The sequence below is a fragment of the Microbacterium sp. H1-D42 genome, from assembly GCF_022637555.1.
Classification (GTDB): domain Bacteria; phylum Actinomycetota; class Actinomycetes; order Actinomycetales; family Microbacteriaceae; genus Microbacterium.
Window position 1 is genome coordinate 625,822 of record NZ_CP093342.1, and the last position, 112,916, is coordinate 738,737.

The 112,916-nt window shown below is 68.6% G+C and carries 103 protein-coding genes and 1 tRNA gene (2 of these 104 only partly in view); 55 read left to right on the forward strand and 49 right to left on the reverse strand.

The features are described from left to right. A protein-coding gene (locus MNR00_RS02855) for a hypothetical protein (RefSeq protein ID WP_241927670.1) crosses the window boundary here: on the reverse strand, window positions 1–121 show its beginning. 506 nt of this gene lie to the left of the window's left edge; 121 of the gene's 627 nt are visible here — the first part of the coding sequence; its start codon is at window positions 119–121; its stop codon lies off the left edge, out of view. Between the two features lie 327 nt (window positions 122–448). Here MNR00_RS02855 and MNR00_RS02860 point away from each other — a divergent pair, with 327 nt between their 5' ends. The 4 genes from MNR00_RS02860 (at window position 449) to MNR00_RS02875 (ending at window position 4,884) form a co-directional block, all read left to right on the forward strand. Continuing rightward, window positions 449–2,977 (forward strand): ATP-dependent Clp protease ATP-binding subunit, encoded by a 2,529-nt coding sequence (locus tag MNR00_RS02860; protein ID WP_241927671.1) that lies wholly within the window; start codon window positions 449–451, stop codon window positions 2,975–2,977. Window positions 2,978–3,064: 87 nt separating this feature from the next. Then, entirely contained in the window at window positions 3,065–3,568 is a 504-nt protein-coding gene (locus MNR00_RS02865) for an amino-acid N-acetyltransferase (protein ID WP_241927672.1), read from the forward strand. A 9-nt stretch (window positions 3,569–3,577) separates the two neighbouring features. Beyond that, entirely contained in the window at window positions 3,578–4,231 is a 654-nt protein-coding gene (locus tag MNR00_RS02870; protein WP_241927673.1) for a hypothetical protein, read from the forward strand. Window positions 4,232–4,470: 239 nt separating this feature from the next. Continuing rightward, a complete protein-coding gene (locus MNR00_RS02875; protein ID WP_241927674.1) occupies window positions 4,471–4,884 on the forward strand; it encodes a dehydrogenase in 414 nt (137 codons plus the stop codon). Between the two features lie 12 nt (window positions 4,885–4,896). On the opposite strand, the gene radA is transcribed toward MNR00_RS02875, so the two are convergent. Next, the gene (gene radA, locus MNR00_RS02880) at window positions 4,897–6,273 is read right to left on the reverse strand and encodes a DNA repair protein RadA (protein WP_241927675.1); all 1,377 of its coding nucleotides are present in this window, start codon (window positions 6,271–6,273) and stop codon (window positions 4,897–4,899) included. Between the two features lie 135 nt (window positions 6,274–6,408). Between radA and MNR00_RS02885 the strand changes: the two genes are divergently transcribed. After that, window positions 6,409–7,503, forward strand: coding sequence for a cytochrome P450 (locus MNR00_RS02885; RefSeq protein WP_241927676.1), 1,095 nt, complete (start codon window positions 6,409–6,411; stop codon window positions 7,501–7,503). 16 nt (window positions 7,504–7,519) lie between these two features. Here MNR00_RS02885 and moaA read toward each other — a convergent pair whose 3' ends face one another. After that, a complete protein-coding gene (gene moaA, locus MNR00_RS02890; protein ID WP_241928747.1) occupies window positions 7,520–8,524 on the reverse strand; it encodes a GTP 3',8-cyclase MoaA in 1,005 nt (334 codons plus the stop codon). 60 nt (window positions 8,525–8,584) lie between these two features. Next, window positions 8,585–9,808, reverse strand: a complete 1,224-nt coding sequence (locus MNR00_RS02895; protein ID WP_241927677.1) for an MFS transporter — start codon at window positions 9,806–9,808, stop codon at window positions 8,585–8,587. A gap of 194 nt (window positions 9,809–10,002) precedes the next feature. Between MNR00_RS02895 and MNR00_RS02900 the strand changes: the two genes are divergently transcribed. The 4 genes from MNR00_RS02900 to narI are packed head-to-tail and all read left to right on the forward strand — an operon-like array spanning window position 10,003 to window position 16,872. Continuing rightward, a complete protein-coding gene (locus MNR00_RS02900; RefSeq protein ID WP_241927678.1) occupies window positions 10,003–13,725 on the forward strand; it encodes a nitrate reductase subunit alpha in 3,723 nt (1,240 codons plus the stop codon). Beyond that, entirely contained in the window at window positions 13,722–15,398 is a 1,677-nt protein-coding gene (gene narH / locus MNR00_RS02905) for a nitrate reductase subunit beta (protein ID WP_241927679.1), read from the forward strand. Before MNR00_RS02900 ends, narH begins: the two co-directional genes overlap by 4 nt. After that, complete coding sequence (narJ, locus tag MNR00_RS02910; protein ID WP_241927680.1) at window positions 15,395–16,111, forward strand: nitrate reductase molybdenum cofactor assembly chaperone; 717 nt, start codon at window positions 15,395–15,397, stop codon at window positions 16,109–16,111. The genes narH and narJ overlap by 4 nt, the downstream gene beginning before the upstream one ends. A gap of 2 nt (window positions 16,112–16,113) precedes the next feature. Beyond that, complete coding sequence (gene narI, locus MNR00_RS02915; RefSeq protein ID WP_241927681.1) at window positions 16,114–16,872, forward strand: respiratory nitrate reductase subunit gamma; 759 nt, start codon at window positions 16,114–16,116, stop codon at window positions 16,870–16,872. Between the two features lie 18 nt (window positions 16,873–16,890). On the opposite strand, the gene MNR00_RS02920 is transcribed toward narI, so the two are convergent. From MNR00_RS02920 to MNR00_RS02935, 4 genes are read right to left on the reverse strand one after another with little or no spacing between them, the layout of a single operon-like run. Then, window positions 16,891–17,598: an ATP-binding cassette domain-containing protein gene (locus MNR00_RS02920; protein ID WP_241927682.1), complete on the reverse strand. Its 708-nt coding sequence runs from the start codon at window positions 17,596–17,598 to the stop codon at window positions 16,891–16,893. Window positions 17,599–17,627: 29 nt separating this feature from the next. After that, window positions 17,628–18,518, reverse strand: a complete 891-nt coding sequence (locus MNR00_RS02925; RefSeq protein WP_241927683.1) for an ABC transporter permease — start codon at window positions 18,516–18,518, stop codon at window positions 17,628–17,630. Then, window positions 18,515–19,294, reverse strand: a complete 780-nt coding sequence (gene modA / locus MNR00_RS02930) for a molybdate ABC transporter substrate-binding protein (protein WP_241927684.1) — start codon at window positions 19,292–19,294, stop codon at window positions 18,515–18,517. The genes MNR00_RS02925 and modA overlap by 4 nt, the downstream gene beginning before the upstream one ends. Beyond that, window positions 19,291–19,689, reverse strand: a complete 399-nt coding sequence (locus MNR00_RS02935; RefSeq protein ID WP_241927685.1) for a TOBE domain-containing protein — start codon at window positions 19,687–19,689, stop codon at window positions 19,291–19,293. Before MNR00_RS02935 ends, modA begins: the two co-directional genes overlap by 4 nt. A gap of 152 nt (window positions 19,690–19,841) precedes the next feature. On the opposite strand from MNR00_RS02935, the gene MNR00_RS02940 reads away from it, so the two are divergent. The 6 genes from MNR00_RS02940 (at window position 19,842) to MNR00_RS02965 (ending at window position 23,925) form a co-directional block, all read left to right on the forward strand. Beyond that, window positions 19,842–20,972: a ThiF family adenylyltransferase gene (locus MNR00_RS02940; protein WP_241927686.1), complete on the forward strand. Its 1,131-nt coding sequence runs from the start codon at window positions 19,842–19,844 to the stop codon at window positions 20,970–20,972. 130 nt (window positions 20,973–21,102) lie between these two features. After that, window positions 21,103–22,335 carry a gephyrin-like molybdotransferase Glp gene (gene glp / locus MNR00_RS02945; RefSeq protein ID WP_241927687.1) on the forward strand — a complete coding sequence of 411 codons (1,233 nt, stop codon included), beginning with the start codon at window positions 21,103–21,105 and terminating at the stop codon, window positions 22,333–22,335. After that, window positions 22,335–22,808 (forward strand): cyclic pyranopterin monophosphate synthase MoaC, encoded by a 474-nt coding sequence (moaC, locus tag MNR00_RS02950; protein ID WP_241927688.1) that lies wholly within the window; start codon window positions 22,335–22,337, stop codon window positions 22,806–22,808. Before glp ends, moaC begins: the two co-directional genes overlap by 1 nt. A gap of 4 nt (window positions 22,809–22,812) precedes the next feature. Beyond that, window positions 22,813–23,415, forward strand: coding sequence for an NTP transferase domain-containing protein (locus MNR00_RS02955; protein ID WP_241927689.1), 603 nt, complete (start codon window positions 22,813–22,815; stop codon window positions 23,413–23,415). Further along, a complete protein-coding gene (locus MNR00_RS02960; RefSeq protein ID WP_241927690.1) occupies window positions 23,412–23,690 on the forward strand; it encodes a DUF6457 domain-containing protein in 279 nt (92 codons plus the stop codon). Before MNR00_RS02955 ends, MNR00_RS02960 begins: the two co-directional genes overlap by 4 nt. A gap of 1 nt (window position 23,691) precedes the next feature. Then, window positions 23,692–23,925 carry a MoaD/ThiS family protein gene (locus tag MNR00_RS02965; RefSeq protein ID WP_241927691.1) on the forward strand — a complete coding sequence of 78 codons (234 nt, stop codon included), beginning with the start codon at window positions 23,692–23,694 and terminating at the stop codon, window positions 23,923–23,925. Between the two features lie 48 nt (window positions 23,926–23,973). Here MNR00_RS02965 and MNR00_RS02970 read toward each other — a convergent pair whose 3' ends face one another. Together MNR00_RS02970 and MNR00_RS02975 are read right to left on the reverse strand one after the other, a co-directional pair. Next, window positions 23,974–24,402 (reverse strand): molybdenum cofactor biosynthesis protein MoaE, encoded by a 429-nt coding sequence (locus MNR00_RS02970; RefSeq protein ID WP_241928748.1) that lies wholly within the window; start codon window positions 24,400–24,402, stop codon window positions 23,974–23,976. Continuing rightward, complete coding sequence (locus MNR00_RS02975) at window positions 24,399–24,872, reverse strand: MogA/MoaB family molybdenum cofactor biosynthesis protein (RefSeq protein WP_241927692.1); 474 nt, start codon at window positions 24,870–24,872, stop codon at window positions 24,399–24,401. The genes MNR00_RS02970 and MNR00_RS02975 overlap by 4 nt, the downstream gene beginning before the upstream one ends. Window positions 24,873–24,966: 94 nt before the next feature. Between MNR00_RS02975 and MNR00_RS02980 the strand changes: the two genes are divergently transcribed. Beyond that, complete coding sequence (locus MNR00_RS02980; protein ID WP_241927693.1) at window positions 24,967–25,626, forward strand: ArsR family transcriptional regulator; 660 nt, start codon at window positions 24,967–24,969, stop codon at window positions 25,624–25,626. Window positions 25,627–25,644: 18 nt separating this feature from the next. Here MNR00_RS02980 and MNR00_RS02985 read toward each other — a convergent pair whose 3' ends face one another. Next, a complete protein-coding gene (locus tag MNR00_RS02985; protein WP_241927694.1) occupies window positions 25,645–26,421 on the reverse strand; it encodes a hypothetical protein in 777 nt (258 codons plus the stop codon). Window positions 26,422–26,530: 109 nt separating this feature from the next. Between MNR00_RS02985 and MNR00_RS02990 the strand changes: the two genes are divergently transcribed. The 12 genes from MNR00_RS02990 to MNR00_RS03045 all read left to right on the forward strand — a co-directional run bounded on the left by MNR00_RS02990 (window position 26,531) and on the right by MNR00_RS03045 (window position 39,224). After that, window positions 26,531–27,574 carry a hypothetical protein gene (locus MNR00_RS02990; RefSeq protein ID WP_241927695.1) on the forward strand — a complete coding sequence of 348 codons (1,044 nt, stop codon included), beginning with the start codon at window positions 26,531–26,533 and terminating at the stop codon, window positions 27,572–27,574. 129 nt (window positions 27,575–27,703) lie between these two features. Further along, window positions 27,704–28,411, forward strand: coding sequence for a GntR family transcriptional regulator (locus tag MNR00_RS02995; protein ID WP_241927696.1), 708 nt, complete (start codon window positions 27,704–27,706; stop codon window positions 28,409–28,411). A gap of 107 nt (window positions 28,412–28,518) precedes the next feature. Then, window positions 28,519–29,709 (forward strand): branched-chain amino acid ABC transporter substrate-binding protein, encoded by a 1,191-nt coding sequence (locus MNR00_RS03000; protein WP_241927697.1) that lies wholly within the window; start codon window positions 28,519–28,521, stop codon window positions 29,707–29,709. Window positions 29,710–29,784: 75 nt separating this feature from the next. Next, the gene (locus MNR00_RS03005; RefSeq protein WP_241928749.1) at window positions 29,785–30,672 is read left to right on the forward strand and encodes a branched-chain amino acid ABC transporter permease; all 888 of its coding nucleotides are present in this window, start codon (window positions 29,785–29,787) and stop codon (window positions 30,670–30,672) included. Window position 30,673: 1 nt separating this feature from the next. Next, the gene (locus tag MNR00_RS03010) at window positions 30,674–31,831 is read left to right on the forward strand and encodes a branched-chain amino acid ABC transporter permease (protein WP_241927698.1); all 1,158 of its coding nucleotides are present in this window, start codon (window positions 30,674–30,676) and stop codon (window positions 31,829–31,831) included. Next, window positions 31,828–32,736, forward strand: a complete 909-nt coding sequence (locus MNR00_RS03015; RefSeq protein WP_241927699.1) for an ABC transporter ATP-binding protein — start codon at window positions 31,828–31,830, stop codon at window positions 32,734–32,736. Before MNR00_RS03010 ends, MNR00_RS03015 begins: the two co-directional genes overlap by 4 nt. Next, window positions 32,736–33,446, forward strand: coding sequence for an ABC transporter ATP-binding protein (locus tag MNR00_RS03020; protein WP_241927700.1), 711 nt, complete (start codon window positions 32,736–32,738; stop codon window positions 33,444–33,446). The genes MNR00_RS03015 and MNR00_RS03020 overlap by 1 nt, the downstream gene beginning before the upstream one ends. A 161-nt stretch (window positions 33,447–33,607) precedes the next feature. After that, entirely contained in the window at window positions 33,608–34,768 is a 1,161-nt protein-coding gene (locus MNR00_RS03025; protein WP_241927701.1) for an FAD-binding oxidoreductase, read from the forward strand. Window positions 34,769–35,021: 253 nt separating this feature from the next. Then, the gene (locus MNR00_RS03030; protein ID WP_241927702.1) at window positions 35,022–35,267 is read left to right on the forward strand and encodes a (2Fe-2S)-binding protein; all 246 of its coding nucleotides are present in this window, start codon (window positions 35,022–35,024) and stop codon (window positions 35,265–35,267) included. Next, the gene (locus MNR00_RS03035) at window positions 35,264–36,706 is read left to right on the forward strand and encodes an FAD-dependent oxidoreductase (protein WP_241927703.1); all 1,443 of its coding nucleotides are present in this window, start codon (window positions 35,264–35,266) and stop codon (window positions 36,704–36,706) included. The genes MNR00_RS03030 and MNR00_RS03035 overlap by 4 nt, the downstream gene beginning before the upstream one ends. After that, the gene (locus MNR00_RS03040) at window positions 36,706–37,707 is read left to right on the forward strand and encodes a proline racemase family protein (RefSeq protein ID WP_241927704.1); all 1,002 of its coding nucleotides are present in this window, start codon (window positions 36,706–36,708) and stop codon (window positions 37,705–37,707) included. Before MNR00_RS03035 ends, MNR00_RS03040 begins: the two co-directional genes overlap by 1 nt. Before the next feature lie 41 nt (window positions 37,708–37,748). Further along, window positions 37,749–39,224, forward strand: a complete 1,476-nt coding sequence (locus MNR00_RS03045) for an aldehyde dehydrogenase (NADP(+)) (protein WP_241927705.1) — start codon at window positions 37,749–37,751, stop codon at window positions 39,222–39,224. Window positions 39,225–39,370: 146 nt separating this feature from the next. On the opposite strand, the gene MNR00_RS03050 is transcribed toward MNR00_RS03045, so the two are convergent. The 4 genes from MNR00_RS03050 to MNR00_RS03065 form a co-directional block, all read right to left on the reverse strand. After that, window positions 39,371–39,817: an acetyltransferase gene (locus MNR00_RS03050; RefSeq protein WP_241927706.1), complete on the reverse strand. Its 447-nt coding sequence runs from the start codon at window positions 39,815–39,817 to the stop codon at window positions 39,371–39,373. 215 nt (window positions 39,818–40,032) lie between these two features. Further along, a complete protein-coding gene (locus MNR00_RS03055) occupies window positions 40,033–41,214 on the reverse strand; it encodes an amidohydrolase family protein (protein WP_241927707.1) in 1,182 nt (393 codons plus the stop codon). A 26-nt stretch (window positions 41,215–41,240) separates the two neighbouring features. Further along, complete coding sequence (locus tag MNR00_RS03060; RefSeq protein ID WP_241927708.1) at window positions 41,241–42,245, reverse strand: proline racemase family protein; 1,005 nt, start codon at window positions 42,243–42,245, stop codon at window positions 41,241–41,243. 24 nt (window positions 42,246–42,269) lie between these two features. After that, a complete protein-coding gene (locus MNR00_RS03065) occupies window positions 42,270–43,199 on the reverse strand; it encodes an ornithine cyclodeaminase family protein (RefSeq protein WP_241927709.1) in 930 nt (309 codons plus the stop codon). 107 nt (window positions 43,200–43,306) lie between these two features. Here MNR00_RS03065 and MNR00_RS03070 point away from each other — a divergent pair. Beyond that, window positions 43,307–43,397: transfer RNA gene (locus MNR00_RS03070), tRNA-Ser, on the forward strand. A 280-nt stretch (window positions 43,398–43,677) separates the two neighbouring features. Here MNR00_RS03070 and MNR00_RS03075 read toward each other — a convergent pair. The 3 genes from MNR00_RS03075 to MNR00_RS03085 all read right to left on the reverse strand — a co-directional run bounded on the left by MNR00_RS03075 (window position 43,678) and on the right by MNR00_RS03085 (window position 44,999). Further along, window positions 43,678–43,887 carry a hypothetical protein gene (locus MNR00_RS03075; protein ID WP_241927710.1) on the reverse strand — a complete coding sequence of 70 codons (210 nt, stop codon included), beginning with the start codon at window positions 43,885–43,887 and terminating at the stop codon, window positions 43,678–43,680. Window positions 43,888–44,106: 219 nt separating this feature from the next. Continuing rightward, window positions 44,107–44,622 (reverse strand): 2'-5' RNA ligase family protein, encoded by a 516-nt coding sequence (locus MNR00_RS03080; protein ID WP_241927711.1) that lies wholly within the window; start codon window positions 44,620–44,622, stop codon window positions 44,107–44,109. After that, window positions 44,619–44,999, reverse strand: coding sequence for a nuclear transport factor 2 family protein (locus MNR00_RS03085; RefSeq protein ID WP_241927712.1), 381 nt, complete (start codon window positions 44,997–44,999; stop codon window positions 44,619–44,621). Before MNR00_RS03085 ends, MNR00_RS03080 begins: the two co-directional genes overlap by 4 nt. 123 nt (window positions 45,000–45,122) lie before the next feature. On the opposite strand from MNR00_RS03085, the gene MNR00_RS03090 reads away from it, so the two are divergent. The 4 genes from MNR00_RS03090 (at window position 45,123) to MNR00_RS03105 (ending at window position 48,096) form a co-directional block, all read left to right on the forward strand. After that, complete coding sequence (locus tag MNR00_RS03090) at window positions 45,123–45,548, forward strand: PRC-barrel domain-containing protein (protein ID WP_241927713.1); 426 nt, start codon at window positions 45,123–45,125, stop codon at window positions 45,546–45,548. An 11-nt stretch (window positions 45,549–45,559) separates the two neighbouring features. Then, window positions 45,560–46,426, forward strand: a complete 867-nt coding sequence (locus tag MNR00_RS03095; protein ID WP_241927714.1) for a tryptophan-rich sensory protein — start codon at window positions 45,560–45,562, stop codon at window positions 46,424–46,426. A 133-nt stretch (window positions 46,427–46,559) separates the two neighbouring features. After that, window positions 46,560–47,183, forward strand: a complete 624-nt coding sequence (locus tag MNR00_RS03100) for a vitamin K epoxide reductase family protein (protein ID WP_241927715.1) — start codon at window positions 46,560–46,562, stop codon at window positions 47,181–47,183. Window positions 47,184–47,289: 106 nt separating this feature from the next. Further along, the gene (locus MNR00_RS03105; RefSeq protein ID WP_241927716.1) at window positions 47,290–48,096 is read left to right on the forward strand and encodes a tyrosine-protein phosphatase; all 807 of its coding nucleotides are present in this window, start codon (window positions 47,290–47,292) and stop codon (window positions 48,094–48,096) included. A 35-nt stretch (window positions 48,097–48,131) separates the two neighbouring features. On the opposite strand, the gene MNR00_RS03110 is transcribed toward MNR00_RS03105, so the two are convergent. From MNR00_RS03110 to MNR00_RS03130, 5 genes are read right to left on the reverse strand one after another with little or no spacing between them, the layout of a single operon-like run. Beyond that, the gene (locus tag MNR00_RS03110) at window positions 48,132–49,064 is read right to left on the reverse strand and encodes a DUF1214 domain-containing protein (protein WP_241927717.1); all 933 of its coding nucleotides are present in this window, start codon (window positions 49,062–49,064) and stop codon (window positions 48,132–48,134) included. Window positions 49,065–49,097: 33 nt separating this feature from the next. Beyond that, entirely contained in the window at window positions 49,098–50,132 is a 1,035-nt protein-coding gene (locus MNR00_RS03115; RefSeq protein WP_241927718.1) for a tocopherol cyclase family protein, read from the reverse strand. Window positions 50,133–50,174: 42 nt separating this feature from the next. After that, complete coding sequence (locus tag MNR00_RS03120; protein ID WP_241927719.1) at window positions 50,175–51,404, reverse strand: MFS transporter; 1,230 nt, start codon at window positions 51,402–51,404, stop codon at window positions 50,175–50,177. Further along, window positions 51,401–52,996 carry a class I adenylate-forming enzyme family protein gene (locus MNR00_RS03125; RefSeq protein WP_241927720.1) on the reverse strand — a complete coding sequence of 532 codons (1,596 nt, stop codon included), beginning with the start codon at window positions 52,994–52,996 and terminating at the stop codon, window positions 51,401–51,403. The genes MNR00_RS03120 and MNR00_RS03125 overlap by 4 nt, the downstream gene beginning before the upstream one ends. Before the next feature lie 3 nt (window positions 52,997–52,999). Beyond that, on the reverse strand, window positions 53,000–53,485 hold the full coding sequence (locus MNR00_RS03130) for a MaoC/PaaZ C-terminal domain-containing protein (RefSeq protein ID WP_241927721.1): 486 nt from the start codon (window positions 53,483–53,485) through the stop codon (window positions 53,000–53,002). A gap of 102 nt (window positions 53,486–53,587) precedes the next feature. Between MNR00_RS03130 and MNR00_RS03135 the strand changes: the two genes are divergently transcribed. Further along, on the forward strand, window positions 53,588–54,220 hold the full coding sequence (locus tag MNR00_RS03135; protein ID WP_241927722.1) for a TetR/AcrR family transcriptional regulator: 633 nt from the start codon (window positions 53,588–53,590) through the stop codon (window positions 54,218–54,220). Window positions 54,221–54,241: 21 nt separating this feature from the next. Here the strand turns inward: MNR00_RS03135 and MNR00_RS03140 are convergent, their stop codons facing one another. The 8 genes from MNR00_RS03140 to MNR00_RS03175 form a co-directional block, all read right to left on the reverse strand. Further along, the gene (locus tag MNR00_RS03140; RefSeq protein ID WP_241927723.1) at window positions 54,242–54,919 is read right to left on the reverse strand and encodes a GntR family transcriptional regulator; all 678 of its coding nucleotides are present in this window, start codon (window positions 54,917–54,919) and stop codon (window positions 54,242–54,244) included. Window positions 54,920–55,041: 122 nt separating this feature from the next. Then, window positions 55,042–55,947: a dihydrodipicolinate synthase family protein gene (locus MNR00_RS03145; RefSeq protein ID WP_241927724.1), complete on the reverse strand. Its 906-nt coding sequence runs from the start codon at window positions 55,945–55,947 to the stop codon at window positions 55,042–55,044. Window positions 55,948–56,022: 75 nt separating this feature from the next. Continuing rightward, window positions 56,023–57,522 (reverse strand): aminopeptidase P family protein, encoded by a 1,500-nt coding sequence (locus tag MNR00_RS03150; protein WP_241927725.1) that lies wholly within the window; start codon window positions 57,520–57,522, stop codon window positions 56,023–56,025. 65 nt (window positions 57,523–57,587) lie between these two features. After that, complete coding sequence (locus MNR00_RS03155) at window positions 57,588–58,886, reverse strand: alpha/beta fold hydrolase (RefSeq protein WP_241927726.1); 1,299 nt, start codon at window positions 58,884–58,886, stop codon at window positions 57,588–57,590. 35 nt (window positions 58,887–58,921) lie between these two features. Continuing rightward, the gene (locus MNR00_RS03160) at window positions 58,922–59,887 is read right to left on the reverse strand and encodes an ABC transporter permease (RefSeq protein ID WP_241927727.1); all 966 of its coding nucleotides are present in this window, start codon (window positions 59,885–59,887) and stop codon (window positions 58,922–58,924) included. After that, a complete protein-coding gene (locus MNR00_RS03165) occupies window positions 59,884–60,819 on the reverse strand; it encodes an ABC transporter permease (protein ID WP_241927728.1) in 936 nt (311 codons plus the stop codon). Before MNR00_RS03165 ends, MNR00_RS03160 begins: the two co-directional genes overlap by 4 nt. 20 nt (window positions 60,820–60,839) lie before the next feature. Beyond that, complete coding sequence (locus MNR00_RS03170; RefSeq protein WP_241927729.1) at window positions 60,840–62,516, reverse strand: ABC transporter ATP-binding protein; 1,677 nt, start codon at window positions 62,514–62,516, stop codon at window positions 60,840–60,842. A gap of 70 nt (window positions 62,517–62,586) precedes the next feature. Next, window positions 62,587–64,356 carry an ABC transporter substrate-binding protein gene (locus MNR00_RS03175; RefSeq protein ID WP_241927730.1) on the reverse strand — a complete coding sequence of 590 codons (1,770 nt, stop codon included), beginning with the start codon at window positions 64,354–64,356 and terminating at the stop codon, window positions 62,587–62,589. A gap of 205 nt (window positions 64,357–64,561) precedes the next feature. Between MNR00_RS03175 and MNR00_RS03180 the strand changes: the two genes are divergently transcribed. Then, on the forward strand, window positions 64,562–65,725 hold the full coding sequence (locus MNR00_RS03180) for a glycosyltransferase (protein WP_241928750.1): 1,164 nt from the start codon (window positions 64,562–64,564) through the stop codon (window positions 65,723–65,725). Window positions 65,726–65,785: 60 nt separating this feature from the next. Here MNR00_RS03180 and MNR00_RS03185 read toward each other — a convergent pair whose 3' ends face one another. Next, window positions 65,786–66,586 (reverse strand): SDR family oxidoreductase, encoded by an 801-nt coding sequence (locus MNR00_RS03185; protein WP_241927731.1) that lies wholly within the window; start codon window positions 66,584–66,586, stop codon window positions 65,786–65,788. A gap of 168 nt (window positions 66,587–66,754) precedes the next feature. Beyond that, on the reverse strand, window positions 66,755–67,432 hold the full coding sequence (locus MNR00_RS03190) for a GntR family transcriptional regulator (protein WP_241927732.1): 678 nt from the start codon (window positions 67,430–67,432) through the stop codon (window positions 66,755–66,757). 139 nt (window positions 67,433–67,571) lie between these two features. Here MNR00_RS03190 and MNR00_RS03195 point away from each other — a divergent pair, with 139 nt between their 5' ends. Genes MNR00_RS03195 through MNR00_RS03225 form a run of 7 tightly spaced genes read left to right on the forward strand, consistent with a single transcriptional unit; the run spans window position 67,572 to window position 74,651 of the window. Continuing rightward, window positions 67,572–68,633 carry a substrate-binding domain-containing protein gene (locus tag MNR00_RS03195; protein WP_241927733.1) on the forward strand — a complete coding sequence of 354 codons (1,062 nt, stop codon included), beginning with the start codon at window positions 67,572–67,574 and terminating at the stop codon, window positions 68,631–68,633. Between the two features lie 32 nt (window positions 68,634–68,665). Then, window positions 68,666–69,757: a mandelate racemase/muconate lactonizing enzyme family protein gene (locus MNR00_RS03200; RefSeq protein ID WP_241927734.1), complete on the forward strand. Its 1,092-nt coding sequence runs from the start codon at window positions 68,666–68,668 to the stop codon at window positions 69,755–69,757. Next, window positions 69,754–70,836 carry an ABC transporter permease gene (locus MNR00_RS03205; protein ID WP_241927735.1) on the forward strand — a complete coding sequence of 361 codons (1,083 nt, stop codon included), beginning with the start codon at window positions 69,754–69,756 and terminating at the stop codon, window positions 70,834–70,836. Before MNR00_RS03200 ends, MNR00_RS03205 begins: the two co-directional genes overlap by 4 nt. Further along, on the forward strand, window positions 70,833–71,837 hold the full coding sequence (locus MNR00_RS03210; RefSeq protein ID WP_241927736.1) for an ABC transporter permease: 1,005 nt from the start codon (window positions 70,833–70,835) through the stop codon (window positions 71,835–71,837). The genes MNR00_RS03205 and MNR00_RS03210 overlap by 4 nt, the downstream gene beginning before the upstream one ends. Continuing rightward, entirely contained in the window at window positions 71,834–73,351 is a 1,518-nt protein-coding gene (locus MNR00_RS03215) for a sugar ABC transporter ATP-binding protein (RefSeq protein ID WP_241927737.1), read from the forward strand. Before MNR00_RS03210 ends, MNR00_RS03215 begins: the two co-directional genes overlap by 4 nt. Beyond that, on the forward strand, window positions 73,348–74,331 hold the full coding sequence (locus tag MNR00_RS03220) for an aldo/keto reductase (protein WP_241927738.1): 984 nt from the start codon (window positions 73,348–73,350) through the stop codon (window positions 74,329–74,331). The genes MNR00_RS03215 and MNR00_RS03220 overlap by 4 nt, the downstream gene beginning before the upstream one ends. Continuing rightward, window positions 74,328–74,651, forward strand: a complete 324-nt coding sequence (locus MNR00_RS03225) for an L-rhamnose mutarotase (RefSeq protein ID WP_241927739.1) — start codon at window positions 74,328–74,330, stop codon at window positions 74,649–74,651. The genes MNR00_RS03220 and MNR00_RS03225 overlap by 4 nt, the downstream gene beginning before the upstream one ends. 180 nt (window positions 74,652–74,831) lie before the next feature. On the opposite strand, the gene MNR00_RS03230 is transcribed toward MNR00_RS03225, so the two are convergent. Then, a complete protein-coding gene (locus MNR00_RS03230) occupies window positions 74,832–77,669 on the reverse strand; it encodes a LuxR family transcriptional regulator (protein WP_241927740.1) in 2,838 nt (945 codons plus the stop codon). Window positions 77,670–77,763: 94 nt separating this feature from the next. Here MNR00_RS03230 and MNR00_RS03235 point away from each other — a divergent pair, with 94 nt between their 5' ends. Next, window positions 77,764–81,567, forward strand: coding sequence for an adenylate/guanylate cyclase domain-containing protein (locus tag MNR00_RS03235; RefSeq protein ID WP_241927741.1), 3,804 nt, complete (start codon window positions 77,764–77,766; stop codon window positions 81,565–81,567). 61 nt (window positions 81,568–81,628) lie between these two features. On the opposite strand, the gene MNR00_RS03240 is transcribed toward MNR00_RS03235, so the two are convergent. Beyond that, window positions 81,629–82,630, reverse strand: a complete 1,002-nt coding sequence (locus tag MNR00_RS03240) for a hypothetical protein (protein WP_241927742.1) — start codon at window positions 82,628–82,630, stop codon at window positions 81,629–81,631. A gap of 111 nt (window positions 82,631–82,741) precedes the next feature. On the opposite strand from MNR00_RS03240, the gene MNR00_RS03245 reads away from it, so the two are divergent. After that, window positions 82,742–85,918: a DHA2 family efflux MFS transporter permease subunit gene (locus MNR00_RS03245; protein WP_241927743.1), complete on the forward strand. Its 3,177-nt coding sequence runs from the start codon at window positions 82,742–82,744 to the stop codon at window positions 85,916–85,918. Window positions 85,919–86,113: 195 nt separating this feature from the next. Then, window positions 86,114–87,193, forward strand: coding sequence for a 3-deoxy-7-phosphoheptulonate synthase (locus tag MNR00_RS03250; protein WP_241927744.1), 1,080 nt, complete (start codon window positions 86,114–86,116; stop codon window positions 87,191–87,193). A gap of 5 nt (window positions 87,194–87,198) precedes the next feature. Here the strand turns inward: MNR00_RS03250 and MNR00_RS03255 are convergent, their stop codons facing one another. Together MNR00_RS03255 and MNR00_RS03260 are read right to left on the reverse strand one after the other, a co-directional pair. Beyond that, entirely contained in the window at window positions 87,199–89,298 is a 2,100-nt protein-coding gene (locus MNR00_RS03255) for a DUF2156 domain-containing protein (RefSeq protein ID WP_241927745.1), read from the reverse strand. Next, the gene (locus MNR00_RS03260; RefSeq protein ID WP_241927746.1) at window positions 89,295–89,435 is read right to left on the reverse strand and encodes a hypothetical protein; all 141 of its coding nucleotides are present in this window, start codon (window positions 89,433–89,435) and stop codon (window positions 89,295–89,297) included. The genes MNR00_RS03255 and MNR00_RS03260 overlap by 4 nt, the downstream gene beginning before the upstream one ends. Window positions 89,436–89,592: 157 nt before the next feature. Here MNR00_RS03260 and MNR00_RS03265 point away from each other — a divergent pair, with 157 nt between their 5' ends. Further along, window positions 89,593–90,402, forward strand: coding sequence for an isocitrate lyase/phosphoenolpyruvate mutase family protein (locus MNR00_RS03265; RefSeq protein ID WP_241927747.1), 810 nt, complete (start codon window positions 89,593–89,595; stop codon window positions 90,400–90,402). A gap of 13 nt (window positions 90,403–90,415) precedes the next feature. Here the strand turns inward: MNR00_RS03265 and MNR00_RS03270 are convergent, their stop codons facing one another. Further along, the gene (locus MNR00_RS03270) at window positions 90,416–91,024 is read right to left on the reverse strand and encodes a TetR/AcrR family transcriptional regulator (protein ID WP_241927748.1); all 609 of its coding nucleotides are present in this window, start codon (window positions 91,022–91,024) and stop codon (window positions 90,416–90,418) included. Between the two features lie 53 nt (window positions 91,025–91,077). Between MNR00_RS03270 and MNR00_RS03275 the strand changes: the two genes are divergently transcribed. The 4 genes from MNR00_RS03275 to MNR00_RS03290 all read left to right on the forward strand — a co-directional run bounded on the left by MNR00_RS03275 (window position 91,078) and on the right by MNR00_RS03290 (window position 95,838). Next, window positions 91,078–91,860, forward strand: coding sequence for an SDR family oxidoreductase (locus MNR00_RS03275; RefSeq protein WP_241927749.1), 783 nt, complete (start codon window positions 91,078–91,080; stop codon window positions 91,858–91,860). Beyond that, on the forward strand, window positions 91,857–93,068 hold the full coding sequence (locus MNR00_RS03280; protein ID WP_241927750.1) for an acyl-CoA dehydrogenase family protein: 1,212 nt from the start codon (window positions 91,857–91,859) through the stop codon (window positions 93,066–93,068). The genes MNR00_RS03275 and MNR00_RS03280 overlap by 4 nt, the downstream gene beginning before the upstream one ends. Further along, window positions 93,065–94,168: a phosphotransferase family protein gene (locus tag MNR00_RS03285; protein WP_241927751.1), complete on the forward strand. Its 1,104-nt coding sequence runs from the start codon at window positions 93,065–93,067 to the stop codon at window positions 94,166–94,168. Before MNR00_RS03280 ends, MNR00_RS03285 begins: the two co-directional genes overlap by 4 nt. Window positions 94,169–94,419: 251 nt before the next feature. Then, entirely contained in the window at window positions 94,420–95,838 is a 1,419-nt protein-coding gene (locus MNR00_RS03290) for an HNH endonuclease signature motif containing protein (RefSeq protein WP_241927752.1), read from the forward strand. Between the two features lie 175 nt (window positions 95,839–96,013). Here MNR00_RS03290 and MNR00_RS03295 read toward each other — a convergent pair whose 3' ends face one another. From MNR00_RS03295 to MNR00_RS03325, 7 genes are all read right to left on the reverse strand, one after another. Next, the gene (locus MNR00_RS03295; RefSeq protein ID WP_241927753.1) at window positions 96,014–97,252 is read right to left on the reverse strand and encodes an acetyl-CoA acetyltransferase; all 1,239 of its coding nucleotides are present in this window, start codon (window positions 97,250–97,252) and stop codon (window positions 96,014–96,016) included. 29 nt (window positions 97,253–97,281) lie between these two features. Further along, window positions 97,282–98,457 carry a thiolase family protein gene (locus tag MNR00_RS03300; RefSeq protein WP_241927754.1) on the reverse strand — a complete coding sequence of 392 codons (1,176 nt, stop codon included), beginning with the start codon at window positions 98,455–98,457 and terminating at the stop codon, window positions 97,282–97,284. After that, complete coding sequence (locus MNR00_RS03305) at window positions 98,454–100,190, reverse strand: class I adenylate-forming enzyme family protein (RefSeq protein ID WP_241927755.1); 1,737 nt, start codon at window positions 100,188–100,190, stop codon at window positions 98,454–98,456. Before MNR00_RS03305 ends, MNR00_RS03300 begins: the two co-directional genes overlap by 4 nt. Before the next feature lie 86 nt (window positions 100,191–100,276). Continuing rightward, window positions 100,277–101,743: a carotenoid oxygenase family protein gene (locus MNR00_RS03310; protein WP_241927756.1), complete on the reverse strand. Its 1,467-nt coding sequence runs from the start codon at window positions 101,741–101,743 to the stop codon at window positions 100,277–100,279. 17 nt (window positions 101,744–101,760) lie between these two features. Beyond that, window positions 101,761–103,494: an aldehyde dehydrogenase family protein gene (locus MNR00_RS03315; protein WP_241927757.1), complete on the reverse strand. Its 1,734-nt coding sequence runs from the start codon at window positions 103,492–103,494 to the stop codon at window positions 101,761–101,763. Window positions 103,495–103,564: 70 nt separating this feature from the next. Next, a complete protein-coding gene (locus tag MNR00_RS03320; protein WP_241927758.1) occupies window positions 103,565–103,999 on the reverse strand; it encodes a PaaI family thioesterase in 435 nt (144 codons plus the stop codon). Then, window positions 103,992–105,191 (reverse strand): thiolase family protein, encoded by a 1,200-nt coding sequence (locus MNR00_RS03325; RefSeq protein ID WP_347271924.1) that lies wholly within the window; start codon window positions 105,189–105,191, stop codon window positions 103,992–103,994. Before MNR00_RS03325 ends, MNR00_RS03320 begins: the two co-directional genes overlap by 8 nt. Window positions 105,192–105,231: 40 nt before the next feature. Between MNR00_RS03325 and MNR00_RS03330 the strand changes: the two genes are divergently transcribed. The 5 genes from MNR00_RS03330 to MNR00_RS03350 are packed head-to-tail and all read left to right on the forward strand — an operon-like array spanning window position 105,232 to window position 110,295. Then, window positions 105,232–106,827 (forward strand): AMP-binding protein, encoded by a 1,596-nt coding sequence (locus MNR00_RS03330; RefSeq protein ID WP_241927759.1) that lies wholly within the window; start codon window positions 105,232–105,234, stop codon window positions 106,825–106,827. Then, the gene (locus MNR00_RS03335; RefSeq protein ID WP_241927760.1) at window positions 106,824–107,801 is read left to right on the forward strand and encodes a nitronate monooxygenase; all 978 of its coding nucleotides are present in this window, start codon (window positions 106,824–106,826) and stop codon (window positions 107,799–107,801) included. The genes MNR00_RS03330 and MNR00_RS03335 overlap by 4 nt, the downstream gene beginning before the upstream one ends. A 9-nt stretch (window positions 107,802–107,810) precedes the next feature. Beyond that, on the forward strand, window positions 107,811–108,737 hold the full coding sequence (locus MNR00_RS03340) for a helix-turn-helix domain-containing protein (protein WP_241927761.1): 927 nt from the start codon (window positions 107,811–107,813) through the stop codon (window positions 108,735–108,737). Next, window positions 108,734–109,744, forward strand: coding sequence for an MBL fold metallo-hydrolase (locus MNR00_RS03345; RefSeq protein ID WP_241927762.1), 1,011 nt, complete (start codon window positions 108,734–108,736; stop codon window positions 109,742–109,744). Before MNR00_RS03340 ends, MNR00_RS03345 begins: the two co-directional genes overlap by 4 nt. Before the next feature lie 11 nt (window positions 109,745–109,755). Next, on the forward strand, window positions 109,756–110,295 hold the full coding sequence (locus MNR00_RS03350) for a YaeQ family protein (RefSeq protein WP_241927763.1): 540 nt from the start codon (window positions 109,756–109,758) through the stop codon (window positions 110,293–110,295). Between the two features lie 29 nt (window positions 110,296–110,324). Here the strand turns inward: MNR00_RS03350 and MNR00_RS03355 are convergent, their stop codons facing one another. The 4 genes from MNR00_RS03355 to MNR00_RS03370 form a co-directional block, all read right to left on the reverse strand. Then, complete coding sequence (locus MNR00_RS03355; RefSeq protein WP_241927764.1) at window positions 110,325–111,716, reverse strand: MFS transporter; 1,392 nt, start codon at window positions 111,714–111,716, stop codon at window positions 110,325–110,327. Window positions 111,717–111,771: 55 nt separating this feature from the next. Beyond that, the gene (locus MNR00_RS03360; RefSeq protein ID WP_241927765.1) at window positions 111,772–112,125 is read right to left on the reverse strand and encodes a hypothetical protein; all 354 of its coding nucleotides are present in this window, start codon (window positions 112,123–112,125) and stop codon (window positions 111,772–111,774) included. Window positions 112,126–112,262: 137 nt separating this feature from the next. After that, entirely contained in the window at window positions 112,263–112,700 is a 438-nt protein-coding gene (locus MNR00_RS03365; protein ID WP_241927766.1) for a nitroreductase family deazaflavin-dependent oxidoreductase, read from the reverse strand. A gap of 35 nt (window positions 112,701–112,735) precedes the next feature. After that, on the reverse strand, window positions 112,736–112,916 hold the final stretch of the coding sequence (locus MNR00_RS03370) for a hypothetical protein (protein WP_241927767.1). Its footprint extends 194 nt past the window's final position; 181 of the gene's 375 nt are visible here — the last part of the coding sequence; its start codon lies beyond the right edge, outside the window; it ends in the stop codon at window positions 112,736–112,738.

Below are 112,916 nucleotides of genomic sequence, written 5' to 3' on the forward strand. Positions count from 1 at the left end.
CGAACGCCCCCTTGATCACCGCGACGAGTGCCGCGATGCCGACGCTCACCGCGCCCGTGGCGATGAGCCCCAGTCCGAATCCGTCCGCTCGCGACACCGGCCGTCCAGTGTTCCCCGTCATGATCACCCTCCATATCGATATTCGTTGTTATCGACTTTCGTTAAGGTAACGACAATCGATATGAGTGTCAATAGCTTTCTCCCCATTCGCCGGGCGGCCGAGCGATCGTCGCAGAACCCCAGGGCGCGGGGACGTTCCCGGAGTGAGCATCGGGGAGGGACCCGCGAAGCGGGAGGGGCACCCGCTCTGCGAGCGAAGGGAACGTCCCGGAGCCCGCCCGCGCCAGTATGCCGACGGCGAACACGGGCATCCACGTCCCGTCCGCTCGTTACTCTCGATGTACAAGGCACTACGCCGCTTCGCCGACGTGCGAAAAGGAGTCACAGCATGTTCGAGAGATTCACCGACCGAGCCCGTCGGGTCGTCGTCCTCGCCCAAGAAGAGGCGAAGATGCTCAACCACAACTACATCGGCACCGAGCACATCCTGCTCGGCCTCATCCATGAGGGTGAGGGTGTCGCAGCGAAGGCGCTCGAGAGCCTCGGCATCTCGCTCGACGCCGTGCGCGAGCAGGTTCAGGACATCATCGGCCAGGGTCAGCAGCAGCCCTCTGGTCACATCCCGTTCACCCCTCGCGCCAAGAAGGTGCTCGAGCTGAGCCTGCGCGAGGCGCTGCAGCTCGGCCACAACTACATCGGCACCGAGCACATCCTGCTCGGCCTGATCCGCGAAGGCGAGGGCGTCGCCGCTCAGGTGCTCGTGAAGCTCGGCGCTGACCTGAACAAGGTGCGCCAGCAGGTCATCCAGCTGCTCTCCGGCGCCCCCGGTCGCGAGACGGCCTCGGTCGGCGCGCAGGCGAACGATGGCCCGGCAACCGCTCAGGGTGGCTCGCAGGTGCTCGACCAGTTCGGTCGCAACCTCACGCAGGCCGCCCGTGACGGCAAGCTCGACCCCGTCATCGGGCGCGAGAAGGAGGCGGAGCGGGTCATGCAGATCCTCTCTCGCCGCTCCAAGAACAACCCCGTCCTGATCGGCGAGCCCGGCGTCGGCAAGACCGCCGTCGTCGAGGGCCTCGCGCAGGCGATCGTCAAGGGCAACGTCCCCGAGACGCTCAAGGACAAGCAGCTCTACTCGCTCGACCTCGGCTCGCTCATCGCCGGCTCCCGCTACCGCGGTGACTTCGAAGAGCGTCTGAAGAAGGTCACGAAGGAGATCCGCACGCGCGGCGACATCATCGTCTTCATCGACGAGATTCACACCCTCGTGGGTGCGGGTGCTGCCGAGGGCGCGATCGACGCCGCGAGCATCCTCAAGCCGCTGCTCGCGCGCGGCGAGCTGCAGACGATCGGCGCGACCACGCTCGACGAGTACCGCAAGTACTTCGAGAAGGATGCCGCGCTCGAGCGCCGCTTCCAGCCGGTGCAGGTGAACGAGCCGACGCTGCCGCACACGATCAACATCCTCAAGGGTCTGCGCGACCGCTACGAGGCGCACCACAAGGTGCAGATCACCGACGGCGCCATCGTCGCTGCGGCGAACCTCGCCGACCGCTACGTCTCGGACCGGTTCCTGCCTGACAAAGCGATCGACCTGATCGATGAGGCCGGCGCGCGCCTGCGCCTCAGCATCCTCTCCTCCCCGCCCGAGCTGCGCGAGTTCGACGAGCGCATCGCGAAGGTGCGGCAGGAGAAGGAAGCCGCTTCCGAGGAGCAGGACTTCGAGAAGGCCGCGTCGCTGCGCGACCAGGAGAAGGAGCTGCTCGGTGAGCGGCTGCGCCTCGAGAAGCAGTGGCGCTCGGGCGACGTGGCAACGCAGGCCGTCGTCGACGAGGGTCTGATCGCCGAGGTTCTGGCTCAGGCCACTGGCATCCCGGTCTTCAAGCTCACCGAAGAGGAGTCCTCGCGACTGGTCTTCATGGAGAAGGCGCTGCACCAGCGTGTCATCGGTCAGGAAGAGGCGATCGCCGCGCTCTCGCGCACGATCCGCCGTCAGCGTGCGGGTCTGAAGGACCCGAAGCGCCCATCCGGTTCGTTCATCTTCGCTGGCCCCACCGGTGTCGGAAAGACCGAGCTCGCCAAGGCTCTCGCCGAGTTCCTGTTCGACGACGAGGCGGCCCTCATCTCGCTCGACATGTCGGAGTTCGGCGAGAAGCACACCGTCTCGCGGTTGTTCGGAGCCCCTCCCGGGTTCGTCGGCTTCGAAGAGGGTGGTCAGCTCACCGAGAAGGTGCGCCGCAAGCCGTTCTCGGTGGTGCTGTTCGATGAGATCGAGAAGGCCCACCCCGACATCTTCAACTCGCTGCTGCAGATCCTCGAAGAGGGTCGTCTGACCGATGGTCAGGGCCGCGTGGTCGACTTCAAGAACACCGTGATCATCATGACGACGAACCTCGGCTCGTCGGCGATCGCCGGAGGCCCCGTGGGCTTCCAGCTCGAGGGCGACTCGACGACGACCTACGAGCGGATGAAGGGCAAGGTCGACGAAGAGCTCAAGCGCCACTTCAAGCCCGAGTTCCTCAACCGCCTCGACGACATCATTGTCTTCCCGCAGCTCGACAAGAGCGAGCTGCGCCAGATCGTCGGCCTGTTCACCAAGCAGCTCGGCGACCGCCTGCTCGACCGTGACATGACGGTGGAGCTGTCGGATGCGGCCAAGGACAAGCTCATCGACATCGGCTTCGACCCCGCGCTCGGCGCACGGCCGCTGCGCCGCGCCATGCAGCGCGAGATCGAGGACCAGCTCTCGGAGCGCATCCTGCACGGTCAGCTCAACAGCGGTGACCACGTGAAGGTCGACGTCGTCGATGGCAAGTTCGACTTCGTGCACGCGCCGCGCGGCGAGAAGGTCTCGGTCGGTGTTGACACCAGCGCCGGTATCTCGGCCACGCCCGACCTCGCTGCCACCGGCACCGACTGATCGCACGACGCACCATCGAAGGGCTCGGATGCCACGGCATCCGAGCCCTTCGCTGTTTCACCAGCATCAGGGTTCTAGTCTTGAATCGTGAGCGAGTACACCGTCCGCGCAGCGCGCAGCACCGACATCACCGGCATCCACTCCCTGCTGGAGCCGATGGTCGACCGGCGCATCCTGCTCGGCAAGGATCTCGCGGTGCTCTACGGCGCGGTGCAGGAGTTCGTCGTGGCGGAGGCGGACGGTGTGCTGATCGGATGCGGTGCCCTGCACGTCATGTGGGAGGACCTCGGTGAGGTGCGCACCCTGCTCGTGCGCGCCGACTACCTGCGGCACGGCGTCGGCCGTGCGATCGTCGACGCCCTCGAGGAGCGCGCTCGCGAGCTGGGCCTCACGCGTCTGTTCTGCCTCACGTTCGAGACGGAGTTCTTCACCCGCCGCGGATACGTGCCCATCGGAGAGCAGGTGGTCGATGCCGACGTCTACTCCCAGCTGCTGCGCAGCGGCGATGCCGGTGTCGAGGAGTTCCTCGATCTCGCGCACGTCAAGCCCAACACGCTCGGCAACACCAGGATGATCAAGCACCTGAATTAGCCTTGGTTCATGCCCCGTCAGTCCGCCGCCGTCTACCGCAGACGACGACTCCTGGTGATCGTGCTCTCACTGGTGCTCGTCGCCGCGATCGGTGGGGGCGTCTGGCTCGCGATCGCGCAGCCCTGGTCGGCCGTATCCGGTACTCCCGCCACCTCGTCGCCGAAGCCGACGAAGCCCGCGCCGAGTGACAGCGAGTCCCCGAGCGAAGAGCCCAGCGACGCACCGAGCCCCGACGCGTCGGAGACACCGGGGATCGTCGCGTGCGCCGCGGCCGACATCGTCGTGGAGGCGCAGACGGATGCTGACACGTACGCAGCCGGTGAGCTGCCCGAACTGTCCATCAAGCTCACCAACAGGGGTGAGCACGACTGCACGATGAATGTGGGCTCCGCCACGCAGAAGTTCACTGTCACCAGCGGCTCTGACGAGTGGTGGCGCTCGACGGACTGCCAGACCGCGCCCAGTGACATGATCGTCACGATGAAGGCCGGAAAGTCGGTTTCCAGTGCGACGCCGGTGATCTGGGATCGCACGCGGTCGTCTGTGGACACCTGTGAAGACAAGAATCGTCCGCGTGCTCCAGGCGGTGGCGCTTCGTACCACGTGAATGTCGAGATCGGCGGGTTTGAGAGCGAGACCTCAAAACAGGTCATTCTGCGCTGAAAACCATCGGATGTTCAACACACACAACCGATATTTTGGGATACCATGAATAGTGGTTCCTAGACCTGTTGTGGCGTAAACCATCCCCAGTGGTGTCGATTTGAGCGTCCCCAGCGCTTCGACAACGCCGCGTCGGGAGCCAGGAGGGCCCTCTCGAGTACCCCAGTCCCCAATGGAGGACTCGAGAGGGCCCCACTCTTTCCACTGTCGCTCTTTGCGCACTCTCGTAGGCTGGACTCATGGCGAAGAAGAGGGCAGCGGCGAAGAAGCGCCCGGCACCGGAAGAGTTCCGTTCCGAGGCGCTGGCTCAGGCGCTCGAGAATCAGGACATGGCGGCCGTCGCCCTCGCGCTGCGCAACGGCAACACGGTCGTGCCGCTCATCAAACCCGGCGCGCGCGACAACCCTCTGGATGGGGGAGAGGTCTGGACTTACCGCGACCCGAACAGTGGCGATGTGGCCCTACTGCTGTTCAGCGATGCGACACACAAGCCGGCGAACCTGCCGCCCGGCGTCGGAATCTACTCACCGGCGTGGTTGAAGTCGTTCCTCACGACGCACCGCGACACCATCACGACCGTGTTCCTCGACATCGCCGGCCCGCACCCGATGCAGGCCCCGCCCGCTGAGCTCTTGAAGGCGCTCGAGGCCTGAATTCACTGAGTCCTAGAACGGCGGCACTTCGTCGTCGCGGGTGCTCGTGGGCGCGCCCTTCGATCGCGACCTGATGTCGGTCAGGGCCGTGCTCAGCTTCGCGGAGCGGTCGTCGATCACATGCTGATAGCCCAATCGCGCGGCTTCGCTGCGGCGCTGCGCGGCCTGCGTCACCGGCCGGATCTCACCAGCCAGCGACAGTTCGCCGACTACGGCCAGCGTCTGCGGCACGGACGTGTGCCGGATGGAGCCCGCCACCGCCACCGCGATCGCCAGATCAGCCGCAGGCTCGGTGAAGCGCACTCCGCCGACCGTCGACACGTAGACGTCGAGCTTCGAGGTCTCGATGCCGGCGCGTCGCTCGAGGATCGCCAGCACCATCGCCACGCGCGATGAGTCCAGCCCGTGCACGACGCGGCGGGGGTTCGGCGCGTTCGAGGTGATGGTCAGCGCCTGCACCTCGACGGGCAGTGCGCGGCGCCCCTCCATGGCGATGGCCACGCAGGTGCCTGGCTCGGCAGCGCCCCGCGAGAGGAAGAGTCCACTGGGGTCGGGAACCTCGGCGATGCCGACTCCGGTCATCTCGAAACATCCGACCTCATCGGTCGGGCCGAAGCGATTCTTGAGTGCCCGGATGAACCGCAGTGCCGTCTGACGGTCGCCCTCGAAATGGCACACGACGTCCACGAGGTGCTCGAGCACGCGCGGACCGGCGACCTGTCCGTCCTTCGTCACGTGCCCCACGATGATCACGGGCAGCCCGCGGTCCTTCGCCACGCGGATCAGGGTCGCCGCGACCTCGCGCACCTGGCTCGGCTGACCTGCGGCGCCGTCGATCAGCCCAGAGGCGACGGTCTGCACCGAATCGACGATGACCAGCTCGGGCTTCACCTCATCGATGTGCCCGAGGATGGTCGCGAGATCGGTCTCGCTCGCGAGGTACAGGTCGTCATGCAGCGCACCGGTGCGCTCGGCCCGCAGTCGCACCTGTGCCGGTGACTCCTCGGCGCTGGCGTACAGCACGCGGCGGCCGGCTCTGGCGGTCGCTGCTGCGACCTCGAGCAGCAGGGTGGACTTGCCGACCCCTGGCTCGCCGCTGAGCAGGATCGCCGCCCCCGGCACGATGCCGCCGCCGAGCACCCGGTCGAACTCGCCGATGCCGCTGGTGCGACGCGGGGCGTCAGCCGTGGTGATCTGGGTGATGGGACGCGCTGCGCGGTGGGCGGCCGGTGCGACAGCATCCGTCTGCCGGGCGAAGCCCGTCTTCGCACCCTGCTCGGCCACTGTGCCCCACTGTTGGCACTCGCCGCAGCGGCCCACCCACTTCGCCGTCGTCCAGCCGCACTCGGTGCAGACGAAGGCGGGCGGTGCGGGTCGACGGGTGGCCATGGACCCAGGCTATCCGTGGCATCCGACGTCCCAGGGCGCGGCGCGAAACGGCGCGCGTCGAGCGAACGATATTCACGGTGTGCGGGAGGCGCTCACGGCGATAATCTGAGGCGAGCAGATCTCGGGGGAGGGGCCATGTCCGACACGGTCAGGCTGACCAGACATGCCGATGTGGTGTCCGCTGCGAAGGATGCGCAGTCCTTCTCGAGCCGCACCTCACGCCACCTGCATGTTCCCAACGGCATGGACGGCGACGAGCACCGCGCGTTTCGCGCCCTCGTCGACCGCCAGATGACGCCGACGATCGTCGACGACCTGCAGCCGCTGTTCGACGAGGTCGCCCGCGCCATCGTCGCCGCGCTGCCGCTTGACGTCTCCTTCGACGCCGTCGGCGACCTCGGCGAGGCGTATGCCGTGCGCGCGCAGTGCCGATGGCTGGGGTGGCCGGTCGAGGTCGAGGACGAGCTGCGCGAGTGGATGGCGCGCAACTACGCCGCCGCGCGCCAGCCGGATGCCACGGTGAACGCCCGGATCGCGGCCGACTTCGACGCGCTGGTGAAGCGGCAGGTCACCGCGCACCGCGTCGCCCGCGGGCGGGGACTCCCGATCACACCGGATGCCACCCATCGCCTGCTCGACGAGCGCGTGCACGACCGCGCACTGACCGATGACGAGATCGTCTCGATCCTGCGCAACTGGACCGCAGGCGACCTCGGATCGCTCGCCCGCTGCGTGGGCGTCGTCGTGCACCGGCTGGCGGAGCGGCCCCGCTGGCAGCAGCGCATGCGTGAGCTGGCACGCGGCATCCGGAGCGGGGGTTCGGATGCTGTCGCCGGGCGCCGCGAACTCGACGCGATCCTCGGGGAGTGCCTGCGGATCGACGATCCGTTCGTGGCCAACAAGCGCGTCACGACCTGCCCGGTGACCACGCAGTCCGGCGTCGAGATCCCCCAGGGCGCGCCCGTGCTGCTGGACTGGACTGCGGCGAACGTCGACCCTGACGTGTTCTCCGATCGCTTCGACCCGCAGGCCCACGCGGCGGCGAATCTCGTCTTCGGCATCGGCCCGCACGTGTGCCCTGGCCGCGACCTGTCGTACGCCGAACTGCGTGCCGTGGTCATCGCCCTGCTCGAGGGGTCCGAGATGATCGAGCCCGCCCGCGATCAGCATCCGACACGCTTCGAAGCGCCCCTCGGAGGCTGGGCGACCGTCCCGGTGGTGCTGCGGTAGGCGTGATCAGCGCCAGCTAGCCGCCGATGGCGTTCATGCCGCGGTCGGGCTGCAGGAACGACGGGTCGTTGATCGCGTGCCCCGGCAGCTTCGCCCAGATGCAGCGCCGCAGCACGTCTTCGAGCACGGCGTCAGGCGACCCGTCGCGCAATGACGGCAGCAGGTCGAACTCGTGGGTGGAGAACAGGCAGTTGCGCAGCTGGCCGTCGGCGGTCAGCCGCAGCCGGTCGCACGCTCCGCAGAACGGCGCGGTCACCGAAGCGATCACGCCCACCGTCGAGGGGCCGCCGTCCAGCCGCCAGCGCTCGGCCGGCGCGCCGCCGCGTCCGGGCACGGGCTCGAGGTCCCAGCGCTGCGACAGCGCGGCGAGGATCTCGTCGCGCGTCACCATCGCCGAGCGATCCCAGGTGTGCCCCGAATCCAGCGGCATCTGCTCGATGAAGCGCAGCTCGGCGCCGTGGTCGACGGAGAACTGCACCAGATCGACCATCTCGTCGTCGTTCACGCCGCGCATCGCGACGGTGTTGAGCTTGAGTGGGCGGAGGTCGGATGCTGCCGCCGCGGCGATCCCGCGCAGCACATCGTCCAGTCGGTCGCGGCGCGTCAGGGCGGCGAACCGATCGCGGCGCAGCGTGTCGATCGAGATGTTCAGACGCGTGAGCCCGGCGTCGATCAGCTCGTCGAGCTTGTCGGCCAGCACGATGCCGTTCGTGGTCATCGCCACCTGCACCGGAGCGCCCGCCGACTCGATCCGCGAGATCCGACGCACGACGTCGACGATGTCGCGGCGCAGCAGCGGCTCACCACCGGTCAGCCGGAACGTGGTGATCCCGGCATCCGCCGCGATCTGCGCCACTCGCACGATCTCGTCGGTCGACAGGATCGATGTCTTCGCCAGCCACTCCACGCCCTGCTCAGGCATGCAGTACGTGCAGCGCAGAGAGCACCGGTCGGTCAGCGAGATGCGCAGATCGCGATGCGCGCGTCCGTGGGTGTCACGCAGCGGGCCGGCATTCGGCATCCGCCTCGCGGCCGCCCGCGGCGGGGCGGGCGCGATCATGACAGGAACGGCCACCACAGATCAGTCCTTCTTTCCGACATCCTTCAGCATGCCGGCGACGACAAGGGCGAACGCCCCGACCAGAACCAGCAGCCACAGACCGAGCGAGTACGAATTGGTCTCGGGGTGGTACGTCGCGCCCATGACCAGCGGCGGGAAGTAGCCGCCGAGGCCACCTGCCGCAGCGACGACACCGCTGACCGCGCCGACCTTGTCCTTCGGGGTCGACGGGCCGATCCAGGCGAACACCGCACCCATGCCGAGCCCCATGGCCGCGGCCATCAGGATGAACACGGCGCCGGTCACGATGCCCTCCGGCGGCTGCTGTCCGACGACGTACGCCAGAGAGACGATGCCGCCGAGCGAGATCAGCGAGATCACCTTCGGGCCGAAGCGGTCAGCGAGCACACCGCCGATGGGGCGCGCGACGACGGCGGCCGCCGCGAAGAGGGCCGTGCGGGCGCCGGCGCCGAGGGCATCCACGTCATCCGGGTAGATCGTCGTGAGGTACTTCGGCAGGAAGGTCGAGAAGGCCACGAACCCGCCGAACACGATGCCGTAGAGGAACGACATCTCCCACGTCACGCGCAGCTTGAGCGCGCCGGTGACCTTCGGGATCAGTTTGTCCTTGCTCGGCACCCAGACCGGGGACTCCTTCAGGAAGAACCACACCACGACAGCCATCACGACCAGCGCGCCGGCGATGATCAGGTGCGTGGGCAGGTAGCCGATGCCGTCGGCGAGCCGGGGCGTCAGCATGGCGGACACGGCTGTGCCGATCATGCCCATGCCGAAGACGCCGTTCGCGAAACCGCGACGCTCTGGCGGGAACCACGCACTTGAGAATGGGATGCCGACGGCGAAGATCGTGCCGGCGACACCGAGGTAGAACCCCGAGATGATCAGCAGGGGGAAGCTGTTGATGCTGCCGGCCAGGGCGACCAGCAGCACGGCCGGAGCAGAGAGCAGCAGCACCGCGGTGAACATCTTCCGTCCGCCGAAGCGGTCGGTCATCGCGCCGATCACGATGCGTCCGAGCGCGCCGACGAGTACCGGGGTGGCCAGCATCAGCGAGATCTGGCCCTCATCGAGTCCCATGTTCTCGGCATAGGTCTGCTGCAGCGGCGATATCGCCATCCAGGCCCAGAAGCCGATGGTCGATGCGAGTGTCGCCAGGAGCACCTGGGCGAATCCGCCTTTGAGGTCTGTGGAAGACGGAGCGGCGGTCTTAGATGATTCGGTCATCGGGTATCCCTTCGATACCGGTGGCATCCCTTAGATACCGGCGACAGTAGCGCGCCTGGTGCGCAGGGGCCACCATTTGCGCCGGGAATATGCACGGCGGCGTGCAGAGCATTAAAAACGGCGAACCCTTGTTTACAGGCCCTGGCGTGGGCAGGATGCTGGGTACACGTTGTGTACTCCGGGAAGGAGCAGAGATGACCCCTGGTCCCCGCACCGATATCGCACCTGCGACGGATGGCCCACTCGCCGATGCCCTGCTGAACATGGGACGCTTCGTGCGACCAGGTGAGACCTCGGAGGACCTGCGCTCGGTCTTCCTGAAGGGCGGCCGCTCCGGCGACTCGTTCTACCGAGACCGCTGGTCGCATGACAAGGTCGTGCGCTCCACGCACGGCGTGAACTGCACCGGCTCGTGCTCGTGGAAGGTGTACGTCAAGGACGGCATCATCACGTGGGAGGCGCAGCAGACGGACTACCCGTCGGTGGGCCCTGATTCCCCGGAGTACGAGCCACGCGGCTGCCCTCGGGGCGCGGCGTTCAGCTGGTACACCTACTCGCCGACCCGCGTGCGCTTCCCCTACATCCGCGAGACGCTCGCGCGGCTGTACCGCGAGGCCAAGGCGCAGCATCCCGACCCCGTCGACGCCTGGGCGTCGATCGTCGAGGACCCCGACAAGGCCCGCGCGTACAAGAAGGTGCGCGGCAAGGGCGGACTCGTGCGCACGAGCTGGGATGAGGTCATGGAGATCGCCGCGGCCGCCCACGTGCACACGGTGAAGCAGTACGGTCCCGACCGCATCGCCGGCTTCTCGCCGATCCCGGCCATGTCGATGGTCTCGCACGGTGCGGGGTCGCGCTTCATGAACCTCATCGGCGGCACCATGCTGTCGTTCTACGACTGGTACGCCGACCTGCCGGTCGCGAGCCCGCAGGTGTTCGGCGACCAGACCGACGTGCCGGAGTCCGCCGACTGGTGGAACGCCGGCTACCTGATCATGTGGGGCTCGAACGTGCCGGTCACCCGCACGCCCGACGCGCACTTCATGACCGAGGCCCGCTACCGCGGCCAGAAGGTCATCACGGTCTCGCCCGACTACACCGACAACACGAAGTTCGCCGACGAGTGGGTCGCCCCGCATCCCGGCACCGATGGCGCGCTCGCCATCGCCATGGGGCACGTCATCCTGCGCGAGCACTTCGTGGAGGCGCGCACCGAGCGCTTCGAGAACTACATGCAGCGCTACACAGACGCGCCGTTCCTCGTCGAGGTCGAAGAGCGTGACGGCGGATTCGTGCCGGGCAAGTTCGTGACAGCATCCGATCTCGAGGGGGCGGATGCCACGCAGGCGCGCGCCGACTTCAAGCCGGTACTGATGGACCAGTCCGGCAGCGCGGTCGTTCCGAACGGCTCGCTCGGACACCGCTTCAGCCCCGAGGACGAGGGCAAGTGGAACCTCGACCTCGGCGACGTCGTACCGCCGCTGTCCGTCGCCGATCTCGCCTCGTGGGACGGCGCGACCTCAGAGATCAGCCTGCCCCGGTTCGACCTGGCCCCGGAGCCCGGCCAGGAGCACGCCGGCGGTTCCGGCGTCGTCACGCGCGGCGTGCCGGTGCGCACCATCGCGGGCAAGAAGGTCACGACGGTCTTCGACCTGATGCTGGCCCGCTACGGCGTCGGCCGCGACGGGATGCCAGGTGAGTGGCCGACCGGCTACGACGACGCCTCCTCGCCCGGCACCCCCGCCTGGCAGCAGGAGCACACCTCGGTGCCCGCCGAGCAGGCCGCGCGCATCGCGCGGGAGTTCGCCGACAACGCCGAGCGCTCGGGCGGTCGCTCGATGATCCTGATGGGAGCCGGCACCAACCACTGGTTCCACTCCGACACGATCTACCGCGCCTTCCTGGCGCTGACGACCATGACCGGCTGCCAGGGTGTGAACGGCGGCGGCTGGGCGCACTACGTCGGCCAGGAGAAGGTCCGCCCGATCACCGGCTACCAGCAGTACGCCGCCGCCGCTGACTGGAACCGCCCGCCGCGGCACACCATCGGCACGGCGTTCTTCTACCTCGCCACCGACCAGTGGCGCTACGACGGACTGCCTGCTGATCAGCTCGCCTCCCCGCTGGGGCTGGGGCGCTTCGAAGGCCGCACGACGGCGGACTGCCTCGTGGAATCGGTGCAGCGCGGCTGGATGCCGAGCTACCCGACCTTCGACCGCAACCCGCTCGACCTGGTGGATGAGGCGGAGGCCGCAGGCAAGGAGCCGGCCCAGCACGTCGTCGACAGCCTGAACGACGGCTCGCTGAAGTTCGCAGTGGAAGACCCGGATGCCCCGGAGAACTTCCCGCGCATCATGACGATCTGGCGCGCGAATGTGCTCGGCTCGTCCGGCAAGGGCAACGAGTACTTCCTCAAGCACCTGCTCGGAACGGATGCCTCGGTGCGGGCATCCGAAGCAGGACCCGACTCGCGGCCGACGTCGATGACGTGGCACGAGAAGGCGCCGGAGGGCAAGCTCGATCTGTTGATGACGGCCGACTTCCGCATGACCAGCACCACGCTGTTCAGTGACATCGTGCTGCCGGCGGCGACCTGGTACGAGAAGTACGACCTGTCGTCGACCGACATGCACCCGTTCATCCACGCGTTCAACCCGGCCATCGCGCCGCCGTGGCAGACGAAGACCGACTTCGACACGTTCCGCATCCTCGCCGAGAAGTTCAGCGAGTTCTCGCGCACGCACCTCGGAGTGCGCCGCGACGTGGTGGCGACACCGCTGCAGCACGACACCCCCGATGCGATGGCCACCCCGCACGGCCGGGTCGAGGATCTGCCGCGCGTACCAGGCGTCACGATGCCGAAGCTCGCGGTCGTCGAGCGGGACTATCCGAACCTCGCTGAGAAGTGGAAGTCGCTGGGCCCGCTGACCGCGAAGCTCGGCATGACGACCAAGGGCATCACCTATCACCCCGAGCCCGAGATCGAGCGGCTGAAGAGCGTGAACGGAACCGTCGCAGCAGGACCGTACGCCGGTTCGGTGCGACTGGACAGCGACCAGCGCGCGTGCGAGATGATCCTGGCGTTCTCGGGCACCAGCAATGGCCGTCTGGCCGTGCAGGGCTTCAAGCAGCTCGAGAAGCACACCGGTCAGAAGATGGTGTTCCTCGCCGAGGAGCACGAGGGCAAGCAGCTCACCTTCCAGGACGTCTCGGTGCAGCCGCGCAGTGTGATCACCTCGCCCGAGTGGTCGGGATCAGAGCATGGCGGCCGCCGCTACACGGCCTTCGCGATCAACGTCGAGCACCTGAAGCCCTGGCACACCCTCACCGGTCGCCAGCACTTCTACCTCGACCACGACTGGATGGATGAGCTCGGCGAATCGCTGCCGGTGTATCGTCCGCCGCTCGACATGCACCGCCTGTTCGGCGACGTCATCCCGGGCAAGAGCACCCACACCGAGGTGCACGTGCGCTACCTGACGCCGCACTCGAAGTGGTCGATCCACTCCGAGTACCAGGACAACCTGTTCATGCTCTCGCTCTCGCGGGGCGGCCCCACGATCTGGATGAGTCCGCAGGACGCCGAGAAGATCGGCGTGCGCGACAACGACTGGATCGAGTCGTACAACCGCAACGGCGTCGTCGTCGCGCGGGCCAACGTGTCGCACCGCATGCCGGAGGGCACGGTGTACATGTACCACGCGAAGGACCGAACGGTCGATGTGCCGCTCAGTGAGATGAGCGGCAAGCGCGGCGGCATCCACAACTCCCTCACCCGCATCCTGCTCAAGCCGAGCCACCTCATCGGCGGCTACGCGCAACTGGCATGGGCGTTCAACTATCTGGGACCGACAGGCAACCAGCGCGACGAGGTCACCACGATCCGTCGCCGCAACCAGGAGGTGTCTTACCGATGAAAGTAATGGCTCAGATGTCGATGGTCATGAACCTCGACAAGTGCATCGGATGCCACACCTGCTCGGTGACCTGCAAACAGGCGTGGACCAACCGCACCGGCGTGGAGTACGTCTGGTTCAACAACGTCGAGACCCGACCCGGTGTCGGCTACCCGCGCGGGTACGAGGACCAGGAGAAGTGGGGCGGCGGCTGGGTGCGCGACAAGCGCGGTCGGCTGCGGCTGCGCAGCGGCGGGCGTCTCGCGAAGATCGCCCGCATCTTCTCGAATCCGAAGCTGCCAGGCATCGACGACTACTACGAGCCGTGGACGTACGACTACGACATGCTCGTCAACGCCCCCAGCGGCGACCACACCCCGGTAGCCAGGCCCAAGAGCCTGATCACCGGCAAGGACATGAAGGTCGAGTGGTCGGCGAACTGGGACGACGACCTCGGCGGCTCGATCGAGACGATGCAGGACGACCCGATCCTGAAGAAGATGAGCGAAGAGGTGAAGGCCGAGTACGAGAAGGCCTTCATGTTCTACCTGCCGCGCATCTGCGAACACTGCCTGAACCCCTCGTGCGTGGCGTCGTGCCCGTCCGGTGCGATGTACAAGCGCCAGGAGGACGGCATCGTCCTGGTCGACCAGGACGCCTGCCGCGGCTGGCGCATGTGCATCTCGGGATGCCCGTACAAGAAGGTCTACTTCAACCACAAGACCGGCAAGGCCGAGAAGTGCACGATGTGCTATCCGCGCATCGAGGTGGGCCTGCCCACCGTGTGCTCCGAGACCTGCGTCGGCCGCCTTCGGTACCTGGGTCTGGTGCTCTACGACGCGGACCGCGTGGCCGAGGCCGCGGCTGTCGAGGATGAGCACGAGCTGCTCGACGCGCAGCGCTCGGTGCTCCTCGACCCGAACGACCCCGAGGTCATCGAGGCCGCACGCCGCGACGGAATCCCAGAGGACTGGATCGAGCACGCCCAGCGCAGCCCGGTGTGGCGCCTGATCCACGACTACAAGGTGGCCCTGCCGCTGCACCCCGAGTACCGGACCATGCCGATGGTCTGGTACATCCCGCCGCTCTCTCCCGTCGTCGACGTGGTCACCGGCTCGGGCAACGACGGTGAGGATGCCAGGACGCTGTTCGCCGCGATCGACAAGCTTCGCATCCCGATCAGCTACCTCGCCGAGCTGTTCACGGCAGGCGATGTGGAGCCCGTGAACGACTCGCTGCGCAAGCTCGCCGCCATGCGCTCGTACATGCGCGGCATCAGCATCGACGGCGTGCGCGAGGAGGAGATCGCGAATGCGGTCGGCATGAGCGGCCGGCAGATGGAGGAGATGTACCGACTGCTCGCGATCGCGAAGTACGAGGAGCGCTACGTCATTCCGGCAGCGCACCAGGAGCAGGCACACGACCTCGAGGAGATGGGCTGCTCGCTCGACTTCGATGGCGGCCCCGGCATGGGCGGAGGCGGCCCGTTCGGCGCGGCCAGCGGATCTTCTGTGCCGGTGGCGGTGGAGAACTTCAACGCGCTCTCGGACCGCCAGACCGCCGATCGCCCCTCGAGCCCAGGACGGATCAACCTGCTGAACTGGGACGGCAACGGCAGCGCCCAGGGGCTGTTCCCGCCCGAGGGTGAGCGCGCCGAGCAGCGCTCGTACGACACGGACGGTGAGCGCACATGAGCACCGTCCTGCCCCCGCGGGTGACGCCCAAGCGCAAGCTGCCGGATGCCCTCGCACCGGCCTCGCTGAACGCCGCGCAGCGGCGCACCGTGCACATGCTGGCCTCGCTGCTGCTGGACTACCCGGATGCGCAGTGGACCGAGCGCCTGGACGTGTTCGAGGCGAATGCGGTCGCGCTGCCGAAGGCCGTCGCCGAGCCGCTCGAGCGATTCATCGCCAGGGCACGCGAGATCGGGGCATCCGATCTGCAGAAGATGTACGTCACCACGTTCGACCTCAAGCGCAAGTGCTCGCTGTATCTGAGCTACTACGCCACCGGCGACACCCGTCGCCGTGGCACGGCGCTGGTCACCTTCCTCGACGCCTACCGGGCGGCGGGGTGGGAGTTCGACGCCGACGAGCTGCCCGACTACCTGCCGGCGGTGCTGGAGTTCTCAGCGCGGTCGCAGTCGGATGTGGCGGATGCTGTGCTCGCCGCGCACCGGGAGGGCATCGAGGTGCTGCGAGCAGCGCTGGAGAGCATGGACAGCCCGTGGGCCGACATCGTGCGCGTCATCACACTGTCGCTGCCGAAGGTCGACCAGGCCACTCGTGAGAGAGTGCTCGCCCTGGTGAGTGAGGGCCCGCCGACCGAGACGGTCGGTCTGAGCCTGCCCATGCCGGCCTTCCGTGGCACCGGCGATTCGACTTCGGCCTTTGTGACAGGGGAGTGATCATGAGCACGATGCAGATCCTGCTGTGGGTGGCGCTGCCATACGTGTGTGCGGCGGTGTTCATCTTCGGACACATCTGGCGCTACCGCTACGACAAGTTCGGCTGGACGACCCGGTCGTCGCAGACCTACGAGAACAAGCTGCTGCGCTGGGGCTCGCCGATGTTCCACCTCGGCATCCTGATGGTCATCGCCGGTCACGTCGTCGGCCTGCTGATCCCGCGCGAGTGGCTTTACGCCATCGGGATCAGCGAGGAGATCTACCACATCGGCGCCACCGTGCTCGGCACGTTCGCGGCCCTGCTGACGCTCGCCGGGCTCGCGATCCTGATCTTCCGCCGCCGCACGGTGCCGGCCGTGTTCCTCGCGACGACCGTGATGGACAAGGTCATGTACGTCTTCCTCGGCGCGACGCTGCTGTTCGGCACGGCCGCGACGCTGGTGTACCAGGTGTTCGGTCCAGGGTTCCACTACCGCGAGACCATCTCGCCGTGGATGCGCGAGATGATCATCTTCCGCCCTCGGCCCGAGCTGATGGTCGATGTGCCGCTGCTGTTCCAGCTGCACATCATCACCGCCTGCCTGCTGTTCGCGCTGTGGCCGTTCACGCGCCTGGTGCACGTGTTCTCGGCGCCGGTCGGCTACCTTTTCCGTCCGTACATCGTGTACCGCTCGCGTGACGAGCAGCGCGGGGCGCGGGCGCCGAAGCGCGGCTGGGACCCGGTGGAGGCCCCGGATCCGGAGCGGTTGCGGAGGCCTTAGCCAACACACACTGGGGCCTCAGCGTGAGGCGGCGACTGCTTGGGTGAAGTCGGATGCCGGGGTGCTGAGCACCTCGGGGAGGGGGCCCTGCTGGGTGATGCGGCCCTGCTCGAGAATCACCAGACGGTCGGCCAGCGCCTCGGCATCGGCCAGTGTGTGCGAGACGACGATGGTCGTCGTATGCTGCAGCTGATCGCGCACCACCTCGCGCAGCTGTGCGGCGGCCTGCACGTCCAGCGAGCTGAACGGCTCGTCCAGCAGCAGCACCCGTGGGCGAGCCGCCAGTGCGCGAGCGAGGGCCACCCGCTGGCGCTGACCGCCGGAGAGGCGGTCGGGGCGGCGGTCGCCAAGGCCGGACAGGCCGATGCGGGGCATCCACTCCTCGGCAACGGCGCGAGCCTCATCGCGACTCGCACCGGCGGACTGCGCCGCGAACGCGATGTTGCCCACGGCGCTCATGTGCGGGAACAGCAGCGCCTCCTGGCCCAGAAGGCCGATCGCGCGCCGCGACGGGGGAGTGTGCTGCCTGGCATCCGCCAGCAGAGTCCCGTCAATCTGCACGTACCCGCCGTCGAGGCGGGTGAGGCCGGCGATGGCATCCAGCAGCGTCGTCTTGCCTGCGCCGCTCGGGCCCATCACGGCCAGCACCTCGCCCGGGGCCAGGGTCAGGTGCGCGTCGACGTCGGCGTGCGCGACGACGACATGCGCGTCGAGAGAACCGCTCACGCCGCTCACGCTCACCTCAGCGCGCCAGCTCACTTCAGCGCCCCCGGTCGCCAGGCCCGCACGAGCAGCAGCACGACCACCGCGGTCGCCAGCAGCAGGATCGACAGGGCGACCGCGGTCTCGCGTCCGGTGCTGGCGCCGTTGAAGGCGGTGTAGATCGCGAGGGGCATGGTCTGCGTGACTCCGGGGGCGTTGCCGGCGAACAGCGCCGTCGCGCCGAACTCGCCGATCGCGCGGGCAAAGCACAGGATCACTCCGACGATGATCCCTGGCATGGCCAGCGGCAGCGTCACCCGCCACAGCACACGCCAGGGACGAGCACCGAGCGTCGCGGCCGTGCGCTCATAGCGCCCGCCGATGCCGCGGATCGTGCCCTCGACCGCGAGCACCAGGAACGGCAGGGCGACGAACGCCTGCGCCAGCACGACGGCGGGGAACGTGAACGGCAGCGTGAGCCCGAACCAGTCGTCGAGCAGCCGGCCGAGGGGACTCGTGCGCCCGAACAGGAACAGCAGCGCGACACCGCCGACCATCGGGGGCAGCACCAGCGGCACGGCCACCAATGCCCGCAGCAGCGCGGAGACCCGCGGGCCCGAACGGGCCATCAGCAGCGCCAGCGGCAGTCCGAGAACCAGGCATAGCGCCGTCGCGGCGAGCCCGCTCAGCAGTGACAGGCGCAGTGCATCGAGAGCGGCCGGAGAGGTGATGTCGGCCCACAGCGTCGACCATGATGCCCGGCCGACGAGGGCGATCAGCGGCAGGATCAGCAGCGCGACGCCGAGCACCGCTGGCGCGATCAGTGTGAAGGGCGTGCCGGTGCCGGTGTCGCGTCCGCCGGAGTGGGATCGGATGCCGGCGCCGGCGCCCCCCGGTGCCTGCGCCGGCATCCGATCCCCCTCGGCCACCCCCAGTGGACTCACGGGGCCCCGAAACCGAGTTCGCTCAGGATCTGCTGCCCCTTCTCGCCCCGGACGAATTCGGCGAACGCGACGCCGGCTTCGCCCGCGCCATCCAGCGCGACGACGGGGTAGCGGTTCACGACGTCCGCAGCGCCGTCAGGGACGACGCTGTGCACGGCGTCTTCGCCGATGACATCCGTGGCGTACACGAGTCCGGCATCCGCCTCGCCGGCGGCGAGCTTCTGCAGCACCGCCGTGACGTTCTGCTCGAGGCTCGCAGGGGTGACGTGCACGCCCGCGTTGTCCAACAGCGTCGCGGATGCCTTGCCGCACGGCACCTCGGGAGCGCACAGCACCGTGACGACATTCGCCAGGTCTGCGAGCGCGGTGACATCGCCCGGGTTGTCGGCGGGGAAGGCGAGGACGAGCGTGTTGGTCGCGAAGACCTGAGGGTCGGATGCCAGGCCGGACTCGACCAGCACCTGCATGTTCCGTTCGTCGGCGGTCGCCAGCACGTCGGCCTGCGCACCCTCCTGCAGCTGCGTGACCAGGGTGCTCGACCCGTCGTAGACGATTGGGTTCACCGTGACCTTCGGATGCTGCTGCTCGAACGCCTCGGCGATCTCATCGAACGCGGTGCGCAGCGACGCGGCGGCGAAGACCGTCACCTCGCCGGTGAGCTGATCGCCCGACGCGGTCGGCGCGGGGTCGCCCGGTTCGGCGGTGTCGGATGCCGACGCGCAGCCGGCCAGCAGCATCAGCGTCGCGAGCACCGCGATCGACGTGCGAATCCTCATGCGTGCTCCTTAGGCGTCTCGACGATGACGTTCGTGGCCTTGATGACGGCCGAGGCCAGCGAGCCGGGCTTCAGGTCGAGCTGCCTCGCGGCCTCGGCCGACAGCAGCGAGACCACGCGGTGGGGTCCTGACTGGATGTCGACCTGCGCCATCACGCCGTCGATCTGCACGCGGGTGACGAGTCCCGTGAACCGGTTGCGCGCGCTGGAGAGCAGGTCGGGGTCGGCCTGGGGCGCCTCTGCCAGACGCACGGCATGCTCGGCAAGAGCGTCGCCCGGAACGCGGGTGGGGGAGTCGCCGGTGACGGACAGTGTGCCCTGATCGATCCAGCGTCGGACGGTGTCGTCGCTGACACCCAGCAGGCGGGCGGCCTCAGCGATGCGGTACGAGGTCATGGTCTCGAGCATAGGGACGTATCAGGCGCAGATCCAGGCGATCGGCCGGGATTATTCCGCAGATGCGGAAAACTTGGCATGCGACGTTGGGGGCTGGATATCCCCGGCATCCGCGGCTGGCGCCGAGCGCGCGCTGTCCGTAGCCTCTGAGTATGGCCCTGCCACCCCTCGTCGACCCCGTCGATGCCCTCAGCGTCGCCGAGCGCGCCCGCACAGCGCGACACCAGGTGCTCGCCGGTCTCGGCGAGCTCGGCCAGCGCCGCCTGAGGGCAGCGCACGTCGCGGTCGTCGGTGCCGGAGGACTGGGTGCTCCGGTCGTGCTCGCGCTCGCCGCAGCGGGCATCGGCACGCTCACGATCATCGACGACGACGTGGTCGAGCGCTCGAACCTGCAGCGCCAGGTGATGCACCGTCACGCCGATGTCGGTGTCGCCAAGGTCGACAGTGCGGTGCGAGTGGCATCCGATCTCTCACCCGAGACGACCGTCCGGCCGCTGCGCGTGCGCCTCACTGCTGACAACGCCGACGAGCTGCTCGCCGGCGCCGATCTCGTCATCGACGGGACCGACACGTTCGACACTCGCCTGCTCGTCGCCGCGGCGACGGAGCACCTCGGCGTGCCCCTGGTGTGGGGTGTGATCCAGGAGTTCGCATCGCAGGTCACGGTGTTCTGGTCGGCTCCGCCGGAGGGATCGGATGCTGTCGTGCTGGCCGACCTGTACCCGGCGGGCAGCGTGGGCGAGCTGCCGACGTGCGCCGCGGTCGGCGTCTTCGGAGCCCTGTGTCTGCAGGCGGGGTCGATCATGTCGATGGAGGCCATCAAGCTCATCACCGGCATCGGCGAGCCACTGCTCGGCCGGGTGCTCGTGATCGACGCGCTGCGCGCGAAGGTCAGCGAGGTGCCGCTGCGCTCGTCGCGGGCAGTCTCGGACGACGGCGGCGCCGCGCCCGTCAGCGCGCCCGTGTCGGCGCGCTCGACCATCCCCGCTGCTGTCGTGGACGTCACGATCGCGGACCTCGCTGCCGAGGCGGATGCCGGTGCGCTGCTGCTGGATGTGCGCGAGGCCGTGGAGGTCGCCGGTGGCATGATCCCTGGTGCCAGGCACGTACCGCTGGGTGAGGTGCTGGCCGATCCTGAAGCCATGGGCGCAGAGCGGATCGTCGTGATCTGTCACGCCGGGGGACGCGCCCGCCGCGCGGCGGAAGCCCTTCGTGCCGTCGGCGCCGATGCTGTCGTGCTGACCGGTGGCATGGTCGCCTGGGACGCGGAGCAGGCATCATGAGCCACGGACCGTCGCGCGGATTGCAGGAGAACGCCCGAATCGCAGGGGCTTTCGGCCGCACAGCTCCGGCATTTCGTGCGAACTCCTCCGGTTCGTGCGGGTCCCGGTCGCAGGTGAGGGGCACTTCGGCGTGAGTTTCCGGACCGTTGAGGAGCAGCTCGAGCGAGTCCTGGCACAGGTGCGCCGGCATCCGCCGATCACGGTGCCCCTTGATCAGGCGCACGGCCGCACACTGGCATCCGACGCCCTTGCGATCAGCGCAGTGCCGGTGTTCGACAACTCGGCCATGGACGGATTCGCGGTGCGGTTCGCCGATGTCGTCGGCGCGAGCCCAGACCACCCGGTCACGCTGCGCGTCATCGCCGACATCCCCGCAGGCAGCGACATCGACCCCGCCCTCGCACCAGGCGAAGCCGCACGCATCATGACCGGATCCCCGGCGCCGACCGATGCCGACGCGATCGTCCCATTCGAGGACACCGCGGGCGGCCTGGCCGATTCGCTCGAGACCGCGATCGTGCAGCATGCCCCACAGACGCCGGGCGCGCACATCCGGCGCGCGGCCGAAGACACAGCCGTCGGCGACGTCGTGCTCACCGCAGGAACGCTGATCGGAGCCAGACAGCTCGGCGCACTGGCATCCGCCGGCATCGCGCAGGTCGCCGTCGCACCCCGCCCCAAGGTCGCGATCGTCTCGACCGGGTCGGAACTGGTCGCACCGGGGCAGCCTCTGCGCCGCGGGCAGATCCCTGAGTCGAACAGCTCCCTGCTCGCCGGGCTCGCCGTCGACGCCGGAGCCGAGATCGTGCTGCGCCGCTCCGTCGACGATGAGGGAGACGGGCCGGCCGAAGCCGTCGCCGAAGCACGCAGCCGCGGCGCCGACGCCATCATCTTCTCGGGCGGCGTCAGCGCCGGCGCATACGAGATCGTCAAGCAGAGCCTCGCCGGCGCGATGGAGTTCACCAAGGTGGCGATGCAGCCGGGCAAGCCGCAGGGATTCGGCGCGACGGACGAGGGGATGCTGCTGTTCGGACTGCCGGGAAACCCGGTCAGCGCTGCGGTGTCGTTCGAGGTCTTCGTGCGACCCGCACTGATGCGGATGCAGGGGCGCGCCAGCGTCCACCGTCCGCGCATGCTGCTGCCTGCCGGCAGCGACTGGCGCACGCCGCCAGGGCGACGGCAGTACCTGCCCGCAGTGATCGACCGCACCGACCCCGCTCGCCCCGTCGTTCGCCCCGCCACCAAGGGCGGCTCCGGTTCGCACCTCAGCGTCGGACTCGGTGTCGCCGAGGTCTACGCGATCATCCCCGCCGAGACGGAGCAGGTCTCCGCCGGCGATCTCATCGAAGTCATGGAGCTGTGATGACCTTCACCCACCTGGATTCCGCCGGCCACGCCCGCATGGTCGACGTCACAGAGAAGACGCCGACGGTCCGCGCCGCCACGGCCCGAGGGTTCGTGCGCTGCGCAGCTTCCACAGTGGCGCTGCTGCGCGACGGCTCGGTGCCGAAGGGCGACGTGCTAGCTGTGTCGCGCATCGCGGGCATCCAGGCCGCCAAGCGCACCCCCGAGCTGCTTCCGCTCGCGCACGTCATCGGCGTGCACGGCGCGGTCGTCGACCTCGAGATCGAGGATGACGGCGTCGCCATCGAGGCCACTGTGCGCACCGCCGACCGCACTGGCGTCGAGATGGAGGCCCTCACGGCCGTCTCGGTGGCGGCGCTGTCGGTGATCGACATGATCAAGGGCGTCGACCGCTCGGCGAGCATCGAGCACCTGCGCATCACCGCGAAGGAAGGCGGCCGCAGCGGATCCTGGCAGCGGCCGGGGGAATGACCCGGTGGCGGTGAGCGTCGCGGCGATCCTGCTCGTTGGCGGGCGCTCGCGCCGCATGGGCGGCGGGTACAAGCCGCTGATCGAGGTCGGCGGCTCGTCGCTGTTCGGGCGCGCTGTCGCCGCGCTGTCGGATGCTGGGTGCGCGCCGATCATCGCCGCAGGGCCCGTGCTGGATGAGCATGCTCCGGTGCAATGGGCTCGCGAGGATCCGCCCTTCACGGGACCGGTCGCCGGGATCGCGGCGGCGATGGCCGTGCTGCGGGATTCGGCGGCGGCGCCGCCCGAGTGGATGCTGGTGCTCGCTGGCGACCTGCCGCATGCCCCGCGCGTGGTCGAACGACTGGTTGCGGTGACGGAAGCATCCGATGCCGACGCCTGCGTGTTCCGCGCCGACGGGCATCCGCAATGGCTGGCCGGCATCTACCGCACGACGGCGCTGCGCGCCGCGCTGGACGCACTCGGCGATGCCGTCGCCGACGCGGCTGCTCGCACTCTGCTCGGTGATCTGGAGATCACCTGGCTGAGCGACGATGATGGAATCACCGCCGACATCGACACCCCGGCGGATCTGGCGCGCATCCGCGCTGAGCTCGAGGAGGAATCGTGAGCGAATCACCCCGCACCCTGCCGCCGGAAGCGCTCGACGAGTGGGCGCTCGCGCTGCGCGAGCAGTTCGGCCTGGCGGCCGAGGATGTGCCGATCTCGCTGATCCTCGATCTCGCACGCGACGTCGCCAACGGAGTGGCAAGGCCCGCGGCACCGTTCAGCGCGTTCGTCGCGGGTCTGGTCGCCGGGCGCTCAGGCGGCACACCCGAGCAGGTGCGCGAGGCGGTCGCCTCGGTCGTGGCGCTGGCGGACACCTGGCAGGAACGGAAGGTCTGACATGACGACGGTGCGATTCTTCGCCGCCGCGCAGGAAGCGGTCGGTCAGGATGCCCTGCTGACGGATGCCGGAACGCTCGGCGACCTGAAGGCGAGCCTGCTGGCGGATCATCCCGCCCTGCATGGACTGCTCTCGCGCTGCGCGGTGCTGGTCGACGGTGCGCGCGTGCAGGACGATCATGCCCTCGCTGGCGCGACGACCGTCGACGTGCTCCCGCCGTTCGCCGGAGGATGAGCACGGCGGCTGAACACGGCGGCTGAACGAGCCTGCCCGCAGGTGAACCTACCCGCCGATGCCCTTCCAGGCGGTCGTGCCGTCGGCCTCGACCTGACGCTTCCACACCGGAAGGTCGCGCTTGATCGCCTCGATCACCTCGCGGCACACGGTGAACGCCTCGTTGCGGTGCGCTGACGCCACGGCGATCACGACAGCGGCTTCGCCCACCCCCAGGCGTCCGACCCGGTGGCTGACGGCGACGACGGCATCCGTGCCCGCTGCCGCCTCTGACGCGATCCGCAGCAGGGTCGGCTCGGCATCGGGGTGCGAGCTGTACTCCAGTGCGACGACGGCGTCGGCAGCATCAGGGTCGTGGTCGCGCACGCGACCGACGAAGGTCGTGACGGCGCCGGCAGTCGCGCTGTCGACGGCAGCGACGTGCTCGTCGAGCGACAGCGGCGTGTCAGAGATGCGGGCAAGGCGGACGGTCATCAGTGGTCCTCTCCATCAAGCTGATCGAGTACGTGTGCGGCGACTGAGAGCACGATCGGCATGCCCTCGGCGACGGCCTTCGGTGATCCGGGCAGGTTGACGATCAGCGTGCGGCCCGCCACCCCGGCAAGGCCGCGGGTCAGCATGGCGGCGGGCTTGACGGCGGCCCCTGCGCGTCGCAGCTCCTCTGCGATGCCTGGCAGCTCGCGCTCCAGCACCCGAGAGGTGCCCTCGGGGGTCTCATCGCGTGGGGCGACACCCGTGCCGCCGCTGGTCACGATCAGTCGGATGCCCGATGCCAGCATCCGACGCAGTGCGCGCTCGACGGCATCCGACCCGTCCGGCGTCACGACCGCATCGTCGCACGCGAATCCCGCCTCGCGGAGAGCTGCGACCGCGAGGGGTCCTGCGGTGTCGTCGCGGACCCCCGAAGCCGAGCGATCCGAGACGGTGAGCACGGCCGCTGCGAACATGCGACCAGCCTATCCGCGCGCCCGAAACCGGTGGCCGTTATTATTCACGGCCCGCTCCCGGTGCGCCGTGTAAAACCTCTGAGAGGATGGGGGCATGGCCAACGCGGGGCTCGCATACGGGCCGATCTCCAGCTACTCACGAGTGCGGATCCTGCACCTCGTGCAGACGCGACCTGATCGCACGATCGGTGAGCTGTGCGAGGCCACCGGCCTGCACGCCAACACGGTGCGCGAGCATCTGCAGCGTCTGATCGAGGGCGGCTACGTCATCCAGACCAGTGAGCACCGCACCACCCGCGGCCGCCCGCGCACGCTCTACAGCGCAGCCACCGGCATGCCGGAGGCATCGAGTCCTGTCGCACGCGAGAAGGTCGCCGAGGCCGCCCGCCGCGGCGACATGCTGCGTCGGATGCTGGCCGAAGACGACTCCGAGCTGGGCCGAGAGGCGACGTACCAGCTGGATGCCCTGATCGAGCACCTCGAGGAGAGCGGCTTCGAGCCGGTCATCGATGAGGACCATCTGACTGTCGAGCTGACCCCGTGTCCGCACGCGGCCAGCGCCCCTGCGCACCGTCCGATGCTGTGCCAGGTGCACCTCGGACTGATGCAGTCCGTGCTGAACCAAGCCGGCGGGCCGCTCGCCGCCGATTGCGTGCGCGAGCCGGCGCGTCCCGAGGAGTGCACGGTGCAGCTGCGTCTCAGCGCCGCTGCGGCTGCCGTCACGACCCCCGCCCCGGTCTCCGCCGCGGCCTGAGCCCCGGCACGCCCGCCGTCACTCGTAGAGTGACTCGACCGGCTCCATGACGATGCCCATGGCCTCGAACGCCTGACGGCGCTCTTCGATGCGCCGATGCAGCTCGGTCTGCGCGGCGTCGACGAGGCCGGCCGGCAGCTCGACAGAGGTCGGATGCTGGTCGCCGCCTCCCGCGGCGATGTACGCATCCAGCTGCGGGCCTGAGGTCCACGAGCTGATCAGTGCGTAGCGCGGCGCAGGGCCCTGGTGCCAGACGGCGTGCCAGAAGCGCTGGGTGTCGACGATGATCCGCGACCCGGCGTGCAGCGGCAGGCGGATCTCGGTGGCCGGGTCGAAACGGTCGGTGCGCAGGATCAGCAGCGAGTCGGCGTCATCGGTGAGATTGATCCAGCTGCGAACGACCCAGCCGGTGCCGTCGTCGTTCAGCCTGTTGTTGTCGTCCTGGTGCAGGTTGTAGACGGCGTCGGCGTAGGTGTTCGGCTGCAGCTCGATCACCCGGCAGCGGCCCACGTTCACCGCGGGCTCGAGGGCGAGCTGCTGCAGATCCGGAGCCGTGGCCACCTGCGAGTCGATCCACACGCCGTCCTTGTCGGTGCGTGGCGGCGTGTGATTCCAGAATCCGTTGCAGTCGATTTCGCCCGCGTAGCTGGCCAGGGGAGCGAATCGCGTGATGCCGGAGGATCTCCAGCCGATGTACTCCAGCGATCGCCACTGGGCAGGGTCGATCGACAGGTCGAGGCGGTCGAGCACGACCAGCCCCGTGGCATCCAACGCGGGTGAGGTGAGGAATCCCATCGCGATCTCCGTTCCGGCATCCGTTGTTCCATGCTATCCGCGGCGCACCGCGATGGCTGGTGTCGTCGCCGTGCGAAAACGACCCGGCGAGAGCCGTACAGTTGGACACATGACCCAGCCTCAAGGCGCGCTGCTCGTCGGCAGCGTGAACTACGACGATGCCGAGAAGACCATGCGCACCGCGGCCGAGGTGATGGGCGCGCGTCTGAAGCGCATCCCCGACGGCGAGGTGGGCAAGCGGTTCCACTGGATCATGTTCCAGCCCGACGTGCTCGGGCAGACCGAGGGACTCGAGCGCATCGGCGCCGAGCCCGTGTGGCTGCGCGACCTCGACGCCCGTCCGCTGCGCATCGCGGACGGAGTGGATGCTGCGACGCTGACCTTCCCTCCGCTCGGCTACGCCTCGGCGGCCATCGAATCGTACGAGGTCTTCCGCAAGCTGCGCGACGAGGGGGCGATCGCCGAGGGCGTGCGCTTCCAGGTGTCGCTGCCGACGCTCGTCGCCGTGGTCGGATCGTTCTTCTTCGGCGATGATCGCGCGGCCATCGAGCCCGTCTACACAGCGGCGATGATGCGCGATCTCGACGAGATCCTCACCGCGATCCCGCACAGCGACCTTGCGATCCAGTGGGATGTCGCCAGCGAGATGGGCATCCTCGACAAGGCCGTCATTCGCGGCAACCCCGTGCAGGCGTGGTGGGCGGGCGACCCGTTCGACGGACTCGTGCTGCGGCTGGCCGGACTCATCGACTCGGTTCCCTCCGACGTCGAGGTGGGCGTGCACCTCTGCTACGGCGACATCGCCGAATCGCACTTCATCGAGCCGACCGACACCGGCACACTGGTGCGCTTCGCCAACGCGGTCGTCGCCGCGACCGATCGCGACCTGAGCTGGCTGCACCTGCCTGTGCCGATCGAGCGCGACGACGAGGCGTACTACGCCCCTCTCGCCGAGCTCGCCCCGATGAACGAGCTCTACCTCGGTCTCGTGCACCGCGAGGACGGCGTCGAGGGTGCCCAGCGGCGCATCGCCGTGGCATCCACTGTCGTGCCGACCTTCGGCGTCGCGACGGAGTGCGGCATCGGGCGTGCTCCCGAGGGCACCACCGAGGGCATCTTCGACACCCACGCGGCTGTCGCCTCGAACTGGTGACTCTGCCTGGCTGCCGGTCGGCGGCCGCCGGCCGCGGCTGCTGACCTCGACTGTTGACTCCGGTCGCTGACCCTGGTCAGCGACCGATTCGCCGGATAGTGTGTGCCACATGACACACCAGGATGCGCCGTGACCGGCGTTCTCGGCGCGCCTGAGGGCTTCGGCGCCGACCTCGCTCCGACGCAGAACATGCGCGAGCAGATCGAGAGCCAGCTCTCGGCACTCATCGTCTCGGGAGAGTTCGCCCCAGGGCGCGTCCTGACGGTGCCCACCCTCGCGGGCGAGTTCGGCGTGAGCGCGACGCCGGTGCGCGAAGCGATGCTCACGCTCGCGCGCAGGGGGTTCCTCAAGCCCATCCGCAACCGAGGATTCGCAGTCACCGAGGTGTCGGAGGACGACCTCAACGAGCTGTGCGAGGTTCGCATGCTGCTCGAAGCGCCTCCCATGCGGCAGGTCGCCGGAGCGCTGAGCGAGGAGTCGGTGACGTCCCTGCGGGCGCTGGCGGATGAGATCGTGGATGCCGGGCGCGCCGGTCGGTTCGTCGAGTTCCTCGCCGCCGACACGGCGTTCCACCTGCAGGTGCTCGAGACCGGTGGCAACCGAAAGCTCATCGAGCTCGTGCGCGAACTGCGACAGCAGACCCGCCTGGTCGGCCTGGCGCATCTCTCTGAGACCGGTGCCCTGATGTCGACAGCCCTCGAGCACGCCGAGCTGGTCGACCTGCTGGTGGCCGGTGACGGCGCGGGTGCGGAGGCCCTGATGCGCCGGCACATCGGCCACATCGGCGGGGTGTGGAGTGGACGGGATGAACCGTCGACGGAGGCTGAATCGGCGTAGCCCGATCGGTCACGGATTGATCTCGGGTGTTCCGTTCGGGCGCATCGGTCAGTAATGTGTCACGTACTATCCGAGGAAATGCAACGTGGCATTCAGGAGGCCCGAACATGCTCACCCGCACACAGCGCTATCGGCGCGCACTTTCCATCGCCGCCGCAACCGGCGCGATCATCCTCATGGCCGGCTGCTCAGGCGGTCTCGGCTCCGACGGCGACACCGGCGGTGGAGGCGGCGATGAAGGGCCCATCAAGCTCGGCATGCTCGCCCCCTTCTCGGGCAGCGAGTCGGCCTTCGGCGACTACATGAAGTACGGCGCGCAGCTCGCGATCGACGAGATCAACGCCGACGGCGGCATCGACGGGCGCGAGCTCGAACTCGTCGTCGAGGACGACGCGTGCGACGCCACTGCTGCTGTCGCCGCGGCGAACAAGCTGGTCACCGATGGGATCGTCGCCTCGGTGGGCGGGTACTGCTCTGGAGCGACACTGCCGACGCTGCCGATCTTCGACGAGGCCGGCGTGCCCATGGTCATTCCCGCTGCAAACTCGAACGAGCTGGTGAAGCAGGGCCTGCCTGGGGTGTTCCTCATCAACGGCACCGGCACCCAGCAGGCGGAGGCGGCTGTCACGTACGCCGAGAAGAGCGGCGCGACCAAGGTCGGCGTCATCAACGACGCCACCTCCTACTCCGCCGACCTCGCCAAGTCGTTCGTCGACCAGGGCAAGGCTGCCGGACTCGACGTCCTGTTCGAGGCGACGGTCACGCCCGGTGAGAGCGACTACTCGGCCGTCGCGACGCAGCTCGCCAAGGAGCAGCCAGAGCTCGTCTACTGGACCGGCTACTACCAGGAGGGCGGTCTGATCGTCCGCCAGGCCACGGATGCCGGCTACAAGGGCACTTTCCTCGTCGGCGACGGCTCGGTCGATGCGAAGTTCGCCGAGATCGCAGGTTCCGGCTACACCGACAACGTGCTCGGCACCTTCACTCAGACGCCCGACATGATCGAGGGCGCCGAGAACTGGATCGCCGACTACGAGAAGCTGGCGGGCGGGGCGCCCGGCCCGTACTCGACACAGTCGTACGACGCAGTGCGCGTCGTCGCCGAGGCGATCAAGGACGCCGGCAGCACCGAGTTCGACAAGGTCGTCGCGGCGCTCGAGGGACTGAAGGACTTCGACACCTTCGCAGGGCCGCTGACCTTCACCGACGACCACACCCTCTCGGGTGGCGGATTCGTGATCGTCAGCATCGACCCGGCCACGGGCAACTTCGTCCTCAAGGATGACCTTCAGGGCTGATCCGATCGGCGGGGCGGCGCAAGCCGCCCCGCCCTCCTCGGCCTCGCCCTTCAACGTGGAAGGACATCCGCAGTGATGCAACTCATCTGGAACGGCCTGATCGTCGGGTCGTTCTACGCCCTCGTCGCACTCGGCTACAGCATGGTCTACGGGATCATCAAGCTGCTCAACTTCGCGCACGGCGACATCTACATGCTCGGCGCCTTCGCCGGGTTCGCGACCCTCTCGGCATTCGGGATCTCGAACGAGACCTCCATCCCGCTGTTGCTGGTCATCATGCTGCTCTCGATGGTCACCACCGGCCTGATCGGCGTCGGCATCGAGCGCATCGCCTACCGGCCGCTGCGCAAGAGCCCCCGCCTGGCCGTGCTGATCACCGCGATCGGCGTCTCGTTCACCCTCGAGTACGCGGTGCGGCAGATCTTCGGCCCCAACCCCGAGGCGTTCCCAGTGCGACTGGAGTCCACCGGCTTCGACTTCGCCGGCATGCGCATCACCGGCGCGCAGATCGTGCTCGTCGTGATCGCGGCCGGCCTCATGCTCGTGCTCGCCCACATCGTCGAGCGCACCAACTCCGGACGCGCCATGCGCGCCATCGCGCTGGATCCGCAGGGTGCTCAGCTGATGGGCATCAACGTCAACCGCGTGATCGCCACCGTGTTCTTCATCGGATCGGCACTCGCCGGAGCCGCCGGCGTCATGGCAGGGGCGTACTACGGATCGATCGACTTCCTGATGGGCTTCATCATCGGCTTGAAGGCGTTCACCGCGGCGGTGATCGGCGGCATCGGCAACCTCTACGGCGCCATGCTCGGCGGCTTGCTGCTCGGACTGCTCGAGTCATTCGGCTCAGCGTGGTTCGGCGGCGAGTGGCGAGACGTGTTCTCGTTCGCCTTCCTCATCCTGTTCCTCACGTTCAAACCGACCGGCATCCTGGGTGCCCGCGTCGTCGAGAGGATGTGACATGTCCCGCTCCGCTCTGAAAGACGTCGCGCTGCGAGCTCCGTCTCCGCTGTTCGATCGCGCAGCCGCACCGTCCGGCATCTTCAACTCCAACCGCGGATTCCTGCGGGCACTCGGCGGACTCGGCATCCTGCTGCTCGCGATGCTGCCCTTCCTCGACGCCTCGCGGTACACGATCTCGATCGCCACCAGCGCGCTGATCTACATCATGCTGGCCATGGGCCTGAACGTGGTCGTCGGCTATGCCGGCCTGCTCGACCTCGGGTACATCGCCTTCTTCGCCGTCGGCGCCTACGTCTCTGGCATCTTCACCACCGTGGTGGGCTGGCCGATGTGGGCCGCGCTGCCGGCGACGGTGCTGGCATGCATACTGGCGGGCATCATCATCGGCGCGCCGACATTGCGATTGCGAAGCGACTATCTCGCCATCGTCACGCTCGGCTTCGGCGAGATCATCCGCATCACCGCGAACAACCTCGACATCACCGGTGGCCCCTCCGGCATCCACGGCATCCCGACCTGGACCTTCGGCGGCTGGAGCTTCTCCGACGGGTTCACCATCGGCGGCATCCACTTCCCCGAGCGGGTGGTGTTCTACTACTTCGTCGCGATCGTCGTCGTGCTGGTCGGCGTGATCGGCGCCGGGCGCCTCGCCAAGGGCAAGCTCGGCCGTGCCTGGAAGGCTGTGCGCGACGATGAGGACGCCGCCGAGGCGATGGGCATCAACACCTACATCGCCAAGATCACCGCGTACATCATCGGCGCGGTGTGGGCAGGACTCGCCGGGCAGCTGATGGCCACGCACCTGTCGGCGATCAGCCCGAACAGCTTCCAGTTCCTGTACTCGGCGCTGATCCTGATGGCTGTGGTGCTCGGAGGCATGGGCTCGACGCCAGGTGTGATCATCGGCGCGCTGTTCGTCTCGCTCGCCCCCGAGCTGCTGCGCGACTTCTCGGAATGGCGCTTCCTGATCTTCGGTGTGCTTCTCGTAGTCGTCATGCTGTTCCGCCCGTCCGGGCTGTGGCCGGCGACCGCGGTGCTGCCGTGGCTGAAGAAGAAGCGGCCGGTGCCGCCGGAGACGGCGGGGTTCATCGCCGTGCCGCCGTCGTCGTCCGCCAATGAGGATCTCGAGACCGTCGACGGGGAGGAGGAGCGATGACCGCGCTGCTGGATGTCAAGGACCTTCGCCTGCAGTTCGGCGGCGTCAAGGCCGTCGACGGCCTGAGCTTCACGGTCGATGAGGGGGAGATCCTGGCCGTGATCGGACCGAACGGCGCCGGCAAGACCAGCGCGTTCAACTGCATCTCGGCGTTCTACCTGCCCACCTCGGGATCGGTGATCTTCGACGGCAACGACATCGTGCGCGCGGCCCCGCCGATCTGGCGCCGACTGCGCCTGCTGGATCTGCTGCAGAGCTTCGGGTTCTACCGGGTGCTGCCATCGCGGGTGACCAAGTGGGGCATGGCGCGCACATTCCAGAACCTGCGTCTGTTCCGTGAGCTCAGCGTGCTCGACAACGTCAAGACCGCCATGCACGCGAACCTGCGCGAGGGCTTCTGGGCGACTCTGCTGCATACGCCCGGCTATCGCCGTGCCGAGCAGGAGTGCGCTGAGCAGGCGCGCGGCTGGCTCGATTTCGTCGGCTTCACGGACGACGAGGACCTCTACGTCACTCAGCTGCCGTACGGCGAGCAGCGCCGGGTCGAGATCGCCCGTGCGCTGGCCACAGCGCCCAAGCTGCTGCTGCTCGACGAGCCCGCCGCCGGCCTGAACTTCAACGAGAAGCAGGCGCTGATGCAGCTCATCCGTCGCATCCGCGACCTCGGCGTCGCCGTCGTGCTGATCGAGCACGACATGGGCCTGGTGATGGAGCTGGCCGAGCGCATCGTCGTGCTCAACTACGGCAAGGAGATCGCCGAGGGCACGCCGGAGCAGATCAAGAACGATCCGCTGGTGATCGAGGCGTACCTCGGCGTCGAAGACGAGCCGCTCGATGACACCAAGCTCAAGACCGGGACGGTCGATCTGTCGCTGCTGGAGAAGAATCGCAAGGAGAAGCGCTGATGAGCACGCTGACTGTCGAGGCGGCCGACGTCTACTACGGGCGCGTGCATGCGCTGCGCGAGCTGAGCTTCGAGGTGCAGGAGGGCGAGATCGTCTGCCTCCTCGGCAACAACGGCGCAGGCAAGTCCACGACGATGAACATGCTCTCCGGTCTGGTGCGCCCCAAGTCGGGCACCGTGCGCTGGGGTGACATGGACCTGGCGACGGCCAAACCGTGGGACATCGTCTCGGCCGGGCTCATCCACGTGCCAGAGGGGCGTCGCATCTTCTCGACGATGACCGTGCACGAGAACCTGCTGCTGGGCGGGTACACCGTGAAGGATCAGAAGGCCATCGCGAGTCGCATCGACCAGGTGTACTCGCTGATGCCCCGGCTCGCGGAGCGGCGCAAGCAGCAGGGCGGCACACTGTCGGGTGGTGAGCAGCAGATGGTCGCCATCGGGCGCGCGCTGATCGGCGGGCCGAAGCTGCTGCTGCTCGACGAGCCGTCGATGGGGCTCGCGCCGCTGGTGGTCAAGCAGGTGATGGAGACGATCCAGGCCGTCAACGCGCAGGGCACCACGGTGCTGCTCGTGGAGCAGAACGCCAGGGCCGTGCTGAAGATCGCCGACCGCGGCTACGTCGTCGAGACGGGGCAGGCGACGATGTCGGGTCCGGCCGCCGAGCTCGCCGCCGATTCCCGAGTGATCGACGCGTACCTGGGTGGCTGATCGAGTTCGATCGGGGTGGCATCGGATGCTGTCGCGAGGTCGCGATCGGATGCTGTCGCAGGGCAGAATCGGATGCTGACAGGCACGCCCGCGGTGAAGTAGAATGTAACATGTTACTCATCGAAATCGCGGTGAGGCGCTCGTAGCGAGGGAGTGTGCGCATGCGGATCATCGTGATCGGTGCCGGCGCCATCGGCGCAGCGTGCGCGCTCGCGCTCACCGAGGCAGGCGCCGAGGTGATCGTGCTCGACCGCACCGGTGTCGCCGGAGAGACCTCCAGTCGCTGCGAGGGCAACATCCTCGTCTCCGACAAGGCTCCAGGTGCCGAAGCGCTGATGGCGATCGAGGCGAACCGCGCCTGGCGAGAGCTCGCAGAGCGGCTCGATGCCGACCGCGTGCCAGGGCAGCCGGCCACCGAGTTCGAGGCGAAGGGCGGCGTCGTCGTGGCGTTCGCCGGGGGAGGCGAAGCCCTGCAGCGCTTCGCCGCCGGGCAGCGCGATATCAGCATCCGATCCGAGGTTCTCGACGAGCGCGCGCTCCGCGCCGCCGAACCGCACCTGTCGCCGGAGGTCGCGCTCGGTGTGCACTACCCAGACGATGCGCAGGTGCAGCCGAGTCTCGCGACGCAGGCCATGCTCGCGCGCGCTCGCCACCTCGGCGCGCAGCTGCGCATCACCGAGGTCACCGGCGCGGTCACAGGCGCGGATCGTGTGCGCGGTGTGCTGACGACCGAGGGCCGGATCGATGCGGATGCCGTGGTGAACTGCGCCGGACCCTGGGCGGGTGAGGCTGCGGCGCTGTTCGGGGTCGAGCTCGATATCCGGCCGCGGCGCGGGACGATCCTGGTCACGTCGGCCATGCCCCAGCGGGTCTTCCACAAGGTGTACGACGCCGATTACGTCGGTGCGGTCGGCTCAGGGGATGCTGCCCTGCAGACGTCCACCGTGGTGGAATCGACGCCGTCCGGCACCGTGCTGATCGGCTCCAGCCGCGAGCGCGTCGGCTTCTCGAGCGACGGACTGGTCGCCCCTCTCGCCGAGGTCGCCGCGAAGGCGAGCCGGCTGTTCCCGTTTCTGCGCGACACGATGCTGCTGCGGACCTATTACGGCTTCCGACCCTATGCTCCGGATCACCTGCCCGCGATCGGTGCTGATGCTCGCGTCGCCGGGCTCTTCCACGCCGCCGGCCACGAGGGCGCTGGCATCGGCCTCGCCCCGACCACCGGCGCGCTGATCGCCCACGCCGTGCTGGGCACGCCGGCCCCGCTCGACCCGACACCCTTCCTGCCGTCGCGCAGCACCCTGCAGGGGGCTGCGGCATGAGCGCCGGCATCCGCCCGATGACAGCGCCCACCGTTCAGGTCGCAATGGATGCCGCTATTCCGGCGTCGAAGCGGCAACCATCGCGACCTGAACGCTGTGTTCCGGTCGCAGTTTCTCCCGCCTGGGGCGCTCGGACCTCGGTTCCGGTCGCGATTTCTCCCGCTCGCGGGCGGGCGCAGCGGGACATTTTGCGACCTGAATGGCGTGCTGGGGCGGCGAGAGACCAGACGGAGCGCCAGGGGAGGACCGGACGATGAGCATCAGCATCCGATTCGACGGGGACGAGCTGCAGGGGCGTGACGGGGCGACCATCGCCGGCGTCCTGCTCGCGAACGGCCAGCGCACCTGGCGCGACGCGCAGGGCGCGGAGCGCGGCATCTTCTGCGGCATCGGCATCTGCCAGGACTGCATCCTCACCGTCAACGGCGTCGAGGGCGTCCGCGCCTGCCAGCGTCCCGCCTGCGACGGCGACGTGATCGAACGGGAGACCAGCGCATGACGCGCGTCATCGTGATCGGCGCTGGCCCCGCAGGGCTCGCGGCAGCAGCATCCGCCTCCGCCGCAGGCGCCGACGTCGTGCTGGTCGACGAGGGCGAGCGCGTCGGCGGACAGTTCTGGCGCCACCACCCCGACTTCACCGACCCGCGCCTGCAGCACCAGCTCGGCAGGTTCGGCACCCTGCGCGCCGCCCTCGGCAGCGTGCGGATGCTGTCATCCACGAGCGTCTGGCGGGTGGAGAACTTCCCGCTGCGGGTGCACGTGCTGACCGGCCCCACCGACGCCGCGAACCGACAGGGCGAGACCCTCGAGGCGGATGCCATCGTCGTCGCCACGGGCGCGCACGACCGCGTGCTGCCCGTGCCGGGCTGGACCCTTCCCGGCGTCACCTCGGCCGGAGCTGCCCAGGCGCTCGCCAAGCGCGACGCCCTCACCCTCGGAGAGCGCACCGTCGTCGCCGGCGCCGGACCCTTCCTGCTGCCCGTCGCGCAGAGCATCGCGATCCTCGGCGGCGAGGTCGCCGAAGTCGTCGAAGCAGCATCCATCAGCACGATCGTGCGCGGCTGGGGCGCGAAGGCGTGGCAGCTCACGGCCGCTGCCGGCAAGGCCGGCGAGCTCGGCTCGTACGTCGCGTCTCTGGCACAGCACCGCACGCCGTACCGATTCGGAAGCGCCGTCACTCGCATCCACGGATCGGATGCTGTCGAAGCCGTCACCGTGCAGCGCATCGACCCGCAGTGGCGGCCCATCGCCGGCACCGAGCGCACTGTCGAGTGCGACTCCGTGGCTCTCGGTCACGGGTTCACGCCTCGGCTTGAGACGGCGATCCAGTTCGGCTGCGAGATCTCGTCCACCCGGTTCGTGACGGTCGACTCGCAGCAGCAGACTTCTGTCGCCGGGGTGTACGCGGCCGGGGAGATCACCGGGATCGGCGGGGCCGATGCTGCGCTCGCCGAGGGCGAGATCGCGGGGCTCGCGGCCGCGGGCATCCCCGGTGCCGACCTGCGCTACAGGTCTCCGCTCGCGGCTCGCCGCCGCATGCGCGCGTTCGCCGCGCGGCTCGACGTGCACGGCATCCGACCCGGCTGGACCGCCTGGCTCGACGACGACACCATCGTCTGCCGCTGCGAATCGGTGCGCAAGGCGAGCATCGATGAATATGCCGGCGTCTCGTCGCGCGGCATGCGACTGGCTACGCGTGCAGGACTCGGCGCCTGCCAGGGGCGCACCTGCGGACGCAGCGTCGAGGACATCGTGGGGGCTTGCCAGCCAGGCCAGGGTTCGGACAGTCGCCCGGTCTTCGACAACCGGCCCGTGCTGTCGTCGGTGCGCATCGGCGAGCTCGCCGCGCTGAGTGATCTCGCGGCACCGCCCTCACCGGCATCCACCCCGACTACCGTTGCTGATACCCCCACCACCGACTCCGCAGGAGGCAGCTGATGCGCGCACGCCGGACCATCCAGGCCGTCGACTCCCACACCGAGGGGATGCCGACGCGCGTCGTCACCGGAGGGGTCGGCCGCATCCCCGGCGCGACCATGAACGACCGTCGCCTGTACGCGATGGAGCACCTCGACGGGCTGCGCGGGTTCCTGATGAACGAGCCCCGAGGGCACGCCGCCATGTCGGGAGTGCTGCTGCAGCCACCGGCCCGCGATGACGCCGACTGGGGGATCGTCTTCATCGAGGCATCCGGATTCCTGCCCATGTGCGGACACGGCACGATCGGCGCCGCCACCGTGCTCGTCGAGACCGGCATGGTCGAGGTCACCGAGCCGGTCACCGAGATCCGCCTCGACGTGCCGGCCGGACTCGTGATCGCGCGCGTGCAGGTCGAAGACGGCCGGGCCGTCGACGTCACCATCGAGAACGTGCCGAGCTTCGTCGACCGGCTCGACGAGCGGATCGACGTGCCCGGCATCGGCGAGATCACCTACTCGGTCGCGTTCGGCGGCAACTACTACGCGCTGGTCGGTCTCGACCAGGTCGGGCTGCCGTTCGATCGCGCCCGCCAGGATGAGATCCTGCAGGCAGGGCTGAAGATCATGGGTGCCATCAACACGCAGGCGCCGCCCGTGCATCCGGTGCTCGAGGGCGCCAACCACGTGCACCACGTCGAGTTCATCGCGCCGGGGTCGGATGCTGTCCGCTCGCGTCACGCGATGGCGATCCACCCCGGATGGTTCGACCGCTCGCCCTGCGGCACCGGCACCAGCGCGCGGATGGCCGAGCTGCACGCGCGCGGCGAGCTGGCCCTGGACACGCCGTTCGTGAACGAGTCGTTCATCGGCACCGAGTTCACCGGCCGGGTCGTCGCCGAGACCACTGTCGGCGACAGTCCCGCCATCATCCCCACCATCACCGGACGCGCCTGGGTCACCGGCCTCGGCCAGTACATGCTCGACGAGAACGACCCGTTCCCCGAGGGCTTCGTCTTCTGACGCTGCGCCTCCCGCATCCGATCCCTCACAAGGAGACATTCGTGACTGAGAACCAGAACATCGACCAGATCGCCGCGGCCGCCGCCGCCGCGGCGCGACCCTTCGCCCGCACCAGCCCGCGTGAGCGCGGTGCGGCGCTGGTGGCTGTGGCGGATGCCCTCGACGCGGCCGCCCCCGAGCTCATCGAGATCGCGATGCGCGAGACCGGCCTCGCCCAGGCGCGCCTGACCGGCGAGCTGCGCCGCACCTCGTGGCAGCTGCGACTGTTCGCCGACACGATCGTCGATGGGGCGTACCTCGATGTGCGCATCGACGAGGCGGACCCGGAGTATGTCATCGGTCCGCGTCCGGATCTGCGTCGGATGCTGGAGCCGGTCGGCCCGGTGCTGAACTTCGCGGCATCCAACTTCCCGTTCGCGTTCTCGGTCGCAGGCGGCGACTCCGCCGCCGCGCTCGCCGCAGGCTGCCCTGTCATCGTGAAGGCGCACTCCGGGCATCCGCAGCTCTCGATCCGCACAGCGGAGGTCGTCGCCGACGCACTGCGCGAGGCGGGGATGCCAGACGGCGTCTTCCAGCTGATCTCGGGTCAGGAGAACGGCGTCGCGATGCTGAAGGACGAGCGCATCCGAGCCGGTGCCTTCACCGGCTCCACTCATGTCGGGCGGATGCTGGCCGACATCGCCGCCTCGCGTGAGGTGCCGATCCCGTTCTACGGCGAGCTCGGCAGCGTCAACCCGGTCTACGCGACCTACGCAGACGACGCGCTACTGGGCGCATTCGTCACCTCGATGTCGGGGTCAGCGGGGCAGCTCTGCACGAAGCCTGGCTTCCTGTTCGTGCCTGAGGGGTCTGATCTGGCATCCGTCTCGGATGCTGCGGGCGCCGTGGCCGAGCATCGTCTGCTCAACCCGGGCATCGGGCGCGCGTTCTCGCAGCGCCGCGAGGACGTGCTCGAGGCGGACGGCGTGACCGTGCTGTCGGCGGGGGAGACCCGCACCGACGAGCACGGCCAGACCTACGCCACCCCGACCGTCGTGACGGTCGACGTCGATGCCCTGGTGGCTGCCGGCGACGCACTGCTCGAGGAGTCGTTCGGCCCGCTTTCGGTGATCGTGCGGTACTCCGACCTGTCGACACTGCCCGCGCTGCACGCCGGACTCTTCCCTGGCAACCTCACCTCGACCGTGCATGCACGCGAGGCCGAGCTGGCAGACGGATCGCTGACCGAGCTCGTCGACGCGCTCGCCGAGACCAGCGGACGTGTGCTGTTCGGCGGCTGGCCGACCGGCGTCTCGGTGACCCCGGCCATGCAGCACGGCGGCCCGTACCCTGCGACCACGAGCGATGCGACCAGCGTCGGCACGGCCGCGATCACGCGGTTCCTGCGCGGAGTCTCGTATCAGGGGGCGCCGCAGGCGCTGCTGCCCGCTCCGCTGCAGGACGCGAACCCGTGGGGTGTGCCGCAGACTCGCAGCGCCGCCGGCCGCTCGACGACGTGGGGCTCGTTCGCCGGCTGAGCCCGGTTGCCTACCCGTGCACTCGACGCCCATATCGCCGAGTGCACGGGAAGCTGCCGAGCGTACGGGGTGTTCGCGTGAACGAGCCGTACACTCGGCGAGATCCCGTGCTCTCGACGTCCGGTAGTGAGAGGCGGCGAGGGCCGTCAGGCCCGCAGGCGCAGGTGCAGCAGCGGGTACGGGCGCCCGGCATCGTCGAGCTCGCTGCGGCCGATGACCTCGAAGCCGTGGTGCTCGTAGAAGCCGGCGGCGGCGGGATTCTGCTCGTTGACGTCGACCCTGGTGACCGCCTGGTTCGTGATCGCTTCCTCGAGCAGGGCTGAGCCGACTCCGTTGCCGCGGTGTGCGGCGTCGACGAACAGCATCTCGAGCGCGCCGTCGAGGGTTCCTGCGAATCCGACCGGGCTGCCGTCGAGCTCGGCGACGGTGAGCGTGACGGCGGGGAAGTAGTCGGATGCCAGGTGCGATTCGATCTCGTCGCGGTCGGCGTCCGCGAGGAAGTCGTGTGTGGCGTCGATCGCGCCGCGCCAGATGCGGACGAGGTCGGGGTATTCGGCAGCGCCGAAGGTTGCACGAAGGCGAAGTTCACTCACGACATCAACGCTACGCGACGCATGGTTCAGCGTGGTCGTGTGCCTTTGCTGCCTGGGGCGTCAAGTACGCCTGTCCTCGAACTCGCCGTCCCATTCATCGCCGCCCCTGCTCGTTGCCGCCGCCCCTGTTCAGTTGCGTAACTGGGCAGGGGCGAGGACGCTCAGCAGGGGCGAGGAAGCGGGAAACCTGAATCCCGTCGGATCAGGGCGTGGCGTCAGACGACCGAACCGGCGCGGATCACCGAGACGCGAGCATCCTGCCGCCAGAGCGCTGACGAGTCGGCGAGGGGATCGGATGCCAGCAGCACAGCGTCCCCGTACGCCCCGAGATCCAGGTGGCCAAGCGCCTCATCCCCGATGAGCTCCGCGTTCACGGCGGTCATCGACCGCAGCGTGGCCGTGGCCGAGGACGCCTCGACCTGCAGGCGGATGCCGGCCAGCTGATCGTCCTCGAGGTCGCCCATCAGGTCCGTGCCGAAGCCGACGCGCACACCTGCCGCATGGGCCAGGCGCACAGCATCCTGCCCCTTCGCGAGCACCTCGGTGTTCTTCTCGAGAGACACCGCATTCAGCCCGATCTCGGCGCCGCGTCGATCCATCGCGTCGTACGCGGCGAGGGTCGGCACGAGGAACGCCCCGGCCTCCGCCATCATCGACGCGGTCGCCTCGTCGATGAGGTTCCCGTGCTCGATCGACCGCACTCCGGCGCCCACAGCGTGCTGCACGGCCTCGGACGAGTACGCGTGCGCGCACACGTACGAACCACGCCGCGCGGCCTCATCCACCACGGCGCGCAGCTCGTCGACGGAGTACTGCGGCACCCGGATCGGGTCGGTCAGCGAGAACACGCCACCGGAGGCCATCACCTTGATCGCGTGCGCACCGGTGCGCAGCCGGTTGCGCACCGCCAGTCGCAGGTTGTCGACGCCGTCGACGACCTCGCACATGTGCCCGTGCGAGAAGCAGACGTCCACGTGCGCGGAGCGAGGGTCGCCGTGTCCGCCGGTCTGGCTGAGCGCAGGACCGGTGAAGTGGTACCGCGGCGAGGGGAACAGGTCGGCGTCGATCGCCTGTGCGAGGCCGATGTCTCCGCCGGCGACGTCGCGCACTGTGGTGAATCCGCGCTGCAGGGCGCGCGTCAGTCGTCGGGCGCCGTTGAGGGCGGCGTAGCTGAGCGGTCCGCGCTCGTTCTCGAAGCCGTCCATACTCGTGGCGTACGCGTGGAAGTGCGCATCGATTAGGCCGGGAATCAGCCAGCGTCCCGTGGCGTCGAGCAACTCAGCATCCGACGCGGCCGCTGAGGCGACCCGGCCGTCCACGATGTGCACGTCGCGCACCGAGAAGCCCGAGCCGTTCCAGACGTGTGCGCCGGTGATCGAAAGGGATGCAGCAGACATGGTGTCCTCCGGTGGGTAAAAGTGAGTCAGCGCAGGCTGAAGCCGCCCTGCAGCGGGTCGCCCTCGTCGAGTTCGAAGTCGCAGGAGCCGACGCGGTACGCGTTGCCGCGGACTTCGGGGATGACTCCGGATGCTGTGCGCTCGGCGATCCGCGCCAGGAAGCGCGTGCTGATGATCGAGTCGTGCGTGAGTGTCTCGCCGTCGGCGAGCTCTCCAGTCGCGGCGAGCAGCGCGACGCGGGCGGCGGTGCCGGATCCGCAGGGACTGCGGTCGACTTCGCCGTCGGCGAAGACGGTGACGTTGCGCTGGTGCGGACCGGTCTCGGTGCGGCCGAGATCGTCGAACAGGATGGTGCCGTACACACCGGACAGCCGGGCGTCGGCGAGCTGCGCGGCGGGATGCTCGTTGAGTGCCCACTTGATCTCACGGCCGATCGCGATGAGGTCGGTGGTGTGCGGCGGCGTCACCTCGAGCCCGACCGAGCCCGCCGACAGCGTCGCGTACACGGCCCCGCCGAAGATGAGATCGACGTCGACCTCACCGCGCGAGGTCTGCAGTCGGATGCCACGCGCGAGCACCCGCGACTCCACGTTGCGGAACGTGATCTCCTCGATCTTCCCGCCGCGCTGACGCACGACCGCCTGCACGCGACCACTCGGGACATCGATGGTGACGGTCGTCTCGCCGTCAGCATCCGACGGCACGCGCCCGGTGCGCACGGCCCACGCGCCCAGCGCGATCGTGCCATGCCCGCAGGCGGTCGAGAAGCCGTCCTTGTGCCAGAACAGCACGCCGAAGTCGGCGCCGTCGTCGTCGGGCGGCGTGATGAATCCGCCGTACATGTCGTCGTGGCCGCGGGGTTCGAGGCAGAGGAAGCGGCGGACGTCATCGGCGCCTCCGGAGATCGCGCTCGCTCCGTGGGCTATCGCGTTGGCTCGCCGCTCCGCGACGGTCGCACCGTGGGTGGGAACGTTCTCGACGATGCGGAACGGCTCTCCGGCCGTGTGCCAGTCATCGGTGATCCAGCGCATTCGTGCTCCAGTGGGGGTGGTGGGTCAGACGGCGAGGCGGGCGACGGCGAGGTCCTGCCAGCCCATGCCGCAGGTCTTGACGATGCGCGGACGGTCGGATGCCGGTGCGACGGCGCCGGTGAACAACTCGTTCATCGTGACGACGTCGCTGTGCCGCAGCATCCCCGCAGCGACGGCGACGATCACGTCGCCCGCTTCGCTTCGGGCGACGCGGCGGCTCTCGACGACGACCTGCGAGCGGCCGACGAGCACCGGGTCGAGCTCGGTGCGATCGGGTTCGTGCGAGCCGATCGCGATGATGGTCGCGTTGTCGCGGACGAGCGCGGAAGGGAAGAGGGGCTCGGATGCTGTCGTCGCGCACACGATGAGCGTGGCGTTCGCGATGTCGTCGATCGTGCCTGCGCGCATGTCGGCGTCGGGTGCGTAGCTGCGGGAGGCGTCGACGGCGGATGCTGTGCGCTCGGCGTCGCGGCCGATGATGCACACGGTGCGCAGCGGACGGATCGCGGCGAGGGCTTCGACGTGGCGAATGGCCTGCGGGCCGGTGCCGATGACGACGAGGTCGGCGGCATCCTGCTCGGCGAGCACGTCTGCGCAGGCGGCGGACACGGCGGGAGTGCGCAGGCTCGTCAGGGCTGTGCCGTCGAGGATCGCGGTGGGGGCGAGGGTCTCGCCGTCGACGAGGATGTAGACGGCCTGGATGCGCTCGAGCCCGCGGGCCGGGTTGCCCGGCGCGACGGTGGCGAACTTCTGTCCGACGGCGCCGCCGGCTGCGGCGGGCATGAGCAGCAGCTGTCCGTTCGGGACGTCGAGGATCTGACGGGCGAGATCGTCTTCGGGGTCGAAGCCGTCGCGCAGGGTGTTCTGGATGGCGGCGATGGCGGCTGACATGCTGATGCGCTCGGCGATGCGGTCGGCGCCGACCAGGGTGAGATCTTCGATGACGTCGGGCATGCTCTCAATCTAGGCGAGGTCGAGTAATATGTCACGTTCTATCAGGCTGTGTGCGGTGTTCGCGCTCGATTCGCGCACCAGGTATCCCATGTCGTAAGCTGGACGACGGTGACGTGTCCGAGCGGCCGAAGGTGCAACTCTCGAAAAGTTGTGTAGGGTAACCCCCTACCGTGGGTTCAAATCCCACCGTCACCGCCAGAAAAACCCCTGTTCAGCAGGGGTTTTTTCTTTCGTCCACCCACGAAATGCCCACATCTCATCCACAATCGCCAATTCGTGAGCGCGGACGCAATCCGTCGTCCTCATTCTGGTCATCGCTCAAGTGGTAACGAAGCTACTGCTAAGTGGGTCCTCGTTAAGCCGCCGTCTCAGAATGTCCTCCGCGCACCCGAGCCGACCCGCGATCCAATAGCGCAGGACGAGAGCGTTCTCGCGATAGGCGTTGGCTAGGGTCCCAATGTCGGGCGTCGGATGACGCCTACTCGCTGGCGCCGGTGTCCCTGGACGCGACCTGCGCGTCTTCCGCGCGCATGCGGGCCAACACCTGATCGACGTCGGAATCGAACGAGGCATTCTTCGCGACCAGGCCATCGACTCCAACCACGACGAGGCTGACGGCCGCTGCGAGCGCGAAGATCCAGACCTCCTGCGTCCATGCAGAGATGATGAGACCGCCGGCGAAGATCACGCGGCTGACGATGTACAGAAGAGTCCGCAAACTCGGGCGGAGTCGTTCGCCGCGGCAAGCGGGTCCTTCTGTCTTGCGCATACCTACTCGATTTTCTCATGCGCACCCTCGAGACATCGGGGTCGCTCGTACAAGCGCAGTGCCTGGACCTTGGAGGAGTTCACGGCGCTGCGCGGGCGACGGCTTCCGGGCTGTTGTTAGCGCCGCTTCCGAGGGGCGTCAGGTCGGGCGTCGCAGCGGGATCTTCCGCACGGTCGCCCAGACCCCGTCGCGTCCTTCCTCCATCACCGACAGTGCAGTGATCGACACCCGCAGCGGAAGGGATGGAGTGAGAGCGTCTGCGATACGCGTGACCAGTGAGCGTGCGGCCTCGCCGGAATCGGTTCGCGCGACGGTGAGATGAGGAACGGGTGCCACGACCGCCCCGCCGTACAACGGTGTTTCGGGGAACCTGTGCGCGAGCCGTCTCATCAGGCAATTGATCGCGGCATCCGGGTCTGGTCGAAGGTAGATCGCGCCCGACTCGAAGATGTGGATGCTGGTGAACCGCACGTCGAACGAATCAGTGGCAGCGGCGACTTCAGTAACAGCAGCCATTGCAGCGTCGTCGATGGGGTCGACCCACGGGTACAACAGGGTGATGTGGGGCGGGACGCCCACCGGGTGCGTCCCCGGCCACCACGGGCTGATGATGTCTGCCAGCTCGGGAAAGTGGAGGTCTACCGAACTCGTCATGAGCGGACGCTCTCGGGATCGCTGACCGGCGTGTCCTGACTGAATGTGTTCCACCAGCGGCCGTCGCGCTCCTGCCAGAGCGAGCTGATGTACATCGCCTCCCGCGTGGTGCCCCCGAAAGCCAGATAGTCCGCGCGGTAACAGAGCATCACCGTGCTCGGCGCGACGTCGACGATCCGTGCTTCGCTGATCGCGTACGATGCCATGCTCGGACCTCCGGCCAGCTCGGCAACATGATCGTCTCGAACGGCGAAGCCCGTCGGGTACACACCGACGAAGTCGGCTGACAGGAGTTCGCGATCAGCATCCGCGTCACCGCTGACCAGCGCTTCCCACACGCGCGACTCCCGCTCCACGAAGAACTCCAGGCTCTGCATCCGCCCAGTATCGCAACCCAGCCCGAAGCTGCATACATCGTTCCGCGGCGTTTGGCCAGGGGGTCGCGTTCCGCCCTGGCCTCCGTAGCGTGGTTCCTCCGCAACAAGCAGAGGAGAACGATCATGGACGCTTCAAGCAGTGGCACGCTGATCAAGCTCAGCGAGACCGACGAGACCGTGGCTGACCGCGCTGATGACATCCGCGGACGCAAGGTGAAGGACAGCGCCGGTGAGGACCTCGGCAAGGTCAAGGACCTTCTGATCGACCAGGACGAGAACCGTGTGCGGTTCATGGAGGTCGCTTCGGGTGGGTTCCTCGGGATCGGGCAGGACACGTCGCTGATCCCCATCGACGCGATCACGGCGATCGCCGAGGACGAGGTGCGCATCGACCAGACCCGCACCGAGGTCGCCGGCGCGCCGGCCTATGACCCGGACCTTGTCCGCGAACGCCAGCGTGACACCTACGGTGAGTACCTGAGCTACTACGGCTACCCGCTGTGGTGGGGACCCGACTACGCGTACCCCGACTACCCGCTGTACCGCTGAGTGCGCGCGCGATGGGCAAGCCTCAAGGAGCGGACCGCGTTCGGCAGGTCATCGTCTTCGTCCTGTCGATCGTGGCGATCGCCGCCGCCTTCGTCGGATCCGGGGCCCTCGGTGGAACACCCATGCAGGAGGCCGCCGACGGTGCGTTCTCCGACGACGCGACGCTCATCGCACCCGCAGGTCCCGCCTTCAGCATCTGGTCGGTCATCTATGCCGGACTACTGGCCTACGCCGTCTGGCAGGCGCTTCCCGGTCAGGCCGCGCGCGCAGTTCACCGTCGGGTCGGTTACCTCGTGGCGCTCTCGATGCTGCTCAACGCGGCATGGCTCGCAGTCGTTCAGCTGGGGCAGGTCGGGCTGTCGGTGGTGGTCATCGTCGTTCTGCTCGCCGTGCTGGGCGTGACATTCAGCCGGCTGCAGCGCATGCCGAGGGAGGCTGGCTCCCAGGCCGCGCGAATCACCGAATCCATCGTGTTGGATGGAACAGTCGGCCTGTACCTGGGGTGGGTGACCATCGCCACCGCGGCCAACATCACCGCCTGGCTGGTCGACACGGGGTTCACCGGGTTCGGCATCCCCGCCGACGGCTGGGGCGTCGCGGTCGTCATCGCTGCCGCGGTGCTCGGTATCGCCACGGCGATCGCCGGGCGTGGCCGACTCACACCCGCTATCGGGCTCGCATGGGGATTGTGCTGGTTGGCCGTGGCAAGGCTCACGGGGGAACCCCAGTCGACGCCGGTCGCACTTGCGGCGCTGGTCGCCTCGGCGGCGGTCATCCTCACGGCAGCCGTGCTGCGTGTGCTCGCGCAAGGTGGTGACGCCGAACAACACGGAGGCGAGACAGATCGTCCGCTTCGCACGCAGGAGGCACATCGATGACTGAGATCGCGATGGCGGCGAAGGATCCCGCGGGCTAGCTCACCCCGGATTTTGCCCGGCGCCGCGCCGTTCACAGAACCCCCATGGCACGTAGCGTGAGCAACCAGCGACGATTCGTCCAAGGGGTCCGGTCATGTCTACTGAAATCAGCGCACCAGCATCCGACCTTCGCGCATTCCGGCCCGGAGCCGGCACCGCCTGGTTCTGGATCGCGGCAGGCGTGATCGCCTGGATCGTGTCGTTCCTGCTCTACCTGGAATACATCGGGCAGCTCACCGAGGCCGACGCGATCGTGTCGTGCGACATCAACCCGATCGTGACCTGCGGGCCCAACCTGCTCGCCCCGGCCGGCAATCTGCTCGGCTTCACCAACGCGGTAATCGGGCTCGTCGTCTTCGCAGGGCCGGTGCTCGCGGGCGTCAGCGCGCTCGCCGCCCCCGGCGGCATGCGCGCCTGGTACTGGCGGGTCTACGCCCTCGCCGTGCTCGGCGGCTACGCCCTGGTCAGCATGTTCGCGTACCGCAGCATCTTCGAGTTCGGATCGCTCTGCCCGTGGTGCATGGTCGTCTGGCTGATGACGATCCCGCTGTTCTGGTCGGTCGCGGCCTGGACTCTCCGCGTGGGCGTGTGGGGCCCCGGGCTGCGCCACGCCGGTCGCTTCCTCGGGCGCTGGCTCGTGCTGATCGTCGTGGCCAATTACGCCATCATCCTGGTCGCCGCACAGCTGCGTCTCGACCTGCTCGGCGCCTTCTTCTGACCGGCCAGCCCGGCGGATGCTTCTCGAAGATCTCCGGCTCCAGGTAGGACCAGTCATAATACGACCATCCGACACCGAAGGCGCCTGCGCCCCAGAAGGAGTTCCCGTGGCCACTCACCTTCCCGATCGCCGTATCCTGCTCGCGAGCGCACCGAACATGCGCGACCTCGGTGGCATCCCGGTTGTCGGCGGGGTCGTGCGCCCGGGGATGATCTTCCGCTCGGCATCCCTCGCGAAGCTCGATCCGGAGGACGCGAGCATGTTCGTGAAGTTGGGCATCACGACCGTGTACGACCTGCGCACCGCGGCCGAGCGCGATGGTGCCCTCGACCAGCTCTTCGACGGCGCCCGATCCGTCTGGCTCGACGTCGTCGCCGACGCACCGCAGAACATCGCCGCGCGCATCCCCGATCTCCTCTCCGACCCGGCCGCGCTGGAGGGTCTGCTCGGCGGCGGCCGTGCTGATGGCTATCTCGCTGAGGCGAACCGCGAATTCGTGAGCATGGCGTCTGCGCTCGCCGCCTACCGGCGGTTCTACCTCGACCTCATCGACGAGAACCGCACGGGCGCTGCTCTCTTCCACTGCACGACAGGCAAGGATCGCACCGGATGGGCGGCCGCATCCCTGCTGCTCCTGCTCGGGGCATCCGAAGACGACGTGCGCGCCGACTATCTGGAGACCAACGCCGACCTCGCCCCGACATTGCAGCCCATGCTCGATGCCCTCGACGCACAGGGCGTGAACACCGCGCTGCTGCAGCCGATCCTCGGCGTGCGCGACAGTTATCTCGATGCGGCTCTCGACGAGGTGCGCCTCAGTTACGGCGACATCGAGAGCTATGCGCGCGCAGGGCTCGGCCTGACGGATGAGCAGCTCGCCATGCTCCGACGCCGCTTCATTGGGGCTCTCTAGGAACTACATCTAGGCGGCGCGCGCCCGGACCCGACTCAGGCCGGTTCGATCGCGGGGACGCTCCAGCTCGCGAGGTCGTCGAGCCGAGGGCGGTACATGCGGATCAGCAGGTTCCAGCCATCGGGAAGAGGGATGCCGTTGACCGCGTCCTCATCGCCGAGTCGCACGGTCGTCGATCCGTCGTCGTTCGCGTCGGCGAACACCGAGTTCACGTTCGTGATGCCGGACGGGCCGGGCTCGAAGTATCCGGCCGCGTTGTAGACGCTGAGCGACCAGAACGCGTCGGCGGGGACATCGCGGAAGGTCATCGTGTAGCGACCCTGGGGCAGTCGGGGATCGATCGTGATGTACTGCGCCTCCGCATCGGGCAGGCCGCCCCAGCCCAGGGCCGTTCCGACGAGGTGCCGCACCGGATCCACCTCCTCCTTGCGTCCGAAGCAATGCGTGAGCCCGCCCATCGACCGGCCGAGAACGAGCAGCGCGTCGCGCACCTCGAGGTGCGATGCGGGATCCCAGTCGCCGGCCCTGAACGGGCGCTGTGCACCGACGTCGAGACCAAGTCCGTCCTGCAGGCGGTGCACCTCGGCGAGGTCATCCGTGTTGCTGGGATCGAACAGGATGCGCGCGGCCACGACCACATAGTCCGAGCCGAACTCGTCCACGGTGAGCGGGAACGCACCGGCCTCGTGGAAGACCCGGTTGATGTAGTGCTCCTGGTTGATCACCATCACCGAGATGTAGCGCTCGCCCACCTCGGGGATCGTCAGGGTCGCACCATCGGTGATGTCGACCACGGCGACCGAGTAGAGCGTGTCGCGATTCTGCCGGATCACGGGCTGCTCGTCCAGCGGCGCGAGTTCGCGATCGTGGTGGAACACCCCCTGCCCGCCGATGATCGGCAACATGCGGGTGATCATTGCGTCGGTCTCGGCGCGGGTGAAGTTGTCGATCGTGACAGTGGTGGTCATGTTCCGGACACTAGCGCATGTCGACGCGCCCGCTCACCCCGACAGGGGTGATGCGTGGGTCGCCGAGGTGTCGAGACCGCGACGCACGAGCTCCGCCCGTGCCCGGTCGAGCCCGCCGTGCTCCAGCCCCGCGAGCACGGACCGCCCCGACCAGACGATCCGTCCGCGCCGGCGGACCGTCACGTCTAGTGTTCCTGCGAGGTGCTCCAGCGCCCCGGCGGTGTTGCGCTCCTGCGACGGCAGTGGCACCGGCAGGACGTGGGATGCTGCGCGCGGCGCCGCCCCGTCGACTTCGATGGTCCACCCATAACCGCGTCCGCGGAGCATCCAATTCTCATCGTCGACGACGGCACGCACCGGACTGATGCCGGGATTGCCCAACCGCACCACCCGCCCGCCTGGCAGCCGCACGACCAGCCCGGTGACCTCGGTGCGGATGGGCCCCGAATGCACCTGGCCGCCGGCGAACGCCACGCACACCTCACGGTCGTCGAACCCCTGCGCTTGACCCCACCACCAGGACTCCGGAAAGCCCTCCCGCCCCCAGTTCTTCTCGGCGTAGATCTGCGCGTCGCGCAGCTGCCATGTCTCGCCGCCGATCGTCGCGGTGCCGTTCACTCGTCCGCCCAGCAGCCACGGATGCCAGTACTGGTTGAGCGCGGGGACCGACTGGAAGATGCTCGACCCACCCAAGGCGCGGTGCGGCCAGGGGAGGGCATCGGAGATCGTCACGTCGAGCCGTGCGTCTGGCCCGAGATCGACCCGCAGGCGGCGGACATCGCCGTGGAACGCGTCGCCGGCGTGGGCGCCGACGTCGCCCTTGTCAGCGGATGCTGTCGGATGCTCCGCCACCCGCAGGAAGCCACCGGGATGCGCGGCGAAACCGAGCGTCGCCCACGGGCCGCTCGGCCCCTGGTTCACTCCGTTCAGGGCGATGATCACCCGCCCTGACTCCGGCTCGGTGATGCGCCAGAAGTACCCTTCCATCGCGACACCAGGATGCGCGGGGAGCGGGCTCTGGAACGGCAGATCAGCCCCGGTCGATCGATACCACGCGCGCAGCCCCATGGCGAAGGTCTACCATGGGGCGCGCTGCAGCCGCTAGATCGGTCAAGGAGTCGACGAGAGTGCATACTCCTTGCCCTCCAGTCGCTTGGCGAGGGTTCCTGCCATGAGCAGGATGACGACTGCGAGTGCGACCGAGATGAGGTAGGCGACTCGCATGCTGCTGAGGTCGGCGATGGGACCGATCAGCGCCGCGCCGAGCAGGAAGCCGACGTACGTGAAGGTGTTGGCGCGGGCCACCGCGACGCCCGAGTCATCGAGCGTGCCTGCCGCCGCGAAGGCGAGCGGAGCGATGACGCACAGGCCACCACCGGCCAGCGCGAATCCGACCAGCGCGACCCAGGGAGCCCAGGCGGCGACCACGGCCACCATCCCGACAAGGGCGATGAGGGCGCACGCCCGGATCACGCGGGTCGCACCGAAGGCGCGGATCAGTCGGTCGGCACTGAGGCGCCCGATCAGCATCGCGGCGCTGTAGCCGCCATATGCGAGTGCGGCGATGCTCTCCGGGGCCATCAGAGTGTCCTTGACGTACACGGACCCCCAGCTCGACGCGGACGACTCGATGAAGTACGCGGACGTCAGCACGATGCCGATGCCGATGACGGGGGCCCACGGCACGCGGACCTTCAGGCTGGTGCGCTTGTCGGCACCGGCTTGGCCACCAGCGGCTCCCACTCGAGCATGGACGAGGTGGCGGCCCGTCGCCAGGAGCAGCGGCAGCAGGATCACTGCTTCGATCCCGAAGAACATCCACAGGGGCAGCCCCTGATGAGCGGACCAGGCCGCGGCCAGGGACGCCACGATGCCCGCCGCGCTGTAGATCGCGTAGAAGCCGACGACGATGCTGCGTCCGTATCTCACCTGCAGGGACACGGCCTTCATGTTCATTGTGGCATCCACCATCCCGAATGCGATGCCCATCACGACCCACGCCGGAATGAGCACGGCGAATGAGGGTGCGACGCCGATCACCACAAGGGCGACGAGTTCGGCGGCGATCGCCACCCGCAGTACGAGGTCGCTGTGGATGCGCTGCACGACGCTGCCCGTGACCAGCGTCGCGACACCGGCGAGCAGAGGCAGGGCGAGGGTGAGCAGTGCGAGCGTCGAATCGCTGAGCTCGAATCGATCCTTGATCGAGGGCAGGCGCGCGAAGAGCGATCCGAAACCGAGGCCCTGCGCGAAGAAGACGATGAACAGGGCGGTGCGCGCGCGGCGCATGCCGTCGGTGATGATTGCCGGTGCCGACGTCGGCGCCAAGGGTGTGGTCATACGGGAATCTCCTCAGAAGAGCCGCTCGACGGTGAGCGATCACGTGATGCGTCGTCGCGGGCGCGGCGACGCAGGTCCTGCTTGTCGACTTTCCCGACAGGAAGCAGGGGAAGCTCATCGACGATGATGAACTCCTTCGGGATCTTGTAGTTCGCGAGGGTCTCGCGACATGTGGCACGCAGTGCGTCGACGTCGATCGCGGCGCCGGGGGCTGGCACGAGGTAGGCGATGCCGACCTCGCCGAAGGTCTCGTCGCGGCGCCCGATGACGGCAGCGAGTGAGATCTCGGGACATTCCTCCAGGCGCAGCTCGATCTCGCGCGGGTACACGTTGTAGCCGCCCGACTTGATCATGTCGCTGCTGCGTCCGACGAGTTGAAGATTGCCGTCTGCGCGCAGCACGCCGATATCACCAGTGCGGAACCACCCGTCATCCGTGTAGGCGGCACGTGTGGCGCCAGGGCGTCCGAAGTACTCGAGGAACAGCCCGATGTGACGGACCTGCACCTCACCCTGTTCGCCCGTCGAAGCCGGGACGCCTGACTCATCCATGATGCGCAGGGCGATGTTCGGGTCGGGGCGTCCCACAGTGTGCGCGAGGACATCGGTGGAGGCATCGGAGTCAGTGAAGGTGATCGATGCCGTCGTCTCTGTCATGCCGTACACGGTCATCAGACGGACGCCGCGCTCGCGGAACCGTCTGATGGTGTCGACCGGAAGCGGCGCGCCTCCCCAGACCACCGCCTGCAGACTCGACAGATCGAGCGTGTCGAACTCCGGCATCAGGGTGAGAGCCTGCAGCACGGTGGGCACGTTCATGAGGTTCGTGAGGCGCAGCTCTGCGATCCGGCTGAGTATCTCAGCTGGATCGAAGCGCTCAAGCAGTGCGAGCATGCCGCCGGCGACGAGTGTCGTGCCGGTGAGGTCGGCGATGCACGCCACATGGTTGATCGGCAGATTGCACGGCACTCGCGGGGCTGCGATGCCGAGCACCTCTGCCTCTTCGGCCGCGGCGTAGACCAGACCGCGGTGGCTGAGCACGGCGCCTTTCGGCGTGCCGGACGAGCCAGAGGTGTAGACGATGACGGCCGGATCATCCGGACCCACGAGCTCTGGCAGCAGGGCAGGCCCTGGCGGCAGCATCGGCAGCGCCCCAGCGGTCTCAGGGGCGGGGAAGAGTCCGAAGCCCCGTGCACCGAACTCTGCGGTCAGGCGCTCGACATCGTCCGCGTAGGCCCGGCCGTCGAAGGCGGGCATTGCGAGGATGACCGACGGCCGCGAGTCGCTGACCACCTGTGCGAGCTCGGCGAGGGTGTAACGCGGATTCAGTCCCACCCACACGGCACCGAGACGTGCCGCAGCCAACAGCGAGATCAAGTACTCAGGGCGTGGAGTGCACAGGACCGCGATGCGGTCGCCTCGCTGCACTCCGACCGCTGCGAGCGAGGACGCCATGGCTTCCACTCGCGCGGCGAGATCCACATACGTCAGCGCGCTGCCGTCGTGCCAGACCGCAGGTGCACCAGGAGTCGAGGCGGCATAGTGATCCAGGTAATCCGCGAACGTCGTCAGTCGCGGAAGCGTCAAGGGCATGGTTCAGCCGACGTCGGTGTGGTCGTCGCGGGTCGCGTACAGGCAGACCCACCGCGCGAGCATGGCGGGCTTGTCGGCGCCCTCGACCTCGATGATGTTGTCGGTCACGACGCGCCACGTCCCGTCCGCACGGTGCTCCGCTTCGCTCAGGGTCGCGATGCAGCGGATCCTCTCGCCGAGGAAGACGGGGCGGGTGAAGCGCACTCGATCGAGGCCGTAGTTGAAGCCGTACATTCCGGTCGCCGTGAGCGGGCTGTTGTTGAACTGGAACGCGGTGAGCATGCTCAGCAGCAGGAAGCCGTCGACGAGTTCAGCGCCGAGGGGGTTGTTCTTGCTCGCGGTGAGGTCGGTGAATGCCGGATCGAGGTAGGTCGAGAACGAGAACTGGCTGAGGTGCTCCTGATCGATCGCCATGTAGGGCGATCGGAACAGCTCCTCGCCGACGAGTCCGTTCAGGTCGTCCAACGTGTGTGCGCTTCCTTGCGTCATCTTCACTCCAAAAAAGTAAGTATTTACTTACAATAGTGCGCGGACACGATTCGTCAAGAGTGGAAAGTGCGGCGCTGCTGCCGGGATGCGAGGATAGGCGCGATGACCAACGATGACAGTGCCGTCCCCCGCCGCAAGCCGCGCCAAGCACGTGCGCAGGCTGCGGTGGAAGCGATTCGCCTGGCGACGAGTGCATTGCTGGACGAGATCGGCTTCGACAGCCTCACCACGTCGGCGATCGCCGAGCGCGCCGGCGTGAACATCGCCACCTTGTACCGGTACTACCCGAACAAGTTCACGATCGTGCGCGAACTCGCAGAGGGTCTGGAGAGTGAGCGGTCGGCGGTGTCGGTGAACGCCCTGCGCAGCCTTCGTGCCGGCGCGGACTGGCGAGAGCCCGTCCGTCAGGCGATCGTCGGTGTGGCGGACCTGCGCGTGAAGCAGCCGGCGACGCGGGCGATCCGACGTGCGCTCACGTCCTCCCCATCGCTCTGGGACCTCGATCATGACGTCGTGGTGCGGACCGCCGATGCGATCGCACCCTTCCTGCGCGAGGTGAACCCGGCGCTGGGGGAGCGGCAGTCGACGGACATCGCGCTGGTCGTCGTCCACACCGTCACGAGCCTGCTCGATCTCGTCAACGATGCCCCGGAACTGGCGCCTCGTGTGCACGCCGAGACTGCCTTGATGATCGAGCGGTATCTGGCGCCTTACCTCGACGTGACAGCAGACTGACTCCGGGAATCCGACCTCGGCTCAGGCGCCGGCTTCCGGCCTGCCTGCCCACCAGCCGATGACGTGGCCGATGTGGCGGTGCATGACGGCTTCGGCCTGCTCGCCGTCGCCGGCTTCGAGCAGGTCGAGCAGCTCGTGGTGCTCGGCGGCCGACTTCGACAGCTCTTCGGTCGCCAGCAGGCCGGCGAGGCCGGGCAGGCGGGTCTCCTTGCGCAGCTGCGAGATCAGGCTGGTCAGGCGCGGGTTGTCGCTGTGCGCATTGACGGCCTCGTGGAAAGCGCGGTCGGCCTCGAGGTAGGTGGTCAGGTCGCCCTTCGAGGCACCGTCGACGATGGCATCCGCCATCGCGCGCAGGTGCCCGTACTCGTCGGCGGGGATCTGCCCGGCGAGCTCGCGCGCGAGCGCCGGTTCGAGCATGCGCCGGACGGCGACGATGTTGGCGACGTCCTCATCGCGGATGCCCGTGACTCGGAAGCCCTTGTTGCGGACGGCCTCGACGAAGCCGAGCTTCTCGAGGTTCAGCATCGCCTCGCGCACCGGCGTGGCCGAGACGTTGAACTTCGCCGCCAGCGCTGGTGCCGAGAACAGCTCACCTGCGGGCATCTCGCCGGAGCGGATGGCTGCTTCGAGGGCCACCTCGACGCGCTCGCGCAGGTTCAGCACCGGCTGAAGCGGGGTGACGACGGAGAACTGGGACATGTGCGGCCGATCAGAGAGTGGATGCTGTGCAATGCGGCATTGCACTGCCTTAAGAACTTACCGGACGGGGTGCGGCACATGTTTGTGCCGCACCCCGTCCGGTGGAGATCATCTGAGCTGAGTCAGGCGCCGTACCCCTTGGCGATGACTTCCTCGGTGTCGGCGATGATCGTGTCGGCGACGTCCTTCGGCAGCGGCAGGCGCGGCGGGCGGCACGGGCCCCCGTACAGGCCGAGCACGTCCATCGACAGCTTGATCGACTCGACGAACTCGGTCTTGGTGTCCCAGCGCAGCAGCTTGTGCAGGTCGCGGTAGATCACCTTGGCGCGCTCGAGGTCGCGCACGTCGCCCGAGGTCGACAGGCGGAACAGCTCGACCGTCGCCTTCGGAATGGCGTTCGGGTAGCCGGCGACCCAGCCCACGGCGCCGGCGATGCCGACCTCGAGCACGCTGTCGTCGGTGCCGATCAGGATGTCGATCGTGGGAGCGAGCTCCTGGATCTGGTAGATGCGGCGCGGGTCGCCGGTGAACTCCTTGACGCCGACCATGTGGCCGGCGGCGTGGATCTCGGCGATCAGGTCGGGAACGAGGTCGACCTTGGTGTCGATCGGGTTGTTGTACCCGACGACCGGCAGGCCCACCGCTGCGACGGTCGCGTAGTGGTGCTTGACCTGCTCGCGGGTCGCGCGGTACGTGTTCGGGGGCAGCAGCATGACGCAGTCCGCGCCGGCCTCGGCGGCCTGCTCTGCCCAGTGTGCCGACTGCAGTGCGCCGTACGCGCCGACGCCTGCCATCACCGAGAAGCCCTCGGGGGCAGCATCCACTGCCGTCTTGATGACCTGCGCGCGCTCCTGCTCGCTGAGGTTCTGGTACTCGCCGAGCGAGCCGTTGGGGGCGATGCCGTCGCAGCCGTTGTCGGCGAGGAACCGCACGTGATCGGCGAACCGGTCGTAGTCGACCGAGAGATCCTCCTTGAACGGGAGGGCGGACGCGACGATGACGCCGTGCCAGGGAGCCTTCTGAGACATCCTTGTTCCTTTCCAGCTAGCTATGCGGCGTTTCCGACGCCAATAATATGTAACATACTACACCAGGACCGTGGGTCACGAGAGACGCACTCCGACCGAGTCCATCCACTGCTCAAGCCCTGCCGCATCGATCGGCAGACCGTCGCTGATCACATCGTGCCCGTCGTCGGTCACGATGATGTCGTCCTCGATCCGGACGCCCATGCCGCGCAGCTCGGGCGGCACCGTCTCGTCCCAGGCGTGGAAGTACAGACCGGGCTCGACGGTCAGCGCCATGCCCGGCTGCATCTTCGCCTCGAAGTACTGCTCGTACGACGATGCTCCGCAGTCGTGCACGTCCAGGCCGAGGTGGTGGCCGATGCCGCACACGATGTAGCGGCGGTGGTGCTGTCCCTCTGCCGAGAGCGCCTCGTCGACCGACACCGGCAGCATGCCCCAATCGCTGAGCCCCTGCGCGATGACCTCCAAGCTCGCGGTGTGGAAGTCACGCCAGTCGCGCCCAGGGGCGACAGCGGCGAGACCGGCCCGGTGTGAGCGCTCGACCAGATCGTGCACCTCGCGCTGGGCGGTCGTGAACCGGCCGCTCGCCGGGATCGTGCGAGTGACGTCGGCGGTGTAGCCGCTGCGGTTCTCCACTCCCATGTCGAGCAGCAGCAGGGCATCCGGGTCCACCGCGCTCTCGGCGCGCACCCAGTGCAGGATCGGCGCGTTCGCGCCAGAGCCGACGATCGATGCGTAACCGGGGGCCTGGCCGACGGTTCGTGCGTGCCTGTCGAATGTGCCCTGCAGCCAGCGCTCGCCGCCGAACTCGATGGCGCGGGGGACCTCGCGGCGCACGGCCGCGAAACCGTCGATCGTGTGGTTCACCGCCGAGCGCAGCTCGGCCAGCTCCCAGGCATCCTTCACCATGCGCAGCTCAGCGAGCGTGCGCGCGAGCTGTGCGGACCGCACGCGCCCGCCGACGCGCGCGCCGGTGCCCTTGCCGACGACAGCATGGCCCGCGATGAGCGCGCCGTTCGGCACGGTGAGGTCGTCGAGGACGTTCACGCGCACGTCGAGAGCGGATGCCAGCTCAGCCGTTCCCGGCTGGGGACCGACCCACAGCTCACCGTGCGCGGCGTCGGCGTGGAAGGCCGCGGCGCCGGGGCGTGCGGGCGGGACGATGTAGATCGTCGCGTCATGGCCGCCGGCGGTCGGCGTCATGACGAGCACACCGTCCTCGACCGGGAATCCGGTCAACCAGAGGAAGTCGCTGTGGGCACGGAACTCGAAGAAGTTGTCGTGCACTCTGGCCTGCGCGCGGCCGGCGAGCACGACCAGGGTCTGCCCTGGGAGCGCCTGCGAGAGCCGCTCACGGTGCTGACGGGCGGCGTCGACTGCGCCAGGCTCGACGCGTGGCGTGCGGTCGGCGTCGCCCCACCCCGTGCGCATCCACTCGGCGAAGCCCGGAGCCTTGGCCAGTGACGGCATCCGAGGGTCGCTCGCGGTGGAGCGGGGGTTGGGGATGCTGCCTTCCCAGTCCACGACATGCACGGTGTCGTCGTAGCGGGCGTCGTGGTGGTGCGGGGTACTCAAAGCGGGGCTCCTGGTGGTTCTTTCGGGGGATGTTTCAGCGCGTGCGGATCAGCGGGAGTGTGGGATCAGCGGGAGTGCGGCGTGCCGCCGAGCCGCTTCTCGAGCGAGGTGAAGAGGCGCTCGACGACGCCGGCGCGGGTGATGCCGTCGTGCTCGTGCTCGTTGGTGACCCAGGCGTTCAGGGCGCCGACGTGGCCGGCGGTCTCCAGGGACAGTCCGGCGTCGACGTACATGTCGTCGAAGTACACGACGGCCTCGATCGGCACCTCGTTCGCGGCCAGGCGCGGCAGGTCGTACAGCTCGATCGGCCACTCGCGGGCGGCGAGCTCTTCGACACCGGCGCGGAACCCGCGCAGCGCGCCGATCTCGTCGAACATCCACGGGAAGACCATCTCGCCGGTGAGCTGCAGCGGTCGTGCGGACTCGGCGAACTCCGGATGCCGATCGCGCTCGGCCTGCGCGGCCCATGACGTGGGACCCGTGCCGTAGATGCTCTCCTGCAGGGCGATGAACAGCGGGTTCGTCGCGAACGCGGTGGCTCCTCCGACGGAGGCGATGAACGTATCGCTCAGGCGCGTCTCGGCGCGGTCGGCGAAGGCCTCATCGAACAGCCAGTGCACGCGGTCGGCGCCTGGTCCCATGCCGAAGTCGAGGCCGAGGGTCTGCAGCCGGCGCACGGTCAGGCGGTCGCCGTCGGCCAGCAGCACCTCGTCGGCCTGCAGCAGGTCGGCGACCTTGCCGATGCGCTCTTCGAGATGAGGAGCGCGTTCGCGGAACAGACGGTTCTTCTGCAGGGCGCGCGGGAAGGTACGGCGGTAGACCTCCGACGCATCCGGCGTCAGCGAGGGGAGCCCGCCGGCCACGGCAGATGCGACGATGGCGCCCGGCGCCGTGGACAGGTAGTGCAGGGTGAGGAACCCGCCATAGCTCTGCCCGATCGTCCACCACTGCCGGCCTTCGTAGTGCGTGGCGCGCAGCGCCTCGAAGTCGCGCACGATGGCATCCGCCCTGTGCAGCGAAAGCCGGCGAGCCGCCTCGCCCGCCGGCATCGCCGCGAAGTCGGCGCCGGACAGCGGCGTCGAGCGTCCAGTGCCGCGCTGGTCGGGCACGACCAGCCGGAACCGCGACAGCACAGCATCCATCCACGCATCGCGCCCGAGCGGACGCGCGCCCTTGCCGCCGGGCCCGCCCTGCAGGTGCAGCATCAGCGGCAGGTCATCGTTGCGACGCTCAGCGGCCACGAACTCGCGGGCGAACAGGTCGATCGTCTCGCCGTCGGGGTCGTTCCAGTCCAACGGGACCGTCGTCCACACATCACGGGCGACGATGTCCTTGCCGATGAAGTACTCGAAGTCGCGGGTCATGCCGGACCGCACCTGCCTTTCGGGATTGTTCGCGATCAGTTCGCGCGGGTGCGCACTCGGGAATCGAGCAGCGCGTAGAACAGGTCGACGATGAGGTTCGACAGCGCGACGAAAAGACCGCCGAGCAGCACGATCGCGATGATCACGGGTCTATCCTGCATCGCCACGCTCGTGATGGCGAGTGCACCGACACCCTGCAGGCCGAACACCTGCTCGATCACGATGACGCCACCGAGCATCAGCCCGATGTCGATGCCGAGCTGGGTGACCAGTGGCGGCATCGCGCTGCGGAAGGCGTGCACATAGATGACACGACGCTCGGTCAGGCCCTTGGCGCGAGCGGTACGCACGTAGTCCTCGCCGAGCACATCGAGCATCTGCCCGCGGGTCAGTCGTGCGTACACGGCAGCGGTCACCATCGCCAGCGTCAGCCACGGCAGCGCCAGATGCCAGGCCCACTGCAGCGGGTCCTCGGTGAGTGGAACGTAACCAGAGGGCGGGAAGAGGATCACCCCGAACCGGGTCGGCAGGAAGTACAGCGTGTACAGCGCGAGCATGCCGAGCACGAAGGTGGGGAAGCTGATGCCGACGAGCGCGAATCCCTGACCCAGTCGATCGCGGATGCTGCCAGGGCGCTTGGCCGATGCGAGTCCGATCGGGATGCCGATCGCCAGCCACACGACGACCGCACCGAACACCAGAGACATCGTCGCCGGGATGCGGGCGAGCACGAGGTCGGCGACCGGAAGGTTCGAACGGTACGAGTAGCCGAGGTCGCCCTGCAGCAGCCCGCCCAGGAACACGAGATACTGCTGCCAGATCGGCTTGTCGAGGCCGAGGTTGACGCGGATCTGCGCCATCAGCTCTTCGGTCGCCTTGTCGCCGGCGATGATGCGCGCCGGGTCTGACGGCGTCACGTAGAACAGTACGAAGACGAACACGCTCAGCAGGAACAGCACCAGCAGTCCGAAGCCGACGCGTGACAGCAGGTAGCGGATCATGCTCGGGCTCCCTTCGTCGAAGACGGATCAAGGGCGTCGCGCAGGCCATCGCCCAGCAGGTTGAAGGTGAGCGTCAGCGTCAGCAACGCGAGCCCTGGCACGAGCACCATCCACGGGGCGACCATGTACATCGATCCGTTGGCGGCGTCGGCGAGCATGTTGCCCCAGCTCGGGGTCGGAGGGACGATGCCGAGACCGAGGAACGACAGCGTCGCCTCGAACACGATCGCCGCAGGGATCATGAGCGTCGTGTACACGACGATCGGCACGACCAGGTTCGGCAGCACGTCGCGGAACATCGTCGCGACACCCGACTGCCCGATGGAGCGGGCGGTCTCGATGAACTCGCGCTCGCGGAGGGCCAGCACCTGGCCGCGGATGACGCGGGCGAGGCCCGCCCAGCTGAAGAACACGATCACCCATATCGACAGCTGCAGGCTTGGGCCGAGCACCGAGACGGTGGCGATGGCCACCAGCAGGAACGGCACGCTCATCACCAGGTCGATCAGGCGACTGAGCACCGTGTCGACGACCCCGCCGGCGAAGCCGGCCGTCATGCCGATCAGGATGCCGATGGCAGCGGCCGCCAGCGAGGCGGCCACGCCGACCAGCAGAGAGACCTGCGCACCATAGGCCAGGCGCACGAGAACGTCGCGGCCGAGCTGGTCGGTGCCGAGCAGGAACTCACTGTTCGGAGCGACCGGCATGCCAGAGGGAGACAGTCCCGTCTCGCGGAACTGCTGCGTCGGCCCGTGGCCGGTCCACTGGGCGATGAGCGGGGCGCACACCGCGAAGAGGACGATCAGCACGATCACGATGGCGGATGCCACGCTCGCCGGATCACGGCGCAGCCGCCGCAGCGTGAGATGCCACGAGCTCTTCGGGGCCTTCGCTGCGTTCTCGGCTCCGCGCGAGGGGAGCATGAGAGTCATCGTCTCTTTGGAGAAGACGTTCATGAGCCGACCTCCTGCGCTGCGGTGGCCTGTTCTGCCTGGGCCTGCTCCGTGGGAGCGTGCGCGGTTGCATCGATGCCCACAGTGTCGAGGAACGATGCGGCCAGCAGTCGCTTCGTGAACGGCTCGCGCGGGGAGTTGTAGATGGTCTCCGCGTCGCCCAGCTCGATGATCCGGCCGTTCTCCATCACCGCGATCCGATCGCACATGTGTCTGACGACGGCGAGGTCGTGAGAGATGAACAGGTACGTCAGCCCGAGGTCGCGCTGCAGGTCATCGAGCAGCTGCAGCACCTGCGCCTGCACGGTGACGTCGAGAGCCGACACCGGCTCGTCGAGGATGACCAGATCGGGGTTCAGGGCGATGGCCCGCGCGATGCCGATGCGCTGGCGCTGGCCGCCGGAGAACTGCGAGGGGAAGCGGTTGTAATGGTCGGGGTCGAGGCCGACCAGCTCGAGCAGCTCAAGCACGCGCCGCTGTCGCTCGCGGGCGTTGCCCAAGCCGTGCACGCGCAGCGGGTCTTCGATGATGGAGCCGACGCGCCGCTTGGGATTCAGCGACGAGAACGGATCCTGGAAGACCACCTGCACCCGCTGTCGCATCCGCCGCCACGCGGCGCCCTTGACGGTCGAGAGGTCAGTGCCGTCGAAGCTCACGGTGCCCTCTGACGGGTCGACGAGTCCGGCGATGGTGCGCGCGAGCGTCGTCTTGCCGCATCCGCTCTCGCCGACCAGGCCGAGCGTCTCGCCGCGCCGCACCTCGAGGTTGATGCCGTCCAACACCTTGCGCTTGACGCCGCGGCGCTGAGTGAACGACAGGCTGACGTCCGAGACCTGGGCGATCGGCGCCGGCTCCGGTTCTGACGCCGCTGCCGATTCGACCGGCGGCTGCCGCTCGCTCTGCGTGAACGACGACGACTCGATGAGCGAGACGGTGTACGGCTCCTGCGGGCGGGTGAGCACGTCAGCGCTCTTGCCGAGCTCCACCTGCTCGCCTCGGTACATCACCATGACGCGGTCGGCGACACTGGCCATCACGCTCAGGTCGTGGCTGATCATCAGAACCGTAGCGCCGAAGTCCTCCTTCATCTCGCCGAGCAGCTGCAGGATCTGCGCCTGCACCGTCGAGTCCAGCGCGGTGGTCGGCTCATCGGCGATGATCAGCGCGGGGTCGAGTGACAGGCTCATCGCGATCATGACGCGCTGGCGCATGCCGCCCGAGAACTGGTGCGGGTACGCGTCGAAGCGAGATGCGGCGTCGGCGATGTGCACCTTTTCGAGCAGTTGGATGGCGCGGGCCTTGGCCGCCCGCTTGGAGACGTTCTCGTGCGCGCGGATCTGCTCGACGATCTGCCACCCGACGGTGTACTGCGGGTGCAGGCTCGACAGCGGGTCCTGGAAGATCATGCTGATCTCATTGCCGCGCTTGCGGCGCAGCCGGTCGGGTGCCAGCGAGAGCAGATCCTCACCCTGGAAGCGGACGGCGCCGGTGGTGCGGGCGTTGGGGATGAGCCCCATCACGGACTGCACCAGCACGGACTTGCCTGAGCCGGACTCCCCGACGATGCCGAAGAACTCGCCCTCTGCGACGTCGAAGGAGACGTCCTTGACGGCGTGCACGGTTCCGCTCTCGGTGGGGATATCGACGCGCAGGTTGGATACCTCAAGAATCGACACGCGATTCCTCCTAACAGTGAGGCTGCTGCGGCACCGGTCGGGGTGCCGCAGCAGCATCGTCAACGTGGGGTCACTTGCTCAGCCACACGTTGGCCCAGTCACCGTTCTGTGCGAGGGCGTAGATCGCGAAGTTCTGCACGCGCTCGGAGTGGTAGTTCGCCTTCTTCTTGGCAGCGATGCTCACGATGGGGGAGTCCTTCATCACCGTCTCGTCGACCTGGTGCCACAGCTTGCCTGCTTCTTCGGGGCTGCTTGCGGCGAGTGCCTGAGCTGCGAGCTCATTGGCCTCGTCGTTGTTGTAGTCGACGTAGTTGTACGCCTGCGGCGTGCCGTTGAAGCTGAACTGCGGCTGGTAGACGCTGCGCGCAGCGCCGCCGACCCAGTCCGGCGACCAGCCGACCAGCGCGACGTCCCACTCGCCGCCAGTGGCGTTCTCGGGGTTGGTCATGAAATTGGCGTAGTAGTCGGTGGGCGGAACCGGGAACAGCTCGACCTTTATGCCTGCGGCCTCGAGGCTCGCCTGCACGGTCTGTGCGATGTCGGGCTGCGAGCCGAGGTTGCGGTACGGGAACTTCAGCGTGAGGTTCTGCACGCCGGCGTCGGCGAGCATCTGCTTGGCCTTCTCGGGGTCGGCCTTGCCGCTGCCGTCGCCGTAGGGCGAGTACTCCTCGAAGCCGTTGATGCCCGGTCCGAAGAGGCCGTTCGTCACTGTGGCGATCTCTTCGCCGCCCATCACCTGCACGACGGCCGCCTTGTCGATCGCGTACTGCAGCGCCTGACGCACTTCGGGCTTCTGCAGGGCGCTGCCGTTGTTGGTCGTCTTGGTGTTGAACCACAGGAACTGGTCGATGCCACCGTTCTCCAGGGTGGAGAACTTCTTGTCACCCACGCTCGTCAGCTGCTGGATGTTCGCCGGGCTGGGCTGGATGTCGAACAGCAAGTCGGCGGACCCCGCCTGCACCTGCTGCATCGCAGCATCCACTTCGATGCCCATCGTCATCTCGATCGAGTCGACGTACGCCTTGCGCAGCGGGTCGCTCTCCGCCTTCCACGAGGGATTGCGCTCGAGGGTCATCTTCACGTCCGGCTTGTGCTCGGCGACCGTGTACGGCCCCGAGGCGACGAAGTTGTTGCGGTACTCGGGCGAGTCGGGCAGATAGTCCAGCACCTCGACGGGCGCTGGGTTGGCCGTCGCCAGGCTGAGCATGCTCGTGAAGTCGGATGCCGGCTCCACGAGGTGGAAGATCACCGTCTTGTCATCGGGCGTCTCGATGCCGGAGATGTCGTTCGACTCGATGTACTCCTTCATCGGCGCGACCTCGGGTGCGATGGCCGAGAAGCCCTCGCAGTACTCGTCCATGCCCTCGATGAGAGAGATGAAGTATCCGCCGAGTCCGGCGCCGATGTAGGGGTTGCAGATGCGCTCGATGCCGCGCGCGATGTCGCCTGAGACGATGTCGCGAGCGCCGTCCGGTGCATCCCAGGACGCCCCATCACGCAGGGTGATCGTGTAGCTGAGGCCGCCATCCTCAGGCTTGGGCACGTCCGTGGCGAGGTCGCCCACCAGCGCGGAGCGCTCGGCTTCGTCGTTGGACGCCTCGTAGCTCAGGATGGAGCGCGAGATCGTGCGGGTCACGCCGTTGGACGGAACATACGCGATCAGCTGCGGGTCGAGGTGGTCGACGTCACCGTTGGAGAGCACCTTCAGGGTGCCTCCGGTCTGCGGCTCACCGGCATCGCCGGTGGGGTCGCCGCCCGTCGTCGAACAGCCGCTGAGCACCAGGGCTAGCGCCGAAGTGGCGACCAACGGTGTGAGCAGGGCTTTCATCTTGCGAGTCATAGGGTCATCCTTGAGTCCTTGATTCGGGTATCACCCGCTGCTGTGACGGGCATGAGCCGAGGGCTGGCTCGCCAGTAACATAGCACATGTCAGATATTAAACATAAGGTGCCAGCCCGGCGAAAGCCCGTCCCTCAAGCGCCGGCCCGCGCGCAGCGAAACCCCTGGCGGACAGGCCCGCGGAGTGCGATTCTCTAGTCGTGCGCATGCTCTTCTCGACGACGGGAAACCAGGGGCATTTCGGTCCTCTGGTGTCGCTGGCCCGTGCCGCAGCAGAGGCAGGGCACGACGTGCGGGTGGCGGCACCGGCGTCCTTCGCCGGGACAGTGCAGGCCGCCTCCCTCCGCCATGTGCCGTTCGCCGATGCCCCACCCGAACTGATCGGGCCGATCATGGTGACCGTGCCGGCGCTGCCGTTCGACGAAGCCAACGCGGTCGTGATCCGCGAGGTGTTCGGACGGGTCGATGCGCAGGCGGCGTATCCGGGTCTCGTCAGTGTGATCGATGAGTGGGGCCCCGATCTCGTCGTGCGGGAGCCGGCTGAAGTCGGCTCACTGGCCGCAGCGGAATCCGCGGGACTGCCTCACGTGCAGGTGGCGATCGGGATGGCCGAGATGGCGCGGCTCTTCGCCGATCACCTGGCGGGCCCGCTCGCAGAGCTGAGCAGGGGAGCTGGGCTGGCGGAGGCGGCACTGACGGCTGCGCTCGCCGCGGAGCCCGTGCTGAGTTCGGTGCCGGAGCCGCTGGACCTCGCCGGCGACGACGCGTACGATCCCGCAGGCGTCGCGTTCCGCTACCGCGATGAGCTGGGTGCAACTCCACCACAGCCGCTGCCCCGCTGGGGCGATCCAGCGCTGCCACTGGTCTACGTCACCTTCGGCTCCGTGACTGGATCACTCCCACCGTTCGCCGGCGTCTTCCGGCAGGCGCTGGATGGCCTCGCCGACCTGCCGGTGCGCGTGCTGATGACGGTCGGCCATCGAGTCGACATCGCAGGGCTCGGTGCTGTGCCGCCCCACGCGCGAGTCGAGGCGTGGTGGCCGCAGGCCGACGTCCTCAGCCAGGCTGCGCTGGTGCTGGGCCACGGCGGATTCGGCACCACGATGGGCGCCCTCTCGGCGGGTGTTCCGCAGGTGGTCGCCCCCATCTTCACCACCGACCAGGTCATCAACGCGCGACATGTCGCCGCCATCGGCGCCGGACGCGACGTGGAACCAGGGGCGGATGCTGTGATCCGCGCCTGCAGAGAGGTGATGGCCGTGCTCGGAGATCCGGCGTATCGCGAGGTCGCAGAATCGGTGGCGGCTGCCATCGACGCCCTGCCGTCGGTCGAGCAGGCAGTGAGGTTCCTCGAGAGTGCGACCCGCTAGCCAGGCCGCTGCGAGGTGATCTCGCACCGCGAATCTGTCGGCGGGGCGAGTGTCAGCGATTCAGCTGGCGTCGTTCCACGACCAGATGTCGTCGCCGCGCAGCGTGGCATCCGCGCCGCCGTCGTCGTAGATGATCTGCCCGGCCATGTGCGTGTTCTCCACGCTGGTCAGCCAGATCAGCAGGTGCGCGATCGACTCAGGCGGCTGGTGGTAGTTGAGGGGCATCGGCACGGCAGCATCCACCATCTTCGCGCCCTCTGGCGTCGACAGCAGTCCCTCGGTCATCGGCGTGAGCACGGTGCCGGGCGCGACGCCGTTGACCGGGATGCCGTTGCCTGCCCACTCGGGCGTGATCGATGCGCGGCGCACCCAGCGTGCCAGCGCGCGCTTCGACGACGGGTAGACGAGGTAGCCAAGCTCGGGGCCCTGCTCGGCGAGGTCGGCGGCGATCTGCTTCGCCTTCTCCTCGTCGCCGGCGAGAGCGGCCTCGACCATATCGGCCGAGTTCGGCTGCAGGGATGCCATCGACGAGACCACTGCGACGCGCGGCGCATCCGACTTCACGAGCCCTGGAAGCAGCTCGTCGAGCAGCTCGGTGACGCCGAAGTAATTGATGGCGATGGTCGCGGGGATGGGGGCTGCGATGCCGGCGCAGGCGATGACGGCGTCGATGGTGCCGCCGGCCAGTTCGAGCGCCTTGGCTGCGGCATCCTTCCGTCCCTGCGGACCGGACAGATCGGCTTCCACCTCGGCCCCGCGCAGGTCGATGCCGATCACTGTGTCGCCACGCTCGCGCAGGATCTTCGCGGTGGTGGCGCCGATTCCTGATGCGGATCCGGTGACGACGTAGGTGCGGGTCATGACTACTCCTTCAGTCGATGCGGGCTGTTCTCCCGCATATCCATGCTTGCCAACAGACCAGCCGTCCGCAACGCCCCGGGGCCGGGACAATGCCGGTGGCGACCTCAGCTGCCTCTCAGCGGCTGTCCGCCTTGCGATGGTTTGCGCGGTGCGGGGCTTCCGACGAGGTCAGCGGTCGAACTTGAGCAGCAGTCTCGAGCGGGAGCGCTCGACATGCGTTCGCATCGCACGCTCGGCCTTCTTCGCGTCGCCCTCGGCGATGGCCTCGACGATGCGCGCGTGCTCATCGACTGTGTCAGGCACGTACGTGCCGGTGTACGACAGGCGATACGTGTGCAGGTGACAGTGCGTGCGGTTGTACGCGGTGTGTGCGGTCGCGTTGCGAGCCGAGCGGAAGACCAGATCGTGCAGACGAACATCGTGCTGCGAGAGCAGCGCATATGCATCCGGCTCGTCGATGGCACCGCGGGCGCGAGCGACCTCATCCTGGAGGGCCCGGACGTCGGTATCGGAGCGACGGGTCGCCGCGTGCCCTGCTGTGCCCGGTTCGAGCAGCAAGCGCAGCTCGAACAGTTCGCCCAGCTGCGCAGGGTCGAGCAGGTCGGTTGTGCGATAGCCCTTGAGGGGATGCTTCTCGACGAGCCCATCCGATTCCAGGCGTGCGAGCGCCTCGCGCACCGGAGTGGGGGACACACCGAAGCGTCGCGCGAGTTCGCCGGCGTTCACTCGGGCGCTGGGAGGCAGAGTGCCGTCGAGAACCGCCTGCTGCAGCACTGAGTACACCTCGTCTGCCAGCATCACGCGAGCTGTGGCCCCGAGTGTGGGGAGTGCGTCCAAGGTCGACATCTTCACCTCCGGGTTGACAGCGTCGTTGTAATCGGCAAGTCTAGCCTCACCCGAAGATCAAATACGATCTTCTAAATCTGAAATCACATCGAATGCACACCCGCACCGGATGCATTCCCACACAGATGGAGACTCGAAGATGAGCGCAAAGACAGGTACCCGCATCGCCGTCGCCGCAGCCGCGGCAGCGCTGCTGTTCGGCTTGACGGGATGCACGACGCCCGCAGACAACGGCGGCGGTGATGACTCCGCAGCATCCGGTGACCTCGGCTCCGTCAAGGTGGCGCTCGTCTCCGGCGGCGCACACCCCTACTTCCAGCCCTGGGCCGACGCCGGCGCGCAGGCCGTCGAGGACTTCGGCATCAGCGATGTCACGTTCAACGAGACCGCCGAATGGGACCAGACCAAGCAGAACGACGTCATCAATTCACTGGCGGCGAACGGATACAACGCATTCGGTGTCTTCGGCGTCTCGCCCACCGACATCAACTCGACGTTCCAGCGGCTGAAGGACTCCGATCTCGCGGTCGGATCGATCGGCTCGTGCCCGGCCGGTGACGAGAACCTCGCCGACTTCTGCCTGTCGACCGACACGGAAGAGGCCGCCTACCAGGCTGCCGTCGCCGCGATCGAGGCGATCGGCGGCGAGGGCAACATCGTCCACATGACCGGCAACAACGTCGACTCCAACACGCAGCGCCGCATCAAGGGTGTCGAGCGTGCGGTCGCCGAGACCGACGGTGCCGTGACCCTGTTGCAGAACATCACCGATGTCGACACCGACCTCGCGACCGCGCAGAAGGCAGCATCCGACCTGCTCGCCGCCAGCGGCTCGGAGATCCAGGCCATCGTGACGACCGCATACAACCCGGCAGTCGCGTCCGCTGAGGCGATCGCCGAGGCGGGCCTCTCGATCCAGCTCGTCGCCATCGACGACGACGCCACGATCCTCGACGGCATCCGCGACGGCTCGGTCTACGGCACCGTCGCGCAGAACCCGGCCGGCCAGGCATACGTGGGCAGCTGGGTGCTCGCCCAGCTCGCCAGCGGCAACTGCACAGTCAACGAGCCCGGCGTGATCGTCGACTCCGGCTCGTTCGTCGTCACCAAGGACAACGTCGACACGTACGACGACGAGCGCTCGGCCTTCGCCGACACCGTGATGAAGAAGTTCGAGTCCGAGCTGCTCACCTGCAAGTGACGCGAACGCACTGAGAAGGAACAGGAACACCCATGGCCAGCAGGATCACCGCAGCACGAGCATTCCTCGTGGATGTCGCCGTCGAGACCGTCCGCACGGATGCCGTGCAGAGCTTCCTCAAGCAGGAGACGATCTTCGTCGAGATCACCACGGAGGACGGCCTGAGCGGCCTCGGGTACTCCTACACGATCGGAACAGGAGGTCGCGCGGTGCTGTCGATGCTGCGCGACCACCTGGTTCCGCAATTGGTCGGTCTTGACTCCGACCGCATCGAGGCGGTGTGGTTCCAGCTGTTCGCGTCGACGCGTGCGACCACCACCGGCGCCATCACATCGCTCGCGCTGGCCGCGGTCGACACCGCCCTGTGGGACATCGCCGCAAAGCGCTCAGGTCTGCCGCTCTGGCGTCTGGCCGGCGGCTTCCGCCGAGACGTCCCGCTCTACGACACGGAAGGCGGCTGGCTGCACCTCCCCACCGAAGACCTCGTCGCGGGTGCCCTCGCCTCGAAGGCGAACGGCCTCTCCGGCGTGAAGCTGAAGATCGGCAAGCCCACCGGTCACGAAGACCTCGAGCGGCTGAGCGCAGTGCGCGCCGCCGTCGGCGGCAACTTCGACATCATGGTCGACGCCAACCAGTCGATGACCTCGACCGAGGCGATCCGCCGCGCACGCCAGTTCGACGGACTCGACCTCGCGTGGATCGAAGAGCCGCTCCCGGCCGACGACATCGAGGGGCACGTCCGACTCGCGGCATCCACCGCCACCCCGATCGCCGTGGGCGAGTCGATGTACTCCGCCGCCCAGTTCCGTGAGTACCTCGACCGCGGCGCGGCCGGCATCGTCCAGGTCGACGTCGCCAGGGTCGGCGGGATCACGCCTTGGCTCAAGGTCGCGCACCTCGCCGAGACGTTCAACGTGCACGTCTGCCCGCACTTCCTGATGGAGCTGCACGTCAGCCTCGTCGCCGCCGTTCCGAACGGTCGCTACGTCGAGCACATCCCGCAGCTGCGGGCCATCACCCGCACCGAGATGGAGATCGCCGACGGCCGCGCACTGGCCCCCGAGACGGTCGGCCTCGGCATCGACTGGGATCGGGACGCGATGGAAGATCGGATCGTGGAATGAGCGATCGCCTCTCGCGCGCGGTGCGCACCGAGCTGCACTCGCCCCGGCCTGTACTGCTCGCGCTCATCATCGTGCTGGTCGTGGTCTTCGCCATCCTGAAGCCATCATTCCTCAACGGCCCGTTCGTGATCGCACCGCTGCTGACCTCGATCTCGATCTTCACGATCGTGGGCCTGTCGCAGATGGTGGCGCTCTCGATCGGGCACATGAACATCGCAGTCGGACAGATGGCGGGCATCGGCGCACTCGTCGCAGGCGTCTCGTTCGACAAGCTCGGCATGCCGTTCCTCGTCGGACTCGTGCTCGGCTGCGCGGCCGGTGCAGCCGTCGGTGCGTTCGCGGGGTGGGTGATCGCCCGCACCGGCGTCAACTCGTTCATCGTGACTCTCGCGCTGAGCTTCAGCCTGATGGGCCTCATCCCCACGCTGTACGAAATGTGGAGCACCGGCAACGCGTTCACCACGAAGCCGGACGGGCTCGAGGCCATCGGCCGCGGGACATTCGCCGACTTCTGCATCGGCGGCGTCTGCGGCACCAACGCCGTGCCGCTGATCATCCTCCCAGCGCTCGCGGCGTCGGTCGTCGTCTGGTACTTCTACTCCAGCACCCGACTCGGGCGGGAGGTGCTCGTCACGGGAAGCAACGTCGATGCGGCGGAGCTGTCGGGCGTGCCGACCGGGCGACGGATCATCCTCGCCCATGGGCTTTCGGGTCTGCTCGCAGCGCTCGCGGGCATCCTGCTCGGAGCGAGCACCGGCTCGTTCACCCCTGGAATCGGCGGCGAGTTCATGCTGCCATCGTTCCTCGGACCGATTCTCGGAGGCACGCTGCTCGCCGGCGGCGCCGTGTCGGTCGTCGGCACGGTGCTCGGCATCACGCTGACATCCGTCATCCGCAAGGGACTCGAGCTGTTCGGCGTGGGCCTTGAGGCTTTGAACGTGCTGCTCGGTGCCATCCTGATCGTCGCGCTGGCCACCGATCGGCTGCGCCTGCTGTTCACCCGAAAGCGTCCCCCGAGTGAGAAGGTCTCGGCCGCCGAGCTCGCGACAGAACTCAACGAATCCGAGGTGGCACGATGAAGCGGATCATCAGCACGAACAACCTCCTGCTGCTGGGTGTCGTCCTCGTCGGCGCGGCGTTCCTCGCCGTGGTGACATCGGGGCAGTTCCTCGGCCCGGTGTCGATGACGAGCTTCTTCCGCTTCGTCAGCGTGCCGATCCTCATCGGCCTCGCCCAGATGGTGACGCTCTGCGTCGGCCAGCTGAACCTCGCAGTCGGTGCCATCGGCGGCGTCGCCGCCTGTCTCTCCGGCGTGATGATCACCTCATGGGGCGCACCGCCGTGGATCGGCGCGTTGAGTGCCGTCGTCACCGGTGGCGTGCTCGGCCTCGCGAACGGCCTGCTAGTCATCGGCACCCGGATCAACGGCTTCATCATCACTCTCGCCATGTCGCAGATCCTCATCGGCGTGCAGTACGGACTCGTCGGCACCCGAACCCTCTCGAAGAGCGCCTGGCCCGAGGTCGCCGCGTTCGGTCGGTCCGATGTGTTCGGCATCCCGACGATCTTCCTGCTCACTCTCGGCGTGGCCGTCGTCGTCGCCGTCTTCTTCGCGCAGACCGTGACGGGGCGTCGGATGCTGGCGAGTGGCGGCAACCCGGTGGCGGCCCAGCTGGCCGGCATCTCGATCGACCGCTCGCTCGTGCTCGCGCACACCATCTCCGGTCTGCTGTGCGGAGTCGCGGCGTTCGTGAGCATCTCGTTCCTGCCAGGGGTGAACACCACCGTCGGAGGAGACTGGCTGCTGCCCAGCTTCGCCGCACCCATCATCGGCGGTGTCGCGCTGGCGGGTGGAACGGTCGCCGTGCTCGGCACCGTGCTCGCGGCAATGGTCGTGCGCCTGGTCGACTCGGCGAGCCCTATCTTCCGATTCGACGCGGCCGCAGTGAACTTCGTCGTCGGCGCCGTGGTTCTCGGAACCGTCGCGCTGGGACGACTGCGTGAGGTGCGTGCCGCACGTCGGGGACTCGAACTTCGGTCGAAACGCGCCGAAGCTGCACTTGCGGAGGCGAAGCGATGACCGCGGCACTGGAAGTACGGGCACTGCGCAAGACCTTCCCTGGGGTCGTCGCGCTGGCCGAGGCGAATCTGCGGGTCGAGCGCGGCTCGATCCACGCGCTGATGGGCGAGAACGGCGCAGGAAAGTCGACGCTCATCAAGATCGTCACCGGCGTGCAGCCTGCCGACTCTGGCGAACTGGTCCTGGCCGGCGATACCGTGTCGTTCGCGAATCCACTGGAGGCGATGCAGGCCGGCGTCGGCGTCGTGCACCAGGAGCGCAACGTCATCCGTGAGTTCACGGTGGGCGAGAACATCGTGCTGTCCCAGATGCCGCGTCGTCTGGGCCGCGTCGATTGGCCGACGGTCTGGCGTGAGGCTCAGCGGTGCCTTGATCTGCTGCACCTCGACATCGACCCGCGCACGCCCATGCGCGACCTGTCGGCAGCGCAGACGCAGTTGGTCGAGATCGCCCGAGGACTCCACCGAGAGGCCACGGTGCTGCTGCTCGACGAACCCACGGCCTCCCTCAGCGTGGACGAGGCCGACCGGCTGTACCGGGTGGTGCACGACCTCAGCGAGAAGGGCACGGCGATCGTGCTCGTCAGCCACAAGCTCGACGAGGTCTTCGCGCACTGCGACGCGATCACTGTGCTGCGTGACGGTGCCACGGCGATGGAATCCCAGCCGATCGCCGACACCTCGCGTGACGAGGTGGTCGCACGGATGGTGGGGCGATCGCTGGCAGCGCTCGAGGTCGAGGAACGGAGCATCGATCGCTCCGGGACCCCCGCCCTTGAGCTGCGGAAGGTCAGCACCAGCACCGGACACCGCGAGGTGTCGCTGGATGTGCATCCCGGTGAGATCGTCGGCATGTACGGCCTCGTCGGCGCCGGGCGCACTGAGCTTGCCCGTGCGATCCTCGGCATCGATCGCGTCACGGCGGGTGATGTTCTCGTACGCGGCGAGGACGCCCGCATCCGCTCGGTGCGTGATGCGCTGCAGCGTTTCCGGATCGGGTACGTCACCGAGAATCGCAAGGAGGAGGGCGTCTTCCTGCTGCAATCGATCACGCGCAACGTCTCGGTGACCATCTGGTCGAAGCTGGCCCGCTTCCTCGGCTTCGTCCCAGGCGCCAGGGAGCGCGCGGTGGTCGACGAATACGTCAAGGTGCTCGACATCAAGATCTCCTCGCAGGATCAGCTCGCCGGGCAGCTCTCCGGCGGCAACCAGCAGAAGGTCTCGCTGGCGAAATGGCTGGCGGCCCAGACCGAGATCCTCATCATCGACGAGCCGACCGTCGGCATCGACGTGCGCACCAAGCGCGCGTTCTACGAGCTGATCTGGCGCCTCGCCGACGAAGGTCTCGCCATCCTGCTGATCTCGAGCGATCTGGCCGAGATGATCACGCTCGCGGACCGTATCGTGGTCATGGACGAGTTCATCGTCCGCGGTGAAGTGCCCAACGACCACCGCTATGACAGTGTGAGTCAGGCTGTGATGTCGCACATCCACCGCTCGGAGGCCCCTGTATGACCCTGCCCACCCGCAGGCATCGTTCACTGAACCTCACCGCGCTCGGCGCCGGCTGCGCGCAGCTCGGCAACCTCAGCTTCGCGATGTCCGACGACGAGGCCGAGCAGACCGTCCGTGCGGCCTGGGAATCGGGCATCCGCTACTTCGATACCGCGCCGCACTACGGTCTCGGGCTGTCAGAGCGACGCCTCGGCAGAGCGCTGTCGGCCTACCCGCGTGACGAGTACGTCGTCTCGACGAAGGTCGGGCGGCTGCTGGAGCCGAACCCGGTGGCGGGGCAGAGCGACCTCGTGAACGGGTTCGATGTGCCGGCCGACACCCAGCGCGTGTACGACTTCAGCCGCGACGGCGTGCTGCGCTCGATCGAGGAGAGTCTGGACCGCCTTGGCCTCGACCGCATCGACGTGGTGTACCTGCACGACCCCGACGAGCACTGGGAGCAGGCATCCACCACTGGCGCCGCGACGCTCGCCCAGCTGCGCGATGAGGGCGTGATCGGCGGATTCGGCGCCGGGATGAACCAGACCGGCATGCTGGCCGACTTCATCGAGCGCGCCGACGTCGACCTCCTGATGTGCGCAGGGCGCCTCACGCTTCTCGAGCACGCGAGTGCCGAGCGGATGCTGGAAGCCGCGACCCGGCACGATGTCGCGATCGTGGCGGCCGCGGTCTACAACTCCGGGCTGCTCAGCCGCGAGAGCGTGCCGGACGATGCCACCTTCGACTACGCCCAGGCGCCCGCCGAGCTCATCGCCCGCGCCCGCGTGATCGAGGCGGTCTGTCGCCGCCACGGCGTGAGCCTGCCGGCGGCGGCGCTGCAGTTCGCGCTCCGCTACCCTCAGGTGGTGTCGGTCGTGGCCGGATTCCGCGGTGCGGAGCAGGCGGCGCAGACTGCGGAGCGGATGGCCGCCCCGATCCCCGACGAGTTCTGGGCAGAACTCGAGGCAACCTCACTCATCACCCCGAGGAGAACAGCATGAAGCGCGTCGCACAGGTCATCGGCCTCGATCCCGAGCAGATCGACGAGTACGAGCGCATCCACCGCGAGGTGTGGCCAGGCGTGCTCGCGCAGATCAAGGGCAGCGGCATCCAGAACTACTCGATCTACCGGTATGGCAACCTGCTGTTCTCGTACTTCGAATACGTCGGCGATGACTACGAGGCCGACATGGCCGCGATGGCGGAGGACCCCACGACGCAGGAGTGGTGGGCGGTCTGCGAGCCGAAGCAGCGTCCCGTCGCCGAGCGCGAAGAGGGCGAGTGGTGGCACACGGTGCCCGAGGTCTTCCATCTCGACTGATCTCATCTCGACCGGTCTCGCCGGCGACCGCTGAACATCCGTGAACTCACGGATCCGGCCCGACGCTGATGGTGCAAGTCTGGCAGGGTGCACATCGAGATCTGGGTGGATGGCACGGATCCTCCCGAGGGCCGGGTCGACAGTGGCGACGCGGCGATGCCGTTCTGCGGCTGGATCGATCTACTCGCCGTGCTGTCCAGGATCATCGAGCCGTCGCGCGATGAGGATGGCGAGTTCGGTGCGCGAACGCAGGCCGAGCTTCGTGAGGATGTTTGACACATGGGTCTCCACCGTGCGTCGCGAGATGAACAGGCTCTGGGCGATCTCGAGGTTGGTCTCTCCCTCGGCGACGTGCCCGGCGATGCGCTCCTCGGTGCGCGTCAGCGCCTCCCAGCCCGAGGTCGCTCGGGCCCGCGTCATCACCTGCACCGCCACGCCGGCACGACGGAAGGATGCCCGCGAGCGCGCAGCCTCGTGATCGGCGCCGACCTCGGCGTAGGCGCGCAGCGCAGTCTCGGCGAGGGCGCCGGCGTCCGAGGCCGGCAGCGCCAGCGCGGCGAGTTCGGCGATGCGCGCATGATCCAGCCGGCGAGGGGTGAGCGCCATCAGCCGCTCGGCCTCGACCAGTGCCGCGGCATCGCCGGCGGCCACGCCCGAGACGGCGAGCGCCGTGGACTGCAGGTGCGCCACCGAGGGGTTCTTCGCGGCCAGTGCCGAGATGACGCTCACCACGTCGGTGATGCGCTCGTCAGCATCCGACCGCTCGTCCGGCATGCGCCGAGCGAGCTCGACGAGATCGAGGGCGAGTTCGGCACAGTCCATCAGCAGCTCGCCGGCACGGAACTCCTGCCATCCCCGCCACAGCACGTCGAGCGTCGCGGCGTCGTCGCGGCGTGCACGATCCGGCTGGCTGTGGCCAAGCCAGACCCACGACCGCCCGCGTCCGCCCCACTGCTCGCGCCCCGGCACCGGGTCGAGCTGTGCGGCCGCCTCCTGCGCGGCGGCCGGGCCGCGCTGGCGGGCGATGACCTGGGTGCGCAGCCCGCGCACCGGGGGATCCAGGCGGATGTCCATCGAGCCGAGCAGCGTCCGATGCGCGTCCAGTTCGACCGCGATGTCGGACAGGTTGCCGCTGTGGCTGCGGGCCTGCGCTGCCAGCGAGTGGGTCGCGAGCAGACCGGTGCGGTATCCGAACTGCGCCGACACCGCCATGCCGCGCTGCACCAGCGCGGCCGATTCCGCCGTGCGGTCGACATCGGCGAGCGCAACGGCCAGCTGGGCGTGCGGGAAGGCCTCGATCGAGGCGAGGGACGGATGCTGATCCGCGATCAGCACGGCCTCCGAGAGCACGCTGATCGCCTCATCGAGCTCACCGCGGCAGTTCGCGATCAGGCCGAGCAGCGACAGCCCGTACACGCGGGCGCCATGGTTGCCCTGCTCGGCGGCCAGGGCTGCACCCTGGCGCGCGAACCGCACGGCGGAGTCGATGTCGCCGAGCATGAACACCGGCCAGGCGGCGAACGTCAGATGCGCGGCCTGCTCAGCCGCGGCGAGATCCTTGGACGCCGCATAGCCCAGAGCGCGATCGCGCGCTGCGTCATGCTGATGCTGCAGCAGCAGGGCGCGCGTCTCGACCGCGCGCAGCAGCGGTCCGATCCGGTCCGCTCCCGACAGAGCGGTCTCCTGCCGCAGGGCACTCTCGTGCTGCAGGGCGCTCGTCGCGAGGGCGGCAGCCTCGGCCGGTCTTCCGGCGCTGAGCGCAGTGCGGGCGAGCCCGGCGGTGGCCGTGACGTGCATCAGGCTGGCCGGTGCGGTGTGCGCCGCCACTCGCTGCCACAGCTCATCGGCGGTACCCGGCGCCGCAGCGGCGGTCCGCTCGGCCAGCGCCAGCATCCACGTCAGGTCCTCGGCCGCGACCGGTGCGTGCAGCAGGTGCCCTGCGACGGTGGCCGGCGACAGGCCGGCCGCCTCGAGTCGCAGCGCGACGTCGCGGTGCAGCTCGCCGCGCACTGCCGCAGGCATGTCGTGCAGCAGCACCTCTTGGATCAGCTGATGCCGGAAGCCGAGGGTGTCGTCATCGATCTCTTCGAGGAACCCGGCGGCGAAAGCCTCGCGCAGCATCGGCACCAGATCGCTCATCGTGCGATCGGCGACGAGTCGCAGCTGGGCGGGTGGGAACCGTGTGCCGAGCAGAGCGGCGGTGGTCAGCAGCTCTCTCGTCGCGGGCGTCAGATGACTGAGGTGGCGCATCATCACCATCGCCAGGGACGGCGACGGGCCGGCGGGGGCATCGAGTCGTGCCTCGCCGCGCGGACCGAGAGTGACCGCCCCGTCTTGCACCAGAGCACGGATCAGCTCGGTGAGGAACAGCGGGTTCCCTCCCGCGGATGCCGTGTATCTGGCCAGAGAGTCATCCGCCCGCCCGCCGATCAGGTGCTCTGTGATGTGCAGACAGGTGCTCTCGGTGAGCGGCTGCAGGTCGATCACGTGCAGCAGACCGCGTTCGCTGAGCACACTGAGCAGATGGTCGAGGGCAGGCGCGGTCTCGTGACGGGCCTGCGTGCGCAGCGAGGCGATGATGGTCAGCGGCATCTGCTCGAGGGTGCGGCTGAGCTTGGTGAGCAGTCGCAGCGAACCAGGGTCCGCCCAATGCAGGTCTTCCAGCACGAGGATCGTGGGCTCGCGAGTACAGGCGTCGATCACCTCCAGCAGTCGCTCCCCTGCGAGGTGCTCGCTGCGCTCGGCGGCGATCCGGTGGTCTTCGAGAGTGAGCTTCGGGGCGAGCGCATCGAGGTGGATGCCGTAGGCGCGTCGCCTGTCCATGGCATCTGCCGCGCCGCGCAGCACTTGATGTCTCCGCGGCAGCTGCGCGAGCGCTGCGTCGATCAGCGAGCTCTTGCCGATGCCGCCGTCACCCTGAACGGCGATGAACCCACCGTGCGGAGCGCTGTCGGTGACGAAGCCGAGCAGGCGCGCGAGCTCAGCATCCCGACCGACGAACAGACGCCCCGTCGGCATTGCGGACGTCGCGCGGTCAGCACGTGGTGGCATGCTCGCAGCACCGCCTCTCAGGCCCCAGTCCCTAGCTGGATTCTAGTGACGGAGGAACGCGATGTGGCCTGATTTCTCGCATGATCCCGCCGTGCTCTCGGCGTTCGCGCCGCGAATCGTCGGCGAGTGGTCGGCCGGTGATTCCCAGCGGGGCCATCGTCGGATGCCCGGCACGATGGTCTTCGCCGACATCTCGGGCTTCACGAGGCTCACCGAGCGGCTCGCGCGGCGAGGCAGAGTCGGCGCAGAACTGCTCAGCGACGCCCTCGATCTCACGTTCGCGACGCTGCTCGCGCCGGCATTCTCCGACGGCGCCGACCTGCTCAAATGGGGCGGGGATGCCGTGCTGCTGTTCTTCCGCGGCGAGCACCATGCGGTGCGCGCGGCACGGGCGGCGCACCGCATGCGCGCGGCGCTGCGCGAACTGATGCATGGCGAGTCGTTTCCCGTGCCCGCCCAGCTGCGCATGTCGATCGGCGTGCACAGTGGCGAGTTCGACCTGTATCTGGTCGGAGACCCGGCCAGCCATCTCGAGCTGATCGTCGGTGGGCCAGACATCACGCGGCTCGTCGATGTCGAGCAGGTGTGCGGGGCGGGGCAGATCCTGCTCAGCGATGAGACGGCCGCTCTGCTGTCGACCAGGGTGCTCGGCGAGACGCGCGAGATCTACGGTGGTGCGCCGGGGCGGATGCTGAGATCGGCGCCGACCGCACCCGACCTTCTCGTCCAGGATGTCGCTGCACCGGCGCGGCCCGTGCTGCCCACGGTCTCCGTCGCGATGGCCGTCCCTCCTGGCATCCGCGCTCACGTCGAATCGGGACCATCCGAGCCCGAGCATCGTCCGGTCACGATCGGATTCGTGCAGTTCACCGGGCTCGATGCCCTTTCGCCCCAGGAGGCGACGGAGGCTGTCGACGCTCTGGTCATCGCGGTGCAGCGCGCATGTCTGAGACACGGGGTGACATTCTTCGAATCCGACATCGCCGCGGACGGTGGCAAGATCATGCTCACCGCCGGCGCCCCGCGCAGTGCCGGGCGTGATGCGGAGCGCATGCTCGCGGCCGGCCGCGAGATCGCTGACCATTCAGGTGCGCTCACTGTGCGGGTCGGTGTGTCATCCGGTCACGTCTTCGCCGGCGAGCTCGGCCCCGCTGTCCGTCGCGCCTATTCGATCAAGGGCGATGCGGTGAATCTCGCCGCCCGTCTTCTCGGTCACACGGGACCCGCCCAGCTGGTGGCGACGGCCGCCGTCGTCGGCGAGGTGCACGCGGCCGTCGAGGCGAGCGCACTGGCGCCGTTCGCCGTGAAGGGCAAGCGCGACCCTGTGCACGCCGTGATCGTGCGTCAGGTGCGGGCGCATGCGGCGGGGATGTCCGCCGAAACGCGATTCATCGGGCGCGCAGACGAGCTCGCCCAGCTGCGGGCCGCGATCGCGGCAGCATCCGAACATCGCGGCAGCGTCGTCGACATCGTCGGCGAGCCGGGCATCGGAAAGACGCGGCTCGTCGCCGAAGCGGAGGTGCCGCCAGGCATGCGCACCGTGGCGACCGGCGTGAGCGGATACGACGCGGGGGCGACGTACGCGACCATCGGCGGGCTGATGCGCGCAGTACTTGGTCTTGCCGCGCACGATGAGGCCGAAGTCGTCGCCCACCGCTTGGAGCAGACTGTGCACGATCTGCGGCCCGATCTGCTGATCTGGCTGGCGCTGCTGGCCGTTCCCCTCGGTCTCGACTTGCCACCGAGCCGTGAGGTGCAGGAGCTGGATCCCCGATTCCGCCGCGGACGCATCGAGGAGGTCGTGCTCTCACTGCTCGCCGAGCTGCTCAGCACGCCGACGCTGCTGATCTTCGAGGACACCCATCTGCTCGACGAGGCCTCGGGCTCCCTGCTGCACCACCTCGAGGGTGCCGCCGAGGATCTGCCGTGGTGCATGATCATCACCCGACGAGAGGTGCCGATCGGGCACGTGCCATCGCTGGACGCGCCAGCGGATCGTCGCATGCGAATCGCCGGAATGCCGCATGATCTGGCGCTCGCCCTGGTTGTGGAGTCCGTCGGGCCGGTGCGCGCCAGCCGCCATGCCCTGGAGGCGATGGTCGAGCGCGGCGGGGGAAACCCGCTGTTCCTGACCTCGCTCGCGGCCAGCGCCGGTGCTCTCGGCGCGGGAGGCTCCATCGACCAGCTGCCCGGATCGGTCGAGGCGGTGCTGCTGGTCGACATCGATCGCCTCGCCACCGGCGACCGTGCCCTGCTGCGCCTCGCCGCCGTGCTCGGCATGCGGTTCGATCCGCGATTCCTGACCCAGCTCGACGATGGTCAGAGTCGGATGCCGGAGGCGGACGTGGCCGTGCGCCTGGAGGAATTCTTACGGCCGACGGACGACGGCGATCTGGAGTTCAGGCACGCGATGGTGCGCGAGGTCGCGTACGAGGGGCTGCCGTTCCGCCTGCGGCGCCGCCTGCATGAGCGCGTCGCGCTTGCCCTGGTGGCCGCGACCGACCGCACCGTCGGGTCCGATCTGCTGAGCCTGCACTTCCACGCCGCCGGACTGCACGAGCAGGCCTGGACCCACTCACTCGCCGCGGGTGAGGAGGCCCGCCGCAAATACGCGTACGCGCAGGCGGCGGTCTTCTTCGCCCGTGCACTGGACACCGCGGCGCACCTGCCGCAGATCTCGCATGGACGACGCGCAGACGCCTCTTCCTCCCTCGGCGACTGCCTCGACATGGCGGGAGATGCGACAGGCGCGCTGACGGCGCTCAGGCGGGCACGGCGAGACCTGGGCGATGATCCGATCGCGACGGCCGAGCTGCTGTCGAAGGAGTCTCGCATCACTCAGCGGCTCGGGCGCTACCGTCTGGCGCTGTCGCAGCTCACTCGCGGGCTGCGGCTGCTCGAGGGGGTCGAGGGCGCGAGAGCGGATGCCGTGCGCGCGCAGCTCGCCACCCGCTACGGCTTCGGCCTGCACCTGCAGAGTCGCGCGAGTGACGCCGTGCGCTGGGGACGCCGCGGGGTGGAGTGGGCGCAGGCCTCTGGCGACCAGACGGCGCTGGCCCAAGCCTGCAATGCCCTGCACTTGGCCTACGGCGCCTCGGCTCAAGCGGAGGACCGACCGTACGGGCAGCTCGCGCTCGGGCTGTACGAGCGCCTCGACGACCTGACCGGTCAGGCACTCACTCTGAACAATCTCGCCATCGACGCGTACAACAGCGGCGCATGGACCGACGCGATCGACGCGTTCGAGCGGACCAGTGATGCCTTTCGCCGTCTGGGTGACGAAGCCAACGAGGCGACCGCGCTGTACAACCGTGCGGATGTCCTTGTCGCGCAGGGCAGACATGCCGAGGCGCTTCCGGTGCTGGAGATCGCGCTTCGCCTCGCGCGCCGGGCGGACGATGAGGAGCTGGTCGGGCTCGTGCTGCGCGAGCAGGCCCGCGCCGAAGCCGGCAGCGGCGATCGGGTCGGAGCCTGGCCGCTGTTCGACGAGGCACGCGAGGTGCTCGCGGGACTCGAACTCACCACCGAGGTCGCCCTGCTCGATGCGGCAAGGGCCGAGGCGCTGACCGCCGAGGGCGATTCCGCCGAGGCGCTGACACTGATCGATGAGACGATCCTCGCCGCTCAGGCGAAGGCCGCCGATACGCTGGCGCGCCTGCACCGCATCAGGGCGCAGGTGCTGGTCAATCAGGGGCAGGCCGACCGCGCGGCGGACGCTGCCCGTGACGGGCTCGCGCGCACCACCGGTGGGTTCGGCGGATACGAGCCGGCTCTGCTGCGGCTCGCGCTCGCCGAGGCGACGGACGATGAGCTGCTGCGGGCCGAGTCGCGCCAGGTGCTGCACTCGCTCGGCGTAGTGGCCTGAGCGGGGAGCGCGCGCAGGCGCCCCCGCTCGGGCGCCCCCGTTCAGGCGCCCATGGCTCGCCTCAGATCATCCCTCGCACGTCGGTCAGGAAGCGCACGACCAGGCGCAGGTCGCCGCCCTTCATGCGGCTGCTGGCGCGGTGATCGGTGCAGAAGTCCTGATCTGCGCCGATCACGCCCTTGGCCGGGCAGGCGGGCGCCATCTGCAGCGGGTCGGTCGCGGAATCCGACCACAGCGCGCGGTAGTGCGCGACCCCGCCCTTTCCGCACAGCGTCTTGTCGCACAGGATGGTCATCGTCGCCGGCGCCGTGCGGGTGTACAGATCGCCGTCGGCCGAGGTGAGGTCGCCGAGGAACTGTGTGACGAGTGCTCCTGGCGTGCAGGTCTGCCCGGCAGGGCAGGAGCCGAGCGTCAGAGCTGTGCCGCCTTCGGCACCGCGCGGCAGTGTGACGATGCCGCACATCGGATGCTGCGCATCGACGACCGCGCAGCCGGCGCCATCCGCGCCGGCCGTGCCGTCGCGGAGTGACACGTCAGCGCCGTCGACGAGGGTCAACTGCAGCTCGACAGGGAACGCCGGCGCGGAGCCCACCAGTGGCGGGAGGACCGTCGGCGGGTCGTAGGGATCGATGACGGGCGGCTGAGTGGGTGTCACGGTGGCCGTGACGGTCAGTGCCGCGACGGCCTTCGAGTAGGACGTCGAGATCTGGATGCTCGATTCTCCTGCCGGGAGGACCGCACTGGTCACGCCGAGCACTCCAAGGCCGTCCGCGGTCAGCGTGACCGTCGCGTCGTACTCGTAGTAGCTGGGGCCAGTCCCATCGGTGATTGCCACCGTGATGGTGAACGGAGTGCCGACCGCGGCGAGCACACTCGGCAGCGCCTGCGCTGGCACATCGCCCAGCGATGCGGCGACAGCGGGATCGGTCTGCGCGGTCACGACGGCAGCGGTGGGCGGAGGCGGCGGGTCGGCCGACGCCATCTGCGGGGCGATCAATGCCGCGCCGATCAGGGCGGTGACGGCGATGAGCGAGCGGGCTGCTCGCAGGCGGCGGTGCGACATGACGAACTCCTCGACGTTCGGCGGGCATTTTCCAGCCTGACTCTCCGCACGCGTGAAAAGATCCGTGAGTTCACTGAGGTTTCCGCTGGGCCGACCCGAGACGCTGTGGAGATGGCGTTGCAGTCCGATCAGAGAACCCTCCCCGAGGAACAGGACCCCGCTCCGCACTCGACTTCGGCTCGCCGTGGACGGGTTCCGGAGCGCACGGTGCTGCTGGTCGCGTCCTTCGGCGCGGTGCTCGCATTTCTCGACGCCACGATCGTGAACATCGCGTTTCCCAGCATCCGAGCGTCCTTCCCCGATGAGAGCATCGGCGACATCTCCTGGGTGCTGAACGCCTACAACATCGTGTTCGCGGCGTTCATGATCGTCTTCGGCAGACTGTGCGACCTCTTGGGACGCCGTCGCATCTATCTGCTCGGAGTCGGGCTGTTCACACTGTCGTCGCTGGTGTGCGCGCTGGCGCCGTCGATCGAGGTGCTGATCGGGGCGCGCATCACGCAGGCGCTGGGGTCTGCGATGATCGTGCCGGCTTCGCTCGCGCTCGTCATCGACGGCTTCCCTGCTGCCCGCAAGGCGCGGGCAGTGGGGCTGTGGTCGGCTGCCGCCGCCGTCGCATCGGGGTTGGGGCCCCCGATCGGCGGCGCGCTGGTCGAAGCCGGCGGCTGGCAGTGGGCGTTCTGGGTGAATCTGCCACTGGGGGTGGTCGCGTGGTGGCTGGCACGGCGCCAGCTGGTCGACAGCCGCGCACCGGGGCGCCGGCGCATGCCGGATCTGCGAGGGGCGATCCTGCTCGCCGGTGCTCTCGGCCTGCTCAATGCGGCGATCATCAAAGCAGACGACTGGGGTGCGACCAGCCCGATGCTGTGGCTGGTGATCGGCGGCACTGTCGTGCTGTTCGCCGGATTCATCTTCAGCTCGATGCGACACCGCTCACCTGTGCTCGATGCGGCGATGATGCGCAACCGGCCGTTCGTCGTCGCGAACATCGCCACCCTCGTGGCCGGCGTCGGGTTCTTCGCGTACATGCTGGGGAACGTGCTGTGGCTGCAGTACGTATGGCAGTACACGATCCTCGAGGCAGGCCTCGCCCTCGTGCCTGGGGCGCTGGTGGCGGCGGTGGTCGCGGGGCTTCTCGAGCCAGTCGCCGCGCGCTTCGGCTACCGGTGGATCATCTCGGCGGGGTTCGTCATCTGGGCGCTCGGCTACGTCTGGTACGTCAACGCCGTGGGCACGACACCGGATTTCATGGGGGAGTGGCTGCCGGGGCAGATCATCAGCGGAATCGGGGTCGGGGCGACGCTGCCCCTGCTGGCTGCGTCGACGCTGGCGACGCAGCCGGGCGGCAAGTTCGCGACGGCATCGGCGGTGATCTCCAGCGCCCGGCAGATCGGCGGCACCATCGGCGTGGCGCTGCTGGTCGTGATCCTTGGCACCCCGACGGCCGCCACCGTCGTGCAGGATCTGCGCGACGGCTGGACGATGAGCATCATCGCCTTCGCCGCCGGAGCGGTGATCACCCTGTTCCTGGGGCGTGTGAGTCACCAGAGCGACGCCGTCGTCGAGGTCGCGGACGAGCGGCCATCGGCACTGCGGATGCCCGACACGGCGCGTTCCGTCGTGCTGCGCCGCGCGGTCGCGTCGCCCGAGGAATCGCTGTTCGGGCGGCTGCCGTCTGACGCGCAGAAACGGCTGCGCGACGGGGCGACGCCCCGCACCGTGCGGGCCGGTGAGTGGCTGCTGCGACAGGGGGAGGCGGCCGAATCGATGTTCGTGATCGTCTCTGGTCGGGCAGAGGTGGTGATCGATGACGAGGTGGTGCGTGAGCTGGGGCCAGGGGCGCTCGTCGGCGAGCTCGCGCTGTTCACCGACGGGCTGCGGTCGGCCTCGATCCGCGCTCGCCGCGACTGCCACGTGCTCGAAGTCTCGCGCGACCTGCTCGGCCGCACGATAGGCGAGGATCCGGCGTGCCTCTCGGCGCTCGTCACGGGTCTGGCAGGGCAGCTCGCGCAGGCGCGCCCGACGGTCACACGGTCGGCGACGAGGCCGCACCTGATCGCTGTCATCGGGGTGGGACGGGGAGCGCCGACGCAGGCGATCGCCGGGATGCTGAAGCGCGGCCTGGCCGCGCACGCGCGGGTCGCGCAGCTGACGGGACCGTGCACGCCCGAGCAGATCGATCGCGCAGAGGCCGAGAACGAGATGGTGATGCTCGTCGCGGATGGGGAGGACCGTGACTGGACGGGATCCTGCGCACGGGAGGCGGATGCCGTCGTGCTGGTGGGCCTGATCGGGGACGCCCCACCGGCGGCGCTGCCGCAGACCAGCACGCGGGCGGAGCTCGTACTTGTCGGCACGCCGGCCCGAGCCATGCGGCAGGCCTGGCTGGACGCCGTCGATCCGTGGCGGGTCAGCGAGATCAGCATGGACGAGGTCGCTTCGGCGGGGGCGCCGGCAGCGGGCATCCGAGGTCTCATCGATCGCCTCTCCGGGCACTCGGTCGCACTCGTTCTCGGCGGCGGCGGGGCGCGCGCTCTCACGCACGTCGGCGTGCTGCTCGAGCTCGAAGAGGCAGGGGTCCGCATCGACCGCATCGCCGGGGCCAGCATGGGGGCGGTGCTGGCGGGGTACTACGCGAGGGGCGTCACGGCCGCCGAGCTCGGCGACGCCGCGTACCGCGAGTTCGTGCGGGAGGACATCCTCGGCGACTACGGGCTGCCGCGCACGTCACTGGCGCGGGGCAAGCGCGTGCATCGCGCGCTGGTGCGCTGCTTCGACGACCAGCGCATCGAAGAGCAGCCGCGCGGCTTCCGGTGCGTGAGCACCGACCTGCTCACCCGTGCGACGGTCATGCACCGCTCAGGGCTCATGCTCGACGCGATCAAGGCGTCGTCGCGGCTGCCGGTGCTGTTCACCCCGGTGCCGAGCGAGGGTCGGCTGCTGGTCGACGGCGGTGTGCTCGACAATCTGCCGGTCGACAGCGTCACCGAGCGCAGCGAGGGCCCGGTGATCGCCGTGAACATCTCGATGAGCGGCGGTGGGCAGCAGCGGGTGCCTGGGGAGGCACCGCGCCCAGTGCGCATCCCGCCACTGGGGGAGACGATGCTGCGGACGCTGATGATCGGCGGCGGGGGCCCTGTCGAGGCACAGCAGCTGGGCGCCTGGGTGATCACACCGCACTCGATGGGCGTCGGGCTGCTGGAGTTCCATCAGTACGACCGGATGGTCGAGGCCGGTCGCGCCGCCGCCCGCGACCTGCTGGAGCAGACCGGAGGAGATCTGCAGTAGCGCAGATGCGGTACGGTAGCCACATGATCAATCGTTGGTATGCGTATTTTGAGTCGGCTCTGGAGGGGCCGGCGCCGAAGTAGCGCCCACCAACACCTTCAGAGCCGACAAGCCAGAGCAATTGCTCTGGCTTTCGCCGTTTCGGCGGGCTCTGCGCGGGTCCGTCGTGAACCATCACGAATCAGGACAGGACCCATGCACAGCACTGACACCCTCGAGACCACCGCCGACCTGCACGTCGCCGGCTTCACGGCGCTGCCGTCGCCGGCATCCGTCGCAGGCGCGCTGCCGCTCGGCGCCGAGCGCGGCGCACTCGTGGCCCGCACGCGCGCCGAGGTGCGCGCGATCATGGATGGTCGCGATGATCGGATGCTGGTGATCGCCGGCCCCTGCTCGATCCACGACACCGACGCCGGGCTCGAATACGCCGGGCGCCTGGTGCGCGAGGCCGAGCGCCACCGCGACGACCTGCTGATCGTGATGCGCGCGTACTTCGAGAAGCCGCGCACCACGGTGGGCTGGAAGGGCCTCATCAACGACCCGCACCTGGACGGCAGCCACGACATCGAGACCGGGCTGCGGATGGCCCGCGGATTCCTGCGCGATGTCACCGCTCTCGGCATGCCGTGCGGCACGGAGTTCCTCGAGCCGATCAGCCCGCAGTACACCGCCGACCTCATCACGTGGGGTGCCATCGGCGCACGCACGACCGAGAGCCAGATCCACCGCCAGCTCGCCTCCGGCCTGTCGATGCCGATCGGCTTCAAGAACGGCACCGATGGCGGGCTGCAGGTCGCCCTGGATGCCGCGTCGGCAGCATCCGCCCCGCAGGCCTTCCTCGGCATCGGCGGTGACGGGCGCGCGAGCCTGGTCGCGACCACAGGCAACCCCGACACGTCCGTGATCCTTCGCGGCGGCGCCGACGGACCGAACTACGGCGCTGAGCACGTGCGGCGCGCGTCGGAGCGGCTGTCGGCCGCCGGGCTCACGACGCGGGTGATCGTCGACGCGAGCCACGCCAACAGCGGCAAGGACCACCTGCGGCAGGCCGAGGTCGTCGCCGAGCTGGCCGCGCAGATCGCGACCGACGGTTCGGCGATCGCCGGTGTGATGCTGGAGAGCAACCTCGTCGCCGGCGCACAGAAGCTCGATGTCGCATCGGGACCGGCCGGTCTGGTGCGCGGACAGAGCGTGACGGATGCCTGCATGGGCTGGGATGCCACGGCTGAGGCGCTCGCGCAGCTGGCCGCGGCCACGCGGGCGCGACGGGGCTGACCCCGTCAGTCGTCCCGTCGGATGATGTCCAGCCCGGCGGCGGCGTACTGCCGCAGCGTCGCTCCGGGCAGGAACGCCTGGGTCAGCGCCACGCTGATCCGGGGCAGGTCCACCGCCTCGCGGTACACCAGGTGCAGTGTCTCGTACCGCGGGTGGAACTTCTCCTTGAACCGGTGCAGCGAGCGGAATCCGTACACCGGCTCGAGCAGGTCGGAGAGCCGTTCGCTGAGCGCGGCGATCGCGCCGGCATCCGGCGGGTAGTCGTGCGTCAGTGGCGCGCCGGAGAGCGAGAGGAACTCGGCCCCCTCATCGCGGAACGCCGCTGCCGACATCCCGATCAGGTACTCCATGACGGGAGGGAATCCGTCGGGACGGCGCCGCATCAGATCCAGCGTCCAGCCGCGCACCCCGTCTTCGGGACCGTAGACCGGAAGCCAGGAGAGGAAGCCGTCCACATCTCCGTTCGCCGCGGTGGCGATCGCCACGCGCACATGCGGGTCCTGTGCCTCGGCGAGCGTGCCGAGCGTGAACCGCATCTCGGGCAGATCCTTGTCTCCCACCCACAGATCCGAGATCGCCTGCAGCTGTGCGCGCACGCCCCAGCGCTCATCCGCGAGGCGTGTGACCGTGAACGTGACGCCTTCGCGCTGTGCGCGATTGGCGGCCGTGCGGATCGCGCCCCAGCGCTTGCCGGTGAACTCCAGCCCTGGCAGGTCCACGATCGTGTCGTCGGCGATCACGAGGCTCTGCCACCCCTCGGGTCCCGCTGCGCGGGTGTCGTCGTCGGCGCTGAAGAAGCATGGCGTGAGCCCCGCGCGCTCGGCACGATCGATGAACTCCGCCACGGCCGCGGCCCGGTCGGATGGATCGCCGATCGGATCGGCCAGTGCGAGCGCGACGCCGTTGTGGCGCTGATAGGCGACGATCCCGCCGGACGTGCGCAGATACTCGTTCGGCTCCCAGGTCGTCATCCACGACAGCGTTCCGCCGCCGTGCCGCTGCAGCGCCGTGATGACGTCGTCGCGAGTGGGTGCAGGCCCGCTGCCGAGCGGCGGCCGGCGCCGCCACCGGAAGGCGCGGCGGGTGATCAGGAGCATGATCAGGAACAGCGCCCACAGGACGCCGGTGGCCACCGCCATCCGCGCGTTCAGCCCGAGGTCCTCGAGATCCTTCTCCATCGAGAGTCGGAGCGCGAGCACGATGACCGCACCCAGCAGCACGTTCAGTACGGCGTAGAGCAACGACAGCAGCCACGCCCAGCGCCGGCCGCGGCGCAATCCGTTCAGCACGAGCACACTGACCCCGAGGTCGATCAGCACGCTCCAGCCCAGCGTCTCGGAGGGCACGGTGTCGCCGAACGGCCCCGAGGTGGGCACGTAGTCGACGATCGTCGAGATCGCCACCAGCACGATCAGGACCCAGAACGCGAGCAGCCGCTGCTCGCGCACCGTCCCACTGCGCAGCGTCAGCGAGCGGTCCACGCCAAGCACCAGCACGACCGCGGCGGCGTGCTCGAGATCAGCGATGCCGCCCCAGAACAGCAGCGTGATGAAGATGTAGGCGAGCAACGTCAGCCATGCCCGGTTCCGCCAGGGCGCGGGCAGCACGCCCACCGCGGCGGCGATGCACGCGAGGAGCCCTCCGCTGGGCCCGACGTCGAGCGCCGTGGCCTGATGCTGCACCCAGGGCCAGGCCGGGGTGAGGACAGTGAGCAGCCAGAGCAGTCCCGCGGTGGCGAGGACGGCGAACAGCTGCCCACCTGCGAACCACGCGGCGGTCACGCGCCACCCGCGATGCCACTCGAGGTACGCGACGCCGAGCAGGCATGCGACCAGCAGCAGATATCCCAGTGGCTGGGCCGCGAGGAAGGTGCCGGTCAGCGGCGTCCACCACCTGCCCTCCTGCAAAGCGGGCAGGCCGTACGCCAACACGTCCCAGAGGGGACTGTTCTGGAACGGACTCCACAGTGCCCCGGTTGCGAGCCCCGCCAACAGCAGCGCGACGAGGATCAGGATGCTGACGGGCAGCCGTCGGATCAGACGGAGGGGACCGCCGCGCTGCGGCGCGACGGCTTCCTCCGGGAGCGCCTGCCCGTCGACGGTCATGCCGCGACCGGGGCGGGGGAGACGGTGCGCTCGAACCACACGGGATGCCGTCTGTCCAGCGGGCAGGTCGTGTCAGCCGGGCCGTTCCAGATGCGGGGGCGGACGCGAAGCGCCGTGGGGGAGACTCTGGTGGTCATCCGTGTGCCTTTCGAACGAGGACGATCCGAGATCGGTGATTCGACAGTAGTCGAGCGCGGGATCGCCGTGGACGAGGCCAGACGGTGACAGCGGCAGCTGCCGGATCTCCTTGGCGGTTCCATTGACGCGGAGCGCGGGCGGGCGTCAGATGGTCTCATGCTCTCAGATCATGCCGACACACTGCTTGCCCTGCACCGCGGAGAGGGGTTCGTCATCCCCAACGCGTGGGATGCCGGATCGGCGCGCATCCTCGCGCAGGCCGGGTTCCCCGCGATCGCCACCACCAGCGCGGGGATCGCCTGGTCGCACGGCCTGCCCGACGGCGGCCGATTGAGCGCCGAGCGGATGCTCGAGCACATCGGAGAGATCGTCGCAGCGGTCGATGTGCCGGTGAGCGCGGACCTCGAGGACGGGTTCGGCGATTCGCCGGACGCCGTCGCGCGCACGGTCGGCTTGGCGATGCAGCTCGGGGCGGTGGGGGCCAACATCGAGGATGTCGCAGGCGGTCGCCTGATCGACGTCGAGCTCGCGGTGGACAAGCTGGTCGCTGTGCGCGAGGCCGCCCCGCGCGGTGCGTTCGTGATCAACGCGCGCACCGACCCGTACTTCGCATCCCGCTCGGCCGTCGACGACCCCTTCGCAGAGACCGTGTCGCGCGCGTTGCGATACGTGGACGCGGGTGCGGACTGCGTGTTCATCCCGGGGGTCGACGATGCCGACAGCATCCGCCGACTCGCATCAGAGATCCCCGTCCCGATCAACATCGTCGCGGGTCTGACCCCGACGCGCATCGACGCACCGATGCTGTTCTCGCTCGGTGTCGCGAGGGTCAGCATCGGCGGCGCGCTCGCCAGGGCGGCGCTGGCCTTCGTCGACCGCGCGGGACGCGAACTGCGTGAGACGGGCACCCTCGGCTTCCTTGACGAGGCGATGGCCTACGCCGACGTGCAGCGGCGATTCGGTTGACGTCGGTGGGTGGTCAGGATGTGAGCCGGCGCGCGTATGCGATGTAGCTCGCCGCGATGTCGGCAGGCGTGAGCGGGCCGGCGGGGGAGTACCACTGCGAGATGCCTGTGCTCATCGTCGCCAGCGCGCGGGCGAGCTGCCGTGCGTCGTCGACGGTGAACACGCCCTGATCGACGCCGCGCTGCAGGATGTCGACCAGCATCCGCTCCTGCGCGTCGCGCGCCGCGATGTGATGGTCGCGTTCGGTCGGGTCGAGACTGCGCAGTTCAGTGGATGCCAGCAGCGCGAGCTCCCGGCGGTGCGCGTGGAACAGCGCGAGGCACTCGATGTGCAGATCGAGCTGGGCGCCGGCGTCGTCGCCTGCCTCGGTCAGCGCGCCCAGGCTGCGCTCTCTCAGCTCGATCATCGCGGCATCCATGATGGCGACGATCAGCGCCTGCTTCGACGCGAAGTGGTGGTAGAGCCCCGGCACCGACATCCCCGCAGCCGCAGCGAGCATGCGCGTCGTCGTGCCGTGGTAGCCGCGGGCGACGAAGGTCTGCGTGGCCGAGCGCAGCAGCGGCGAAAGCGGGTCGCCACTGAAGTCGCGCCAGTCGGGCGGGCTGTCCTCGGTCGCACTCATGATGGCATACTAGCGTTACCGAGCGCTCGCTCGGTGGATCAGAACGGACTGACATGACCGACAACGACGTCGACGCCCTTCGCCTCACCGGACGCACAGCCCTGGTCACCGGCGCGAGCCGCGGGATCGGACTCGCCGTCGCGCACCGTCTCGTAGCCGAGGGCGCGCGCGTATGCCTCACCGCCCGCCGAGAGGAGGGACTGGTGGATGCTGCCGCGGGCTTCCCAGAGGGATCGGTCATCCACGTCGCAGGCAAGAGCGACGACCCCGCGCACCGCGCGGAGACGCTGGACCGGATCGAGACGGAGTTCGGCGGTCTCGACATCCTGGTCAACAACGCCGGAATCAACCCGCTCTACGGGCCGCTGATCGACCTCGACCTCGGCGGGGCGCGCAAGCTCGTCGAGGTGAACGTGCTCGGAACGCTCGCCTGGACCCAGGAGGTCTATCACCGTGCGGGCCTCGACTTCGTCGGCCGTCGTGGCACGATCGTCAACGTCGCCTCGGTGACCGGCTACACGCCGTCCGAGGGCATCGGCATGTACGGGGTGACGAAAGCCGCGATCATCCATCTCACCCGCACGCTCGCCGTCGAACTCGGACCCGACATCCGCGTCAACGCCGTCGCGCCCGCGGTGGTGAAGACCCAATTCGCCCGCGCGCTGTACGAGGGCAAGGAGGACGGGGTCGCCGCAGCCTATCCGCTGGGCAGACTCGGCGTGCCCGAGGATATCGCCGGAGCCGTCGCCTACTTCGCCTCGGCCGACGCTGCGTGGGTCACGGGGCAGACGCTGACCCTTGACGGCGGACTTCTCGCCGCAGGAGGTGCGGCGTGAGTGCGCTGCCTGCCGAGGTGGAAGAGCTGCGGCTGCGCACCCGCGCGTTCATCCGCGACGTGGTCATCCCTGCCGAGCCCGCGCCGGGAGAGCGGCTGACTGAGGAGAAGCGGCGCGCGCTGGTCGCCGCCGCGAAGGATGCCGGCGTCTTCGCGCCGCTGGTATCGCCGGAGTTCGGCGGACACGGGCTGCCGATCGAGCACTGGTCGCCGATTCTGCAGGAGGCCGGCTACTCGCCGATCGGTCCGGCGGTGCTCGGCTGCATGGCGCCAGATGAGGGCAACATGCACATGCTCGGCCTGATCGCCACGGATGCCCAGAAGCAGCGCTACCTCGCGCCGCTCGCTGCCGGCGAGGTGCGATCCTGCTTCGCGATGACCGAACCGCACCCCGGTGCGGGCTCCGACCCGGCGGCGCTGCTCACCGCGGCCACACGCGTCGACGGCGGGTGGGTGATCAACGGGCACAAGAGATTCATCAGCGGAGCCGAGGTCGCAGCCTTCGCGATCGCGATGGCGCGCACCGAGGCCATCGATGGGCACCCCGCTGGCGCGACGATGCTGCTTGTCGAGATGGACAATCCGGGCATCCGCATCGGAGAGCAGATCCACGCCACCGACCGGGTGATCGCCGGCGGGCATCCGCACGTGCACTTCGAGGACTGCTTCGTCGCCGACGATGCCGTCCTCGGCGCGCCAGGCGAGGGTTTCCGCTATGCGCAGGTGCGCCTCGGGCCCGCCCGCCTCACGCACTGCATGCGCTGGCTGGGACTGGCACGGCGCTCGGTCGATCTGGCGCTCGACCGAGCGAACTCCCGCGAGATCTTCGGAGCGCGCATCGCCGAACTCGGCATCGCGCAGGAGATGCTCGCGCAGTCGGTGATCGACATCGAGACCTCGGATGCCATCATCGCCAAGACGGCGGCGCTGCTGGAATCCGATCCGCGAGCGGGAGCTGCGATGTCATCCATCGCGAAGGTGCACTGCTCTGAGGCGATCTTCCGCGTGATCGACCGTGCGATCCAGCTGTGCGGCGGAGACGGCGTCACCGACAGCCTGCCGCTGGTGTCGTACATGAACGAAGTGCGCCCGTTCCGCATCTACGACGGCTCGAACGAGACGCACAAGTGGGCGATCTCGCGTCGCGCAGCCTCGCGACGTCGCAAGGACGTCGATGCGGGTGCTCCCCGGCTCGACGACGTGTCGTGAGCGCGGGGATGCGCACCGAGCCGGACGGTGTGGAGGTCGTCGCGCGGCGATCGGATGCTGCCGCGCTGGCGCGCCCGCCGCTGCTGGTGATCGAATCGCTCGAGGCGTTCCTGGACGCACGCGGGCTGGGGTCTGGGCCGATCGCCTGGCAGCGCATCGGCGACGGGCAGTCGAACGTCACCTACCTGCTGCGCCGCGGGGAGACGCAGTGCGTGCTGCGGCGCGGACCGCGGCCACCGCTGCCGCGGTCGACGCACGACATGCTGCGCGAGTCGCGCATCCAGCAGCTCGTGGGTAGGGCGGGCATCGCGGTGCCCGAGATCCTCGCCGTCTGCGAGGACGATTCCGTGCTGGGGGTGCCGTTCTACCTGATGGGCTACCTCGACGGGGTGGTCATCACCGAGGATGAGCCCGCTGCGCTCGCCGCGGCGCAGATGCGGCGTGCGACGGCGTTCACGGCGGTCGACCAGCTGGTGCAGCTGCACGCTCTCGACGTCACAAGCGGCGGACTGGAGGTGATCGGCCGACCGGACGGCTACCTCGCGCGGCAGGTGAAGACCTTCTCGGGGTTGTGGGAGCAGGTGACCACGCGTGCCGTCCCTGCCGTCACTGACGCGGGCCGCTGGCTCGCCGAGAATATCCCCGTCAGTCAGCGCGCAGCGCTCGTGCACGGTGACTACCGCATCGGCAACCTCATGTTCGCGCACGGTGCCCCGCCGCGCGTGCTGGCGATCCTGGACTGGGAGATGGCGACGCTCGGGGATCCGCTCGCCGACCTCGGCTACTTCCTGGCAACCTACGGGCAGGACGGCACCGCGGCGACCCCGCTCGAGTTGACGCCGGTCACGCGTCTCGAGGGCTACCCGACGCGTGCAGAGCTGGCAGAGCGCTACGCCGCGGCGACCGGATTCGATCTCACCGACCTGCGCTGGTACCAGGCACTCGCGATGTGGAAGGCCGCGGTCTTCTGCGAGGCGATCTACACGCGCTGGCTGAACGGCGAGCGCCCCGGCGACGAGTTCGCCCCGACGCTGTTGGACGGCGTGCCCGCTCTCGCCGAGGAGGCGCTGCGCTTCATCGAGGGGCGCCCCGGTCGTTGAGCGGGCGGAGCGAATCGAAACGGGCTGAGCGAGCGCAGCGAGACGAAGTGTCGAAGCACCGATACCCGGAGCCCGCTGGTACGTGGCGGGGAGTCGAATGCTCGTTCTGGAGGGCTCGTGAGCGTCCTTTGGCTCCCGGGCCGCGTGGTCGGAGAGTTGGACGGAACCCGGTCTCGAAGTTCGTTCAAAAAGTTTCTCTGATCAGCCGGATTCTGCCTGTCAATGTCGGTGGCCCCGTGTTGAATAGAGTTATGAACAGCACCGCAGCTCTCCTGGATCGGGTCGTCGCCGACCTCGATCAGGTGCTCGGTGCGGATGCGTTCGCGGCGTTGTCCGATGCGGAACGACTGGTGGTGCTGAGTCGGGCCGGGGACGCTCTGCGGCGGGTGGAGGCTGTGGTCGTCGAGACGGTGGCGTCCTCGGATCCGGTGGGGCTTCCGAATGGTGTCGGATGCCGGAGCATGAACGAACTGCTCCAGCGCACCCTGCGTGTGGATTCCCGTGCGGCGGCGCAGATCGTGAAGGCCAGCAGGGCCGTGCACCGCGAGACGGACCTCACCTCCGGAGCGCCGCTCCCGGCGCGGTGGCCGGCGCTGAGGCAGGCGATGCTCGACGGGGCGATCGGGGTGACCGGGCTGCTCGCCGTGACCGGGCCGGTCGAGGCCGCCGGAGACCGGATCGGTGCGGCGGATCGGTGGAAGGCCGACGCGGTGCTCGCGGAGGTGGTGCGCGGGTACGCGGCCACGGATGACGTCGATGCTGAGGATGTCGATGCGGCACCGCCGGCGACGCCGGAGGACGTGAAGGCCATCGCGCACGCGATCGCACTGCGACTGGACCCCGACGGCGCGGAACCCACAGAGCAGCGGGCGATGACGCGTCGGTTCCTGTTGATCGGGCGGATGCAGGATGGCGTCTACCCGCTGCGGGGGAACCTGCTGCCCGAAACCTACGCGCAGTTGCAGTTGCTACTGGATGCGCAGCTGAACCCGAAGACCGACGGCCCACCCGCTCCGGAAGGTGTGAGGTTCCACCCCGTCGATGACGAGGGTGATGGGGTGGAGGGGGACGAGTTCAACAGTGACTCGCGGAGCGTGCTGGACACGCGCACGCGCGGGCAGAAGCAGCACGACGCCCTCACCGCAGCCCTGGGCATCGCCGCCCGGCATGCGGATATGCCGTCGCTGGGCGGGGCGGCTCCCACGCTGGTGGTGCATCTGGACTTCGCCGACAGCTCCTGGGCGAGTATCCCCGGCATCGATGCCCCGGTGCACGCGGCTGTTGCCCGGCACACGGGGTGCACGGGTGCGATTCAGCGGGTGTTCACCGAGCAGGGCCGGATCGTGGGGATGACGGTCACCGACCGGATCTTCACCGTCTACCAGCGCCGGGCGATCACGCTCCGTGACAAGGAGTGTCTGATCCCGGGCTGTCATGTGCCGGCGTCGTGGTGTGAGATTCACCACGTCACCGAATGGGCCAACGGTGGACCGATCAGCACCGACAACGGCGTCCCGCTGTGCTGGTGGCACCACCGCTCCCTGGACTACTCCGGATGGGAGATCCGCATGAACCACGGACTCCCCGAAATCCGCGGACCCGCATGGTGGGACCCCGAACACCGCTGGCGCACCCCACGCCTCTCCCTCTCCGACTTCGCGTACACGTAGCCGTTCCTGCCCGGGTTCGGCGGGCGCTGACGTCCGTCGTCGCTTCGACCCGCTGCGCTCGCTCACTGCACCGCTCTTCGCCGCCCTCCTTGCTCAGCAACCGGGAGGGGTCCTCCGCTCCGGTTCCTGAGCGAGCGCCCTTTGACAGACTCAGAGGCCCGGCCGCTGAGCCTCGTCAGTCCCGCCCGACGATGAAGCTCGCCACCGTGGCCACGCTGCCGCCGAAGTTCAGGGTCGCGACGTCCTTCGCCCCCTCGACCTGGATCTCGCCTGCCGTTCCGCCGGCCTGGCGGCGCGCGTCATTCAGCATCCGCACTCCTGTCGCACCCACCGGGTGTCCGCCCGAGAGCAGCCCGCCCGAGGGGTTCACCGGGATCGATCCGCCCATCTCCATGCGGCCGTCCTCGATGGCCTTCCAGCCCTCGCCGGGCGCGGTGATGCCGAGGTGGTCGATGGCCATGTAGCCGCTGATCGAGAAGCAGTCGTGCAACTCGATGGCCGAGAGCTGCTCTGGACCGCTGATGCCGGCACGGGTGTACGCATCAGTGATGGTCGCGCGCAGGTGCGGAAACAGGTACTCGCTGTCTACCGAGGCGCGCAGCTTCTCATCCAGCGCCATGGTCGACGTGTGGTGGCCCCAGCCCTTGATCCGCGGCGGCAGCCCGTCATGCCCACGCCGAGCAGCCCAGCGCTCGGCGAAGTCGTGGCTGGCCAGGATCACCGCACTGGACCCATCGCTGATGCGCCCGCAGTCGCTCTTGCGCAGCGACCCCTGCACGAGCGGATTCGCCTCGTCATCAGCTGCGTACGAGGCCACGGTCTCGACCCAGTCGCGAGTCTGCGCGAGCGGGTTGCGACGGGCGTTCTCACGGCTGTTCTGCACGAGCCGGCCGAGGTGCTCGGTGGTCATGCTGCCGTAGCGGCGGTGGATCTCATCGGCGATGCGGTCGAAGGCGGTCGGCCAGGCGAGCTGACCGAGGTCCTCGCGGGAGCGCCAGCTCGCGCAGCCGAGGTTGTCGGCGGCGACGGTGCCCGGCACGTTGCGCATCTGCTCGACGCCGACGGCCAGCACGACGTCGTAGAACCCGGCCTCGATGTCGGCCATCGCGCCGAGTGCGGCCATGCTGCCCGAAGCGCACGCCGCCTCATGGCGGGAGGAGGGCAGATCACGCCACTCATGTGTCACCGCTGGCACCATCGCCCCCAGGTGCGATTGCCCGGTGAAGAACTCGCTGGAGTGGTTGCCGACATGGGCGCGCTGCACCTCTGAGGCGTTGATGCCGGCATCCGCCACGGCACCGAGCGAGGCCTCTCGGATCAGCTCGAAGATGCCGTCGCCGATGCCTTCGGCGGCGACGTTGCGCCGGAAATCGGTCTGGGCACCGCCCAGCAGGTACACGCCTCTACTGCTCATGTTCACTCCTTCTGAAATCCGGTCACGCCTCACGCGAACGACTCGATGACGACCGCCGTCGCGAGACCCAGCGCAGCCGGGATCGCGACCAGGCCGTAGCCGCCGCCCTTGCGGCGCAGCTGGTCGAGTGCGTTGGCGATGAGAACGCCGCCGCAGGCGCCGAGCGGATGCCCGACAGCGATGGCCCCGCCGTGCGCGTTCACGATGTCGGGCGAGACGCCCAGCTCGCGGGTCAGCAGCAGCGGTGTGACCGAGAACGATTCGTTGACCTCGATGACCGACAGGTCACGCGCGCTGATGCCGGCGCGATCGAGGGCCCTGCGGGCGGCCGGTGCCGTGGCCTCCAGGCCCGGTGAGCGCACAGCGGCCTGACCCCAGCCGAGCACCTGACCGCTGGGATCCTGCCCTGCCGCCCCCGTCTCGGAGGCCAGCACGATGGCGGCGGCCGCATCCGAGAACTGCGGGGCGGTGCCGACGGTGTGCAGCCCGCGGTCCGCACCGCGGACGATGCCCAGGTGACGCTCGACGCGCTCCCACAGCGGGTCGTCCGCGAACAGCGGCGGGAGCGCCGCCAGCGCCTCGATGGTCGTATCGGGCCGAGCGCCCTCGTCGTGGGCGAGCTCGGCGCCAGAGGGTGTGGTCACGGCGATCGATGACTCCCACGCGGGTGCCGCGCTCGCGAGCAGCTGCGACCGCAGGCCGTACTCGTCGAGCTCGGCGCGTGAGAAGCCGGCGCGGAAGGCGGCCGCATCCGCCGACACCCCGATCGAGACGAAGCCGGTGATCTCGCCCTCGGTCGGGTCGAGCGCGAACGTGGGCCGGTCGGCCAGCATCGGCACGCGTGACATGGATTCGACGCCGGCCGCCACGACGACGTCCGCCCCGCCGGAGCGCACCTGCGCTGCGGCCGATGCGACAGCATCCAATCCCGATCCGCACAGCCGCGACACCACACCGGCGGGAACGGTGTCCCAGCCGGCGTGGATCGCAGCCACTCGCCCCACGTCTCCGCCCTGATCCCCGACGACCGTGCTCACGCCGACGACCAGGTCGTCGATGCGCTCGGGTGACAGCCCGCGCGAGCCGAGCTCGCGCAGCACGACGGCCAGCAGCTCGGCGGGCGAGAGCCCGGCCAGCGTGCCGCCATCACGGCGCACCCGCGCGCGGGGCGTGCGAGCGGCGTCGAGGATCAGGGCGCGGTTCATGCGGTCGCCTCGACCAGCGCCTTGCGCAGCTCGGTCTTGACGACCTTGCCGACAGGGTTGCGCGGCAGCACGTCGATCACGCGCAGCTTCTCAGGCAGCTTGTACGAGGCGATGTGCTGGTCGCGCAGGAACGCGACGAGCTCGGGCAGCTCCAGCGTCTGCTCGGGGTGCAGCGCGACGAACGCCGCGACCTTCTCGCCCAGCGTCTCGTCCTCGTCGCCGACGACGGCGACATCAGCGACCGACGGGTGCCGCATGATCAGCGTCTCGAGCTCGACAGGGGCGATGTTCATGCCGCCGCGGATGATGATGTCCTTCGCGCGATCTACGTAGCGCACGTACTCGCCGTTGTCGCCCGCGATCTCGAAGATGTCGCCGGTCTTCAGGTAGCCCTGGTCATCGAACGGGTTCCGCAGGGTTTCGGCGTTCAGGTAGCGCGCGAACAGCTGCGGGCCGCTGATGTGCAGCTCGCCAGGCACGCCGGGCTCGGTGATCTCCTCGTCGGTCTCGAGATCGTAGATCTTGACGTCAGCCCACTTCGAGAGCTCCATCGACCACTCCCTGCCCTCTGCCCCGTAGCGGGGGAAGAACCGCGCGCGGTCATCCGGGTCGGGCAGATCCACGCTGCTCGAGAGCAGACCGACGCCTTCGTTGGAGCCGAAGAAGTTGATGATCGGGATGTTGAAGCGCTCCTGCCATCCGCGCACCATCGCCGGGTTCAGCGGAGCGGAGCCCGAGCCGATCCGCGTGAGGCTGGTGAGGTCGATCTTGCTCAGCAGGTCCTCGTTGTGCAGAAGCATCGACAGCAGCGCCGGCGGCGCCAGCGTGTAGGTGACGCGCTCGCGGGCGATCTGTCCGAAGAACGTCGGTGCATCGAACGGGTGGTGCTGCACGAGCACGCAGCCAGTGCGCACCCACGGCAGCAGCATGGCGCAGATGCCGGCCATGTTGATCATCGGGAAGGCGTTCAGGATGACGTCGTCCTCGGTGGTGTCCGAGGCGTCCTGGCAGACCTTGCTGAAGACCAGCCAGTCGTAGTGCGCGCGCATGATGCCCTTCGGCACCCCCTCGGTGCCTGAGGTCCAGCAGATGGTCACGCAGTCGTTGGGGTCGTTCGGGTTCGCGGCGCGGTAGGCGGCCGCAGCGGCCTCGTCCGCCTCGGTGGCCGCGGCGGGGAAGAGATGCGTCACCCCGGTGCTGTCCTCGCAGAGGGCGTCCTCGGCCAGTCCGTAGCTGAAGATCTCGCGGACGGTCGGCAGCTGATCGCGCAGTCGCGCGAAATCGTCGGCCGGGTGACGCTCGCCGAACGCGCGGGCGGCGATCACCCAGTTGAACTCGGCAGCGTTGCCCATCGTGGTGATCTCGTGGTCGCGGTACTGCATCGCCAGCGGCGTGGCCGTCGCCCCGAGAGCGAACACGGCGATGAGCGCTTCGGTGAGTTCGATGCCGTTGGCGAGCTGGATGCCGACCGTGTCGCCACGGCTCACTCCGGCCTCGGCGAGACGCGCGATGAGCGCAGTCACTTCGCTGCCGACCTCGCTCCAGCTCAGGCGCCGAGCGGCACCGCCAGCGAGGGCGGCGCGGTTGGCCGGGTCGACGATCGCCAGGGCGTCACCGCGGCGCGCGACAGTGTCGCGGAACATGCCGTCGATGGTCTCTGGTGTCCACTGGCCGTCCGCCACAAGGCGGTCGACGCGGGACTGCGGGTGCAGGTTCAGGCGGCTTTCGGACATCGGGTTCCTTAATGGTCGGGTTCGCACCGACTGCTCCGTCGGTGCGAACTCTGTGTGTGTGTGAGGCGGGTGTTCGGTCGGGTGGATCAGGACAGCTGGTCGGCGCGCACCCACGTGGCGTGGAAGCCGGCGGGAACGGAGGTGGGCAGCAGGATGCGGGCGACGGGACCAGCGGCCAGATCATCGGCCGCGAGCACGAGGATCTCACCTCGGCCCTCGATCTCATCGTTCACGAATGTGACGAGGTATCCGTCACTGTCGTGCTTCGAGGCGTCGCGCGGCGCGAACGGGCTCTCGGAGCCCCAGCGGCCAGCGCCGAACTGGTAGCTCTCCTTCTCGCCGGTGGTCGAGTCGTAGCGCACGATGCCGTCGAACAGCAGCGTCGGCTCGTTGGCCAGACTCATGTTGTACGAGTAGCGGTGCGGCACGCCCACGATGCGCTGATCCATGCTGGGGAACTCGATGTTCTGGTCGTCGATGGGGCGCTCGGTGGTCTGCCCGGTGACGAGGTCGAACTCGTAGCGGTACAGCTGCGCGTCCAGGCGCATGTACGCCAGCATGTTCGCCAGCGGGTGATCGAAGGTGGACTGGTGTTGCGGGTTCTTCACCCGGCACACCTCCATGATGATCTTCGAGCCCTCTTCCCACGAGTTGACCACGTGGTAGATGTAGCAGGGCTTCGCCTCGAACCAGCGCACGTCGGCTCCGGTTCCGTAGCGCGGCAGCACCGCGAAGCGCGAGACCAGCGACTTGTCGTAGTAGATGCGGTACTTGCCGTTGCGCCTGGCCTCCTGGTCCTGCACGAGCGGCAGGTCCATCAGCACCGTGTAGTTCTCGGTCATGGCCATGTCGTGCGGCAGACGGGGGCCAGGCAGGTCGACCTGGGTGAGGTGGGTCTGCGTGCCGTCGGCGCCGATGATGCCGTAGCGCATGTAGTTCACGTCGGGGCCGTAGTCGAACCACAGCAGCTCTCCGGTGCGCTCGTCGGCCTTCGGGTGGGCCATCATGTCGCCGGCGAAAGTTCCGAGGAAGTCCTGTGCGCCAAGAGTCTCGAGCGACAGCGGGTCGACGGCGTACGGGTCGCCGCACAGGTACCAGGTGGCCAGCACCTGGCCGCGGTGGAAGATCAGGTCGGTGTTGGCGGAGTCCTTGATGCCGAGGCCGTGCCCGTTGCCGAACGGGTTGTCCTTGGGATCCTCCATCAGGCCCTTCCACAGCGACTTTCCTGCTGCGGACTCCTCGTGGAATGCCTTGGTGCGCACCCAGCGGTTGCGGTATCGCACCTTGCCGCCGTCGAAGTGCACCGCATGGATCATGCCGTCGCCGTCGAACATGTGGTACCTGCCCGGTGCCTCGAAGCGGCGGTTCGGCCCGTTGCGCAGGTACACGCCGTTGAGGTCCTTTGGCACTTCGCCGATGACCTCGAGGTCCTCGAGGGACAGCTCGTTCTGCACCGGGGCGTACACGCCGAGCAGGTACGGGTTGTCGATCGAGTTGTCGGCGCCGACGGCGCGAGCGACGGCGATCGGCTGGTCGGGGGTGTGCGTGGACATGTGGGTGACCTCGGGTTTCAGTCGTGCGACGGGCGCAGCGGACGGCGGGACTGGACGACGCGGAAGCGTCCGGTGACGAACGAGTCGTCGGTGAGCGTGGCGGTGCCTGCGGGGTTGAGTCCCGAGACGTGGAAGTCGCTGAAGGCGGCGGAGAAGTTGATCGGCATGGCGCCGGTGACGTTGATCGTCAGCGCCGCGCCGGCGGTCGCGAAGGCGTCTTCGGTGTCGGCGATCAGCGACTCGTCCGTTGAGTACAGGAATGCCGTGATGGCGCCGTACTTACGGGCATCCGACGCCGCGCGCCGCAGGCCGGTGCGCGCATCCGGCACCCGGATCAGGAACATGACGGGGCCGAAGCACTCCTGCGCGAACAGGTCGTGCTGCTCTGGGGTGACCCGCGCGATCAGCGGTGTGGTCGTGCGTGCGTCAGGGAAACCAGGGGCCTCCCACGCCTGCGGTGCGCGCAGCACAGTGGCGCGGTCGCGCAACGCGTTCGCGAGTGCGTCGAGTTCGCGCAGCGTGTTCTGGGACTGGATCGTGCCGAGCACCGCCGCCGCGCGGCGCGGGCTCGCCGAGACGGCTTCGATGGCGGTGAGGATGCCCGTCTCCACCTCTTCGGCGGTGAGCAGTCCGTCGGGTGTGTGCACGCCGGCATCCGGGATGTAGATGTTCTGCGGTGCGGTGCACATCTGGGCGGAGAACAGCGAGAGCGCTCCGGCGATCGCGCGCATCTCGTTCAGCGGGTCGGTGAACGAGTCGATCACGATGGAGTTGATGCCGGCGGTCTCGGTGTACACCCGCGCCTGGTGGGCGTTCTGCTCGACCCACGATCCGTAGCGCGGCGACCCGGTGAAGTCGACGATGCGCACGCCGGAGTGAGTGGCCAGCACTGAGGTGATCGGCTCGACAGCGCTGTCGACGGCGAGCTGCACGAGGTCAGGGTCGCATCCCACCTCGCTGAGGGTCTCGCGCATGACTGTCACCGCGAGCGCCATCTGCAGGACCGACGACGGGTGCGGCTTGAGGATGACGGCGTTGCCGGTCATCAAGTTGGCGAACACCGACGGGTAGACGTTCCAGGCCGGAAAGCTCGCGCAGGCGACCACCAGCGCCGTGCCGAGCGGCACGATCCGGTAGTTCTTCTCGAGCGAGACGACGTCGTCGCCGAAGCGCTGCTCCCACGTTGCCGAGGTGGGGATGCGCGAGAGGATCTGCCACGCGGCGGCGATGGCCTCGAGTCCCCGATCGAGGGCGTTGGTGCCGCTGCCGGACTGGCTCATTCCGCGTCCCTGGCCGGTGGTGTGCATGGCCGCCAGCCCGAGCACGACGTTGTCGGCGAACAGGCGCTCGACCATCTCGATGCTGACGGCCGCACGCTCATCGATCGACAGCGCGGTCCACGCCGGGCGGGCCGCATCGGCACAGGCGACTGCGTCTTCGGCACCCACCCGCGGGTAGCTGATGCCGAGCGGCTCGCGCGTCCATGGCGAGGTCTCGTCGTCCTGCCTGGTCTCGACTCCGGCCTGTCCGGCCACACCGCATGTCGAGCCGAGCAACGCGTCGAATGCCGCGCTGGCGTCATCACCACGCAGGCCGGAGGGCTCGCGCCCGGTGAACGCGCTGTAGGCGGCGCGGCTGTTCAGCGCGCGCACGGCAGCGTCGAGCCGGTCGCTGTGGCGCGTGACCAGCTCGGTCCGGGTGAGCGCCGTCGCCGCTGCGGTGTCGGTCGAAAGTGCTGTCGTCATCGTCATCGAGAACTCCTCTGGCAAGTACCATAAGCGAAGTCAGGGGCTACGGCAAGCCGTTTTCTCCGGCCAGCCTTCAGAGCATCAGCTGCGTGCACCGGAACAGCGCGATGCGTAGCCCGTCTTCGTCGAAGACCTCGGCGTCCCACACCTGGGTGCGTCGTCCGCCGTGCGCGAGCGTCGCCACGGTGCGCACGTGGCCGGACCGTGCGGTGCCGAGATAGGAGGTCTTCTGCTCGAGCGTCGTGAAGCCGGATGTCCCCTCGGGGAGCGACAGTCGGCATCCGAGTCCGCAGGCCGTGTCGGCGAGTGCCACGACGGACGCCGCGTGCAGGTACCCGTTCGGGGCGAGCACGGCCGGCGTCACCGCCATCTCGGCCTCGATGCGTCCCTCGCCGATGGCGGTCACAGTGATGCCGAGCATGCCGGGCAGGCGGCCGGCGCCGAGCTCGGTCAGCTGCTCTGGCGTCGCATCAGTCGGTGTCGGGCGCGGTGCGCGGTCGTCAGTCATCCTGCACCTCCAGCGCGATCGCGATGCCCTGTCCGACGCCGATGCACGCGGTCATGATCCCAAGTCCGCCGCCGCGCTCGCGCACGGCGTGGGCGCAGTCGATCAGTGCGCGGGTCGCCGAGGCGCCGAGTGGATGCCCGAGTGCGATCGCCCCGCCATGCGGGTTGACCTGCACGTGTGCCGGCGGCTGCAGCTGCTGCAGGCAGGCGAGCACCACGGCGGAGAATGCCTCGTTGATCTCGAGCACGGCGACATCGGCGAGCGTGCGATCCAGGCGCTGCAGCAGCTTCCGCGTCGCGGCCACCGGTGCCAGCGCGAAGCGCTCCGGCTCGACGCCCACGACAGTCGAGCCGACGATCTGGGCGAGTGGCGGAGTGCCCGTCTCGACCAGGCGGCGTCCGGAAGCGACGAGCGTCGCGGCCGCACCGTCGCTGAGGGGCGAGGAGTTGCCAGCAGTGACGGCGCCCGCAGTCGAGAACGCGGGGGAGAGGGCCGCCAGCGCGTCCGCACTCGTGCCGGGTCGGATGCACTCGTCGCGCTCGAGGCCCTCCACTGCGAGCACGCGGCCGTCGTGGAATCCGGCATCCCACGCGGCGGCGGCGCGCTGGTGCGAGCGCAGCGCCCACGCGTCCTGCGCCGTACGGTCGAGGCCGAGCTCTTCGGCGATCAGCTCGGCCGAGCGGCCGAGTGACTCCACCCACGGTGCGGGGAATGCCGGATTGATCATGCGCCAGCCGACGGTGGTCGGCACGAGTTCCGGTCGCACCGGCAGTCGGTCATCAATCGGGGCGAGCACGTGCGGGGCGCGGCTCATGCTCTCGACGCCGCCGGCGATCACCAGGTCGGCATCGCCCGAGCGGATCGCACGCGAGGCCTGCACGATGCTCTCGGCACCCGAGCCGCACAGTCGGTTGACCGTCGTCCCGGGGGTCGACACCGGCAGCCCCGCCAGCAGTGCGGCCATGCGCGCCACGTTGCGGTTGTCCTCGCCGGCGCCGTTCGCATCGCCGAGGATCACATCATCCAGCCCGCCGGCGACGAGATCGGCGTTGCGCTGCGCGAGCGCACGCATCGGGATCGCGGCCAGGTCGTCGGTGCGGATGCGTGAGAGAGCGCCGCGGAACCTGCCGAATGGCGTGCGCACCGTGTCGACCAGGTACGCGTGATCCTCGCCTGCAGACGTCATCGTCATGCTGTTCGCCCTTTCTCAAACTTCGTTTATAGTACCTGTTGTGAACACAGTGGTCACCACAGTGGTGTGGGATGGATGTCGGACGATCGGCGATGTCGTCGACGCCGCCGCACGCCTGCACACACGCCGTGTCGCCGTCCGCGACGCGCAGGGTGAGCTCACGTTCGCCGAGCTGCGCTCGCGCGCGCACCGGCTGGCCGATTCGCTGCTGCGCGCAGGGCTGCTCCCTGGCGACCGTGTGCTCGAGGCCGTCCCGAACAGCACCGATGTCATCGTCACCGATCTGGCCCTCGCTCTGGCGGGCCTCGTGCGGGTGCCGCTGAACCCGCGACTCGGCTCGAGGGAGTGGCGCGCGATCGCGTCCGACAGCGGTGCCCGCGCGCTCATCGTCGACGACCGCATTCGCGGCGCCGACGGGGAGCGGATCACGCACGAGCTGCGCACCGAGACCACCGTGCGGGTGGATGCCGGGGAGCTTGATGCCCTGGTCGCCGCCGGATCGGTCGACGCGCGACTGCCGACCTCAAGCCCCGACGATCTCATCGGCCTGGCGTACTCCTCCGGCACCACCGGCACGCCCAAGGGTGCAAGGCGCACGCACCGGATGCGGCTCGCCTCGATGCGGGCGATGCTGCGCGACGTCCTCGCCCCCACCGGCGACGTCGACGCGTACCTGCACGCAGGTCCCGCCATCCACACCAGCGGGCTGTTCGTCCTGCCGATGCTGGCGCTCGGCGCCGTGCAGGTGATGGCGCAGCATCCGACGCCTTCTGCGATCGCTGCGACGATCGCGGCCGAGCACATCACGCATCTCGCCATCGTCCCCAGCGTCATCGACGCCCTCACGCGGCTGCCGCAGGCAGAGCGCTCGGCTTTTGCGGGGGTGCGGATGCTGGCCTACGCCGGCGCCCCGATGGCGCCGGTGCTCATCCGGCGCGCGGCCGAGCTGCTCACCGATCGGCTCGTGCAGTACTACGGGCTCGTCGAGGCTATGCCGCCGCTGACCGTGCTCACCATCGATGACCATCGCCGGGGTCTGCGCGGCGCACCGCGCCTTCTGACCTCAGCCGGACATGTGGTGCCAGGTGTCCGCATCGAGATCCTCGGCGGCGAGAGCATCGGCGAGGTCGCCGTGAGCGGGCCGATGGTCACCGCGGGCTACTGGAACGCCGCCGAGCGCACCGACCTCGGCAAGGCCGTTCAAGGCGGGGCGCTGCTCACCGGAGACATCGGCACGCTCGAGGGCGACGTCCTCTGGCTCACCGATCGGCGCAGCGACATGCTGATCAGCGGTGGGTACAACGTGTATCCGAGCGAGGTCGAGGTCGCAGTGGCATCGTCTGCGGGCATCCGAAGTGTCGCGGTTGTCGGGCTTCCCGACGAACGGTGGGGACAGCGCATCGCGCTCGCCTACACGACCGCCGGCGGCGACGATCTCAGCGACGCCCAGCAGCGCGAGCTGGGCGACCGCCTCGCGCACCTGGCCAGGCACAAGCGTCCCAAGGTGTGCCGGCACCTCTCCGAACTCCCCCTCGGCGCAACAGGCAAGGTCGACCGCCGCGCCGTGGTCTCCCGACTTCTCGAACTGCAGGCCACCGAGGCTGCACCCGCTGATGAAAGGCCCGTGACGCAATGACACCCTCCGACCTCCTGGCGCGTCTTCGACTCCCCGTTGTCGCAGCCCCGATGTTCCTCGCCTCCGGCCCCGAGCTGGTGATCGCCGCCAGTCGTGCCGGCATCGTCGGGTCGTTCCCGACGCCGAACTGCCGCACCGTCGAGCAGCTCGATGACTGGCTGACGCAGATCACGACGGCGCTGGATGCCGAACCGGAGGCTGCGCCGTGGGCGCTGAACCTCATCACCCACTCGACCAACGCCCGACTGGGTGACGACCTCGAGATGGTCGCGAAGCACCAGCCGCCGGTCGTCATCACGGCGCTCGGCTCGCCGAAACCGGTCATCGAGACGGTGCATGCGTACGGTGGCATCGTGCTCGCCGACGTCGTCTCGCTGAAGCTCGCGCGAAAGGCGGCGGATGCCGGCGCCGACGGCCTGGTGTGCGTCTCGACCGGTGCCGGCGGACACACCGGCCACCTCTCGCCGCTCTCGTTCATCGCCGCCGTGCGGGCGTCGTTCGACGGCCTCGTGTGCGTCGGTGGCGGGATCGCCACCGGTGCGGGCATCGCCGGTGCGGTCGCCGCCGGTGCGGATCTCGTCTACATGGGCACCCGCTTCCTCGCTACTCCCGAGAGCATCGCCATCGAGGAGCACAAGCAGATGGTGGTCGACAGCGGCATCGACGACCTGGTCGTCTCGGCGGCGGTCACAGGCACCCCGGCGTCGTGGCTGCGTCCGTCGCTGGAGGCCGTCGGCATCGATCCGTCGAGTGCCGGCGCGATCGACCGCAACTACTCGTCGGAGATGTCGAACATCCGCCGCTGGAAGGACACCTGGGCGGCAGGGCAGGGGCTCGACAACATCAACGCGATCGAGACGACCGCCGAGATCGTCGACCGGCTGGAAGTCGAGTACGACGCGGCCTGGCAGCGCGCCGGCCGCGCGCTGAATGTCGGGCCGCCGGATCCGCTGAGACCGTGGTGCGCTGAGTAGGCTGACGAGGTGGCCGCAGACGAGGGCTCCCAGGGGAGCGCGATCGGGACGGCGCTTCTGGCGCTGGGTGATCGCTGGAACCTGCTGATCCTGCAGCGCGCCTTCGTCCTGCACACCCGACGCTTCGGCGACTGGCGTGACCAGCTGGGACTCAGCGAGTCGACGCTCGCCGCCCGGCTGAAAGAGATGGTCGCCGCCGGCCTGTTCGAGCGGGTGCCGTACGACGACAACGGCCGCAGTCGCGACGAATACCGGATGACCCCCCGCGCTCTGGAGCTGTGGAACCTGCTGCTGGCGATCTGGGGCTGGGAGCAGACCGCGCTGGCCGCGGTGGAGGATGCCCCGGTGCTGATGCATGACGTGTGCGGCGGTGCGCTGAACCCGGTGCTCGGCTGCGGGGTGTGCGGCACCGCCGGCATCACCGCCCGTGACACGAGAGCCGAGCGCGGAGCGCAGGCCGAGTTCGCGCGGATCAGCGTGCCGCGGCTGCATCGCCGTGCGCAGGAGCCGAGCGGCCCGATCGACCCGATGTCGTACTACCCCGAGACCATGGCGATCCTCGGTGATCGGTGGAGCACGGCGATCCTCGCGGCTGCCTTCCTCGGCATCCGCCGGTTCAACGCGTTCAAGGCTGAGCTGGGCATCGCGCAGTCGATCCTCTCGGACCGGCTGCGCCGATTCGTCGCCGAGGGCGTGCTGCACGAGCCTGACGAGGCGGGGGAGTACCGACTGACGTCGAAGGGCATGGCGTTCTTCCCTGTCTACGCGGTGCTGGTCGACTGGGCGCAGCGCTGGTACGGCGGCGATGCCGCCGATGAACTCACCATCAGCCACGTCGCCTGCGGCAACCGCCTGCAGCCCGTGCTGCTGTGCTCGGAATGCGGAGGGCAGCTGACGCGCAAGTCGGTGCACTTCGACTTGCGAGGGTCGGCGTGATCCCACTCAGCGAGGCGCAGCATCGGGCTGCGACCTCTGGTGAGATGCCGCAGCCCGAGAGCATTCGCGATGGGCTGTGGTCGGTGCCCATGCCGATGCCGGGTGCGCGTCTGGCCTACAACCTCGCCGCGGTCTGCATCGCGCCGAGTGGTGCTGTCAGCGTCGTCGACCCAGGGTGGGAGGCGCCGGGTTCGGCGGATCTGCTCGACGCCTTCCTGCAGACGCGGGGAGCCCGCATCGAGGACGTGCAGAACATCATCGTCACGCACGCGCATCCCGATCACATCGGCTCGGCCGAGAGCCTGCGGCAGCGCAGCGGCGCACAGGTCGTGATGCATCGGCGCGAACAGCAGTCGATCGACGTCGGCGCCACCGGCACGCTGGGACTGAGCGAGCGGATGCGGGAATGGGGCGTCGCAGAGTCGATGACCTCGGTGCTGGTGGAGCGGATGCATGCGGCCGAGCTCGCCGGCGGTGCGCTGGCGCACGCCGATCTTCTCGTCGACGACGGCGACCTGCTGCCCGTCGAAGGGCTCGAGTGGAGGGTGCTGCACACGCCGGGGCACACCCCAGGGCACATCTGCCTCGTCGACGCCGAACACGAGCTGATCCTCACCGGAGACCACGTGCTGCCGATGGTGTTCCCCGGCGTCGGTCTCGGCGCGGATCTGGGCACGAACGCGCCCGACGACTACCTGCGGTCGCTGCGACGGCTGGCGCCTTTCGACGATTTCGAGGTCGTCCCCGGTCACGGTTACCGGTTCCGCGGGCTTCGCGAGCGGCGGTCGGATGCTGCCGCGCACGCGCTGCAGCGCGCGCAGGAGGTCGAGAAGGTGCTGCGCGAAGACCCGGGGGCGAGCACCTGGGATGTCGCATCGCGGCTCACCTGGAAGGGCGGGTGGGCGCGCGTGAGCTCGGGATGGATGCTGTACTCAGGGCTCGTGCAGACGTCGATGTACCGCGAGTTCGTGGCGTCGGACGGCATCGCGCGGCACACCCACGCGTAAGCTCGAACGTTATGGCAATAGGCGCGATGATCCACACGTTCGATGTGCAGCTGGCCGACGTCGATCGCGGGGTCTACGACGAGCTCACGCTGCGGCTCGCACGGCACCCGTCCGAGACCGACGCCTACATGCTCACCCGTCTGCTGGCCTACTGCCTCGAATTCGAGGAGGGCATCGCCTTCACCGAGGGCGTCGCCGCCACCGACGAGCCGGCCGTGCTCGTGCGCGATCTCACCGGTCGCGTGACCGCATGGATCGAGGTGGGAGCGCCGGACGCCACCCGCCTGCACTACGGCAGCAAGCTCGCCGACCGCACCACGATCTACACCTACCGCGAGCCCACGAAGGTGCTCGCGCAGTGGGCGGGCAAGACCATTCACGACGCGGATGCCATCGTGCTGCACAGCTTCGATCCTGGTTTCCTCGATGACGCCGCGGCAGCGCTCGCGCGCCGCAACACCATGACGCTCTCGCGCACCGAGGGGCAGCTGTACCTCGAGCTGAACGGCACGCCCCTGAGCTCAGCCGTGCACGACTTCCCAATCCAGTAGTCGGAGCCAGAACTGGTGGTCGTTCGGGCTCACGGGGTCGCGGCGACCGTGGCATCCGATTCGGCGGTCTCGACGGGATTGCGGCGAATGCCGATCCACGACACGACGCCGCCAGTCGCGAACAGCGCGGCGGTGACCACGGCGGCGCTGTGGAAGCCGTCGAGGTCGAGCATGCCGCCGACGATCGTCGAGAGCATCGCCACCACGATCAGGCCGGCCACGCGCGAGATCGCGTTGTTCACCGCCGAGGCGATGCCGGAGTGGTCGGCGTCGATCGCGCCCAGGATCGCCGAGGTCAGTGGGGCGACGGTGAGCGAGAGTCCGAGGCCGAGCACGATCATCGCCGGCAGCACCTGCCACCAGTAGCTGAAGTCCTCGTCGACCGTGAGCAGCAGCATGGCCCCGACGGCCATCAGCAGCGGACCGACCGTCATGAACAGGCGCGGCCCGAGCCGTCCCGCCAGCCCTCCGACGCGCGAGCTGAGCAGGATCATCAGGATGGTGATCGGCAGGCTCGCGAGCCCTGCCGCGGTCGCGCTGAGGCCGGCGCCCTGCTGCAGGTACACGCTGACGACGAACCCGTTCAGTGACAGCGCCGCGTAGACGAACAGCGTCGCCAGGTTGCCCCAGCCGAAATTGCGCACGCGGAACAGCGAGAGCGGCATCATCGGCGCGGCCTCGGTGCGCTGGCGCAGCAGGAACAGCGCGAACAGGACCACACCGCCGACCGCGGGGATCCAGATGGCCGGTGATCCCCACCCCAGATCGGGCTGTTCGATCAGTGCGAAGACGACGGCGCCGAGGCCCACCGCGCACAGTGCTCCGCTGAGCCAGTCCACCCGGCCGCCGCGGGGATGCTCGGGCAGATGCAGCCGGCCGAGCAGCACCAAGGTCACCGCGATCGGTATGACGTTGATCAGGAAGACGAAGCGCCAGGACAGGAAGTCGACGAACAGCCCTCCCATCAGCGGGCCGACGACCATCGCACCGGTCGTGAAGGCGGTCCAGATGCCGATGGCACTTGATTGCAGCTCTCCGCGCATGGTCGCGGTGATGAGGGCAAGCGAGCTCGGCACCAGCAGCGCTCCCGCCGCCCCCTGTGCGGCGCGCGAGATGATGAGGGTCAGCGGGTCGAGCGCCGCGGCCACCGCGACCGACGAGATGCCGAAGGCAATCAGGCCGATCCGCATGATGAGCACCCGGCCGTACGCATCCGAGAGCGAGCCCGCGAGCAGGATCAGCGCGCTGAGGGTGATGAGATAGGCATCCACCGCCCACTGCTGCGTCGTGATGCCGCCGCCGAGATCCGCGCTGATCGCGGGCAGGGCGACGGTGACCACGGTTCCGTCCAGGAACGTGACGAACGAGGCGATGATCGCGATCGTGACGACCAGTCGCTGCAGCGGCGCGAACGAAGGCACAGCCTGAGACTACTCCCGGCCATCGACGCGGGGGCCGCACGGGCGTAGCCTGGCGTCAGGCGGGACGACCTGCCCCGCTCTGAGTCGGTGCGAGCCGAAGACGGAGGCGGTGCGCGGTGGACGCGATGATGATGGATGCCATGGCATCTGAGATGAAGATGCCAGGCACGGAGATGATGGACATGCAGGTCTGGCAGGCCTGTATGGATGCCTGTTCGGCGTGCGAACAGGCGTGCACGGTCTGCTCGACGCAGATGATGGACTGCAGCGTCGCCTGCATGAACTGCGCAGACATGTGCAACACGATGATGCGCTCGATGATGCGAATGCAGGGGATGACCCCGGCCTCGATGATGGCCATGCTCGACGCGTGCATCGCGATGTGCCAGATGTGCATGGACGAGTGCATGCCGCACGCCGAGCACGACGAGGTCTGCCGGATGTGCGCTCAGGCGTGCAAGGCCTGCATGGACGCCTGCATGGCCGTGCGCGAATCGATGATGAAGATGGCGTCCTGACGCGGCACCAGGACCTTGATGCCGCCGGTCAGCTGATCGGCTCCAGCACGAAGACCGGGATCACACGTTCGGTCTTCTGCTGGTACTCCTCGTAGTGCGGCCACACCGCGTTCGCGCGCGCCCACCACTGCGAGCGCTCGTCGCCGTCGAGCTCGCGCGCGACGTAGTCGGCGACCTCTTCGCCGTCCTGCAACTCGACATGCGCGTTCTTCTTCATGTTCCAGTACCAGGCGGGATGCTCCGGCGCGCCGCCGCGCGACGCGACGACCGCGTACTCGCCGTCGTGCTCCACGCGCATCAGCGCGGTCTTGCGCAGGCCGCCGGTCTTGGCGCCCACCGTGGTCAGGACGATGACGGGCTTGCCCTGCATTTCGTTCGCCTCAGCGCCGCGCGACGCCTCGAACGTCTCGGCCTGCGTGCGTGCCCACTCCGATGTGCTGGGAAGATACTCTCCGTGCAATGGCATGGTTCGAGCCTAACCCGACTGTCAGCCGTGGGCTCTCAGCGTGCGACGTTGTACTGCACGACGTTGTACTGCACGACGTTGTACTGCGCGCCGCCGATCGCCAGCACACCGTAGGCGTCGTGCAGCGCGACGGGCGTGCCGGCGGCAGCTTCCAGCGCCGCGCCGCCCGCGTTCCAGATGACGTGCAGGTCGCCGTCGAGAGTGCGCAGCTGCAGG

Excerpts from the sequence above, each read along its gene's own strand:
- MNR00_RS02875 (WP_241927674.1), top strand. The coding sequence starts at position 4,471 with ATGGCGAAGAAGAGGGCAGCGGCGAAGAAGCGCCCGGCACCGGAAGAG.
- MNR00_RS03125 (WP_241927720.1), bottom strand. The coding sequence starts at position 52,996 with ATGCCCTTGACGCTTCCGCGACTGACGACGTTCGCGGATTACCTGGAT.
- MNR00_RS02940 (WP_241927686.1), top strand. The coding sequence starts at position 19,842 with ATGGCCCTGCCACCCCTCGTCGACCCCGTCGATGCCCTCAGCGTCGCC.
- MNR00_RS03140 (WP_241927723.1), bottom strand. The coding sequence starts at position 54,919 with ATGTCCCAGTTCTCCGTCGTCACCCCGCTTCAGCCGGTGCTGAACCTG.
- MNR00_RS03145 (WP_241927724.1), bottom strand. The coding sequence starts at position 55,947 with ATGTCTCAGAAGGCTCCCTGGCACGGCGTCATCGTCGCGTCCGCCCTC.
- MNR00_RS03320 (WP_241927758.1), bottom strand. The coding sequence starts at position 103,999 with ATGACTGACGACCGCGCACCGCGCCCGACACCGACTGATGCGACGCCA.
- moaC (WP_241927688.1), top strand. The coding sequence starts at position 22,335 with ATGACCTTCACCCACCTGGATTCCGCCGGCCACGCCCGCATGGTCGAC.
- MNR00_RS03100 (WP_241927715.1), top strand. The coding sequence starts at position 46,560 with ATGTCTACTGAAATCAGCGCACCAGCATCCGACCTTCGCGCATTCCGG.
- MNR00_RS03040 (WP_241927704.1), top strand. The coding sequence starts at position 36,706 with ATGCGCGCACGCCGGACCATCCAGGCCGTCGACTCCCACACCGAGGGG.
- MNR00_RS03180 (WP_241928750.1), top strand. The coding sequence starts at position 64,562 with ATGCTCTTCTCGACGACGGGAAACCAGGGGCATTTCGGTCCTCTGGTG.
- MNR00_RS03160 (WP_241927727.1), bottom strand. The coding sequence starts at position 59,887 with ATGATCCGCTACCTGCTGTCACGCGTCGGCTTCGGACTGCTGGTGCTG.
- MNR00_RS03350 (WP_241927763.1), top strand. The coding sequence starts at position 109,756 with ATGGCAATAGGCGCGATGATCCACACGTTCGATGTGCAGCTGGCCGAC.
- MNR00_RS03270 (WP_241927748.1), bottom strand. The coding sequence starts at position 91,024 with ATGAGTGCGACCGAGGACAGCCCGCCCGACTGGCGCGACTTCAGTGGC.
- MNR00_RS03190 (WP_241927732.1), bottom strand. The coding sequence starts at position 67,432 with ATGTCGACCTTGGACGCACTCCCCACACTCGGGGCCACAGCTCGCGTG.
- MNR00_RS03325 (WP_347271924.1), bottom strand. The coding sequence starts at position 105,191 with ATGACGATGACGTCTGCAGGCGAGGATCACGCGTACCTGGTCGACACG.
- MNR00_RS03165 (WP_241927728.1), bottom strand. The coding sequence starts at position 60,819 with ATGACTCTCATGCTCCCCTCGCGCGGAGCCGAGAACGCAGCGAAGGCC.
- MNR00_RS03275 (WP_241927749.1), top strand. The coding sequence starts at position 91,078 with ATGACCGACAACGACGTCGACGCCCTTCGCCTCACCGGACGCACAGCC.
- MNR00_RS03295 (WP_241927753.1), bottom strand. The coding sequence starts at position 97,252 with ATGAGCAGTAGAGGCGTGTACCTGCTGGGCGGTGCCCAGACCGATTTC.
- MNR00_RS03360 (WP_241927765.1), bottom strand. The coding sequence starts at position 112,125 with ATGCACTCGTCCATGCACATCTGGCACATCGCGATGCACGCGTCGAGC.
- MNR00_RS03080 (WP_241927711.1), bottom strand. The coding sequence starts at position 44,622 with ATGACGAGTTCGGTAGACCTCCACTTTCCCGAGCTGGCAGACATCATC.
- MNR00_RS03260 (WP_241927746.1), bottom strand. The coding sequence starts at position 89,435 with ATGACCACCAGAGTCTCCCCCACGGCGCTTCGCGTCCGCCCCCGCATC.
- MNR00_RS03185 (WP_241927731.1), bottom strand. The coding sequence starts at position 66,586 with ATGACCCGCACCTACGTCGTCACCGGATCCGCATCAGGAATCGGCGCC.
- MNR00_RS03005 (WP_241928749.1), top strand. The coding sequence starts at position 29,785 with ATGCAACTCATCTGGAACGGCCTGATCGTCGGGTCGTTCTACGCCCTC.
- MNR00_RS03250 (WP_241927744.1), top strand. The coding sequence starts at position 86,114 with ATGCACAGCACTGACACCCTCGAGACCACCGCCGACCTGCACGTCGCC.
- MNR00_RS03200 (WP_241927734.1), top strand. The coding sequence starts at position 68,666 with ATGGCCAGCAGGATCACCGCAGCACGAGCATTCCTCGTGGATGTCGCC.
- MNR00_RS03060 (WP_241927708.1), bottom strand. The coding sequence starts at position 42,245 with ATGCGCTGGATCACCGATGACTGGCACACGGCCGGAGAGCCGTTCCGC.
- MNR00_RS03000 (WP_241927697.1), top strand. The coding sequence starts at position 28,519 with ATGCTCACCCGCACACAGCGCTATCGGCGCGCACTTTCCATCGCCGCC.
- MNR00_RS03230 (WP_241927740.1), bottom strand. The coding sequence starts at position 77,669 with ATGCCGACGGGGCGTCTGTTCGTCGGTCGGGATGCTGAGCTCGCGCGC.
- MNR00_RS03265 (WP_241927747.1), top strand. The coding sequence starts at position 89,593 with ATGCTCTCAGATCATGCCGACACACTGCTTGCCCTGCACCGCGGAGAG.
- MNR00_RS03255 (WP_241927745.1), bottom strand. The coding sequence starts at position 89,298 with ATGACCGTCGACGGGCAGGCGCTCCCGGAGGAAGCCGTCGCGCCGCAG.
- MNR00_RS03095 (WP_241927714.1), top strand. The coding sequence starts at position 45,560 with ATGGGCAAGCCTCAAGGAGCGGACCGCGTTCGGCAGGTCATCGTCTTC.
- MNR00_RS03120 (WP_241927719.1), bottom strand. The coding sequence starts at position 51,404 with ATGACCACACCCTTGGCGCCGACGTCGGCACCGGCAATCATCACCGAC.
- MNR00_RS03220 (WP_241927738.1), top strand. The coding sequence starts at position 73,348 with ATGACCCTGCCCACCCGCAGGCATCGTTCACTGAACCTCACCGCGCTC.
- MNR00_RS03015 (WP_241927699.1), top strand. The coding sequence starts at position 31,828 with ATGACCGCGCTGCTGGATGTCAAGGACCTTCGCCTGCAGTTCGGCGGC.
- modA (WP_241927684.1), bottom strand. The coding sequence starts at position 19,294 with ATGAGGATTCGCACGTCGATCGCGGTGCTCGCGACGCTGATGCTGCTG.
- MNR00_RS03235 (WP_241927741.1), top strand. The coding sequence starts at position 77,764 with ATGTGGCCTGATTTCTCGCATGATCCCGCCGTGCTCTCGGCGTTCGCG.
- MNR00_RS02965 (WP_241927691.1), top strand. The coding sequence starts at position 23,692 with ATGACGACGGTGCGATTCTTCGCCGCCGCGCAGGAAGCGGTCGGTCAG.
- MNR00_RS03130 (WP_241927721.1), bottom strand. The coding sequence starts at position 53,485 with ATGACGCAAGGAAGCGCACACACGTTGGACGACCTGAACGGACTCGTC.
- MNR00_RS03175 (WP_241927730.1), bottom strand. The coding sequence starts at position 64,356 with ATGACTCGCAAGATGAAAGCCCTGCTCACACCGTTGGTCGCCACTTCG.
- MNR00_RS02935 (WP_241927685.1), bottom strand. The coding sequence starts at position 19,689 with ATGACCTCGTACCGCATCGCTGAGGCCGCCCGCCTGCTGGGTGTCAGC.
- MNR00_RS03315 (WP_241927757.1), bottom strand. The coding sequence starts at position 103,494 with ATGACGATGACGACAGCACTTTCGACCGACACCGCAGCGGCGACGGCG.
- MNR00_RS02975 (WP_241927692.1), bottom strand. The coding sequence starts at position 24,872 with ATGTTCGCAGCGGCCGTGCTCACCGTCTCGGATCGCTCGGCTTCGGGG.
- MNR00_RS03115 (WP_241927718.1), bottom strand. The coding sequence starts at position 50,132 with ATGGGGCTGCGCGCGTGGTATCGATCGACCGGGGCTGATCTGCCGTTC.
- MNR00_RS02895 (WP_241927677.1), bottom strand. The coding sequence starts at position 9,808 with ATGACCGAATCATCTAAGACCGCCGCTCCGTCTTCCACAGACCTCAAA.
- MNR00_RS03310 (WP_241927756.1), bottom strand. The coding sequence starts at position 101,743 with ATGTCCACGCACACCCCCGACCAGCCGATCGCCGTCGCTCGCGCCGTC.
- narH (WP_241927679.1), top strand. The coding sequence starts at position 13,722 with ATGAAAGTAATGGCTCAGATGTCGATGGTCATGAACCTCGACAAGTGC.
- MNR00_RS03135 (WP_241927722.1), top strand. The coding sequence starts at position 53,588 with ATGACCAACGATGACAGTGCCGTCCCCCGCCGCAAGCCGCGCCAAGCA.
- MNR00_RS03065 (WP_241927709.1), bottom strand. The coding sequence starts at position 43,199 with ATGCCCGACGTCATCGAAGATCTCACCCTGGTCGGCGCCGACCGCATC.
- radA (WP_241927675.1), bottom strand. The coding sequence starts at position 6,273 with ATGGCCACCCGTCGACCCGCACCGCCCGCCTTCGTCTGCACCGAGTGC.
- MNR00_RS03290 (WP_241927752.1), top strand. The coding sequence starts at position 94,420 with ATGAACAGCACCGCAGCTCTCCTGGATCGGGTCGTCGCCGACCTCGAT.
- MNR00_RS03085 (WP_241927712.1), bottom strand. The coding sequence starts at position 44,999 with ATGCAGAGCCTGGAGTTCTTCGTGGAGCGGGAGTCGCGCGTGTGGGAA.
- MNR00_RS03300 (WP_241927754.1), bottom strand. The coding sequence starts at position 98,457 with ATGAACCGCGCCCTGATCCTCGACGCCGCTCGCACGCCCCGCGCGCGG.
- MNR00_RS02870 (WP_241927673.1), top strand. The coding sequence starts at position 3,578 with ATGCCCCGTCAGTCCGCCGCCGTCTACCGCAGACGACGACTCCTGGTG.
- MNR00_RS03020 (WP_241927700.1), top strand. The coding sequence starts at position 32,736 with ATGAGCACGCTGACTGTCGAGGCGGCCGACGTCTACTACGGGCGCGTG.
- MNR00_RS03025 (WP_241927701.1), top strand. The coding sequence starts at position 33,608 with ATGCGGATCATCGTGATCGGTGCCGGCGCCATCGGCGCAGCGTGCGCG.
- MNR00_RS03305 (WP_241927755.1), bottom strand. The coding sequence starts at position 100,190 with ATGTCCGAAAGCCGCCTGAACCTGCACCCGCAGTCCCGCGTCGACCGC.
- MNR00_RS03225 (WP_241927739.1), top strand. The coding sequence starts at position 74,328 with ATGAAGCGCGTCGCACAGGTCATCGGCCTCGATCCCGAGCAGATCGAC.
- MNR00_RS03030 (WP_241927702.1), top strand. The coding sequence starts at position 35,022 with ATGAGCATCAGCATCCGATTCGACGGGGACGAGCTGCAGGGGCGTGAC.
- MNR00_RS03205 (WP_241927735.1), top strand. The coding sequence starts at position 69,754 with ATGAGCGATCGCCTCTCGCGCGCGGTGCGCACCGAGCTGCACTCGCCC.
- MNR00_RS02980 (WP_241927693.1), top strand. The coding sequence starts at position 24,967 with ATGGCCAACGCGGGGCTCGCATACGGGCCGATCTCCAGCTACTCACGA.
- MNR00_RS03110 (WP_241927717.1), bottom strand. The coding sequence starts at position 49,064 with ATGACCACCACTGTCACGATCGACAACTTCACCCGCGCCGAGACCGAC.
- MNR00_RS03215 (WP_241927737.1), top strand. The coding sequence starts at position 71,834 with ATGACCGCGGCACTGGAAGTACGGGCACTGCGCAAGACCTTCCCTGGG.
- MNR00_RS03155 (WP_241927726.1), bottom strand. The coding sequence starts at position 58,886 with ATGACCCGCGACTTCGAGTACTTCATCGGCAAGGACATCGTCGCCCGT.
- MNR00_RS03035 (WP_241927703.1), top strand. The coding sequence starts at position 35,264 with ATGACGCGCGTCATCGTGATCGGCGCTGGCCCCGCAGGGCTCGCGGCA.
- MNR00_RS02990 (WP_241927695.1), top strand. The coding sequence starts at position 26,531 with ATGACCCAGCCTCAAGGCGCGCTGCTCGTCGGCAGCGTGAACTACGAC.
- MNR00_RS03090 (WP_241927713.1), top strand. The coding sequence starts at position 45,123 with ATGGACGCTTCAAGCAGTGGCACGCTGATCAAGCTCAGCGAGACCGAC.
- narI (WP_241927681.1), top strand. The coding sequence starts at position 16,114 with ATGAGCACGATGCAGATCCTGCTGTGGGTGGCGCTGCCATACGTGTGT.
- MNR00_RS03335 (WP_241927760.1), top strand. The coding sequence starts at position 106,824 with ATGACACCCTCCGACCTCCTGGCGCGTCTTCGACTCCCCGTTGTCGCA.
- MNR00_RS03195 (WP_241927733.1), top strand. The coding sequence starts at position 67,572 with ATGAGCGCAAAGACAGGTACCCGCATCGCCGTCGCCGCAGCCGCGGCA.
- MNR00_RS03365 (WP_241927766.1), bottom strand. The coding sequence starts at position 112,700 with ATGCCATTGCACGGAGAGTATCTTCCCAGCACATCGGAGTGGGCACGC.
- MNR00_RS03010 (WP_241927698.1), top strand. The coding sequence starts at position 30,674 with ATGTCCCGCTCCGCTCTGAAAGACGTCGCGCTGCGAGCTCCGTCTCCG.
- MNR00_RS02885 (WP_241927676.1), top strand. The coding sequence starts at position 6,409 with ATGTCCGACACGGTCAGGCTGACCAGACATGCCGATGTGGTGTCCGCT.
- MNR00_RS03245 (WP_241927743.1), top strand. The coding sequence starts at position 82,742 with ATGGCGTTGCAGTCCGATCAGAGAACCCTCCCCGAGGAACAGGACCCC.
- MNR00_RS03240 (WP_241927742.1), bottom strand. The coding sequence starts at position 82,630 with ATGTCGCACCGCCGCCTGCGAGCAGCCCGCTCGCTCATCGCCGTCACC.
- MNR00_RS02900 (WP_241927678.1), top strand. The coding sequence starts at position 10,003 with ATGACCCCTGGTCCCCGCACCGATATCGCACCTGCGACGGATGGCCCA.
- narJ (WP_241927680.1), top strand. The coding sequence starts at position 15,395 with ATGAGCACCGTCCTGCCCCCGCGGGTGACGCCCAAGCGCAAGCTGCCG.
- MNR00_RS02985 (WP_241927694.1), bottom strand. The coding sequence starts at position 26,421 with ATGGGATTCCTCACCTCACCCGCGTTGGATGCCACGGGGCTGGTCGTG.
- MNR00_RS03210 (WP_241927736.1), top strand. The coding sequence starts at position 70,833 with ATGAAGCGGATCATCAGCACGAACAACCTCCTGCTGCTGGGTGTCGTC.
- MNR00_RS02860 (WP_241927671.1), top strand. The coding sequence starts at position 449 with ATGTTCGAGAGATTCACCGACCGAGCCCGTCGGGTCGTCGTCCTCGCC.
- moaA (WP_241928747.1), bottom strand. The coding sequence starts at position 8,524 with ATGCCGAATGCCGGCCCGCTGCGTGACACCCACGGACGCGCGCATCGC.
- MNR00_RS03055 (WP_241927707.1), bottom strand. The coding sequence starts at position 41,214 with ATGTCTGCTGCATCCCTTTCGATCACCGGCGCACACGTCTGGAACGGC.